This is a genomic window from Flavobacterium ginsengiterrae (assembly GCF_039539785.1).
In the GTDB taxonomy this organism is placed as follows: domain Bacteria; phylum Bacteroidota; class Bacteroidia; order Flavobacteriales; family Flavobacteriaceae; genus Flavobacterium; species Flavobacterium ginsengiterrae.
The window spans coordinates 518,319-633,661 of record NZ_BAABDU010000004.1 but is presented as its reverse complement, the minus strand read 5'-3'; the positions used below and the strand labels follow the sequence as shown (position 1 = coordinate 633,661).

General features: G+C 33.4%; 99 protein-coding genes and 2 pseudogenes (2 of these 101 cut by a window edge). 63 read left to right on the top strand and 38 right to left on the bottom strand.

Annotated features, from left to right (window positions below):
• From guaA to ABD859_RS13200, 11 genes are all read left to right on the top strand, one after another.
• Window positions 1–91 carry the 3' portion of a glutamine-hydrolyzing GMP synthase gene (gene guaA / locus ABD859_RS13250; RefSeq protein ID WP_345145022.1) on the top strand. It extends 1,439 nt beyond the left edge of the window, so the window shows 91 of its 1,530 coding nt (coding positions 1,440–1,530); its start codon lies off the left edge, out of view; it ends in the stop codon at window positions 89–91.
• Between the two features lie 193 nt (window positions 92–284).
• Complete coding sequence (locus tag ABD859_RS13245; protein WP_345145020.1) at window positions 285–2,189, top strand: lytic transglycosylase; 1,905 nt, start codon at window positions 285–287, stop codon at window positions 2,187–2,189.
• A 95-nt stretch (window positions 2,190–2,284) separates the two neighbouring features.
• Window positions 2,285–4,369 carry a LysM peptidoglycan-binding domain-containing protein gene (locus tag ABD859_RS13240; protein WP_345145019.1) on the top strand — a complete coding sequence of 695 codons (2,085 nt, stop codon included), beginning with the start codon at window positions 2,285–2,287 and terminating at the stop codon, window positions 4,367–4,369.
• Window positions 4,369–4,770, top strand: a complete 402-nt coding sequence (locus ABD859_RS13235; RefSeq protein WP_345145017.1) for an OsmC family protein — start codon at window positions 4,369–4,371, stop codon at window positions 4,768–4,770. Before ABD859_RS13240 ends, ABD859_RS13235 begins: the two co-directional genes overlap by 1 nt.
• Before the next feature lie 348 nt (window positions 4,771–5,118).
• On the top strand, window positions 5,119–7,047 hold the full coding sequence (nagB, locus tag ABD859_RS13230) for a glucosamine-6-phosphate deaminase (RefSeq protein ID WP_345145016.1): 1,929 nt from the start codon (window positions 5,119–5,121) through the stop codon (window positions 7,045–7,047).
• 164 nt (window positions 7,048–7,211) lie between these two features.
• Window positions 7,212–7,445 carry a DUF3820 family protein gene (locus tag ABD859_RS13225; protein WP_345145015.1) on the top strand — a complete coding sequence of 78 codons (234 nt, stop codon included), beginning with the start codon at window positions 7,212–7,214 and terminating at the stop codon, window positions 7,443–7,445.
• A 170-nt stretch (window positions 7,446–7,615) separates the two neighbouring features.
• Window positions 7,616–9,229 (top strand): CTP synthase, encoded by a 1,614-nt coding sequence (gene pyrG, locus ABD859_RS13220; protein ID WP_345145013.1) that lies wholly within the window; start codon window positions 7,616–7,618, stop codon window positions 9,227–9,229.
• Window positions 9,230–9,312: 83 nt separating this feature from the next.
• Entirely contained in the window at window positions 9,313–11,223 is a 1,911-nt protein-coding gene (yidC, locus tag ABD859_RS13215) for a membrane protein insertase YidC (RefSeq protein ID WP_345145011.1), read from the top strand.
• A gap of 144 nt (window positions 11,224–11,367) precedes the next feature.
• Window positions 11,368–12,087, top strand: coding sequence for a toxin-antitoxin system YwqK family antitoxin (locus ABD859_RS13210; protein WP_345145009.1), 720 nt, complete (start codon window positions 11,368–11,370; stop codon window positions 12,085–12,087).
• A 10-nt stretch (window positions 12,088–12,097) separates the two neighbouring features.
• On the top strand, window positions 12,098–12,922 hold the full coding sequence (locus ABD859_RS13205; RefSeq protein WP_345145008.1) for a DKNYY domain-containing protein: 825 nt from the start codon (window positions 12,098–12,100) through the stop codon (window positions 12,920–12,922).
• Window positions 12,923–12,957: 35 nt separating this feature from the next.
• Complete coding sequence (locus ABD859_RS13200; RefSeq protein WP_345145006.1) at window positions 12,958–13,515, top strand: DUF4956 domain-containing protein; 558 nt, start codon at window positions 12,958–12,960, stop codon at window positions 13,513–13,515.
• Here the strand turns inward: ABD859_RS13200 and ABD859_RS13195 are convergent.
• Window positions 13,512–15,389 (bottom strand): PEP/pyruvate-binding domain-containing protein, encoded by a 1,878-nt coding sequence (locus tag ABD859_RS13195; RefSeq protein WP_345145004.1) that lies wholly within the window; start codon window positions 15,387–15,389, stop codon window positions 13,512–13,514. The genes ABD859_RS13200 and ABD859_RS13195 overlap by 4 nt on opposite strands.
• Window positions 15,390–15,530: 141 nt before the next feature.
• On the opposite strand from ABD859_RS13195, the gene mnmA reads away from it, so the two are divergent.
• The 4 genes from mnmA to ABD859_RS13175 are packed head-to-tail and all read left to right on the top strand — an operon-like array spanning window position 15,531 to window position 19,752.
• A complete protein-coding gene (gene mnmA, locus ABD859_RS13190) occupies window positions 15,531–16,718 on the top strand; it encodes a tRNA 2-thiouridine(34) synthase MnmA (protein ID WP_345145003.1) in 1,188 nt (395 codons plus the stop codon).
• A 41-nt stretch (window positions 16,719–16,759) separates the two neighbouring features.
• Window positions 16,760–18,367 carry a S8 family serine peptidase gene (locus tag ABD859_RS13185; RefSeq protein WP_345145002.1) on the top strand — a complete coding sequence of 536 codons (1,608 nt, stop codon included), beginning with the start codon at window positions 16,760–16,762 and terminating at the stop codon, window positions 18,365–18,367.
• An 8-nt stretch (window positions 18,368–18,375) separates the two neighbouring features.
• A complete protein-coding gene (locus tag ABD859_RS13180; RefSeq protein WP_345145000.1) occupies window positions 18,376–19,320 on the top strand; it encodes an NAD(P)H-dependent flavin oxidoreductase in 945 nt (314 codons plus the stop codon).
• Window positions 19,321–19,341: 21 nt separating this feature from the next.
• Window positions 19,342–19,752 carry a hypothetical protein gene (locus tag ABD859_RS13175; RefSeq protein WP_345144999.1) on the top strand — a complete coding sequence of 137 codons (411 nt, stop codon included), beginning with the start codon at window positions 19,342–19,344 and terminating at the stop codon, window positions 19,750–19,752.
• A gap of 167 nt (window positions 19,753–19,919) precedes the next feature.
• Here the strand turns inward: ABD859_RS13175 and ABD859_RS13170 are convergent, their stop codons facing one another.
• On the bottom strand, window positions 19,920–20,354 hold the full coding sequence (locus tag ABD859_RS13170; protein ID WP_345144998.1) for a DUF4268 domain-containing protein: 435 nt from the start codon (window positions 20,352–20,354) through the stop codon (window positions 19,920–19,922).
• A gap of 92 nt (window positions 20,355–20,446) precedes the next feature.
• On the opposite strand from ABD859_RS13170, the gene ABD859_RS13165 reads away from it, so the two are divergent.
• The gene (locus ABD859_RS13165) at window positions 20,447–21,097 is read left to right on the top strand and encodes an NUDIX hydrolase (protein ID WP_345144996.1); all 651 of its coding nucleotides are present in this window, start codon (window positions 20,447–20,449) and stop codon (window positions 21,095–21,097) included.
• A gap of 126 nt (window positions 21,098–21,223) precedes the next feature.
• Complete coding sequence (locus ABD859_RS13160) at window positions 21,224–22,033, top strand: lysophospholipid acyltransferase family protein (protein WP_345144994.1); 810 nt, start codon at window positions 21,224–21,226, stop codon at window positions 22,031–22,033.
• A gap of 122 nt (window positions 22,034–22,155) precedes the next feature.
• Here ABD859_RS13160 and ABD859_RS13155 read toward each other — a convergent pair whose 3' ends face one another.
• The 3 genes from ABD859_RS13155 to ABD859_RS13145 form a co-directional block, all read right to left on the bottom strand.
• Complete coding sequence (locus ABD859_RS13155) at window positions 22,156–22,788, bottom strand: hypothetical protein (RefSeq protein WP_345144992.1); 633 nt, start codon at window positions 22,786–22,788, stop codon at window positions 22,156–22,158.
• Between the two features lie 8 nt (window positions 22,789–22,796).
• Complete coding sequence (locus ABD859_RS13150) at window positions 22,797–23,291, bottom strand: RNA polymerase sigma factor (RefSeq protein ID WP_345144990.1); 495 nt, start codon at window positions 23,289–23,291, stop codon at window positions 22,797–22,799.
• A gap of 120 nt (window positions 23,292–23,411) precedes the next feature.
• The gene (locus ABD859_RS13145; RefSeq protein ID WP_345144989.1) at window positions 23,412–24,473 is read right to left on the bottom strand and encodes a DUF3810 domain-containing protein; all 1,062 of its coding nucleotides are present in this window, start codon (window positions 24,471–24,473) and stop codon (window positions 23,412–23,414) included.
• A gap of 87 nt (window positions 24,474–24,560) precedes the next feature.
• Between ABD859_RS13145 and ABD859_RS13140 the strand changes: the two genes are divergently transcribed.
• The 3 genes from ABD859_RS13140 to ABD859_RS13130 are packed head-to-tail and all read left to right on the top strand — an operon-like array spanning window position 24,561 to window position 26,538.
• Complete coding sequence (locus ABD859_RS13140) at window positions 24,561–24,773, top strand: hypothetical protein (RefSeq protein ID WP_345144987.1); 213 nt, start codon at window positions 24,561–24,563, stop codon at window positions 24,771–24,773.
• A complete protein-coding gene (locus tag ABD859_RS13135) occupies window positions 24,770–25,063 on the top strand; it encodes a type II toxin-antitoxin system RelE/ParE family toxin (protein WP_345144985.1) in 294 nt (97 codons plus the stop codon). Before ABD859_RS13140 ends, ABD859_RS13135 begins: the two co-directional genes overlap by 4 nt.
• Window positions 25,064–25,077: 14 nt before the next feature.
• Window positions 25,078–26,538 (top strand): aminoacyl-histidine dipeptidase, encoded by a 1,461-nt coding sequence (locus ABD859_RS13130; RefSeq protein ID WP_345144983.1) that lies wholly within the window; start codon window positions 25,078–25,080, stop codon window positions 26,536–26,538.
• A 181-nt stretch (window positions 26,539–26,719) separates the two neighbouring features.
• On the opposite strand, the gene fjbamP4 is transcribed toward ABD859_RS13130, so the two are convergent.
• The 4 genes from fjbamP4 to ABD859_RS13110 all read right to left on the bottom strand — a co-directional run bounded on the left by fjbamP4 (window position 26,720) and on the right by ABD859_RS13110 (window position 30,710).
• Window positions 26,720–27,493 carry a protein BamP4 gene (fjbamP4, locus tag ABD859_RS13125; protein WP_345144981.1) on the bottom strand — a complete coding sequence of 258 codons (774 nt, stop codon included), beginning with the start codon at window positions 27,491–27,493 and terminating at the stop codon, window positions 26,720–26,722.
• Between the two features lie 173 nt (window positions 27,494–27,666).
• The gene (locus tag ABD859_RS13120) at window positions 27,667–29,568 is read right to left on the bottom strand and encodes a DEAD/DEAH box helicase (RefSeq protein ID WP_345144979.1); all 1,902 of its coding nucleotides are present in this window, start codon (window positions 29,566–29,568) and stop codon (window positions 27,667–27,669) included.
• A gap of 193 nt (window positions 29,569–29,761) precedes the next feature.
• Window positions 29,762–30,340: a non-canonical purine NTP diphosphatase gene (locus ABD859_RS13115; RefSeq protein WP_345145552.1), complete on the bottom strand. Its 579-nt coding sequence runs from the start codon at window positions 30,338–30,340 to the stop codon at window positions 29,762–29,764.
• A complete protein-coding gene (locus ABD859_RS13110) occupies window positions 30,312–30,710 on the bottom strand; it encodes a ribosomal maturation YjgA family protein (protein ID WP_345144977.1) in 399 nt (132 codons plus the stop codon). Before ABD859_RS13110 ends, ABD859_RS13115 begins: the two co-directional genes overlap by 29 nt.
• Before the next feature lie 122 nt (window positions 30,711–30,832).
• Between ABD859_RS13110 and ABD859_RS13105 the strand changes: the two genes are divergently transcribed.
• The 3 genes from ABD859_RS13105 (at window position 30,833) to ABD859_RS13095 (ending at window position 33,067) form a co-directional block, all read left to right on the top strand.
• Entirely contained in the window at window positions 30,833–32,011 is a 1,179-nt protein-coding gene (locus tag ABD859_RS13105) for a glycoside hydrolase family 88 protein (protein ID WP_345144975.1), read from the top strand.
• An 8-nt stretch (window positions 32,012–32,019) separates the two neighbouring features.
• Window positions 32,020–32,427: a hypothetical protein gene (locus tag ABD859_RS13100; RefSeq protein ID WP_345144973.1), complete on the top strand. Its 408-nt coding sequence runs from the start codon at window positions 32,020–32,022 to the stop codon at window positions 32,425–32,427.
• A 205-nt stretch (window positions 32,428–32,632) separates the two neighbouring features.
• The gene (locus ABD859_RS13095; RefSeq protein WP_345144971.1) at window positions 32,633–33,067 is read left to right on the top strand and encodes a hypothetical protein; all 435 of its coding nucleotides are present in this window, start codon (window positions 32,633–32,635) and stop codon (window positions 33,065–33,067) included.
• 55 nt (window positions 33,068–33,122) lie between these two features.
• On the opposite strand, the gene ABD859_RS13090 is transcribed toward ABD859_RS13095, so the two are convergent.
• Both ABD859_RS13090 and ABD859_RS13085 read right to left on the bottom strand, forming a co-directional pair.
• Complete coding sequence (locus ABD859_RS13090; RefSeq protein ID WP_345144969.1) at window positions 33,123–34,637, bottom strand: FMN-binding glutamate synthase family protein; 1,515 nt, start codon at window positions 34,635–34,637, stop codon at window positions 33,123–33,125.
• Window positions 34,638–34,670: 33 nt separating this feature from the next.
• A complete protein-coding gene (locus ABD859_RS13085; protein WP_345144967.1) occupies window positions 34,671–35,444 on the bottom strand; it encodes an NYN domain-containing protein in 774 nt (257 codons plus the stop codon).
• A gap of 201 nt (window positions 35,445–35,645) precedes the next feature.
• On the opposite strand from ABD859_RS13085, the gene ABD859_RS13080 reads away from it, so the two are divergent.
• From ABD859_RS13080 to ABD859_RS13060, 5 genes are all read left to right on the top strand, one after another.
• Window positions 35,646–36,095, top strand: coding sequence for an RrF2 family transcriptional regulator (locus ABD859_RS13080; protein WP_345144965.1), 450 nt, complete (start codon window positions 35,646–35,648; stop codon window positions 36,093–36,095).
• A gap of 20 nt (window positions 36,096–36,115) precedes the next feature.
• Entirely contained in the window at window positions 36,116–36,643 is a 528-nt protein-coding gene (locus ABD859_RS13075) for a plastocyanin/azurin family copper-binding protein (protein WP_345144963.1), read from the top strand.
• Between the two features lie 94 nt (window positions 36,644–36,737).
• Window positions 36,738–38,972: a nitric-oxide reductase large subunit gene (locus tag ABD859_RS13070; RefSeq protein WP_345144961.1), complete on the top strand. Its 2,235-nt coding sequence runs from the start codon at window positions 36,738–36,740 to the stop codon at window positions 38,970–38,972.
• Window positions 38,973–38,995: 23 nt separating this feature from the next.
• Entirely contained in the window at window positions 38,996–39,727 is a 732-nt protein-coding gene (ric, locus tag ABD859_RS13065; RefSeq protein WP_345144959.1) for an iron-sulfur cluster repair di-iron protein, read from the top strand.
• Window positions 39,728–39,857: 130 nt separating this feature from the next.
• Window positions 39,858–41,084: a hypothetical protein gene (locus ABD859_RS13060; RefSeq protein WP_345144957.1), complete on the top strand. Its 1,227-nt coding sequence runs from the start codon at window positions 39,858–39,860 to the stop codon at window positions 41,082–41,084.
• Window positions 41,085–41,359: 275 nt separating this feature from the next.
• Here ABD859_RS13060 and ABD859_RS13055 read toward each other — a convergent pair whose 3' ends face one another.
• Genes ABD859_RS13055 through nirK form a run of 3 tightly spaced genes read right to left on the bottom strand, consistent with a single transcriptional unit; the run spans window position 41,360 to window position 44,206 of the window.
• A complete protein-coding gene (locus ABD859_RS13055; RefSeq protein WP_425554250.1) occupies window positions 41,360–41,959 on the bottom strand; it encodes an SCO family protein in 600 nt (199 codons plus the stop codon).
• Window positions 41,960–41,977: 18 nt separating this feature from the next.
• Window positions 41,978–42,751, bottom strand: coding sequence for a formylglycine-generating enzyme family protein (locus ABD859_RS13050; protein ID WP_425554249.1), 774 nt, complete (start codon window positions 42,749–42,751; stop codon window positions 41,978–41,980).
• A 15-nt stretch (window positions 42,752–42,766) separates the two neighbouring features.
• Window positions 42,767–44,206, bottom strand: a complete 1,440-nt coding sequence (nirK, locus tag ABD859_RS13045; RefSeq protein ID WP_345144955.1) for a copper-containing nitrite reductase — start codon at window positions 44,204–44,206, stop codon at window positions 42,767–42,769.
• Window positions 44,207–44,467: 261 nt separating this feature from the next.
• Here nirK and capB point away from each other — a divergent pair, with 261 nt between their 5' ends.
• Window positions 44,468–45,727 (top strand): cysteate-C-fatty acyltransferase, encoded by a 1,260-nt coding sequence (gene capB, locus ABD859_RS13040; RefSeq protein WP_345144953.1) that lies wholly within the window; start codon window positions 44,468–44,470, stop codon window positions 45,725–45,727.
• Between the two features lie 119 nt (window positions 45,728–45,846).
• Window positions 45,847–46,329 (top strand): hypothetical protein, encoded by a 483-nt coding sequence (locus ABD859_RS13035; protein ID WP_345144951.1) that lies wholly within the window; start codon window positions 45,847–45,849, stop codon window positions 46,327–46,329.
• A 316-nt stretch (window positions 46,330–46,645) separates the two neighbouring features.
• Here ABD859_RS13035 and ABD859_RS13030 read toward each other — a convergent pair whose 3' ends face one another.
• Window positions 46,646–47,764 carry a GTP cyclohydrolase gene (locus ABD859_RS13030; protein WP_345144949.1) on the bottom strand — a complete coding sequence of 373 codons (1,119 nt, stop codon included), beginning with the start codon at window positions 47,762–47,764 and terminating at the stop codon, window positions 46,646–46,648.
• A 39-nt stretch (window positions 47,765–47,803) separates the two neighbouring features.
• Window positions 47,804–48,772 carry a transporter gene (locus ABD859_RS13025; RefSeq protein WP_345144947.1) on the bottom strand — a complete coding sequence of 323 codons (969 nt, stop codon included), beginning with the start codon at window positions 48,770–48,772 and terminating at the stop codon, window positions 47,804–47,806.
• 123 nt (window positions 48,773–48,895) lie between these two features.
• Here ABD859_RS13025 and ABD859_RS13020 point away from each other — a divergent pair, with 123 nt between their 5' ends.
• The 5 genes from ABD859_RS13020 (at window position 48,896) to ABD859_RS13000 (ending at window position 55,217) form a co-directional block, all read left to right on the top strand.
• Entirely contained in the window at window positions 48,896–49,183 is a 288-nt protein-coding gene (locus ABD859_RS13020) for a DUF4834 family protein (RefSeq protein ID WP_044048302.1), read from the top strand.
• A gap of 50 nt (window positions 49,184–49,233) precedes the next feature.
• A complete protein-coding gene (locus ABD859_RS13015) occupies window positions 49,234–51,672 on the top strand; it encodes a YfhO family protein (RefSeq protein WP_345144944.1) in 2,439 nt (812 codons plus the stop codon).
• A gap of 86 nt (window positions 51,673–51,758) precedes the next feature.
• On the top strand, window positions 51,759–53,042 hold the full coding sequence (locus ABD859_RS13010) for a glycosyltransferase family 4 protein (protein WP_345144943.1): 1,284 nt from the start codon (window positions 51,759–51,761) through the stop codon (window positions 53,040–53,042).
• 48 nt (window positions 53,043–53,090) lie between these two features.
• Complete coding sequence (locus tag ABD859_RS13005) at window positions 53,091–54,563, top strand: lipopolysaccharide biosynthesis protein (protein ID WP_345144941.1); 1,473 nt, start codon at window positions 53,091–53,093, stop codon at window positions 54,561–54,563.
• Between the two features lie 354 nt (window positions 54,564–54,917).
• Window positions 54,918–55,217, top strand: coding sequence for a hypothetical protein (locus ABD859_RS13000; RefSeq protein ID WP_345144939.1), 300 nt, complete (start codon window positions 54,918–54,920; stop codon window positions 55,215–55,217).
• 91 nt (window positions 55,218–55,308) lie between these two features.
• Here ABD859_RS13000 and uvrA read toward each other — a convergent pair whose 3' ends face one another.
• On the bottom strand, window positions 55,309–58,104 hold the full coding sequence (gene uvrA / locus ABD859_RS12995; protein WP_345144938.1) for an excinuclease ABC subunit UvrA: 2,796 nt from the start codon (window positions 58,102–58,104) through the stop codon (window positions 55,309–55,311).
• 195 nt (window positions 58,105–58,299) lie between these two features.
• Here uvrA and ABD859_RS12990 point away from each other — a divergent pair, with 195 nt between their 5' ends.
• From ABD859_RS12990 to ABD859_RS12950, 9 genes are all read left to right on the top strand, one after another.
• On the top strand, window positions 58,300–61,101 hold the full coding sequence (locus tag ABD859_RS12990) for a triple tyrosine motif-containing protein (RefSeq protein ID WP_345144936.1): 2,802 nt from the start codon (window positions 58,300–58,302) through the stop codon (window positions 61,099–61,101).
• A gap of 241 nt (window positions 61,102–61,342) precedes the next feature.
• Window positions 61,343–64,405 (top strand): SusC/RagA family TonB-linked outer membrane protein, encoded by a 3,063-nt coding sequence (locus tag ABD859_RS12985; protein WP_345144934.1) that lies wholly within the window; start codon window positions 61,343–61,345, stop codon window positions 64,403–64,405.
• Between the two features lie 11 nt (window positions 64,406–64,416).
• A complete protein-coding gene (locus ABD859_RS12980) occupies window positions 64,417–65,916 on the top strand; it encodes a RagB/SusD family nutrient uptake outer membrane protein (RefSeq protein WP_345144932.1) in 1,500 nt (499 codons plus the stop codon).
• 12 nt (window positions 65,917–65,928) lie between these two features.
• On the top strand, window positions 65,929–67,527 hold the full coding sequence (locus ABD859_RS12975; protein ID WP_345144930.1) for a hypothetical protein: 1,599 nt from the start codon (window positions 65,929–65,931) through the stop codon (window positions 67,525–67,527).
• An 11-nt stretch (window positions 67,528–67,538) separates the two neighbouring features.
• The gene (locus tag ABD859_RS12970) at window positions 67,539–69,209 is read left to right on the top strand and encodes a family 16 glycosylhydrolase (RefSeq protein ID WP_345144928.1); all 1,671 of its coding nucleotides are present in this window, start codon (window positions 67,539–67,541) and stop codon (window positions 69,207–69,209) included.
• Between the two features lie 68 nt (window positions 69,210–69,277).
• A complete protein-coding gene (locus tag ABD859_RS12965) occupies window positions 69,278–70,036 on the top strand; it encodes a glycoside hydrolase family 16 protein (RefSeq protein ID WP_345144926.1) in 759 nt (252 codons plus the stop codon).
• 324 nt (window positions 70,037–70,360) lie between these two features.
• Entirely contained in the window at window positions 70,361–70,945 is a 585-nt protein-coding gene (locus tag ABD859_RS12960; RefSeq protein WP_345144924.1) for an RNA polymerase sigma factor, read from the top strand.
• Between the two features lie 50 nt (window positions 70,946–70,995).
• Window positions 70,996–71,139 (top strand): hypothetical protein, encoded by a 144-nt coding sequence (locus ABD859_RS12955; protein WP_345144922.1) that lies wholly within the window; start codon window positions 70,996–70,998, stop codon window positions 71,137–71,139.
• A 467-nt stretch (window positions 71,140–71,606) separates the two neighbouring features.
• Window positions 71,607–72,671: a tetratricopeptide repeat protein gene (locus ABD859_RS12950; protein WP_345144920.1), complete on the top strand. Its 1,065-nt coding sequence runs from the start codon at window positions 71,607–71,609 to the stop codon at window positions 72,669–72,671.
• Window positions 72,672–72,688: 17 nt separating this feature from the next.
• Here the strand turns inward: ABD859_RS12950 and ABD859_RS12945 are convergent, their stop codons facing one another.
• The gene (locus tag ABD859_RS12945) at window positions 72,689–73,345 is read right to left on the bottom strand and encodes an endonuclease III domain-containing protein (RefSeq protein ID WP_345144919.1); all 657 of its coding nucleotides are present in this window, start codon (window positions 73,343–73,345) and stop codon (window positions 72,689–72,691) included.
• A 101-nt stretch (window positions 73,346–73,446) separates the two neighbouring features.
• Here ABD859_RS12945 and bcp point away from each other — a divergent pair, with 101 nt between their 5' ends.
• Complete coding sequence (gene bcp, locus ABD859_RS12940; RefSeq protein ID WP_345144917.1) at window positions 73,447–73,899, top strand: thioredoxin-dependent thiol peroxidase; 453 nt, start codon at window positions 73,447–73,449, stop codon at window positions 73,897–73,899.
• 233 nt (window positions 73,900–74,132) lie between these two features.
• On the opposite strand, the gene ABD859_RS12935 is transcribed toward bcp, so the two are convergent.
• A complete protein-coding gene (locus tag ABD859_RS12935; protein WP_345144915.1) occupies window positions 74,133–75,593 on the bottom strand; it encodes a TonB-dependent receptor in 1,461 nt (486 codons plus the stop codon).
• Between the two features lie 90 nt (window positions 75,594–75,683).
• Here ABD859_RS12935 and ABD859_RS12930 point away from each other — a divergent pair, with 90 nt between their 5' ends.
• The 4 genes from ABD859_RS12930 to ABD859_RS12915 are packed head-to-tail and all read left to right on the top strand — an operon-like array spanning window position 75,684 to window position 77,978.
• Window positions 75,684–76,448 carry an MBL fold metallo-hydrolase gene (locus ABD859_RS12930; protein ID WP_345144913.1) on the top strand — a complete coding sequence of 255 codons (765 nt, stop codon included), beginning with the start codon at window positions 75,684–75,686 and terminating at the stop codon, window positions 76,446–76,448.
• Window positions 76,449–76,460: 12 nt separating this feature from the next.
• Complete coding sequence (locus ABD859_RS12925) at window positions 76,461–76,964, top strand: hypothetical protein (RefSeq protein ID WP_345144912.1); 504 nt, start codon at window positions 76,461–76,463, stop codon at window positions 76,962–76,964.
• Window positions 76,965–77,008: 44 nt separating this feature from the next.
• On the top strand, window positions 77,009–77,431 hold the full coding sequence (locus ABD859_RS12920; RefSeq protein WP_345144910.1) for a hypothetical protein: 423 nt from the start codon (window positions 77,009–77,011) through the stop codon (window positions 77,429–77,431).
• A gap of 10 nt (window positions 77,432–77,441) precedes the next feature.
• Window positions 77,442–77,978, top strand: a complete 537-nt coding sequence (locus ABD859_RS12915) for a hypothetical protein (RefSeq protein WP_345144909.1) — start codon at window positions 77,442–77,444, stop codon at window positions 77,976–77,978.
• A 62-nt stretch (window positions 77,979–78,040) separates the two neighbouring features.
• Here the strand turns inward: ABD859_RS12915 and ABD859_RS12910 are convergent, their stop codons facing one another.
• The 4 genes from ABD859_RS12910 to ABD859_RS12895 all read right to left on the bottom strand — a co-directional run bounded on the left by ABD859_RS12910 (window position 78,041) and on the right by ABD859_RS12895 (window position 82,504).
• Window positions 78,041–78,685, bottom strand: coding sequence for an alpha/beta hydrolase (locus ABD859_RS12910; protein ID WP_345144907.1), 645 nt, complete (start codon window positions 78,683–78,685; stop codon window positions 78,041–78,043).
• 150 nt (window positions 78,686–78,835) lie between these two features.
• A complete protein-coding gene (locus tag ABD859_RS12905) occupies window positions 78,836–79,162 on the bottom strand; it encodes a hypothetical protein (protein ID WP_345144905.1) in 327 nt (108 codons plus the stop codon).
• Window positions 79,163–79,166: 4 nt separating this feature from the next.
• A complete protein-coding gene (locus ABD859_RS12900) occupies window positions 79,167–80,417 on the bottom strand; it encodes a dihydroorotase (RefSeq protein ID WP_345144903.1) in 1,251 nt (416 codons plus the stop codon).
• A 158-nt stretch (window positions 80,418–80,575) separates the two neighbouring features.
• Window positions 80,576–82,504 (bottom strand): BatA domain-containing protein, encoded by a 1,929-nt coding sequence (locus ABD859_RS12895; protein ID WP_345144901.1) that lies wholly within the window; start codon window positions 82,502–82,504, stop codon window positions 80,576–80,578.
• A gap of 250 nt (window positions 82,505–82,754) precedes the next feature.
• On the opposite strand from ABD859_RS12895, the gene ABD859_RS12890 reads away from it, so the two are divergent.
• Window positions 82,755–83,867, top strand: a complete 1,113-nt coding sequence (locus ABD859_RS12890; protein ID WP_345144900.1) for a lactonase family protein — start codon at window positions 82,755–82,757, stop codon at window positions 83,865–83,867.
• Window positions 83,868–84,021: 154 nt separating this feature from the next.
• Here ABD859_RS12890 and ABD859_RS12885 read toward each other — a convergent pair whose 3' ends face one another.
• From ABD859_RS12885 to ABD859_RS12870, 4 genes and pseudogenes are all read right to left on the bottom strand, one after another.
• Window positions 84,022–85,368, bottom strand: a complete 1,347-nt coding sequence (locus ABD859_RS12885; protein WP_345144898.1) for a DEAD/DEAH box helicase — start codon at window positions 85,366–85,368, stop codon at window positions 84,022–84,024.
• 399 nt (window positions 85,369–85,767) lie between these two features.
• Window positions 85,768–86,532, bottom strand: a complete 765-nt coding sequence (locus tag ABD859_RS12880; RefSeq protein WP_345144896.1) for a TIGR02757 family protein — start codon at window positions 86,530–86,532, stop codon at window positions 85,768–85,770.
• A 110-nt stretch (window positions 86,533–86,642) separates the two neighbouring features.
• Window positions 86,643–87,092: pseudogene (locus tag ABD859_RS12875) on the bottom strand (ABC transporter ATP-binding protein); the annotation flags it as partial.
• A gap of 216 nt (window positions 87,093–87,308) precedes the next feature.
• A pseudogene (locus ABD859_RS12870) lies at window positions 87,309–87,521 on the bottom strand (ATP-binding cassette domain-containing protein); the annotation flags it as partial.
• 208 nt (window positions 87,522–87,729) lie between these two features.
• Here ABD859_RS12870 and ABD859_RS12865 point away from each other — a divergent pair.
• Window positions 87,730–88,038, top strand: a complete 309-nt coding sequence (locus ABD859_RS12865; RefSeq protein WP_345144894.1) for a hypothetical protein — start codon at window positions 87,730–87,732, stop codon at window positions 88,036–88,038.
• A 30-nt stretch (window positions 88,039–88,068) separates the two neighbouring features.
• Here ABD859_RS12865 and ABD859_RS12860 read toward each other — a convergent pair whose 3' ends face one another.
• From ABD859_RS12860 to ABD859_RS12825, 8 genes are all read right to left on the bottom strand, one after another.
• Complete coding sequence (locus tag ABD859_RS12860) at window positions 88,069–90,840, bottom strand: T9SS type A sorting domain-containing protein (protein ID WP_345144892.1); 2,772 nt, start codon at window positions 90,838–90,840, stop codon at window positions 88,069–88,071.
• A gap of 373 nt (window positions 90,841–91,213) precedes the next feature.
• On the bottom strand, window positions 91,214–91,534 hold the full coding sequence (locus ABD859_RS12855) for a DUF6787 family protein (protein WP_345144889.1): 321 nt from the start codon (window positions 91,532–91,534) through the stop codon (window positions 91,214–91,216).
• Window positions 91,535–91,565: 31 nt separating this feature from the next.
• Window positions 91,566–92,000: a DUF6146 family protein gene (locus ABD859_RS12850; RefSeq protein WP_345144887.1), complete on the bottom strand. Its 435-nt coding sequence runs from the start codon at window positions 91,998–92,000 to the stop codon at window positions 91,566–91,568.
• 194 nt (window positions 92,001–92,194) lie between these two features.
• Window positions 92,195–92,758, bottom strand: a complete 564-nt coding sequence (locus tag ABD859_RS12845) for a hypothetical protein (protein WP_345144885.1) — start codon at window positions 92,756–92,758, stop codon at window positions 92,195–92,197.
• A gap of 170 nt (window positions 92,759–92,928) precedes the next feature.
• Window positions 92,929–93,288 (bottom strand): hypothetical protein, encoded by a 360-nt coding sequence (locus ABD859_RS12840; protein WP_345144883.1) that lies wholly within the window; start codon window positions 93,286–93,288, stop codon window positions 92,929–92,931.
• 95 nt (window positions 93,289–93,383) lie between these two features.
• Complete coding sequence (locus ABD859_RS12835; RefSeq protein ID WP_155100731.1) at window positions 93,384–94,334, bottom strand: D-2-hydroxyacid dehydrogenase; 951 nt, start codon at window positions 94,332–94,334, stop codon at window positions 93,384–93,386.
• A gap of 91 nt (window positions 94,335–94,425) precedes the next feature.
• Entirely contained in the window at window positions 94,426–95,496 is a 1,071-nt protein-coding gene (gene serC, locus ABD859_RS12830) for a 3-phosphoserine/phosphohydroxythreonine transaminase (protein ID WP_345144878.1), read from the bottom strand.
• A 93-nt stretch (window positions 95,497–95,589) separates the two neighbouring features.
• The gene (locus ABD859_RS12825) at window positions 95,590–96,654 is read right to left on the bottom strand and encodes an acyl-CoA reductase (RefSeq protein ID WP_345144876.1); all 1,065 of its coding nucleotides are present in this window, start codon (window positions 96,652–96,654) and stop codon (window positions 95,590–95,592) included.
• A gap of 136 nt (window positions 96,655–96,790) precedes the next feature.
• Between ABD859_RS12825 and ABD859_RS12820 the strand changes: the two genes are divergently transcribed.
• A complete protein-coding gene (locus tag ABD859_RS12820; protein ID WP_345144874.1) occupies window positions 96,791–97,141 on the top strand; it encodes a 4Fe-4S dicluster domain-containing protein in 351 nt (116 codons plus the stop codon).
• A 163-nt stretch (window positions 97,142–97,304) separates the two neighbouring features.
• Window positions 97,305–98,474: a hypothetical protein gene (locus ABD859_RS12815; protein WP_345144872.1), complete on the top strand. Its 1,170-nt coding sequence runs from the start codon at window positions 97,305–97,307 to the stop codon at window positions 98,472–98,474.
• 85 nt (window positions 98,475–98,559) lie between these two features.
• Here the strand turns inward: ABD859_RS12815 and ABD859_RS12810 are convergent, their stop codons facing one another.
• Window positions 98,560–101,226 carry a TonB-dependent receptor gene (locus ABD859_RS12810; protein ID WP_345144870.1) on the bottom strand — a complete coding sequence of 889 codons (2,667 nt, stop codon included), beginning with the start codon at window positions 101,224–101,226 and terminating at the stop codon, window positions 98,560–98,562.
• A gap of 297 nt (window positions 101,227–101,523) precedes the next feature.
• On the opposite strand from ABD859_RS12810, the gene ychF reads away from it, so the two are divergent.
• The 10 genes from ychF to ABD859_RS12760 all read left to right on the top strand — a co-directional run bounded on the left by ychF (window position 101,524) and on the right by ABD859_RS12760 (window position 113,371).
• On the top strand, window positions 101,524–102,618 hold the full coding sequence (ychF, locus tag ABD859_RS12805) for a redox-regulated ATPase YchF (protein ID WP_345144869.1): 1,095 nt from the start codon (window positions 101,524–101,526) through the stop codon (window positions 102,616–102,618).
• Window positions 102,619–103,046: 428 nt separating this feature from the next.
• Window positions 103,047–103,724, top strand: coding sequence for a TIGR02117 family protein (locus ABD859_RS12800; RefSeq protein WP_345144867.1), 678 nt, complete (start codon window positions 103,047–103,049; stop codon window positions 103,722–103,724).
• 93 nt (window positions 103,725–103,817) lie between these two features.
• Entirely contained in the window at window positions 103,818–104,777 is a 960-nt protein-coding gene (locus ABD859_RS12795) for a YihY/virulence factor BrkB family protein (RefSeq protein ID WP_345144866.1), read from the top strand.
• Complete coding sequence (locus ABD859_RS12790; RefSeq protein WP_345144864.1) at window positions 104,774–105,298, top strand: NADPH-dependent FMN reductase; 525 nt, start codon at window positions 104,774–104,776, stop codon at window positions 105,296–105,298. Before ABD859_RS12795 ends, ABD859_RS12790 begins: the two co-directional genes overlap by 4 nt.
• Entirely contained in the window at window positions 105,299–106,279 is a 981-nt protein-coding gene (locus ABD859_RS12785; RefSeq protein WP_345144862.1) for a transglutaminase domain-containing protein, read from the top strand.
• 43 nt (window positions 106,280–106,322) lie between these two features.
• Window positions 106,323–107,498 carry a nicotinate phosphoribosyltransferase gene (pncB, locus tag ABD859_RS12780; RefSeq protein WP_345144860.1) on the top strand — a complete coding sequence of 392 codons (1,176 nt, stop codon included), beginning with the start codon at window positions 106,323–106,325 and terminating at the stop codon, window positions 107,496–107,498.
• Window positions 107,499–107,661: 163 nt separating this feature from the next.
• Window positions 107,662–109,530 carry a DNA topoisomerase IV subunit B gene (locus tag ABD859_RS12775; RefSeq protein ID WP_345144858.1) on the top strand — a complete coding sequence of 623 codons (1,869 nt, stop codon included), beginning with the start codon at window positions 107,662–107,664 and terminating at the stop codon, window positions 109,528–109,530.
• Between the two features lie 4 nt (window positions 109,531–109,534).
• Window positions 109,535–110,116: a hypothetical protein gene (locus ABD859_RS12770; RefSeq protein ID WP_345144856.1), complete on the top strand. Its 582-nt coding sequence runs from the start codon at window positions 109,535–109,537 to the stop codon at window positions 110,114–110,116.
• Window positions 110,117–110,160: 44 nt separating this feature from the next.
• The gene (locus tag ABD859_RS12765) at window positions 110,161–112,881 is read left to right on the top strand and encodes a DNA gyrase/topoisomerase IV subunit A (protein ID WP_345144854.1); all 2,721 of its coding nucleotides are present in this window, start codon (window positions 110,161–110,163) and stop codon (window positions 112,879–112,881) included.
• A 160-nt stretch (window positions 112,882–113,041) separates the two neighbouring features.
• Window positions 113,042–113,371 (top strand): hypothetical protein, encoded by a 330-nt coding sequence (locus tag ABD859_RS12760; RefSeq protein WP_345144852.1) that lies wholly within the window; start codon window positions 113,042–113,044, stop codon window positions 113,369–113,371.
• 66 nt (window positions 113,372–113,437) lie between these two features.
• Here the strand turns inward: ABD859_RS12760 and ABD859_RS12755 are convergent, their stop codons facing one another.
• Window positions 113,438–115,228: a cytochrome-c peroxidase gene (locus ABD859_RS12755; protein WP_345144850.1), complete on the bottom strand. Its 1,791-nt coding sequence runs from the start codon at window positions 115,226–115,228 to the stop codon at window positions 113,438–113,440.
• A gap of 64 nt (window positions 115,229–115,292) precedes the next feature.
• Window positions 115,293–115,343, bottom strand: partial view of a PhoX family protein gene (locus ABD859_RS12750; RefSeq protein WP_345144848.1) — the 3' portion only. It continues 1,428 nt past the right edge of the window; the window shows 51 of its 1,479 coding nt (coding positions 1,429–1,479); the start codon falls outside the window, past its right edge; the stop codon is at window positions 115,293–115,295.

Below are 115,343 nucleotides of genomic sequence, written 5' to 3'. Positions count from 1 at the left end.
ATCTAACGATATTATCAATAAGGTAAAAGGTGTGAATCGTGTAGTTTACGATATTAGTTCAAAACCACCTGCAACAATTGAGTGGGAATAAAAATATTATTGCTTATAAATTGTAAAAAATGCTCACTTTTGTGGGCATTTTTTTTGGTTGAAAATGAGGTAAAACTATATTTTTTAACTGAACTATTTAGTGTTCTAAGTTGTAACAAACTTTGAAGTAATAATAGTATCATTTTTAAAATTAAGTTACATTTGTAAAGCCCAATTTTTATAACCTACTATTTATGAGAGAACTTTTAACGATTTCTCTTGTGTTTGTTTTGTCTTTTAACAAAATATCTGCACAAGATTCAATAATTGAACATAAAATTCAAAAAGGAGAAACCGCTTATTTCATTGCCCAAAAATATAAGGTTTCTGTAGATGAGATTTACAAACTCAATCCCGAATCGCAAAATGGAATCAAAGACAATCAAATTATTAAGATTCCGCTTCACCAGTCAGAAAATACAAATCTGAAGCAGCAAACCCATATTGTTGCACCAAAAGAAACATTATTTGGTTTGTCTAAACAATATCATGTTTCGGTAGAAGCGCTTCACAATGCCAATCAGGAAATGCTGGCCGGCGGACTTCAAATTGGGCAGGAGTTAGTAATTCCTCAAAATTCAGACAATGAAACTAAATCAGAAATTGGGGTTTCATCAAAAGTAACACATTTGGTTGCTGCAAAAGAATCGTTGTTCAGCATTGCAAGACAATACAATGTTTCGGTTCAGGATTTAGAAAATCAAAATAAAGATATTTTGGTGAACGGTTTGCAGATTGGTCAGACGATTTCGATTCCGAACAAAAGAAAAACTTTAGATGGAAGAGTTCGTGTAATTAATCAGGAAACCGTTTTTCATATTGTAGAACCCAAAGAAACTAAGTTTTCAATTTCAAAAAAATACGGAATATCAATCGATCAGTTAGAATCTCAAAATCCTGAAATTGTAAACGGATTAATTGTTGGAAATAAATTAGCCATTAATACAAAAGAAATAAAACCGGCAAATGAAAGCGAAGAACTAATGCTGGCTCTTGCCGAAAAACAAGTTGTTGTTGAAAAAACAAAAGCGAAAACAGTTGAAATCGAAGATTTAAAGGACAGACTTGTTGTTCAAAAAGAAATGAATCAGAAAATTATAAAGATTAATGATCTGAAAGTCAATCTTAATGATATGAATGGTTCTAAAGAAAACTCGGTTGAAAAACTGCGTTTGGTTTTGGAAGCTAATAAAAATGTTCAGGATGTTTTAATGGCAAAGTTAGATTCATTGGTTAATACAATGAACAGCGATTTGAAAGAATTAAAAAGAATGGATATTTTAAATGTCGATGAATCTAAACGTCTAGAAAAACTTTCATATGAAAGTATAGGAAAAACAAACGATTTATCGTCTCAGCTTAAAAAAGAACTGGCAGAAAACAGAAAAGCCTATGCCGGATTAATGAATAAGGTTGAGAAAATTGCAGTTGAAGAAAATCAGGAATACAAGAAGAAAATCCGCGAAAGCGAAAAAAACAATAATACAAGTTCGTTACAGCAGCGACTTTCAATAGAAGAAATAAAACGTTATAAAATAGACCAGGAAAAAGCAGATGCGCAAAATCAGCGTTTAATTGCAAAAATCGATTCATTAGATACTCAAAAACAAATTGAGGTAAAACGCCACATTAGCAAAGCCTCTTATTATAGTATAGAAGCTCGAAAATTTGACGACAAACTCGCTTTGGTTAAACTAAAAAAATACCAGAATGAAGCGGTTAAAAAATCAAACAGTACAGAAACTTCAAAAGCGCTTTCTGTTGAAGAAATGCGACGTGAACTGAAAGACAATCCTTTAAAGAATGAAAAAAACATTAAGATTGAAGTTTATGATAATCTTAAAGAAGTTTCGAACGGCTATTACTTAGTTTTAGGTATATTTACAGACGCAGTTCCAAGAGATAAGCTAATTATGCAACTTATTGATTCTGGTAATTTTAATGCCAGTTTCTTCTTTAATGTAAACAGTCTTTCTTATTATGTGTATGCAGATAAGTTTCAAAATATGGAAGAAGTTCTATATCAGTGCAAGAAAAAAGAAGAAGATGAGTTATATAAGAACATCATTATTACAAAGTTAGAAATTGATCTTCGATAGTAATAAAAAGATTAACAAAAATGGCGTGAATCTTGTATGAAGGAAATTAGTATCTTGTTTTTGAATTAAAAATTAAAATTGTTTTAAGCTTTATTATGAAATATTTTTCGACATTATTATTCTTTGTATTTTTTGTAACCAGCTCTGCATTTTCGCAGGGTAAAGTAATTAAATATACCGTTTCGAGCGGCGAAACGATTAATCAGATTGCCCAAAAATTCAAAGTTACCCCTTACGATATTTATGAATTAAATCCCGATGCAAGAAGCGGGGTAAAGCCAAATACTGTTTTATTGATTCCGGCTGCGAATAAAAATTCGGATAAAAAAGAAACAGCTGAGGCAAAACCGACAGGTAATTCAAAAGAGATTATTCACGAAGTACAGCCAAAAGAAACTTTTTACAGTATTGAAAAAAAATATGGCATTTCTGATGAAGCCTTAAAAGCGGCAAACCCAACTCTTGAAAAAACCGGAGTGCAGATTGGTCAGAAACTTGTAATTCCGGCAAAAGGTTCTGCTCCTAAAAATACAGTTGCAGCTGAGAAAAAACCGAAAGAAAAAGGACCGGAAAAATATGTTTTTCATGAAGTTCAGCCAAAAGAAACAAAGTATTCTATTGCAAAACAATACAATACAACGGTTGAAGATTTAGAAAAAAGAAACCCTGAAATTGTTTCAAGCTTACCAGTTGGGTACAAAGTAACAATTAAAGGAACAGCTCCAAAAACAGAAACAGCTTCGGCTGCAAAAACCGAAGAACCTAAAAAAACAGCTGAATCTAAAAAAGCAGTTTCTTATATGGAATATCAGGTAAAACCAAAAGAAACTTTTTATAGTTTAGGAAGGGTTTTTCACTTAACTCAGGATGAATTAGTTGCTTTAAATCCGTCACTTTCAGAAGGAGTAAAAGAAGGAATGGTTCTTAAAGTTCCTGCCGGATATGTGGCTCCGGCACCAATTGTACCTCAGTCTCAGCCTGTAGAAAAAACAACGCAGGTTATTGCCGAAAAACCAGCTGAAAACACAGGAAGCGGGATAAAAATTGTAGATAGAGTAAAATCTGAAACCGTTTCTGCAGATCCTGAAATTGTTGAATTAACGAAGAAAAGAGGCCAAAACGACCGTAAAAAAGTTGTTTTACTGCTTCCGTTTAATTTAGCAAAACTGCAAAGTGATACAACTGGAATGGCTTCACGTTTAAAAACGGATAAGTTCTTAAACATGACACTTGATTTTTATTCTGGAGCTATGATGGCAATCGATTCGGCAAAAACATTAAAACTGCCAATTGATGTTTCGATTTACGATTCGCAGGAAACAAAAACAACCTCAAATGTGGCGTCTTTAATTTCGCAAAACAAATTGCAGGAAGCAGATGCTGTGGTAGGGCCGTTTTATCAAAATAATGCTGAATCTACGGCAAATTCACTTCGTTTGTACAATGTTCCGGTTATTTCGCCATTATCAAAAGATGCAGCGAATCCTATTGATAATTTATATCAGTCTATACCTTCAAATGATGTAGTGAGAAATGCCATTTTTGATTACATGAGAGCTAAAAACGGAAATATTGTTGCTGTTGTAGATAAGAAAAAAGAATCGGTTATTAACTATATTAAACAAAATCAAAAAGGAGTTGTTTTTGCCGGTTTAACTGAAACCGGAGGTTTAGACGCCGCTAATTTAAAAAGCTTGTTACTGCCAACGCGCATGAATTATGTGGTTATGGAAACCGGAAATACGGCAATGGTAAAAGCAACAATAAAAGCCTTGATTGATTCTCAAAAAAGCTGTCAGGTACAATTAGTAATTTTAGAACCTAACAGTACTCTTGATACTGACGAAATTAATTTTGATAACTTAGTACAGTTAAAATTAATGTATCCTTCTGTAACGCGCGACAGCGACGAGCAGGGAGCGTCAATCTTTAAAAAAGAGTACAAGTTAAAAAACAAAGCATATCCTAATACTTATGCAACAAGAGGTTTTGATGTAACTTTTGATACTATGATGCGTTTGGTACAAGGCAAAACATTTCAGGAAACAGCTGATTTGATGACAACGCAGCAGGTTGACAACAAATTTCAATACTATAAAAAAGAAGATGGCGGACACGCTAACAAAGGTGTCTACATTTTATATTACGATTCAGACTTAACTTTAAAAGCAGCAAATTAATGACATCAAAAGTAACATACTTAGGCGATTTAAGAACAAAATCAATTCATATACAATCAGGAAGCGAAATCATTTCAGATGCACCTCTTGATAACAACGGAAAAGGTGAAGCTTTTTCTCCAACAGATACTGTTGCAAATGCTTTAGCAAGCTGTATGATGACTATTATGGGAATTAAAGCCCGTGATATGGAAATTGATTTTACAGGTTCTACTGCAGAAGTAACTAAAATTATGAATGCAGAGCCACGAAGAATTGGCGCTATTGAAATTGTTTTTAATATGAAAAGCAATGCCGACGAAAAAAGCCGAACTATTTTAGAACGCGCCGCAATGACTTGTCCGGTATTTTTGAGCCTGAGTTCAGAAATCGAGAAAAATATTACGTTTAACTGGAGTTAAATAGTAAAAAAAGCCATTCATGATTGAATGGCTTTTTTTATCACATATTTAGTTTGATATTGGTAAATATTAACAAAATATTCATATCAAATAATGGAGAAAAAGTAACAAATTCGATTATCTTTGTATTTGCAAAAAATACGCATTTTTACGCAAAAATAATGCAAATAGTTCAAATTGAAATGAGATTCAATTTTGATATTTCGGATGTTTTTTATACGAGGATAAAAAACGTAAATCCACATTCTGCTTCAAATCAATTATTTAAAAATTTATTTCAGTTATAAAGGTCTTATCTTTATACGACGGAATATGCATACACTCTAAAAATAGAAAAAAAACTATATCATGTTAAAAAGTAAAATCGATAAAGCAACAGGTTTCGAAAAGCGCTTCGAAAACATCAACACAGTTGTTTTTGAAAATTCTTCAGAAGCATCAAAAGCAGTTGCTCAGGAAATTGCAGCTTTAATTCAGTCAAAACAAAAAGAAAACAAACCATGCGTTTTAGGTTTAGCAACAGGTTCTTCTCCAAAAGGATTATATGCTGAATTAGTGCGCCTGCACAAAGAAGAAGGTTTAAGTTTTAAAAACGTAATCAGTTTTAATCTGGATGAATATTATCCAATGGAACCTAATTCGATCAACAGCTACGTACGCTTTATGAAAGAATTATTGTTTGATCATGTTGATATTTTACCTGAAAATGCTCATGTGCCGGACGGACTTTTAACAAAAGAACAAATCGCAGACTATTGTCATGAGTATGAAGCTAAAATTGAAGCTTTAGGAGGCATTGATCTTCAGATTCTTGGAATTGGAGGTAATGGTCACATAGGTTTTAACGAGTCGGGTTCTCTTCAAAACTCTAAAACTCGTTTAGTTGCTTTAGATCATATTACCAGAGTTGCAGCAAGTAAAGATTTTTATGGTTTAAATAATACGCCAAGAACAGCTATTACACTTGGGGTTAAGAAAATTATGGAAGCTAAAAGAGTAATCTTATTAGCGTGGGGAGAAGGAAAAGCAAATATTGTAAAAAAATCTGTTGAAGATGAAGTTACAAACAGAGTTCCAGCTTCGTTTTTGCAGGAACACAACGATGCTGTTTTTATTTTAGATAAAGAAGCATCTTCTAAATTAACGAGAATCAATAAGCCTTGGTTAGTTGAAAAAATTGTTTGGACAGATAAATTAATCCGTAAAGCGGTTTTAGGATTGGCATTAGATCTTAAAAAGCCAATTTTAATGCTTACCGATGCTGATTATATCGAAAACGGAATGAGCGATCTATTAGCAGAATTTGGATTGGCATACGATATTAATATTAAGATTTTTAATAAATTACAAAATACAATTACGGGCTGGCCTGGCGGAAAACCAAATGCGGAAGATACAAATCGTCCGGAAAGAGCAGAACCTGCTAAAAAACGTGTATTGATTTTTAGTCCGCATCCGGATGATGATATTATTAGTATGGGAGGAACTTTCATGCGTTTGCAGGAGCAAGGACATGAAGTGCATGTGGCTTATCAAACCTCTGGAAATATTGCTGTTGCTGATGATGAAGCATTGCGTTTTGCAAGATTCGTAATTGATTACAACGAAAAATTCGGAATCAAAAGCCCGGAAGCAGATGATATTTATAAAAAAGCAGAGGCTTTCTTAGAAAATAAAAAGAACAGTGAAATTGATATTCCAGAAGTTCGTTACATAAAAGGTCTAATTAGAAAAGGAGAAGCAAGATCGACTAGTTATTTTGTGGGTCTTCCAGACGAACAGATTCACTTTATGGAACTGCCTTTTTATGAAACAGGAACAATTGAGAAAAAACCAATTGGTCCTGAAGATATTCAGCTGACAGTTGATTTAATTGAAAAAATTAAACCACACCAAATTTATGCCGCTGGAGATTTAGCAGATCCGCACGGTACACATAAAGTTTGTCTTGATGCAATTTTTGAAGCTGTAAAAGTTTTAAAACCAAAAGAATTCATGAACGACTGCTGGTTATGGCTATACAGAGGAGCTTGGCAGGAATGGGGAATTGACGAAGTTGAAATGGCTGTGCCAATGAGCCCTGATCAGGTTTTAGCAAAACGCCACGGAATCTTTAAACATCAATCTCAAAAAGACGGTGTTGTTTTTCAGGGCACAGATGCGAGAGAGTTCTGGCAGAGAGCTGAAGACAGAAACCGTGAAACGGCAGAATTGTATCATCAGTTAGGTTTAGCAACTTATGCTGCAATGGAGGCTTTCGTGAGATGGCATTACTAAAAACTGCTATGAGAAGCTAAGATTTTAAGATTTATTTTCGCCGCGAAATCATTAAATACTTTTAATCTGTGGCAAAAAAAGAAAAATAATAATAGCTTTGCATATAATTGAAGCAAGAAGAAAGATATATTCTTTTTTCTTGCTTCTTTTTTTCTTCTAAAACTATGGAATCAGATAAAAAACAACTCATAAAATTAGCCCACGCAAAGATGCCTTTCGGTAAATACGAAGGACGATATTTAATCGATCTTCCTGAATATTATGTGGTTTGGTATCATAACAAAGGATTTCCAAAAGGCGAATTAGGACAGCAATTGCAATTGATTTATGAATTGAAGCTTAATGGACTTGAAGAGTTGATTCGAAATATTAAGAAGCAATATCCGAAACCTATTTGACATTCCTCAAAAATCTTCCCAATAAAAACTTAAAATTATCGATTACAAATTCAAGTAAACGATCTGTTTAAAAAATTGCAAAATTATCTCATTCTCGAATTGATAAATTGTCTAATTAAATTTGTACTTTTGCCAAGTTTTTTACACAACTACTTACAAACAACAACAGAATGAATCAAACAAAATATATTTTTGTTACAGGAGGTGTGACCTCTTCATTAGGAAAAGGGATTATCGCGGCATCTTTGGCAAAATTGTTACAAGGAAGAGGATACCGCACAACTATTCAAAAATTTGATCCGTATATTAACGTTGATCCGGGGACACTAAACCCGTATGAGCACGGAGAATGTTACGTGACAGATGATGGAGCGGAAACTGATTTAGACTTAGGACACTACGAGCGTTTCTTAAACGTTCCTACGTCTCAGGCTAATAACGTTACAACAGGAAGAGTTTATCTTTCGGTTATTGAAAAAGAAAGAAGAGGAGAGTTTTTAGGAAAAACAGTTCAGGTTGTTCCTCACATTACCAACGAAATCAAAGACAGAATGCAATTGCTTGGTAAATCAGGCGATTATGACATTGTAATTACTGAAATTGGTGGAACTGTTGGTGATATTGAATCTCTACCTTATATAGAATCTGTTCGTCAGTTAGTTTGGGAATTAGGTGAAAATAACGGAATCGTGATTCATTTAACTTTAGTTCCTTACTTGGCTGCTGCAGGAGAATTAAAAACAAAACCAACACAGCACTCTGTTAAGACTTTAATGGAGAGCGGTATAAAAGCAGATATTTTAGTTTGTAGAACTGAGCACGAATTATCTCAGGAATTACGCCAGAAATTAGCTTTGTTTTGTAATGTTAAAAAAGAAGCAGTAATTCAGTCAATTGATGCTTCTACCATATACGAAGTTCCAAATTTAATGCTTGAAGAAGGATTAGATGTTGTGGCTTTAAAGAAATTAGATTTACCTAAGAAAGCATCTCCGGATCTTAAAAACTGGAATACTTTCTTAAAAAGATTAAAAAGCCCAAAACAAACCGTAAACATTGGTTTGGTTGGAAAATATGTAGAAATGCAGGATTGTTACAAATCTATCTTGGAGGCGTTCATTCATGCAGGTGCTGCAAACGAAACTAAAGTAAACGTAATTTCAATTCACTCAGAGCATATTAATGCAGATAATGTTGAAGAGAAATTAGGAACTCTTGACGGAGTTTTAGTAGCTCCTGGTTTTGGAGAAAGAGGTATTGAAGGAAAAATCGAAGCAGTTCGTTACGTTCGTGAAAACAACATTCCGTTCTTCGGAATTTGTTTAGGAATGCAGATGTCTGTAATTGAATATTCTAGAAATATTTTAGGTTATGCTGATGCAAATTCAACAGAGATGAACGATAAAACGCCTCATCCGGTTGTGAATTTAATGGAAGAGCAGAAAAATATCACAGACAAAGGAGGAACAATGCGTCTAGGAGCTTGGAAATGTGATATTAAGCCAGACACTTTAGCATACAAAATTTACGGAGAAAAAACTATTTCGGAGCGTCACCGCCACCGTTATGAGTATAACAATAAATATGCTGACGAATTGCAGAAAGCTGGTTTAAAAGCTTCTGGAGTTAACCCGGATACAGGATTGGTAGAAATTGTAGAATTAGAGAATCACCCATTCTTTATTGGTGTACAATACCATCCAGAATACAAAAGTACGGTTGCCAATCCGCACCCTATATTTGTAAACTTTGTTGCCGCTGCTGTAAACGCGCATAAAAAATAGTAATTACTATTCTGAAAAGATTGTAACTTTTGAGTCAAACTCATTACTAATAGCCTTTGAAGAATAACTTTTTTAAATAAATAATGGAAGAAAAAAAATTAGACCTTAATTCGATCATTGGTTTTGTACTGATATTCGGAATCTTGATTTGGATCATGTATCAAAATCAGCCTTCTGAAAAAGAAATTGCTGCTGAAAAAGCCAAAAAAGAATTAGTTGCTAAACAAGAAGCGCAGGCAAAAGCTGATAAAGCTAAGACTGCAGCATTACCAGCTGTTGCTGTAACTCCTGGTGATACTTTACAATTGGCTCAATTACAAAAAACATTAGGTGGATTTGCTTATTCTGCAACGCTTCCTTCTGCAAAAGAGTCTTTTACAACAATCGAAAACGAAAAATTAAGATTGAAAATCGCTAATAAAGGTGGTTACATTGTTGAAGCAACTTTAAAAGGATTCGAAAAATTTAGAAAAGGTTCAGGCCAGTTAGTTGAATTAATCAAAAACAATAATTCAAACTTAAACTTACAGCTGCTTACTACAGATAACAGAACTTTAAATTCTAAAGATTTGTTTTTTGAACCAACATTAGAAAAAGTTGGAGCAGATCAAGTTTTGTCAATGCGTTTAAAAGCAGGTGCTAATGAATTTTTAGAATACAAATATATTCTTAAACCAAATGACTATTTAGTTGGTTTTGATATTCGTTCTCAAGGATTAAACCGTGTTTTAAATGCTGCAAAACCATTAGATTTACAATGGGATTTAAAAACATACAGAAACGAAAAAAGTGTTTCTTATGAAAATCGTTATGCCGAAATTTATTATGAGCATGAAGATGGAAAAATTAACTACGCAGGTTTAGGAAAACACGAAGAAGAAACAGTGGAAAAAGTAAGTTTTATTGCTTACAAACAGCATTTCTTTACTTCTATTTTAGTTACCGATAAACCATTTACAACAACTAAATTAGAATCTGTTAATTTAGTTAACGATGAAAAAATCGATACCGTTTTTACTAAACAATTTAAAGCGAATGTTCCTTTAGCGTTTTCTAATGGTGAAATTGATTATAAAATGCAATGGTATTTTGGACCGGCAGATTATAAATTATTGAAAACGTATGATAAAAACTTCCAGAAAATTATTCCACTTGGATGGGGAATTTTTGGATGGATTAACAAGTTGATATTTGTTCCGTTGTTTGGATTCTTAAGTTCAACATTAGGATTATCATTAGGAATTGCGATCATCATTTTTACGATTATCATTAAATTGGCCATGTCGCCAATTACCTATAAGTCATTCTTGTCTCAGGCTAAAATGAAAGTTTTACGTCCAGATATTGCAGAGTTGGGAGAAAAATTCAAAAAAGACCCAATGAAAAAACAACAGGAAACAATGAAACTGTACAACAAAGCAGGAGTAAACCCAATGGCAGGATGTATTCCGGCATTGATTCAGCTTCCTTTTATGTACGCATCGTTCCAGTTTTTCCCTGCAGCATTTGAATTAAGACAAAAAGGTTTCCTTTGGGCAGACGATTTATCATCTTTTGATTCAGTTGTAAAATTACCATTCAATATTCCGTTATACGGAGATCATATTAGTTTGTTCCCAATTTTGGCAGCAATTGCGATTTTCTTCTACATGAAAATGACTTCTGGAGATCAGCAAATGGCAGCGCCTCAGCAGGAAGGAATGCCGGATATGGCTAAGATGATGAAAATCATGATTTACGTTTCTCCGTTAATGATGTTAATTTTCTTCAACAGCTACGGTGCAGGTTTAAGTTTGTATAACTTTATTTCAAACTTAATCACAATCGGAATTATGTTTGTAATTAAGAATTACATCGTAGACAGTGAAAAAATTCACGCTCAAATTCAGGAAAACAAACAAAGAGAGCCTAAAAAACCTAGCAAATTCCAACAGCGACTTCAAGAAGTAATGGAACAGCAGGAAGCAGCGAAAGCTCAGAATAAAAAGAAATAATTAAGATAAAAATCCCGATCTAATCGGGATTTTTATTTTTAGACAAATGTTCGTTTTAAAAAGTAAATGAAAATTTTAATTTTGAAACAGACAAATATACTTTGTGAAACGATTTTTCGTTTAACTTAAAAAATTGAATAAAACATGATTTCTAAAAAAATAGCAATTGGACTGACATTGTTAAATGTTTTCTTTTTAAGCGCCCAAACGGAGTTTAATAAATTAGATGCTAACGGAAAAAAAGACGGTGTCTGGAAAGGAGTTTATGAATCAAAACGTCCTCGTTATGAAGGAACCTTCAGTCACGGAAAAGAAACCGGAATTTTTAATTTTTTTGATGATACCCAAAAAGGCGATATAATTGCTACACGCGATTTTACCTCTAATGACGGAAGTTCATACACAATTTTTTACGACCAGAAAAAGAATAAAGTAAGTGAAGGAAAAGAAATAGGAAAAGATAGAGAAGGGGAGTGGAAATATTACCACAAAGCTTCTAAGGTTTTAATGAGTTCTGAAAACTATAAAAAAGGAAAACTAAACGGATTAAAAACGGTTTATTATCCAAATGCTAAGATTGCCGAAGAAATGACATACGTAAACGGTTCCAGAGAAGGGAATTATAAAAAATACGGTCAAAACGGAACACTTTTGGAAGATGCAACTTACAAAAATAATGAGTTTAACGGCGATGCTGTTTTTTATGATGCCGATGGTGCAATTGCTTCTAAAGGAAAGTTTGTAAACGGAAAAAAAGCAGGAATCTGGCAGTTTTATACCAAAGGAAAATTAACTAAAGAAGTTAATATGAGTGATCCAAAGGCTAGTTATAAAGCAGATTCAAAACCCAAAATGAGTAATTAAAATAATTTAAATGAAAGGTATAAAACCTGCAGAAGCTTTCAATGACCATGAAGAAATGGGACTTTATTGGTCTGATGGTAAACTTGTTTATTTTAGATATTATATAATTAAGAATGCTGATTTAGATTCTTTTGTACAATTTCCCGGGTCTTGGGCAAAAGATAAAAAGCATTGTTATTCTATGCATACAAGACTCAGAAATGCAGATATATTAACTTTTGAAATTCTCAATTATACTTATGCTAAAGATAAAAATAATGTCTGGACTTTAGCAGGACGTATTCCTGAAGCCGACGCAGAAACTTTTGAAGTCTGTGACGATGGGAAAGAAAGTACGGGAATTACATTTGTAATGTCAGAACAAAATATAGAAGGGACAAGAGAGTCTTTTTTGCCTTTCGGATATGGTAAAGATCGAAATAATGTTTATTATTATGATTTTGCGCCTAAGATCAAAATTGTTAAACATGCAATTCCATCATCTTTTAAATCTTTAAATGATGGATATTTTGGGTATGATGAAAAGTCTGTATTTTGCGGGAAAAGTATTCTTCCAAAAGCCAATCCAAATACATGGAAGAAACTGGAAGAAAATTATTTTTACTCTAAAGATCAAAATAGGATTTATTATTTTAACAGTTTATTAAAAGGAGCAGATGCAGCATCTTTTGAAGTTGTTGTTGTTCCGTCTATTTTTAAAACACCAAACCAGTATGCAAAAGATAAAAACTATTTTTATCTTGGTGGCACCATTTGTTCTAAGGAAGAGTTTGAAAAAACGATTGCCGATGATATAGCTTATAATCAGGAATTTGAAGATAAAATGAAAGGATAAAATGTTTACATTTGAATAAATAATTATTCTAGCAGATGGATTTAAACGAACTAACCGGAAGATTTTTGCTGTTGTTTTTTTCGATTTTGGTTTTGTATTTTTTCTCTAACAGAAAAGACAATGAAACTATAAATCCATTAATGGTAATTGTTGGACTTTGTACGTTTTCGCTGTGTTATTTGTTTACCAAAATTGAAATAGGAGTAGGAATTGGTTTTGGCTTATTTGCCATTTTTTCCATTTTAAGATTCCGCACACAATCTTTTACTGTAAATGCAATCATCTTTCTTTTTGCTACAATAACACTTTCGATTTTAGATATCATGTATCCTTTTGAAAAAATAGAAATCCTGTTGTTTTTTCAAATTATAATTATCGGATTTTATATTGCGGCGTCTGTAATTGTTAACAAAAAAGCATCAAAATATTTAAATGCTGTCGATGTAAAAATTCCTTTAATAAATGATTTTTCTCTCGAAAACGGAAACATAAGAAAAGCAGTTCAGGAAAAAATCAATATAAAAGACTTTGATTTTAAAATTGTTTTGGTAAATACCGTTACAAACGAGATTGATCTTTTGGTTTTTTATTAATCGTTAAAAGGTCGAACCTGTTTAATATACAAATCCCTGTTTTCTCCCACAATCTTAAACTCAATATCTACAGGATGAAATTGGTTTTTTCGCCAATAGCGGTACATTCTTTCCTCAATTTTTTTGCTTACAAGAAAAAGCCGGCTCATTTCTTTTCGGCTTAATAAAGGCTCATTATCATTAAGGTTTGAATTGGAAGTATAATCCACATCAAAATCATCATCATTGGTACCGGAATTGAAATGATACGCTACAAACTGCTCGCAGATTTCGCCTTTTTCGGGTTTTACAACCGAGTTTTCTCCTTTTTGAACATTAACCGTAATTCCGGGAAAGTTTTCTCTAAAAATGTTTTTTGTAATTACAACACCATTCGATAATTCGTCAGGAAAAGATCTGTGCACCAAAACTCCCATGGCAATATTCTGCTGGTCAATGCCAAAAAGTTCTCTTTCGTTGTACGAAGCTTCATTCCATACACTCGCCCAGACTTGTTTAATCGCTTTTTCAAAAGTTTTAATACTGTCACCCAAAATTCCGGTTTTAGAATCATACAATCCTGCACCGTTAAAATCGTCAAGATCTTCAGCATTTGTAGACGACCTGAATCTGAAATTTTTAAACTGAGCATTTTTAAAAGCTGTATTAAGTTTTGAAATTAGTTCAGGATTAATAGGTTCTTTTTTAATTGCATCCCGAATTTTTTTCAATTGCTTATTAATCCAAACTACTGAATCTTTTTTAGAAAAAGCCAAAAGTTCTTGTATTAAAGGGGAAATTGATTCTTTTTGAATATGCTGGCTGTAAAAGTAAAAAGGAATGGCATGTGCATCTTCGGGCGTTTTAAAAGGAATTTCTTTTGAAATCGCAATTAAATACGCCATATTCTGAGCTTTAGAACCAATATAATTCACGCCTTTTTTTGGGATTTTTGATAAATCTACCAATTCGGTAACGCTGTTATCAATAGTCAGTTTCTTCTTTTTTGAGTTCGTTTTAATGACAATTTTTTTATCACTTTCTTTAATGAAAAAAGTATCAACCTTTATTTTTAATTCCACTTTTTTAGAAAGCAGCCTTTTAATATTATCATCTTTTAAAGCCAGTGTATAGGCCATAATTGGGATTTTTCTGTTTTTTCCCAATAGTACCAAATGACTTAATGGTGTCTGTAGTTCATTTACAATAATTCCTCTTACATTTGGGAGAACATCTGGCGTACCGTCTAAAACTATTATTTCATCTGGATTAGGTTTTGTTTTGTCTAAATCTTTGATTTTGTATTGTTTTAAAATACCAATATTAGTTCCGGAAACTACTTCCTGATACTTTATTTCATTAAAAATATAATCTGATTTTACACACGGAATTTTAAATTGTTCCAATCGAAACCATTCCATCTGCTCTGGATTATTCAAATAAAACTTAAGATTTTCATCAATAAAAGTCGACTTTTTAACCAAATAAAAAAAACGTTCAATTAACGCAATCGGCATATGATCTGAAGCTGCCAGTTCAAAAATCCATTTATCGGTTCCTTTAATATGGTTTAGATTTCCAAGCAGAAAATCACGATTCTTTTCGGTATTGCTATAATTTTCGTTGTTAAAAATCTCTAAGTCATGGTGGTAATTCAAATAATTAACTGCAAAATCAAAGTGTAACGGAATGGCTGTACTGTTGAAATAATACATTTTTTGTTTTCGTAAATCGTAAATTACTTTTACAGATTCGATATTAGAGAATTTATCAGACAAAGGTTTGCCTCGAAAAGCTTTATACGCTTCATAATCAGCTAATGATGATGAATATCTTTGTGCGTTTATATTCATCAAAAGGAGAAAGAAAAATAAGCTGTAAAAGAGTTTTTTCATGGCAGTTGAAATTGAATATTAAAAGTAAGTATTTAAACAATAAGTTTTATCTACTGCCGGATTATATAAACCAATTAAAACCACTGCAATTTTCTAAAATATGGCGTATCTTTGCACCCTTGTAAAAATAAAAAATTCAAAATGAAACGAGTAGTAGTTGGTCTTTCTGGTGGAGTAGATTCTAGTGTTGCGGCTTATTTATTGCAGCAGCAAGGATACGAAGTTATCGGGCTTTTTATGAAAAATTGGCACGATGATTCAGTTACTATTTCTAACGAATGTCCTTGGTTAGAAGATAGTAATGATGCTTTATTAGTAGCAGAAAAGCTTGGAATACCGTTTCAAACAGTTGATTTAAGCGAAGAATACAAAGAAAAAATCGTTGATTATATGTTCAACGAATACGAAAAAGGACGAACTCCAAATCCTGATGTGCTTTGTAACCGCGAAATCAAATTTGATGTTTTTATGAAAATCGCTTTAAGTCTTGGAGCTGATTATGTGGCAACCGGACATTACTGCCAAAAAAGCGAAATCGAAGTTGATGGAAAAACGGTTTATCAATTAATTGCCGGAAATGACGTTAATAAAGATCAATCGTATTTCTTATGCCAATTGTCTCAGGAACAATTGTCTAAAGCATTATTTCCTATTGGAGCTTTAACAAAACCTGAAGTTCGCGAAATTGCTGCAGAAATGGAATTAGTAACTGCCGAAAAGAAAGATTCGCAAGGATTATGTTTTATTGGAAAAGTGCGTCTTCCTGAATTTTTACAGCAAAAATTACAGCCAAAAGAAGGTACGATTATTCAAATTGATAAAAACGATCCTATTTATACTATTGATAAACCAGACGGAATAGCTTTAGAAGATGAATTAAAAATCGAAGCACAAAAGCTTAACTATCGTCCGGAAATGGGAAAAGTAATGGGGAAACACCAAGGTGCTCATTATTTTACAGTTGGTCAGAGAAAAGGTTTAAACGTGGGCGGCACTACAGATCCTTTATTTGTAATTGCTACCGATGTTGAAACCAATACAATTTATACAGGTTTAACAAGCAATCACCCGGGATTATTTAAAAAAGCACTTTTTGTAGGCGAATCTGAAGTACACTGGATTCGTACCGATATGGCTTTGAAACCGGGAGAGACAATGGAAGTTATGGCCAGAATTCGCTATCGCCAGCCGTTGCAAAAAGCAACTTTACATCAATTTGAAAACGGAATGTATGTTCATTTTGATGAACCTCAGTCTGCTATTACAGAAGGACAATTTGTGGCTTGGTATTTAGAAAATGAATTAGTTGGTTCGGGAGTAATTTCTTAGCTTTATACTTTCTTAGGAAGAGATTCCTTTAAAAGTATAATATGAGATACAACTTTACATTTCTTTTATTACTTCTTTCTTTCTCCGTTTTTTCGCAAGAAGAAGCCTGGGTTTACTTTAATGCTAAACCCAACGCACAATCTTTTTTTAATAATCCACTAACAGAGCTTTCTCAAAGAGCTTTAGATCGACGAACAAACCAAAATATTGCTCTTGGTTTAAATGATGCTCCAATAGAAGCTTCATTTATAGATCAGGTTAAATCAACTACAGGAATAACAGTAATGGCGCAGTCTAAATGGCTCAATGCGCTTCATATTCGCGGTACGCAAGCCAATATAAATGCTTTAAAAACATTGTCATTTGTATCTAAAGTTGATTTTGCCGATAAGACTTTAAACAGCACAGCAAAGAAAGTTTCGGAAGCGAAAACCAGTCAGGTAAAAGATAAATTAAAAACAACGATTGATTACGCTTACGGAAATTCTGCAAGTCAAATCCAGATGCTGAACGGACAAGTTTTACACCAGCAGAATTTTACGGGAGAAGGAAAAATTATAGCCGTTTTAGATGCCGGATTTCCTGGTGTAAATACAGCTTCAACTTTTGAAAATCTTAGAAATAATAACCGAATTTTAGGCGGTTACGACTTTACTACAAGAAATGCGAATTTTTACGCTGGAGACGATCATGGTACGCTTGTGCTTTCGACTATGGGCGGTTATAAAGAAAATGCTTTGGTAGGAACAGCTCCAAATGCATCATATTATCTTTTTATTACAGAAATTGATGCCGTCGAAAATCCTGTAGAAGAATCGCTTTGGGTTGAAGCAGCAGAAAGAGCAGATGCTTTGGGTGTTGATATCATTACGACTTCATTGGGATATTTTGGTGACAGAACAGAACCAAGATACAATCATACTTACAGCGATATGAACGGAACAACAAATTTTGTTTCGCGTGGTGCAGAAATTGCTTTTAGTAAAGGAATATTAGTTTTGGCTTCTGCTGGAAATGAAGGCACAAAAACAGAAAAACATATTGGTTCTCCGGCCGATGCTGTTTCAGTATTAGCAATTGGATCTGTTACGGCTTCTAAAGTAAAATCAGGTTTCAGCTCAATTGGTCCGAGTTATGATAACAGAATAAAACCGGATGTTATGGCGCAGGGATCATCTGCAGTAGTTTCTAATACTAACGGGAATATTGGTGTTTCTGATGGAACTTCCTTTTCATGTCCAATTATGGCTGGAATGGCAGCTTGTCTATGGCAGGCGTTTCCGTCTAAAACCAATAAAGAAATCAGACAAATGATTTTGCAGTCTGCTGACCGATATTCAAATCCTGATAATAATTACGGTTACGGAATACCTAATTTTGGTTCGACATTAAGTGTCGATAGTTTTATTGTCGAAACTACTTTTTCTATCTATCCAAATCCTGTAAAAACATCGCTTAATTTTTCTTTTGTAAATGAATCTAATACGGGATTAGTTACCATTTATTCGGTTTTAGGGCAAAAATTAATAGAAGAAACCATTACCAGCTTAAATCCTGTTCTTTCGGTGCAATCTTTACAAAACGGACTTTATTTCTATAGTTTTGATGCCGGAAATCTGCATAAAACAGGAAAAATAATCAAACAATAATTTTCTTAATGAATAGAATTACACAACTTTTCAATATAAAATATCCAATAATTCAGGGAGGAATGATTTGGAACAGCGGTTATAAACTGGCATCAGCAGTAAGTAACGCAGGAGGTTTAGGTTTAATTGGCGCCGGATCAATGTATCCGGATGTTTTAAGAGAGCATATTCAGAAATGCAAAAAAGCGACTGATAAACCATTTGGAGTTAATATTCCAATGTTATATCCTAATATTGAAGAAATCATGAATATCGTGGTCGAAGAAGGTGTAAAAATTGTTTTTACTTCGGCAGGAAATCCTAAAACATGGACTTCATTTTTAAAAGAAAAAGGAATTACAGTTGTACACGTAGTTAGCAGCAGTATTTTTGCTTTAAAAGCGCAGGAAGCCGGTGTTGACGCTATTGTAGCTGAAGGTTTTGAAGCCGGAGGACACAACGGACGCGACGAAACAACAACTTTAACCCTGATTCCGATGGTAAAGGAAAAAGTCAAGATTCCGCTTATTGCTGCGGGAGGAATTGCTACAGGAAGAGGAATGCTGGCAGCAATGGTTCTGGGCGCCGATGGCGTTCAGGTAGGAAGCCGTTTTGCAGCATCTATAGAATCATCTGCGCACAATAATTTTAAAGAAACTATAGTTAATATAAAAGAAGGAGATACTCAATTGACATTGAAAGAATTAGCTCCGGTTCGATTAGTGAAAAATAAATTTTATAATGACGTTCAGGCTTTATATGAAAAATGTCCGTCTAAAGAAGATTTAGTAACGCTTTTAGGACGTGCCAGAGCAAAAAAAGGAATGTTTGAAGGAGATCTTGAAGAAGGTGAACTCGAAATAGGACAAATTGCAGGACTAATTCATGAAATTTTACCAGTAGAACAAATTGTTCAAGAAATGATGACAGATTTTAAAGCTGCGTGCCAAGAAAAGTCTACATTTGAGTTTTAAAATTACCCGCAAGACATATTTATGAATTCTATTCGCACTTATATAATTATATTGTTTTTAGCTTTTGGACTGCAAAAAGTTCAAAGTCAATCTTATCATTTTAAAACTTCGGGATTCAGCGTTTTAGAAAAAAATGAAAGAGGTAAATGGGGACAATGGTCTAACCTTGATTTAGTAAACCTTTCGGTTGTTCTTGATACAGATAAACACCGTATCGTTGTATACTCTCAGGAAATTCAGCTTTTTAATATTCTGGATTACATTGAAAGAGAAGAAAATGATACTGATATTGTGTATTCTTTTATGTGTAAAGATAATGATGGAAGAGAATGTAAGCTATCAATTATTACCCGTAAAAAGCAAGATTATCGCAAACAGCTTTACATTAATTACGACGATCATATAATCGTTTATAATATATTTAATGTGTAAAAAGTGCTAAGGTTCTAAGAGGCTGAGTTTCTAAGTCTTTCCAGCATTTTTTAAAAGTAAACCCGACAGGTTTTTAAATCTGTCGGGTTTGTTATTTTAAGAAAACTAAGAATCTCAGTATCTAAAAAAACTTGAACCTCAGTACCTAAGAACCTTAATATCTATTTTTACTCTATATCCTTAATGAACTCGTCGTATTCTAAATAGAACATTTCCAGAGCGTGCATTTTTTCGTTGAAAAAATCAAATATAGCATCCCAGTTATTTCGGTTACTGAAGCCAATGCCTTGTTTTTCAACCCATATTCGGCTTATTGTTTTACCGCTTTCTAATGTGTAGTTTTTCTCGAAAACTAAATCCTGGATAAATTCTTCTTCCAGAATATTTTTTAAAGCTTCGATTTTTTCAAAATAAGCATTTCGTTTTTCATCGCTTCGGTGTTCAATATCAATTAAAACCTGCGCTTTTTTATTATCGACATAAAATTTAAAAGAGAAATCTTTGATTTTGGTATCATAAAGAACCCATTTTCTTGGATATTTCTCGGCAAAAGCTACCCAAAATTCTCTTTTCATTCTTTGTGATTCTTCTCTGCTGTACATTTTTTTAAGGCTTTAATGATTAGAAAACTTGTGGTACTGCGTTTTCTGGAGTATATTTATGTTTTATTAGATTACAAAAATACGCTTTGATTATGAATTTTCAAGATTTTTTGAAATATGTTCCCAATATAATTCCATTTGAATTACCTGCTGTTTCTTCACATTTAAAAATGGCGCCCAAAGAACGTATACAAGGATTAAAAAATCTTGATGTAGATGCATTAACTCCCAGAATGGCGGGAGTAATGATGTTATTTTATCCCAAAAATAATAAAACACATTTAGTATTAATTGTTCGAAATACTTATGAAGGTGTGCATTCGGCACAAATCGCTTTTCCGGGAGGAAAATATGAGAATGAAGATTTTAATTACGAAAACACGGCACTGAGAGAAACGTATGAAGAAATTGGGGTAGAAAAAGAAAAAATAGAAATTGTAAAACATTTTTCGCCTATGTATATTCCGCCTAGTAATTTTTTGGTGCATCCTTTTTTAGGAATTGCAAAAGAAGAACTGGCATTTTATCCGGATATACGGGAAGTAGCCGGAATTATAGAATTACCTTTAGATGTTTTTTTAGAAGATGATATTATTATGGATGCAAGATTATCAACTTCTTACGGAGCGAATATTTTAGTTCCGGCATTTAATATTCAAAATCATGTGGTTTGGGGAGCAACGGCTATGATTTTAAGTGAACTGCGAGACGTGTTAAAAGCCGTTTTTGAAGCAAAAAACTAAAAATGTTTATTTAATAATTTGATAATCATTTTGATAGGCTCTAATTGCGTAAAATGTTTTATAGTATTGCTGAAAGAATAATTTTTGTATGTTTGCGACCTAACAAAAAATAAGGAGAAATTAGTTATGGGATTGTTTAAACGAAATCCTTTTGGGCATATATTATTCATCAAGAAATGGTTAATCCGTATTTTGGGAGCCATGACACACCGAAGATATAGAGGTTTTAACGAATTACAGATTGAAGGATCTGAAATTATTAAAACGCTCCCGGATACTAATGTTTTGTTTATATCCAATCACCAGACTTATTTTGCCGATGTTGTGGCGATGTTTCATGTGTTTAACGCAAGTTTAAGCGGACGTCAAGATACTATTAAGAACATTGGTTATTTATGGCAGCCTAAAATGAATATTTATTATGTCGCTGCAAAAGAAACAATGCAGGCCGGATTACTGCCAAGAATTTTAGCTTATGTTGGCGCTATTACAGTTGAAAGAACCTGGCGTTCAAAAGGAGTTGATGTTACCGAAAAACGTGATGTAAATCCAAATGATACCGAAAATATCCGTATTGCTCTTGAAGATGGCTGGGTAATTACTTTTCCGCAAGGAACTACAAAATCGTTTAAACCTGTTCGAAAGGGAACTGCACACATCATAAAACAACACAAACCTATTGTAATTCCTATTGTTATAGACGGTTTCAGACGTTCTTTTGATAAAAAAGGACTTCGTATGAAAAAGAAAAATATCCTGCAGTCTTTCATCATCAAAGAGCCTCTTCAAATTGATTATGAAAACGATACAATCGAACAAATTGTAGAAAAAGTAGAATATGCCATCGAACAGCATCCTTCATTTTTAAAAGTTATTCCGGCAGAAGAAATCAAAGCACAAGAAGAACTTAATAAAATGAGACGCTGGGATTATTAACTATTTTAGATTTCAGATTTTAGAGTTTAGATTTTAGATATTAGAGTTTAGATTTGTTTCAGGTTTCAAGTTGTAAAAAGTGAACTTCGTGCCTTAGAATCTCAATACCTTAGCACCTTATATTAAAAATCTATTTTCTTTAATTCCTTGTAATTAATGTACAGTCGTTTTAACAGAGTTCCGTAAAGCAGTCTGTAGAAACACCAGAACAATCCAAAGAAGCCTAAAATTACCAAGATTAAAATTCCTATTGTAGTAAGCATTGCTTTTCCGTTTACGGCTAATTTTTCTCTTAAAAAAGCCATATCAGGATTGTAAACAAAAGCAATAAAGAAGCTTAAAATAGAAGTTACGACAATCATTCCTAAATTGTACCAAACATAATACTGAACCGTTTTTCTGGTTCTTAAAATGGCACTCATTAACGATTTTGTTGCTACAGTGGTCGAAATTGTAGTGTAATTTTTGTAAAAAATAAACACAAAGATTAATCCAACCAAATAATTTAAATAAGTAAGATATTCAAGAATTGCCACAATTTCCGGATGGTTTATTTTACGTAAAACATCATCAGTATTAATAAACAAGTTTGAGAAAGTCCAAAATGAAATCTCAAGAATGCTGATAATCAAAATCCATTTTACGATAGACGATGATTTTTTGTGAATCATTCTGTAGATTTCTTTTTCAGAAATTTGCTCAAAAGAATCCGAGTTCTTTTTCCAGTCTTTTTTTAATAAATCCAGTTCTTTCATAATAATTTTTAAGGATTTAGTATTTTTTTAAGTTTCCCTTTAATTCTGTTCATTTTCACGCGTGCATTCACTTCGCTGATTCCTAAGGTTTCGGCTATTTCTTGATAATCTTTGTCTTCTAAATACATAAAAACTAATGCTTTTTCGATGTCGTTAAGCTGATAAACGGCTTTGTACATCAATTTTATTTGTTCTTCCTCTTCATAGTTGTAATCAACATCTTTTACAAAATGCTGATGACTTTCATAATCTACGGTAGCTATTGTTCTTTTGGTTTTTCGGTATAATGTGATTGCTGTGTTTAAAGCAACACGATAAGTCCAGGTCGAAAATTTACTGTCGCCTCTAAATTTTGGATAAGCTTTCCAGAGCTGAATGGTGATTTCTTGAAACAAATCTTTATGAGCATCTTCGCCATCAGTATATAATCTACAAATCTTGTGGATTATATTCTGATTTGCCTGCAATTGCGCAACAAAAGATTGTTCTAGATTTTCGCTCATATAGACATTAGTAGTTATGAAATCATTTTTGTTACAGTTGTGGATTATTTTTTTGCACAGAAGATTTCAATGATTTCAGTTTTGATTTTATAATCCCATTAAAAATCTGTGGCAAATAAATTAGAAATCCTTGCCTCTGTAATAATTAATCATTAGATCAATAAACTTGCTGTAGCTTTCCATTCCATCCTGCTGATTATTTGATTTCAGGAAATTATCATAAATAAAATGAAAACCTTCTTCGATTACAGTGTCGTATTTTTTCCAAAAATCCTGACTTTCCTGATAGTTTTTTAAGATTCCCGGATTTACGGTTTTCTTTAATTCATTAAAGATTTTTTCATTTTTAAATTTCCAGATTCCAAGGCAGTAACGAAGTGTAAAACTGTATCCCGAATATTGAAAGTATAAATTGTCGTTTTTAACAGAAGCCAATACGCCGATAAAATTGCATTCATTTTCACTTGCAAATCCTATTTGATGTGCCATTTCATGCGCTGTAGTAACGGGAAAACCATACATTGGCAGTAAGTAATTTACCTGAGCCTCATTAGTAAAAGGATTTAAATAACCGCCAAATCCCATGTATGTCAACGGTACGCTGAATAATGATTTTTTAACGCTCAAAGTTTGATATTTAAAGTAAGGATGTTCTTTTGCTAAATTATCGTATCCGTTTAAATTCATCTGAAAAACTTCTTTTTGCGAATAGGGTAAAGTAATTTTAGCTTTTTCATCTTTGGTTATCTGAAATTGAATCTCATTTGTTTTTATAATTAACTTTTTTGTAAAAGCAAGTAAATCAGCATCGCTGTATTCTCTTTTTATATCCATTTTTTGAAAAAGAGGCTCACGGTAATAATTAAAAGCCCACAAAAAATGAAAGAAAAAATAATAAACAGAAATTTTACCCAGCATTTTTAAAATGTGATCTTTCCATTCGGCTTTCCATGTTTTTCGTATTTGCCAAAACCATTTTATTACAGATATAATCAAAATAGCATAAAAACAGTCGCCCACAGAAAAAGGAACTCTTCCTATAAATGATCTTAAAAAATGAGAAATTCTAATGTAAAGGTTGTTACTGTAAAAGCCTTCGACAAAATCCGGAAAAAACGGAAGTATTTTATAAAAAATGATTTGTGCTAAAAGGAATAAAGGCAGTATGTATTTTTTCTTCACGGGATGATTATGTTTTTATAAAAATAATAATTAAATACTACTTTGCTTTATTTTTTATAAATTTGTTGTACTATAAATGAGGAAAAAATGACACAAATCACGTTAAATATTCCAGATGAAGAACTAACATTCTTTATGAAATTGATTGAGAAATTTAATTACGAAACTGTAATTAATGATTTTTCTGTGTCTGAGGAGATGAAAAATTTATTAGATCATCGAAGAGTTACTTCAAAATCCGAGGATTTTATTCCGTGGACAGAGGCAAAAAAACAATTGATTTTTAAATCAAAAAAATGATTTTTGAAGTTGTAATTGAGCCAAGAGCGATCTTGGATATTCAAGAAGCGATAAATTACTATGAAACTAAACAAGAAGATTTAGGGGAATATTTCTACGAGGTAATTAATGAACATATAGAATTACTAACTCAAAATCCTTATTTTCAAATTAGATATAAGGATTATCATGGTCTTCCTGTTAAAAAAATCCCATTTATAATATTCTATTTTATTGATGAAAAGTTAAAAATAGTAAACATACTTTCAGTTTTTAATACATCAATGAGTCCATCAAAATATCCAAAATAAATCAAACAAATATAATGAGTCAAGAAATAAGAAATCTGGAACCAAAGGCACTTTGGAATAAATTTGCAGATTTAAATGCCGTTCCGCGTCCGTCTAAAAAAGAAGAACGTGTGATTGAGTTTATGAAAAACTTTGGAAACAGCTTAGGTTTAGAAACTTTTGAAGACGAAATTAGAAACGTAATCATTAGAAAACCGGCAACTCCGGGAATGGAAAACCGTAAACCAATTGTAATGCAGGGACACCTTGATATGGTGCACCAAAAAAATGCCGATACTGTTTTTGATTTCGATACGCAGGGAATCGATATGTATGTCAATGGTGACTGGGTTCGTGCGCGCGGTACGACACTTGGAGCTGATAATGGGTTGGGAGTAGCCACTATTATGGCAATTCTGGAAAGTAAAGATATTCCGCATCCGGCAATTGAAGCTTTGTTTACAATTGATGAAGAAACCGGAATGACGGGAGCCTTAAACCTAAAAGGCGGAATTCTTCAAGGTCAAATTTTATTAAATCTTGATACAGAAGAAGATGATGAAATTGATATTGGATGTGCTGGTGGAATTGATGTTACGGCTACAAGGGCTTATAATGAAGAAGAAGTTCCTGAAGGTTCTGTTGGTTACACAATTACGGTAAAAGGCTTAAACGGAGGGCATTCTGGAATGGATATTCATAAAGGTTTAGGGAATGCCAATAAAATCATGAATCGTTTGCTTTTTGATGGTTTTGAAAACTTTGGTTTACAGGTAGCTGAAATTAATGGAGGAAGTTTGCGAAATGCGATTCCGAGAGAAAGTGTTGCAAAAGTAATTATTTCTGAAATGTTTGATGAAGCGTATCTTTTTGATATGCAGGAAATCATTAACGATATAAAAGCTGAATATAAAACGACTGAACCAAATCTTACAATAGAAATTGTTAAAGGTGATCTTCCTGAAAAAATAATGGATTTAGGGGTTCAGGAAGGAATTATCAGAGCAATTTATGCAGCTCATAACGGTGTTTACAGAATGAGTGCTGATATGGCGGACTTGGTTGAAACTTCAAATAATATTGCGAGAGTAATTATAAAAGACGGTGAAATCTCAGTTGGATGTTTAACACGTTCTTCTGTAGAATCTTCAAAATTTGATTTGGCAAATGCATTACGTTCTACTTTTGAATTAGTAGGATGCGAGGTAGAACTTTCAGGTTCATATCCGGGATGGACGCCAAACGTAAATTCTGAAATATTAGAAGTTTTAAAAGATATTTACGAAAAACAAAACGGTGAACAGCCAAAGGTTGTAGCTTGCCATGCTGGTTTAGAATGCGGAATTTTGGGAACAAATTATCCGGAAATGGATATGATCTCTTTTGGACCGACTATTCATGGAGCGCATTCGCCGGATGAAAGAGCTAGTATTTCATCTGCACAAAAATATTGGAAATTCGTTTTAGAAATTCTTTCGAATATACCAGTTAAATAGAAAGTGTTCAGTGTTCAGGTTTTTAGTGTTTAGTGTATGCTGTATGCTTAAAAAATGAAATTCTACAGCATAAAAAAAGTGACTATTGGTCACTTTTTTTATTTCTTTATATTATATTTATTTATGATCTCTGATTGCCTTGGTTTCTGAATACTAAAAACCTGAACACTGATCACTAAATTTAATTTCTCTTCAAGACTTTGTACTGTTCGTAACAACCGCTTATAGCGTCCAGAATCTGTAAATCGTTGGCACTTTGAATAAAAGCATCAGAATAATTACATCTGTGCATAATTTCTGGAATTTCGTCTTTGCTTATTCCTAAAAGTACTGCTATGGTTTCGCGATCGTATTTTGTTTCTAAAAGATTTCTAATGGTGTCATCTTTCTTCATATCCTTTAGCTTTTTAAGTTCCCTTGAGTTTTTTCCAAAGAAATTGTAGAGCATATCTGCCGGATTAAAAATAGAACCTAGCACTTTTCCAAAAGCATTTGGAGAATATTCTCCTGCTTCATAACCTTGTGTAAGTCCTGAGATACTATAACGGTAGTTTTCTTTTGTTGGAATTAACTTAGAATCAATTTCAAGATATCCGGTTAAGCTGAAAGGAGCAATGATAACTTCTTCAAGAGCTATCGCTTTTTCTGTAAGCTGAATTCGAGTTACTTTGTTTTTTATCCAGTCATTTGTTACTCTGATTCTTAGAGACTGAAACCCTAAAAGAGAAAAATGGATAGTATCATTAGGCTGTACATCAATTTCAAAATATCCTTTTGCATCAGATTTTGCACCGCGTACTTTGTTTGTGTTAATGATATTTACGTTTGGAAGAGGTTGTTTACTATCATCATTTATAATGTAACCAGAAACTCTTTGCGGGGTTGTCGAGTCAACGTCTTGCGCAAAACTAACGGCCGAGAATAGTAAAAAAAAGAAAACTGCGAAATATTTCATATCCTGATTTAAAGCACTAAAAGTAGTAAATCGAGATTAAATATTTCGTTGTCTTGGAATATAATTATAAGAAAATTAACAAAGCCGCTGCTAAGATTGTTAGATATAAGAAAAAATCCCAAATTCCAATTATATCTGGAATTTGGGATTTATATTTTAAGATATTAAATAAATTAATCTCTTCTTGGTCTTCTTGGTCTTGATGAATCACCAAAGCTTTCTGAACGTCTTGGAGCTCTGTCAGAACCTCCTTCGTTTCTTCTGAAACCTCCTTCTCTTGGAGCAGAGTTTCTGTCGCTTCTAAATCCTCCGCCAGAACCTTCGCGTCTAGGAGCAGAATTTCTGTCGCCTCTAAAACCTCCTCCAGAACCTTCACGTCTTGGAGCAAAGTTTCCGTCTCTTCTTGAGCCAGAATCCCTTCTTCCGCCACGGTTGTTGTGGTCACGTCTTCCGCCTCCGTCATTTTTAGAAATTTCAACATTAATACGACGTCCTTCTAATTGAACGTTGTTTAAAATATCCATTACTTTATCAGTGTGCTCAGGATCTGTATTAAAGAAAGAGAAACCTTCTTTTACATCAACTTTGAAAACGTCATCACGTCCTAAGTCTAATGTTTCTTTTAGGTAATCTTTTAAAGACATCCAGTCGAAATTATCTCTGGAACCAATGTTTACGAAATAACGAACTGCTCCGTTATTGTTGAACTCTCTTGGTTCAGAATCACCTCTTTCACGTCTTTCACCAGCAGATTGAGCAGAGATATCTCTATTCTTTTTGTAGTAAGTAATGAAACGGTTAAATTCTACAGAAACCATTTTCTTAATCAATTCTTCTTTAGATAAATCTTCAAGAACATTGTTAATAGCTGGCAAATAGTTGTCAATTTCGTGATCAACCTCAGTATCTTTAATTTTGTTTGCTAAGTGCAATAACTGAATTTCGCAGATTTCAATTCCAGATGGAATAGTCTTTTCAACAAACTTTTGTTTGATGATTCTTTCGATAGAAGAAATTTTACGTAACTCACTTTTTGTAACGATTACAATAGAAGTACCTAATTTTCCAGCTCTACCAGTACGGCCAGAACGGTGGTTGTAAGTTTCGATCTCGTCTGGTAGTTGGTAGTTAACAACGTGTGTTACGTTATCAACGTCAATACCACGCGCAGCAACGTCAGTAGCAACAAGCATCTGAATTTGTCTTCCGCGGAAAGATTTCATTACACCATCACGCTGTGCCTGAGATAAATCCCCGTGTAAAGCTGCAGCACTGTATCCATCTTCAATTAATTTCTCGGCAATAGCCTGAGTGTCTCTTTTAGTACGACAGAAAACCACAGAGAAAATATCCGGGTTAGCATCTGCTAAACGTTTTAGAGCTTCGTAACGGTCACGAGCATTTACTAAATAAAATTCGTGAGAAACGGTAGAAGAACCTGAGTTTTTAGCTCCAACAGTAATTTCTAATGGTTCGCTCATGAATTGTTTTGCAATTCTTGCTACCTCCTGCGGCATAGTTGCAGAGAATAACCATGTGCTTTTTTCGTCTGGAGTATCTGATAAAATAGATACGATATCATCATAAAATCCCATGTTTAACATTTCGTCAGCCTCATCAAGAACACAGTAATCTATGTTTTTAATGTTAACCAAACCTCTGTTAATCATGTCCTGCATTCTCCCTGGAGTCGCTACAATAATCTGCGCTCCTCTTTTTATTTCTCTTGCCTGCTCTGTAATACTAGCTCCTCCGTAAACTGCTACCACATTAATACCTTTTTCGTATTTTGAGTAGTTTTTAAGTTCGTTAGTAATCTGTAAACAAAGCTCGCGTGTTGGCGATAAAACTAATGCTTGTGTATTTCTGTTGTCGGCATCAATTTTTTGAATTAGCGGAAAACCGAAAGCTGCCGTTTTCCCTGTCCCTGTTTGAGCCAACGCAACCATATCCGTGTCTTTTTCCAATAATAGGGGAATCGCCTTTTCCTGTACCTCTGACGGATTTTCAAATCCTAGATCTAAAATCGCCTTCAGTAACGATTCATTCAATCCTAATTGTTCAAATTTGTTCATATATGTTTTTAAAATAGGGTGCAAAATTACTGCTAATTATTTAGATATACTAATGCTATTTTAAGATTTATGTATTTGTTATGAATTGATTATCAAAAAGTTATGTTTATCGTAAAATCAAGTTTCTTATAAGTTGATAAAAAAACGTCTGAAAATATCAATTTTGTTTCTTAAAATGTTGTATTTTAAACAATTATTTTCTTGAATTCAGGTAATCAATAAGTTGCTCAGTTGCTTTAGCGCGATGACTGATTTTATTTTTAGTTTCGGCGGATAATTCAGCAAAAGTTTCACTATAATTCTCCGGTTTAAAAATTGGATCATATCCAAAACCATGATTTCCAGTTTTATTTAAAGTAATATTTCCTTTTGCTAAACCTGTAAAAAGATGCTGTTCTCCATTTAAGTTTAATGCAATAACGGTCTTGAACTGTGCACTGCGGTTTTCTTGGTTTTTTAAAGCATCTAAAAGCTTGTTCATGTTATCGTCGGCATTTTTTTGTTCGCCAGCGTATCGCGCAGAATAAACGCCTGGCTCTCCGTTTAAAGCGTGAACTTCTAAGCCGGTATCATCTGCAAAACAATCATAGCCAAATTTTTCGGTTACATAATTAGCTTTTAAAATCGCGTTGCCTTCAATAGTATCAGCAGTTTCCGGAATATCTTCATGACAGCCAATATCTTCTAAACTTAATAATTGAATAGATCCATTTAGAATGCTTTGAATTTCTTTGATTTTATTTTTATTGTTTGACGCGAAGACAAGTTTCATCATTGTAGTATTTTAAAGTAATTTTTTCAATTAAAGAGATAAATGTTATTCCAAATGTATACGCCAGAATATCCGACCATAAAAATTCCTGACCCAGAACATATCGGCCAAAAAGTGTTTTTCTGAGTTCTATTATCCATTCTCCCTGATAAAGCTGTAAAAACTCTATACTATAACAAGTTAATACTGAAAAAAGTATTGTAAAAGAAGTTTTTTTGCTCATAAACAATACTCTTGTCAATAAATAAATCATTACGGCATACAAAAAATCGCCAATCCATAAGGGAATTAAAGCTGTTTTTCTTGAAAGAATTCCAAGGGAAATAACGAACAGAAAAAATGAGAAATAATAAATTCTGGCTTTTTGCAAAAGGTGTTTTTTTAGTAGAATATTAATCCGTTTTTGGTAATACAAAAATACAAACCTTTAAATAAGTTTAGTTTATTTTCTAAATTTATCGTTCAATAAACTATCTATCTAAAAATAACCACATGAATGTAAAATTTTTTACTCTGATTACAGCTTTATTTATTGTTGTAAATCAGGGTTATTCTCAAAAACAAAACGCGTTTAATATTAAAAAACAGCTGGATTACTGTGCAGAACAGGCAACAAAAACCTTAAAAGTGATTCCTAATGACGGCACTTCACCAAGAACAGTTCCAAATGGAAGCAAAGACTGGAAATTTGTAGGTTATAAAGACTGGACAAGCGGATTCTGGCCGGGAGAATTATGGTTTTTATATGAAGCGACAAAAGATAAAAAATGGGAAAAAGAAGCAGATAAATTTACTCGTTTCCTCACACCTTTATCTGTCAGCAAGGCGGCAGATCACGATTTAGGTTTTCAGGTTTTTAATAGTTTTGGAAACGGATACCGATTGACTAAAAATCCGGAATACAAAGAAATTATTCTAAAAACGGCCGATACTCTGGCAACACTTTTTAATCCAAAAGTTGGAACAATTCAATCATGGCCTCATAATAAAATGGGCGGACATAATACGATTATTGATAATATGATGAATCTGGAGCTTTTGTTTTGGGCTTCAAAAAATGGCGGAAACAAAAACTTGTATGATATCGCGGTAAAACATGCCGAAACAACAATGGCGAATCATTTTAGACCTGATAACACTTCTTATCACGTTATTATTTATGATTTTGAAACCGGAAAAAAAATAAAAGGCAGAACGGCTCAGGGATACAGCGACGATAGTATGTGGGCGCGAGGGCAGGCGTGGGCTATTTACGGTTTTACTATGACTTACAGAGAAACAAAAGATCCTAAATTTTTAGATTTTGCACATAAACTTACACGTGTTTATCTGGATAAATTAACAACAGAAGATTTGATTCCGTATTGGGATTTTAATGCGCCGGATATTCCAAATGCGCCAAGAGATGCTTCTGCGGCAGCTATAGTTTCTTCTGCATTATTAGAGTTAAGTTCTTACACAAAAGACAAAACTTTAAAGAACGAATATTTGACTAAGTCTAAAAAAATGATTGTTTCATTATCAGATCATTATCAAAGCCGAGATGTTAATTCAGCTTTTTTACTTCATTCAACAGGACATAAACCTGCAGGCAGCGAAATAGATTGTTCTATAAATTACGCAGATTATTATTATCTTGAAGCACTTTTAAGACTTCAAAAAATAAAATAATTAAAATTATGGTAAAGAAAATAAGCCAGATTTCGTTTGCAATTATTATGGTTTTAATGCTTTCGGGCTGTAAAAACACCAAACAAAAACTTCAGGAATTTGTTGTAAAATACAATGCAACAGCTTCTAGTTTTAAGGCAGAAAATGTAACGCTTACTACGGCAAGAGGTTATATTAATGATAATAAAATTGAACTGCGTTTTGAAACCAGTTTAGAACAAAATGACGCTAATAAAACGGCTGCAAATACATCATTTCCTAAATTATTAAAAGATATGTTTGATAAAAACCAAATACCGGAAGAACTTGTAAATGAAGGTGTACAGTTTGATACGTATTTTTTAGCAGATGATAATACCGTTTTTGTAAAAGAAATAATTACAAAAGAATCTTTACCTCAATTACTCAAAGAATAATATAGAATAAACATATTTTAAAAAGCCTTTTTAATTATTTAAAGAGGCTTTTTGAGTTTATTTAAGGTTATTTTTTCAAAATTTGGATTTGTATAATTGATTTGTAGTCAAATAATTACATTTTTTAAAATTCTGATTTCGTGTTGTTTTTGTATTTAAAATTCATTATGTTTGAGTTAAAAATTAACTAATAAACCAAAAAATTATGAAAAAAATTACCCAAATCGCATTTGTTTTTGCTGTAGTGTTATTCTTGGTAAGCTGTAAAAATACCAAACAAAAAATTCAGGAACATGTAAGTACTTATAATAATTCATCAACTATAAAAGGCCATGGAATTACAAGTACAGCTGCAAAAGCATTTTTAAATGATAATAAAATCGAAATTAGAATCGAAACCAATCTGGAAGAAAATGATTCTAACAAAACCGCCTACAAAGAATCATTTCCTGAACTGTTAAAAGAAATGATTAAAAACAATCAAATCTCTACAGAGTTAATCGATGAGGGAGTAAAATTTGATGTGTATTTCTTAGCCTACAATAATGCCATATTAGCCCAGCAATTGGTTGATAAAGATGAATTAGCTGTTCTCGAAAATGGTGCTTCAACAGATAATAAAGAAACTGCGAAACTCTAAGCATTTTTAAATATAAAAGAAAAGCCTCTTTGTAAATTCAAAGAGGCTTTTCTTTTTAGTTTCTTTTTGTAACGTTCGTAAGGTTATCAGGAAAATACAATTCTGATAGATTTGTAAATTCGTCGCCTCGCATAAAAATATTAATGTCGACATCTGCAAAAGAAGTTTTTCCAGCTGCAGCCAAAAGTTCGTTTGCCGCATGAAGCGTATTTTTATGAAAATGATACACACGTTCTGATTTATCAGTTACAACCAAACCTTTCATCAGCATTTTATTTTGAGTAGCAACTCCCGTTGGACATTCGTTATTATGACAGCGTAATGCCTGAATGCATCCTAAAGAGAACATAAAGCCTCGTGCACTGTTACACATATCTGCACCTAAAGCCACGGCATGCAGAATTGAATATCCTGAAATGATTTTTCCGCTTCCAATAATGCGTATTTTATCTCGAATGTTCAGCCCCGCTAAAGTTTTGTTTACAAATATTAAAGCCGGCTCAAAAGGCATTCCCACGCCATCAGCAAATTCTAAAGGCGCAGCGCCTGTTCCGCCTTCTGCACCATCAACCGTAATAAAATCAGGATATGTGTCTTCGGCAATCATTTCCTGGCATATCGCTTCAAATTCAGCTGTATTACCAATACATAATTTAAATCCGATTGGTTTTCCGTTTGATAATTCTCTTAGCTGTTTAATAAAATGAATTAATCCTTTTGAATCTGAAAAAGCAGTATGTCCCGGAGGAGAAAGAATCATAGTATGAGGTACAACACCTCTAATTTTGGCAATCTGTTCTGTATTTTTAGCTGCCGGAAGCACACCTCCGTGACCTGGTTTTGCACCTTGCGAAAGCTTAATCTCGATCATTTTTACATTTGGAAGATTGGCTTTTTCTGAAAATTTTTCAGGGCTGAAATTTCCTTCTGCATCCCTGCATCCAAAATAACCAGTTCCTATCTGCCAGGTAATATCGCCTCCGCCTTCAAGATGATAATCTGTTAAACCGCCTTCACCTGTATTTTGATAAAAATTTCCTTTTTTTGCACCAATGTTTATGGCACGAACCGCATGTTCACTTAAAGAACCAAAACTCATAGCTGAAACATTAAATAAAGAAGCAGAATAAGGCTGTCTGCAGTCTTTCCCGCCCACTATCACTCTAGGTAATTCTTCGTTTACTTTTGCTGGAAAAATAGAATGTTTTATACCCTCGTAACTTTCCGTATTTAGATTTTGCTGCGTTCCAAAAGGGGTGCTCGAATCAATATTTTTTGCCCTTTGATATACCAGCGAGCGTTGATTTCTGGAAAAAGGTTTTCCGTCTGTAGATCTTTCAATAAAGTACTGCTGAATTTCGGGAGCAATCATTTCAAATAAGTATCTGAAATATCCCAGAACAGGAAAGTTTCTTAGAATAGCATGTTTTTTTTGAGAAGCATTGTAAGCCCCAATAATTAATAGAATTGGAATAACAAAAACAAGTAAATAACCGCGTCCGGTATAATAGTAAATTGCAGCAACAATTAGAAACAATAAGAATCCGTAAATAAAGAATTTCTTTCTCATGTTTTTAAATAATAATAAAGGGTAATAAATTAATTAGTTGAATCGTAATCGGACATAAACATGTTTAATGCCTTTTTTATCTGATTCTCTTTCGTCGATTTCCAGAATATCTGTCAGTGATTTCAGCATGGGGGTAAGTTTCGAATAGCCGTAATTTCTTGGGTCAAATTCCGGTTTTTTCTTTACAATAAGGTTTCCTACATCGCCCAGAAATGCCCATCCGTCATCATCTTCTATATCTTCAATTGTAGATTCAATAAGTTCAATAGTTTGTTTGTCGACTTTGTGAAGTGCTTTTTCAGCAGGCTTTTCAATTGGTTTTTTAGTATCGACAGCTTTTGGTTTTTTCTTTTGAGTGGCACCATCCAAAACTTCGATGTAAATAAATCGGTCGCAGGCTACAATAAAAGAGCTTGGGGTTTTCTTTTCGCCAATTCCAATTACTTTCATTCCGGATTCGCGCAGTCTAACGGCTAATCGTGTAAAATCGCTGTCGCTGGAAACAATACAAAAACCATCTAATTTGCCAGAATACAACAAATCCATGGCATCAATTATCAAAGCAGAATCGGATGAGTTTTTTCCAACGGTATAACTATATTGCTGAATAGGAGTAATAGCATGTTCTAACAAAACACCTTTCCATCCGTTTGCATTGGGTTTTGTCCAGTCAGCATAAATACGCTTTGTGGTTGGAGTTCCCAATTTGGCTATTTCTTCCATCATGCCTTTTACATTACTGTAGGGCACGTTATCTGCATCAATAAGAACAGCCAGTTTTAAATCTTTTGAATTGCTTAAAGGCATTATTATGATATTAAAAATTAAATACTCTCAAAGTTAAAATTAAAATTGGTTTTTATAAGAATTGAAAGGCGAATAAGTGTTTATATTGACACTAATTAGTTTGATTATAAATAAGGTTTTTCTTCAATAAAATTAATTAAAGATAATTTTGTCTTTTATTGTAAACTTTTATACATTTGTACAGAATTAATTAACGAATGTATGTTTTCAAAAGCGTGTGAGTATGGTATCAGGGCCTCTATTTTTATTGCAGCCAAATCTTCAAAAGGAATCAGGGTTGGAATAAAAGATGTTGCCAAAGAAATTGATTCTCCGGAACCTTTTACCGCCAAAATTATGCAGATTCTGACTAAAAGCGGCATTATTCATTCAGCAAAAGGAGTAGGAGGAGGATTTGAAGTTTCACCTGAAGCATCAAAATCAATAAAATTAATTCAAATTGTAGATGCAATAGACGGAAACAAAATATACAGCGGCTGTGGTATAGGACTTAAAGAATGTTCTGAACAGCATCCGTGTCCGGTTCACAACGAGTTTAAAAAAATTCGGGGTTTACTTTTAGAAATGCTTACCAAAACAACTTTAGAACAATTAGCATCTGATGTAAAATCTGGTGATTTTTTTCTAAAAACATTAAATATGAAAGATTAACAAATAAATAAATATTAAAAATGAATACAAAAACCAAAATTTCACTATTGATCCTAATGGGATTTTTAACGATAACATCATGCGGGAAAAAAGAAACAGCTCCTGCTGATCAAACAGAAACTACTGAACCATCTGGAGAAGGAGAACAAGCTCCGGCAACAGCAGCAGCTGAAGAAAATGTTTTAGTACTTGAAGGAAATGACCAAATGCAGTTTAATGTAAATGAATTAAAAGCTGTTGCCGGAAAACCAATTAAATTGACATTAAAACACGTTGGTAAAATTCCTAAAGAAGCAATGGGACATAACTTAGTAATCTTGCAGCCGGGAACTGATTTATCTGCTTTTGCTTTAAAAGCTAATGATGCAAAAGCAACAGATTATATTCCGGAATCTGAAAATGCTGTAATTATTGCTCATACTAAATTATTAGGCGGAGGTGAAGAAGATACAATCGAATTTACAATTGATAAAAAAGGAAATTACCCATTTATCTGCTCTTTCCCTGGTCATGTTGCCATGATGAAAGGTGTATTAATTGTTGAGTAAATAACCAAAACTCTAAATCTCTACCAAAGATTTGGAGTTTTTTTTAAAACTAATAAAAGACAAAAATGTCTTTTATTGAAATTCCCCCAAGGAAATGAAAAGAGAAAAAAAATTATGGATTGTTTTTGCATTGGTTATGAGCATATCATTTGCAGTGCTGGGCTATTACGGTTACGAAATCTATCAGCAGGCACCGCCCGTTCCTAATGAGATTATAACCGATTCAGGAAAAGTGGTTTTTTCTGAGACTGAAATTAAAGACGGGCAGAATATCTGGCAGAGTATAGGAGGCCAGGAAGTTGGATCTATCTGGGGACACGGTGCCTACGTTGCCCCAGACTGGACCGCAGATTGGCTGCACAGAGAAGCCCTTTTTATACTCGATCTTTATGCTAAAAAAGATTTTAATAAAAAGTTTGAAGATTTAGATCTTGAAAATCAATCAGCTTTAAAAGTTCGTTTACAAAAAGATCTGCGAACTAATAGATACGATCCAGAAACAGGGACTCTAACCATTTCTGAAAACCGTTTAGCAGCGATTGAAAATTTAAGTGAATATTATAAAGGACTTTTTACAAACGATCCGAAGTTTGATAAACTGCGAGAAGAATATGCAATTCCTAAAAATTCGATTAAAGATGAAGCGAAAATGCACAAAATGAATGCATTTTTCTTTTGGGCAACCTGGGCAACAGTTACAAACAGACCAGATTCGGATATTTCATATACACATAACTGGCCTTCAGATGAATTGGTTGGAAATAAAGCAACCAAAGAGCTTTTAGCCTGGTCTGGAGTCAGTATTATTCTGCTGATTTTAAGTATTGGAATTTTAGTTTTCTATCATGCAAAATCAGGTGAGGAAGAAGAATTTCCGCTTCCTAAAGAAGATCCGATTATTAATCAGGGCAAAACTCCTTCGATGAAACTGGTTGTAAAATATTTTTGGATCGTGAGTTTGTTAATGATTCTACAAATGGTATTTGGAATTATTACTGCGCACTATGGCGTTGAAGGAAACGGACTTTACGGAATTCCCATTGATCAAATTCTGCCTTATGCAGTAACCCGTACATGGCATACACAACTGGCTATTTTCTGGATTGCAACGGCATGGCTGGCAACAGGATTGTATATTGCTCCGGCAGTTTCTGGAAAAGATCCTAAATTTCAGTGTTTTGGAATTAACTTCTTATTCATTGCTCTGCTAATAATTGTTTTAGGTTCTATGGCCGGACAATGGTTTGGTGTAATGCAGAAATTAGATTTAGTACAAAACTTCTGGTTTGGTCATCAGGGTTATGAGTATGTAGATTTAGGGCGATTCTGGCAGATTTTCCTTTTAGTTGGATTGTTTTTATGGCTTGCTTTAATGATTCGCCCTTTAATCCCGATTTTAAAGAAAAAAACACAAGAGAAAAACCTGATTATCCTATTTCTGATTTCTTGTACGGCAATTGCTATGTTTTACGGAGCTGGATTAGCATGGGGAAGACAAACCAATTTAGCGATTGCAGAGTACTGGAGATGGTGGGTAGTGCATCTTTGGGTAGAAGGTTTCTTTGAGGTTTTTGCAACTGTTGTTATGGCTTTCTTATTTGTTCGATTAGGATTGCTGAAAACAAAAACAGCGACACTAAATGTATTATTTGCCACTATTATATTTATGTCGGGCGGAATTTTAGGAACATTCCATCATTTGTATTTCTCTGGAACGCCAACAGCAATTATGGCGTTGGGAGCGACTTTTAGCGCGCTTGAAGTTGTGCCTTTAACTTTAATTGGGTTTGAAGCGTACCAAAACTATAAAATCTCAAAATCAACACAATGGATTGCTGATTACAAATGGCCGATTTATTTTATGATTTCGGTAGCATTTTGGAATTTCTTAGGAGCTGGAATCTTTGGGTTTATTATTAATCCGCCAATTGCACTTTATTATGTACAAGGTTTAAATACAACACCGCTCCACGGACATACCGCTTTATTTGGTGTATACGGAATGTTGGGAATTGGACTGGTATTATTTGTTTTAAGAAGTTTATACAGAAATGTAAACTGGAATACCAAACTGCTTAAAATTACTTTTTGGTCGCTTAATATTGGTTTATTCCTAATGGCTGTATTGAGTTTACTGCCTATTGGAGTCTGGCAGGCAATTGAAAGTATTGACCATGGAATGTGGTACGCACGTTCATCTGAACTAATGCAGCAACCGGCCATGATTACGCTAAAATGGCTTCGTGCGATTGGGGATTCGATTTTCGGGATTGGATTTATTACAATGGCGTGGTTTGTATTTGATCTGACATTAAAAAACAAAAAATAAAAAAAAGTTTAAAATTAATTATCATGGAAAATTTAAAAAACAAAACAATAGGATCATTCGTGGCTCAGGATTATAGAACTGCGGCGGTATTTTCTAAATATAGAATAGATTTTTGCTGTAAAGGAAACAGAACTGTAACCGAAGTATGTGAAAAACAGGAAATAGATGCCGATGTCTTATTGCAGAATATTCAGGATGTTATTCATTCAGAAAATAATGGTTCAATCGATTTTAATTCATGGCCTTTGGATTTACTTGCAGACTATATCGAGAAAACGCATCACCGATATGTAGAAGAAAAAACACAGACACTTCTGGCTTTTTTAGATAAGTTATGTAAAGTTCACGGTGCAAATCATCCGGAATTATTCAGAATAAATGAATTGTTTACAGGATGTGCGGGCGAATTATCGCAGCACATGAAAAAAGAGGAATTAATCTTATTTCCTTTTGTAAAAAGAATGACAAAAACAAAAGAATCTGATGGGATTTTATCGCAGCCTTCATTTGGAAGCGTTTCAAATCCTATCGCGATGATGATGCATGAACATGATAATGAAGGTGATCGTTTTAGAGAAATTGCTGCTTTAACTGATAATTATACACCACCGGCAGATGCATGTACGACATACAGAGTAACTTTTGCCATGCTTAAGGAGTTTGAAGAAGATTTGCACAAACACATTCATTTAGAAAATAACATTCTTTTTCCAAAAGCAGTTCTTTTAGAAAAAGAATTTGTTGAAGTAGAATAAAAATAAATTTTAATAGTGAAAAGAACACCGATATATCAATTAAACAGAGTATTATCGGTGTTTTTTGTTTTTATAGACTGCTTGTTATTTGTTACTTTTAATGAATGAGTTTAACTCAAAAAAAGACTTTATGAATTCTCAAAAAAGCTGGATCATCTGCTGTTTTTTTAATTTTCTGATTGCCTGTACTTTCGGATTGGTAATGCGGCTGTTATATCTTTTTCCTGTAGATTTTATAAATTACAGTTTTCTGCTTCATGCACATTCACACGTAGCAATGCTGGGCTGGGTTTATTTAATTGTATATGTTTTGATTGTTCGTTTTTTTATTCCAAAAGAAAAAAGTCAAAAACCTATATACAATCGTTTATTCTGGCTCACAGAATTTTCGGTAATAGGAATGATGATTGCTTTTCCTATTCAGGGTTATGCTCTTTTTTCTATTATATTTTCGACAATGCATATTCTGCTGAGTTATGTTTTTTGCAGATTGGTCTGGAAAGATAGTCTAAATGATAAATCGCCTTCACAAAAAATTTTATTGGTTTCTGTTTTATTTATGATTTTGTCCACTTTTGGAGTTTGGTGTTTAGGCCCCGCTGTTAGTACTCTGGGGAAACAAAGTGCTTTTTATCAGATAGCAATTCAGTTTTTTTTGCATTTTCAATTTAACGGATGGTTTTTATGGGCAATTCTGGCGTTGTTTTTAAAACAATTTCAGCAGAAAATAGAAGAAAAACAGTTTAAGAAATTTTACTTTCTTTTAATTACATCAACCTTGCTCACAGTGACATTTCCTATACGCTGGTTTATAGAAAATGACATTTTAAATGTAATAAATGCTTTTGGAGTTATATTGCAGCTGATGGCTTTTATTTCGTTTTATAGAATGCTAAAACCTCAAATTAATAGCTTTACATCAAGTTTAGACAAAATAACAAAACTCGTTTATTGCTTAGCTGTATTTTCGCTGGGTTTAAAAATAGGAATCCAGTTATTGACAATTTTTCCTAATATAGCTGAGGTTTCGCATCAAATTAGAAATTTTGTCATTGGGTTTATTCACTTAACAACTTTAGGAATTATAACGGGGTTTTTGTTTGGAATTTTACTTCAGAATAAAATACTTTCGGCAGATTCTTCAATTTTAAAAATAGGAGTGAAGTGTTTTATAGGAGGATATATTTTGACAGAGATTTTATTGTTTGTGCAAGGCTGGTTTTTATTTTTAGAAAAGGGAATAATTCCATTTTACTACCAGAACATTTTGATCTTTAGTATTTTTTTGGTTTTGGGGCTGGTTCTAATTATGTTATCAATAATAAATTTTAAATCTCATAATTTAAGCAATAGATAACAAATTAAATTAAAGAATCCCAGAGCGGGCTGTAATATTACATAATCAAATTAGAAATAATTTACTGACGCTTAAAATATCCTCTATGTTGCAGCTTTTTATAAATGATTAAATTTTCTATAAATATTTAGCTCCGCTGGAGCCATATTTTAACCGATTTAATCTTCTGTAAATATTTCGCTTCTCCGAAGCTGTTCTTATAAACAAAAAACAAGAGTCGATCCATTCCTAAAAAATCTCCTCTTGTTTTTCTCCTAAATCAAAATGTTTAATCTTTATATTTTTTGAGCTTCCATATTTATGGTTTCAATTGTTTTTTCGTTGTTTACGCCAAGTCCTTCTTGTTGAAATACGAGTTCTCCGGCAGGATTAAAAACGCTTATAATATTAGAATGCGAAAAATCGACAGGCGATATTTGTTTGTAATTAACAGCCAGAACGGCAGCAAATTCGCGAGTATTTTCTTCTGTAGAACGGAGGAAAATCCAAGGTTCCTGATTCATTTGATTTTCAATAGCAAATTTTTTCAGTCTTTGCGGAGTATCAGTTTTTGGATCAATGCTTACCAGAATTAATTTGACATTCTTTTTTGTTTTTTTATCCAGTTTTGATTCAATATCTCTCATATCTGCTACTAATCTTGGGCACGCTGCTTTACAACTTGTGTAAATCATAACCATAACCAGAACATTTCCGTTAAGGCTTTTTAGTTCAATATCTTTTCCGTCTTGAGTTGTCCATTTCGATGGCAGGTTGTAAATAGATAAATCACTAATTTCTTTATTGGGTTTTGCCGTATCATTTTTTTTGTCAGATTCTTTACAGCCTTGCAAAGCAAACATGAGAATGAAAAAGGCAGATAGTATTTTTTTCATTTTAAGGTTATTTTAAAATTAGGGTTTTGGTTGAGTATCACTGGCACATCTAAAACCAAGATTGCGGGTTGAGTACTGCGCTTTAAGACTTCCTCTAAAAGCATATCTCATAAAAGCGGCATAATCCATTAAATCTGTTGCATTTACAGAAGCGCTTCCGCAGAATAAATTCTTATCGCTGCTTTTATCTTTTCTGGATTCTCCGGATAAAAAAATGCTGTTAAAATCAGATGTCCATTCCCACACTAAACCATGCATATCATAAACTCCCCAATAATTTTTAAAAGTTTTCCCTATTTCATTTTCATAGGTTTTTGACTTTTCGTACCAGGATAAAATGTATTCATTAAATTCTTTTTTGGTTCTGGCATCAATTCTTTTTTCATCGGCCATAGCTGCATATTCCCATTCATCCATTGTTGGTAATCGTTTTCCCTGACATTCGCAGTATTTTTTTGCAGCAAACCATGAAACACTTGTTACGGGCGATTTAGGTTTAGAACTTCCAAAACTATAATCTGCAGTCCAGTATGATAAGTAGCTTTTGTCTGCAAAAATTCCTTTTATTTTTGATTTGCTGTATGTTGGATTTTTTTTGACAAAATTTAAAAAATCAGCATTTGTAACAGGATAAACATCCATATAAAAATGTTTTACAATTACAGGTTTTTTGGAACTGGCCCCATAAAGAGGGACAAAAGATCCCTCTTTTATGTGAACCATTCCATTTTCCTGAGCTTTTGAAAACCCTGAAAGCATCAGAAAAATAGTAATGAAAAGGTGTATTTTCATATTGAATATTTGCCGTTATCTTAATGCTTTAACCATTTCCGGCGTGATTTCTGTTTTGTTGTTACCCCAGCTGCTATAAATGTAGGTAAGGACATTCGCGATTTCATCATCAGATAAATTTTGAGCCGGCATTATGTTGTTGTATTTTTTGCCGTTAACAGTTACTTCTCCAGTTAAGCCATGCAGTATTGTTTTAATGGCACGTTTAGAATCAGCATTTAAATAATCTGATTTTGCAAGAGGAGGGAAGGTATTTGGAATTCCCTGCCCTTCAGATTGGTGACATGCAAAACAAGTTGTTCCAAAAATTTGTTTACCAATTTTTACTTTTTCTTCAACTGTACGTTTTGGAATCGCAGTTTTAGCTGCTGCATCTCCCGGTATTTTTTGAATTGTTCCTCCTTCAGGTAAATAAATACCTTCCTGAATTGTACCAGAATAAATATTTTTATTTTCGTTTCCTTCTACTTTCAGCATTCCTAATGCTCCTTTGTTAAAGGCTCTAAAAATAGAGTGGTCAACTAAGATAAAAGTTCCCGGAGTCTCAACTTTAAAATCTACAATAGAAGCGCCGCCTGCAGGAATTAAAGTAGTCTGTACGTTTTTATTAATAGTAGTTCCGCCTTCAACATGAACATTATCAAATATTTCTCCAATAACGTGGAAAGAAGAAACAAGATTTGGTCCTCCGTTTCCAACAAACAAACGAACAGTTTCGCCTACTTTTGCTGTAAGTTCATTTCCGTTTGTAAGAGAGCCTACTTTTCCATTAAATACTACATAATCAGGAGTTTCTTTTACGGCTTTGTTCATGTCAAATGGCTGAAGACCTTTTGCTCCATACTCTCCCTGTGTATAAAAATCACCCTGCATTACATAATATTCTTTATCAACCGGTGGAAGTCCGCCCTCAGGTTCAACCAGAATTAAACCATACATACCATTTGCGATATGCATTCCAACAGGTGCTGTGGCACAATGATAAACATACAATCCCGGATTAATCACTTTAAAACTAAAAACTTTCTCATGTCCCGGAGCTACTAATGATGAGGTTGCTCCTCCGCCCGGACCTGTTACGGCATGTAAATCAATATTATGAGGTAATTTATTATCAGGATGGTTTTTTAAGTGAAACTCTACTTCATCACCCACACGAGTTCTAATAAAACTACCCGGCACAGATCCTCCAAATGTCCAGTAAGTGTATTTTACCCCATCAGTCATTGTACCTTCCTGTTCTTTGATTTCCATGTTTAACTTAAGTTTCATGGCAGGTCTGTTTCCAATTGGTTTTGGAACATGCGGCGGAGATGTTAGTTCTGCTTCCATTTCTCCCTGAGTTGTAATATCAGCATAATTTTTTGCTTCTTCTTTTTTACAGCCTGTTAATGTGAATACAGCCAAAAGGAAGTATAACAATACTTTAATCCTTATTTTTTTTTCGTTTTTCATAAATTTTGGTTTTTTATTTTTAAGTTTAATTTTCTTCAAAAATAAAAGACTGTTTTGTCTTTTATTATGATAAAAGTCATACTTTGTGCTTAAAAAAATGGCAAGTTTGATATTAAAAAAATCAAAAAAGCAAAGCAGAGGATCTTGTTAAAAAACAGATGTTGATTATTTTTTAATAAAAATAAATCACTCTCTGAATTTTAGAATAATAATGATTATTTTTGCTCGCTGATTAAGTTAAAAAAATTACTACACTATATTATGGTAAAAGATTTATTCGAAAGAATTCAGGACAATAAGGGACCTTTAGGAAAATGGGCTTCTCAGGCAGAAGGCTATTATGTTTTCCCAAAGTTAGAAGGAGAGTTGGGTCCTAGAATGCAATTTCATGGAAAAAATATCCTAAACTGGAGTTTAAATGATTATTTAGGGTTAGCTAATCATCCGGAAGTTCGTAAAGCAGATACAGATGCGGCAATTCAGTTTGGTGCAGCTTATCCTATGGGAGCTCGTATGATGTCTGGACACACTACTTATCATGAGCAATTAGAAAATGAACTGGCTTCTTTTGTAATGAAAGAATCAGCTTATCTGCTAAATTTTGGTTACCAGGGAATGGTTTCTATAATTGATGCTTTAGTTACTAAAAATGATATCATTGTTTATGATGTAGATTCTCATGCTTGTATTATTGATGGTGTTCGTTTGCATATGGGTAAACGTTTTACTTACAAACACAATGATCTTGAAAGTATGGAAAAAAACCTGCAGCGTGCTACTAAAATGGCCGAAGAAACAGGCGGAGGTATTTTATTTATTACCGAAGGTGTTTTTGGAATGCGCGGACAGCAGGGTAAACTAAAAGAAATTGTTGCATTAAAACAAAAATACAATTTCCGTTTATTAGTTGATGATGCACACGGTTTTGGTACTTTAGGAAAAACAGGAGCAGGAGCAGGAGAAGAGCAAGGAGTTCAGGCTGATATTGATGTTTATTTTTCAACTTTTGCAAAATCTATGGCGAATATTGGTGCTTTCGTAGCAGCTGATAAAACCGTTATCGATTATTTAAAATACAATTTACGTTCGCAGATGTTTGCAAAAGCATTACCAATGATTCAGACAATTGGTTCATTGAAACGTTTAGAATTATTACGTAAATCTTCTGCGATTAAAGATAAACTTTGGGAAAATGTAAATGCATTACAAAGTGGACTTAAAGAAAAAGGATTTAATATTGGAGATACAAATACTTGTATTACACCAGTTTACTTAGAAGGAAGTATTCCTGAAGCAATGGTAATGGTAAACGATTTAAGAGAAAACTACGGTATTTTCCTTTCTATTGTTGTTTATCCGGTTATTCCAAAAGGAATTATCTTATTAAGAATGATCCCTACAGCTTCTCATACATTAGAAGATATCAACGAAACGTTAACTGCATTTGAAGCAATCCGCGAGAAATTAGTTAACGGAACTTATAAAGAAATTGCAGAGCGTACAACTGTAGACGTTTCGTAATTACTTATAAAATAGATTTCCTTTAGTGGAAATTATGTAAAAAAATCCATTTGTTATACGAATGGATTTTTTTTATTTAAAGTAACTTTATTTCATAATCAACAAAATAAAACAGCATTATGAAAAAAGTATTAACAATAACAACCTTGGTTTTAACAGTTCTTATTTCCTGTAAAAAAGCAACTGAAACAGAGCCGGTACAAATTACTCCAAGTCCGCCAAAAGAAGCTGAAATTGTAGAACCAGCAGGAGATCAATGTTACGCTTGGAGATCAAATGGAAGCATTATCGAGATGAGTTTTAATGTAAATTCTCATCAGGAAGTAAATGGAAAATTAAGCTATAATCTAGTTGGAAAAGATAAAAACGAAGGAACACTGATTGGAAATATGAAAGGTGATACCTTAATTGCTGATTATACTTTTAATTCAGAAGGAGTTTCATCAGTAAGAGAAGTAGCCTTTTTGAAAAGAGAGAATACTTTTATTGAAGGTTACGGAGATATAGCTTCAGGAAATGATAAAGTAACTTTTAAAGACAAAACAAAATTAAAATTTGATCCAAAAAATACGCTTACTAAAGTAGATTGCAAAGTGGAATAAATAAAGTGTTTATAATTGAAAAATCCATTCGTTTTGGGGGCGAATGGATTTTTTTTTAAGTTTATTTTTTAAGAGAATCTATATATTCACTTGAATTTCCGTTCCAATAACATTTAGTACAATGACCATTTTTAAATTCATGAATACAGTTTTTGTATCCATATATATGGTGTGCACATTCTGGACATAAATTCTTCATTATAGATGAATGTTGGAAAAACTCGCTTAGGCATTCATCACAAACTGCTTTTGAAGATTTTCTTAAATTCATTTTATATTGGCTGGATTACTTATTGCTGTGACTGAAAAACTTAAATTAAAGATTTTTCAAATATGTTTTTCTTTGACAATGAATCGTTGGGTCAAAGTTTTTCCAAAGTAAATGAATAGCATTGTTCTCTAGTAATTCTGGAGTTCTAATACAGTTTTTGATTCCTTTTGCCGAAAAAGTTTTGAAATATTCGTCAAAGATAATGGCGGTAACTCCTTTATTTTGATATTCAGGATGAACACCAATCAAATAGAAAACAACATCTTTACTGTGTTTTTTTGCTTTTAATAATTGTAGAAAACCAAATGGAAATAGTTTTCCTTTAATTTTCTGCAATGCTTCTGTAAAACTTGGCATTACAATACTAAAAGCTACTAAATTATCATCTTTATCAACAACGAACTTTATGTATTCCGGATTGATAAAACTAATGTATTTCTTTTTAAAATATTCTTTTTGAACATCAGAAATAGCTACAAATGAAGCTAGTTTTTCATACGATTCATTAAACAAATCAAACATTTTGTCTACATGAGGCATAATGTCTTTTGTTTTTGTAAAATTAAGTGCTTTTAATCCGTAGCGTTTTTTGATTAATTCCTGAGCTTTCTGGAAAAACTCTGGTTTAACATTAGAAAAAGGAAATATACTCTCGATATATTGTTTTTCTACCTGAAATCCTAACTGCTCTAAATGAGTTACATAATAAGGATGATTGTACCATGTAATCATAGTTCCCACCTGATCGTAACCTTCAGTCAAAACACCCACTTTATCCAGATTTGAAAATCCCATTGGGCCTTCAGCGTGCTCCAGATTGTGTTTTCTTCCTAATTCAAATACCTTATCCAGAAGTGCTTTTGTTACTTCAATGTCATCAATAACATCAAACCATCCAAAACGAACTTTTCTTTTATGCTGATTGTTTACTTCTGCCCAATTTATAATTGCAGTTATTCTTCCCACAATTTGATTGTCTCTGTAAGCCAGATAGAAATAAGCTTCGGCATTGTCGAAAGCAGGATTTTTAGTTTTATCAAACGATTCTAGTTCATCAGCAATAATAGGCGGTACCCAATATGGGTTGTCCTTATATAGTGAAAACGGAAATTTGATATATTCTGTTAATTCCTTTTTGGTTTTGGCTTCTTTTATTGTAATCATTAAGTCAGTATTTACTCTTAGTTGGGTATCGATTATTTGTTATTCGTATTTTGCTTTACGTTTTCTTTCTTTTTCCTGATAATCAATAGGTTTTTTATTATCTGGGTTCTTTTTTGCTCTTTCTTTATTTTTCAGTTCAATGACTTTTTCTTTGTACCATCCGTCATAACGCCAAGAGAAACCTACACCGCCGTATAACACAGAAGGTGTATTTTTAAAATTGGTACTTATAGAAGCATCAACCTGCATATTTGGAGATAAAAGAAAAGCGGCACCGCCACGAACGATTGCATCGCTGTAAAAATCACTTTTAAATCCTTGATTTTCAACAAAACCAGACCATCTGTCGTTAAAACCGTGGGTCAAAGTTAAGATATATCCATAAGTTGGATAATCTGTAGAAATATAATCGGCAAAAATATTGGTTACAAAAACCCATGAACCGCCGCCTAAAATATTTTGTGTAATAAGTGAGACTTTAGGAGAAATGCCGCCGTCTGGAGAAAAATAATATGGATTATCGGCTCCAATAAAATTAGCTCCGGCGTAAACAGAAACAGCCGGAATCAACTCTCGCCATTGAAAATTACGATTGGCTTTGTAGCTGTAAATGTTTACTTCTCTTTTGTAGTTTTTGTAAGGATCATAAATAAGATATTTTGCTCCTAAAGTAGTTTGTCTAAAATTGTTTTTTTTGTAGCTCGTGTAAGGTGTATCAAAGTTTTCCATTTGATACTGAACATCAAGAACAAATTCAAGCTGTTCAAGAAAGGCACCGTATCTAACACTTAAATCTGTGCCAAAACCAGATGCGTCGTAATCTAGTAAATCGTGTTTTTCTTTAATGCCATAAACGCCAATTTCGCCTTGAATAACTGATTTTCCAACTCCGTAAGCAGACATGCTTTCACCCGGGCGGTTAGAATTGATGACATCAGTGTATTGAGCAAAGAAAATCTGCGGTGTAAAAATAAGTGCGGTAAAAAGTAATTTTTTAATTTTCAACATAATTATTTGGGGATTAGAAAATAATAACGCAATTCAAATGTACTATATTTTATTATTTATTTAAGATTGATATTTTAATTTTAAAGAACGGATTTACTAATTTTGGAAAAAAATTATATGATCATGCAAGAAGCATCTTTTACAAATTTGTTTAAAACGATAATGTGGATTATTGCGTTTTATTATATTTTTAAATTTTTAGCCCGAATCTTTTTGCCTGTATTGGTAAAAAAAGCGGTTGAAAAGGCAGGAGAAAACTTTCAGAGACAACAGCAATACAGTCAGGACAATTCTTGGCAGCAAACCCGTAATAACAATAATGACGAAATAATCATCAATACAGCTAATGCAAAAAAGCCCCGCGAAACCAAAAAAGTGGGTGATTATGTTGATTACGAAGAAATAGATTAAGTTTGTATCCTGACAAATAGGGATTCATCATTTAACCAAACCAGCCAAAATTGAAAATAGTAAATAAATTCTATCCGCACGCCCTTGTAGTACTGGGCTTTATTCTCGTTTCATTAATTTATTTTTATCCGGTTCTGCAGGGAAAACAAATTTTCCAGTCAGATATTGCTCAATACACCGGAATGGCCAAAGAGCAAAATGACTTTAGAGCCGCAGAACATGCAGAGCCATATTGGACAAATTCGGCTTTTGGCGGAATGCCTACTTATCAGTTAGGAGCTAATTATCCAAACGATTTTGTGGGTAAAATAGATGATATGCTGCGTTTTTTACCACGTCCGGCTGATTATTTATTTCTATATTTCTTAGGTTTTTATGGTTTGTTATTGGTTTTAAAAACAGATCCGTTAAAAGCTTTTATTGGTGCAATTGCATTTGGATTTTCTACCTATTTAATTATTATACTTGGCGTTGGACATAATGCAAAAGCGCATGCCATTGCGTATATGCCATTAGTTATCGCCGGTTTTATACTCGTTTTTCAGAAAAAATACATTTGGGGAGGACTGCTCACGATGTTTGCAGTTGCGTTAGAAGTTAATGCCAACCACTTCCAAATGACTTATTATTTGTTGATTTTCCTATTGATTCTTTCAGGTTATTTTGCCTTTAATTTTATAAAAGATAAAGAGTATAAACCGCTTTTAACAGCAATTGGAACTTTGGCAGTAGCCGGAATTTTTGCTATTGGTGCAAATGCGGCCAATTTAATGGCGACTAGTGAATATGCTAAATTTAGTACACGAAGCAACAGCGAATTGACTTTTAATCCTGATGGAACAAAAAAGACAAACGAAAATGCTTTAAGCCGTGAATATATTACAGAATACAGTTACGGAATTGCAGAAAGTTTTAATTTGATTGCTCCAAGACTTTTTGGAGGTTCAAATCATGAAAATATTGGTACAGACAGTAGTATGTACTCGTTTATGTTAGAGCAGGGAGTACCGGCAAGTCAGGCAGCAGATTTTGTGTCAGGAATGCCTACATACTGGGGAGATCAGCCTATTGTTGCTGCACCTGCTTATATTGGAATTGTTGTGTTCTTTTTGGCAGTTCTGGCATTGTTTATTGATGATAGAAAAATAAAATATGTATTTCTTGCGGGAGCATTATTTTCATTAGTGCTTTCTTGGGGAAAAAACTTCTCTTTATTGACCGATTTCTTTATTGATTACGTGCCAATGTACGATAAGTTTAGAGCAGTATCGTCTATTCAGGTCATTTTAGAATTATGTTTCCCAGTATTAGCAGTAATGGGAATTCAGTCGTTTTTTAAAGCAAAAGAAGAACCTAAATTACAACAGAAAGCACTTATACAAACAGGTGTTTTTGGTTTTGGAATTATTGTTATTTTGATTATTGCTAAAAGTTTCTTCCATTTTTCTGGAAGCAGCGATAATTATTTCCTTCAAAGTTATGGACAAGCATTTGTAGATGTATTAAAAGAAGACAGAAAGTCATTGTATTTTGCAGATTTACTTCGTTCAGGATTTTTTATTGTTGTTACTTTTGGAATTTTATGGCTGTTTATTAAAAACAAACTGTCTCAGACTACAACATTAATACTTGTTGCGGTTTTCATGATTTTTGATTTGTTTTTTGTTGACAAAAAATACGTTTCTGCAAAAGATTTCGTAAGTCCGGTTCAGATTGCTGCACCATTTCAGGAAACTCCTGCTGATGCAAAAATCTTAGAAGATACAACGCATTACAGAGTTTTTGAAGTAAACGGCAATATGTCAAGCGCAAGAGCATCTTATTTCCACCATTCAATTGGAGGTTACCATGCAGCAAAACCAAGAAGAATGCAGCAGCTGTTTGATTATCAAATTGCTAAAAATAATTTGGAAATACTTAATATGTTAAACGTTAAGTATGTAATTCAGACTGATAAAGAAGGAAAAGAAATTCCAACTATCAATCCGGATGCCAATGGAAATGCATGGTTTGTGAGTTCTGTAAAACTGGTTAATAAAGCAGATGAAGTGATGAAAGCTTTAGACCATATTGATACTAAAAATGTTGCTGTTTTTAACGTTCATGAGCATGAAGGTAAATTCAGAAATGCACGCATGAAAAAACAATGGGACACAACAGGAACAATAAAATTAGTTCAGTATAAACCAAATTATATTAAATATCAATCTGATAACGGAAAAGATGGTTTAGCTGTTTTCTCTGAAATCTATTATAAAAATGGATGGAATGCTTACGTTGACGGACAATTAACAGATCATTTCCCTGTTGATTATGTTTTAAGAGCAATGGAAATTCCGGGCGGAAAACATACAATTGAATTTAAATTTGAACCAAAAGTTATTAAAACCGGAGGAACAATTAATTTGATTAGTTCAATTGGAATGTTTGTACTTTTAATTGGCGGTGTTTATTTTGAGAGAAGAAAGTCTAGTGAACAGTCTCAGTAATCAGTCTCAGTTTACAAATCTGCTGCAGATTCTATAAAGCTGATAATAACTTTTAAATTTGCATTTTTAAATAATAACAATTTTCATTGGAACAAAAAAAGCTCTTAATTATTACGTATTACTTTCCACCAGCTGGAGGACCGGGTGTGCAGCGCTGGCTGAAATTTGTAAAATATCTGCCGGATTTTGGCGTTCAGCCTATTGTTTATGTTCCTGAAAATCCAACTTATCCTATTGTTGATGAAGGTTTAGTAAGCGAAGTTTCGGATAAAGTTATTGTTCTTAAAAATAAAATTTGGGAGCCTTACCAATTGGCTTCTGTATTTTCAAAAAATAAAACTAAGAAAATCAGTTCGGGAATTTTTCCGCACAAAAAAAAGCAGACTTTTTTAGACAAAACTTTTCTTTGGGTTCGTGGTAATTTGTTTATTCCGGATGCCCGTGTTTTTTGGGTAAAACCTTCAGTATCTTATCTTGAAAAATACATCAAAGAAAATAATATTGATACGATTGTAACTTCTGGACCGCCGCATAGTTTACATTTGATTGGTTTAGAATTAAAAGAAAAACTAAATGTAAAATGGTTTGCAGATTTTCGCGATCCGTGGACCACAATTGGTTATCATAAAGCGTTGCGTTTATCCAGCTACGCCGATAAAAAACATAAGAAATTAGAGCATAAAGTATTAAATTCTGCCGATACTATTATTGTAACAAGTAAAACTACAAAAGCAGAATTTCAGGCTATTACCAATAAACCTATTTCGGTAATTACAAACGGATATGATGTCGAAAAAGTTGAAAAACAAACTTTAGATACAAAGTTTACTTTGGCACATATTGGCTCTTTTTTATCAGACAGAAATCCAAAGTTTTTATGGGAATGTCTAATTGAACTTCTCAATGAAATTCCGGATTTTAAAAATCATCTGGAAATTAAACTTATTGGCGCTGTAAGTCAGGAAGTTTTAGATTCTATTAAGGAATTTAAGCTGGATGATTATTTAAATCTTTTAGGTTATGTTTCGCACAACGAAGCAATTGCACATCAAAGAAAATCTCAGGTTTTACTTTTAATAGAAATTAATTCAGAAGATACTAAAAGTATTATTCCGGGTAAGTTGTTTGAATATATGGTATCAAACCGTCCTATTATTGCTATTGGACCAGATGGTTCTGATTTTGCCGACATCATAAAGGAAACTAATACAGGAGTATTTTTTGATTATTCAGAAAAAGCGAAATTAAAAAGTGTAATTTTGGACTTTTATAATCAATTTTTGGAAGGAAAATTACAAGCTAACGGTGTTGGTTTACAACAATATTCGCGAAAAAATCTTACTAAGCAATTAGCGCAGTTAATTAGCTGAAAGTATAAATAATCAAAATCTCTGAACTCTACAATCTAAAATAAGGAAATGGGTATTGTCTTAAACCAGTCTTTTAAAAACACCATAATAACATATATAGGCTTTGGAATTGGAGCCATTAATACACTTTATTTATATCCTGTTTTTTTAGGTGCAACTTATTATGCATTAACAAATTATATTACTTCTGCAGCAAATGTAATCATGCCTTTGTTTGCTATTGGAATGCAGAATACGTTAGTTAAATTCTATTCTCAATATAAAACAGAAGAAGAAAGAGAACAGTTTTTGTCTTTTACGGCTTTGTTTCCCATTTTAATGTGTATTCCGTTAGGAATAATTGGTATTTTCTTTTATGATGATATTACAGACTTCGTTTCTAAAGAAAACCCTGTTGTAAGAGAGTTTATGCTTTTAATTCCGTTTATAGGAATTTGTATGGCATATTTTGAGATTTTTTATGCCTGGGCGAGAGTGCACATGTATTCTGTATTTGGAAATTTTATTAAAGAAGTTGGATTAAGGCTGCTTTCGACCGTTGCTTTGATTGGTTTGTATTTTAACTGGATTTCTTTGGTTCAGTTTGTTTATGTAACCGCTGCTATTTACTTTTTGGCTTTTTTAGTAACCATGTTTTATGCCTTTTATATAAAAAGACCAAATTTTCAGATTACAATTCCTGAAAATGTAAAAAGTGTTATGGAATATACTTTTTATATTATCCTTTCAGGAAGTGTTGCCAATTTGCTTTTAGACGGCGATAAGCTGATGCTTAACCAATATATGAAGATCGAGAATATTGCGTATTATTCTGTTGCGACATATATTGCTTTAGTAATTTCTGTTCCTAGCCGTGCGATGCATCAAATTGTGTATCCTATTACGGCTAAATTAATGCATGAAAATAAACACGACGAGCTTAACCAGCTTTATAAAAAGACATCAATAAACCTTCAAATGGTTGGTGGATTTGTAATGCTGTGCATTTTTGTAAACATTAATCAATTATATGAATTAGTTCCAAAGGAATATAGCGGCGGAATCTCGGTTGTGTTTATGATTGGTTTGTCAAAATACTTCGATTTAATCTTAGGAAACAACAACGCTATTATCTTTAATACGAAATATTATAGAATGGTATTGTATTTAGGATTAATGCTGGTTGTTTTAACGGTAATTTTGAATATGATTTTTATTCCGATTTTTGGAATCTTTGGATCTGCTTTTGCAACTTTATTATCTATTACCTTATACAGTTTAGCGAAACTTCTTTTTGTGGTCAAAAAGCTGGATTTGTATCCTTTTACAAAAGAAACAATTTCTTCCATGCTGTTAACATTTGCATTGTTTTTAGTGTTTTACTTTTGGGAGTTTCCATTTTTTCAGCTTATCAGCATTGCTTTAAAATCTATTTTGGTAACCATTTTATATGTTTATTTAAACTACAGATTTAATATTTCTCCGGATATTAATAAAGTTATAGATACCATTTTGCGAAAAATAGGAATTAAGCTTGGTTAGTCTCTTCTCTTTGCATTACAGCACTTAGAGGAAAAAATGCAATATTATACTTCCTGATTATTTAAAAAGCGATTATAAACACTCTTTTTTTAATATTAAGAATAAAAGTGGGTTATTTTTGTAAGATGCTGAAAATGTGAAGATAATCTTAATTTTTTGTGGTTATTTCTTTGAAATTCAATTTATTAAAATTAATTTTATGTTGAATTTTTACTAACTCTTACAATTTTATTGTAGAAAATGTTTTATAAAATACAATAAAAAGCTAGATGTAAGTGTTTTATTAAATTGAAGTACCCATTCGAGATTGTTTAATTTTAAGTATCACATGCAGACAAACCAAAACAAATGATTATGAAAAGCAATAAGCTAAGTCAGGAACAAAGTGTACAGGTGTTTTCTAATATGATATCGAATAAAGTTCATAATGGATTTACGCTAGAAGAGAGAAATGATGAGTTACTTTTTGCTGTTCTTTCCAAAGGAGGAAAAGTAGTTAACCACAGTTTGAATTTCATGATTTTTTGTTTAACCCTCGGATTATGGTCATTCGCTTGGCTGTATCTTACATTCGAGGCCTCCAAACAAAAAAAGGTATTGGTAGCCATTGACGAAGATGGTTTTCCTTTTGAAGAAAGATGTTTAGTAGCCTAAACACTAAATTTTTAAAACAATTCAGCCATAAATTACATTTCTACTACTTGTAATTTATGGCTGATTTTTTTATAGCTGTTTTATATAAATCTTACAATTTGTCTTTTAAATAAATTCCCGTAACGGATTCTTTTACTTTTACAATATCCTCTGGCGTTCCTGACGCTAATAAATAACCACCGTTTTCACCGCCTTCAGGGCCTAAATCCAGAATCCAGTCTGCACATTTTATTAAATCAAGATTATGTTCGATTACAATTATCGAATGTCCTTTTTCTATTAAAGCGTCAAAGGAGGCTAATAATTTCTTGATGTCATGAAAATGCAGTCCTGTTGTTGGTTCATCAAAAACAAAGAGCGCTTTATCTTTTGTAGCACCTTTTACAAGAAACGAAGCCAGTTTAATACGTTGTGCTTCACCTCCAGAAAGAGTAGAAGAAGACTGTCCTAACTGTACATATCCTAAACCAACATCTTGTAAAGGCTGTAATTTTTGCGTAATTTTTGTCTGCTTATTTTTTTCAAAAAAAGCAATCGCATCATCAATAGTCATAGTAAGAACATCGTTAATGTTTTGATTATCGAATGTAACTTCCAAGATTTCCTTTTTAAAACGTTTTCCGCCGCAAGTTTCGCAAGGCAGAGAAACATCGGCCATAAAGACCATTTCAACGTTAATAGAGCCTTCTCCTTTACAAGTTTCGCATCGGCCTCCATCGACATTAAAAGAAAAATGTTTGGCCTGATAACCTCTTATTTTTGATAGTTTTTCTTTGGCATACAAATCACGAATATCATCATAAGCTTTAATATAAGTAACCGGATTTGATCTTGAACTTCTTCCAATTGGATTTTGATCTACATATTCAATATGTTTAATCTGAGAGAAAGAACCAGATAATTCGCTGAACTGTCCCGCTTTTTCGGCTGCATTTTCCAGCTTTTTCTGCATTGCCGGAAATAAAATCTTTTTAATCAAAGTACTTTTTCCGCTTCCCGAAACTCCGGTTACAACCGTTAAAACATCAAGAGGAAAAGTAACGTTGATATTTTTCAGGTTATTTTCGCGCGCACCGATAATATCAATATGATTTTTGAATTTTCGTCTTTTCTTTGGAACAGAAATTTCTAAATCTCCATTTAAATATTTAGATGTAAGCGAATCTGATTTTAAAATTTCAGGATAAGTGCCTTGTGCAACAAGTTTTCCGCCAAAAGTTCCTGCTTCAGGACCAATATCAATAATCATATCGGCAGCTTTCATGATATCTTCATCATGTTCTACCACAATTACGGTGTTTCCTAAATCACGAAGAGAAAGCAGTACTTTTATTAAACGTTCAGAATCTTTTGGGTGAAGACCAATACTTGGCTCATCGAGAATGTACATAGAACCAACCAAGCTGCTTCCTAAAGAAGTGGCAAGATTAATACGCTGTGATTCTCCTCCAGAAAGTGTAGAAGAATTTCTATTTAAAGTTAAATAATCTAAACCAACTTCAGTTAAAAATGATAAACGATTATTGATTTCCAACATTAAACGTTTTGCAATCTGCTGTTCGTATGGATTTAATTCAAGATTTTTGAAAAAAGTAACCAAATGTTTAATAGGAAGATCGACTAAATCAGAAACGGTTTTTCCGCCAATTTTTACATACGAAGCTTCTTCACGTAAACGTTTTCCACGGCAGGCATGACATTTTGTTTTTCCGCGGTAACGCGAAAGCATGACACGGTTTTGTATTTTATAATTTTTTTCTTCAAGTTCTCTAAAGAAATCATTTAAACCCTGAAAATACTTATTTCCAGTCCAGATTAAATCTTTTTGATCTTCTGAAAGCTCAAAATAAGGTTTATGGATTGGGAAATCGAATTTATAAGCATGTTTTACCAGCTCGTCTTTGTACCAGCTCATGCTGTCGCCGCGCCACGGATAAATAGCACTTTCAAAAACAGATAATGACGTATTTGGCACAACAAGATCTGCATCAATGCCAATAATATTTCCGTAACCTTCGCAAACCGGACAAGCTCCGTAAGGATTGTTAAAACTGAACAAATGAACGTTTGGTTCCAGAAATGTAATGCCGTCTAATTCAAAATTATTAGAATACGAGAATCGTTTATCTGTTCCTACTTCCTGAAGGTAGCAGATTCCCTTTCCTTCAAAAAAAGCAGTTTGTACAGCATCTGAAAGGCGATTGTAGAATTCTTCTTCTTCCTTAACCACAATACGGTCAATGATAAGAAGAATATCTTTATTATCTAATTGATGAATATTTTCTGCCGAAAATTCATCTAAACGCACCATTTCATTATCGACTAAAATACGGGCAAAACCCTGTTGTAAAAGTATTTTAAGTTTATCTTCAATTTGTCGGCCTTCTTCTAAATGAATAGGCGCAAGAAGAAGCCATCTGCTGTCAATTTCAAGTGTTTTAACATCAGAAACAACATCTGTTACGGTATTTTTTTTGACTTCCTGACCAGAAACTGGCGAATACGTTCGCCCAATTCTGGCAAACAAAAGTTTTATATAGTCGTAGATTTCTGTAGAAGTTCCAACCGTCGAGCGCGCGTTTGTTGTATTAACTTTCTGCTCAATGGCAATTGCCGGTGCAATTCCTTTTATGTATTCGACTTTTGGTTTGTCTAAACGGCCCAGAAACTGACGCGCGTATGATGATAAACTTTCAACATAACGACGTTGTCCTTCGGCATATAAAGTATCAAAAGCCAGACTCGATTTTCCTGATCCGGAAAGCCCGGTAATAACAACCAGTTTGTTTCGCGGAATGGCAACATCTACATTTTTTAAATTATGTACTTGTGCACCTTTTATTATAATATTTTGCTTTGGGTCGAGTGTAGAAAGATCAATTTGCATAAAAAAAGTCAATTTTTACAAAAGTAATCAATTTTAAGCAGAGTTTTGTTAAGGATATTGTTCCAAATCTTAACAGAATTACCATGTTAGGTTTTAATTTTTGTCAGATATTTTTTTGAATAAAAATGCTTGTTTCAGCATAAAATATCCTACTTTAGAACTGTTTTAGTACTATTTTAATATCCTGACCAAATTTTGAAAACTAAACTATCTACCTTATTCTTTTTAATTAATTTCTTGTTGTTTGCGCAAGAATTCCCGCCAATTATTAAATATTCGCCATCTGTGTATGGAGCCGGAAATCAAAGCTGGATGATTTCTCAGGATCGTAATAATTATTTGTATTTCGCCAATAACGACGGATTACTGGAATATAACGGAACCAGCTGGCAGTTGTATCCCGGGCCAAATGAAACTATTGTTCGTTCTGTTAAAGTAATTGGCAACAGGGTATATACGGGAAGTTATATGAATTTTGGTTTCTGGACTAGACAAGAAAACGGAAAACTGAAATATACTTCGCTGAGTGACAGTATTAAAAATAAAATTTTAGATGACGAACAGTTTTGGAATATTCTGAAATATGATCAATGGATTTTGTTTCAGTCTTTAAACCGAATATATATTTATGACACCAAAACGAGACAATTTAAAATCATTGCGCCTAAAAACGGCGTTGTAAAATCGTTTGCCGCTACAAATGCGATTTATTTTCAAACCCTTAAAGAAGGTCTTTTTGAAATTGAAAGCGGAAAAGCAAAACTAGTTTCCGACGATCCAATTTTAAAGAAGTTTACGATTGCCAATATTTTTACGACCGATGAAGGTTTATTGTTGCAGACACAATTAGACGGTATTTATAAACTCACTGGAAATACTTTAACACGTGTGGTTACAGATGTTGATGCGGAATTAAAATCGAGTTTTGTGTACAGCAGTCAGCGTCTTCAGGACGGAAGTTTTGCTTTGGGAACAGTTTCAAACGGAATTTTTATTTTATCTGATAAAGGAAAACTCAAATATCATCTTACGCAGAGCAAAGGTTTGAGTAATAATACCGCTTTGTCGCTTTTTGAAGATAAAGACCAGAATTTATGGACGGGACTTGATAACGGAATTAACTGTATTAATATGCAGTCGCCTGTACATAGTTTTACAGACGATACGGGAGTTTTGGGAACCGTATATGCATCGGCGATTTATAACGGGATGCTTTACATTGGAACGAATCAGGGATTATTTTGTAAACCAAATCAAAGTAATTCTGATTTTAAGTTCATAAATGGCACAAAAGGGCAGGTATGGTCTTTATTTGTATATGATAATACGCTTTTCTGCGGACATGATTCGGGAACTTTTATTGTGGCAAATGAAACGGCCAGAAGTATATTTTCTGCCTCTGGAACGTGGAAATTTGAAACCGTTCCGGGAAATAAAAATTTGCTTCTTCAGGGAAATTATTACGGAATTTCGGTTTTAGATAAAGTAAATAACCAATGGGTTTTTAGAAATAAAATTCAGGGTTTTGATTATTCGTCGCGCTATTTTGAAACAGGAAAAGATTCTGATGTTTATGTAAGCCATGAATATAAAGGCATTTTTAGATTAAAGCTTGATAAATCACTTTTAAAAACGCAGGGATTTTTTGCTTACAAAAGTCCAGATAAAGGAAAATATGCGAGTTTAACCAAATTCAACAATTCGATTTATTATGCTTACAAAGGCGGCATTTTTAAATTAAATCCTAACACGAAACAATTTGTAAAAGATACGCTGCTGAGTTCGATTTTTGAAAAAGACGAATATACTTCGGGTAAACTAATTGTCGATACTTCTAACAAAATCTGGCTTTTCTCTAAAAACTATATTCATTATTTCTCTGCCAGTAAACTGAGTAATCAATTAAAAGAAAATATAATTCCAATTCCATCGTCATTAACTAATTCGATGCTGGGGTATGAAAATATTACGCAGATTTCTAAATCGACTTATTTAATAGGAACAACAGACGGATATTATACTTTAAATATTGACGATTTGAGTTTTAAAAACTACAACGTTTTTATTACAGATATTACCACCAACAAACAAAATGAAACTTTTAAAAATGCCGGAATTTTAAATGAAGGCAGTTTTAAATCAGATGAAAATAATATTACGCTCAACTATACTGTTCCGGAATACAATAAATACATCAATTCAGAATATCAGTATTTATTAGAAGGTTTTCAAAACGAATGGAGCGAATGGAGTACAAAAGCTACCGTAAACTTTAAAAATCTGCCTCCGGGAAAATATATTTTTAGAGTAAGGGCAAAATATGCCAATACTATTTTGCAAAATGCGGCGTCGTACACATTTGTGGTTTTAAAACCATGGTATTTAACCAATCTGGCTTATTTTATCTACTTCCTATTAATACTTACAATGGCTTATTTTGTTAATAAAGCCTATCGAAATTATTATCAAAAGCAAAAAGAAAAACTAATTGAAGAGAACAACCTTTTATTAGAAATCAAAGAGCTCGAAAACGAACAGCAGTTAATGAAACTTCGTAACGAACAGCTTTCGCAGGATGTTGACAATAAAAATAGAGAACTGGCTGTTTCGACGATGAGTTTAAACAGTAAAAACGAATTATTGGCTTTTATTAAAGAAGATTTAAAGAAAACGGCTCAAAATGACAGTTCAAACATTAAATCTGTAATTAGTACCATTAATAAAAATATTACCGAAGAAGATTCCTGGAATGTTTTTAAAGAAGCTTTCGATAATGCCGATAAAGATTTTCTGAAAAGAATAAAACAGATGCATCCGGCTTTAACGCCCAATGATCTGCGTTTGTGTGCTTATCTCCGACTAAATCTTTCCTCAAAAGAAATAGCACCAATGTTTAATATTTCGGTTCGAAGTGTGGAGATAAAAAGATATCGTTTGCGAAAAAAAATGGATTTGCAGCACGAAAACGGTTTAGTCGAATATATTTTGGCTGTATAGTATTTCAAAAATCGACTTTAAAAAACTATACATCACCTCAACATTAAGCTTTTCTTATGAAATCAGGCGCTAAATGTTAAAGAAATTAACATTCGTAAATTATAGTTAAATAACGGTCTTTTTTGTTATATCCTGATTTTAGCCTCTGTTTTTTTATGATGTATGTTTTTTGTTGAGGTTAATTTTGTCGTTTTGATAAGAGGAACAAATAAATTTAACTTTCAATAAAAACTAACTAATTATGAAATCTAAATTATTACTGCCAGTACTATTACTGTTTACATGTTTTGCATTTGCGCAGAACATAGATGTATCAGGAACGGTGCTAGATGCTTCTGGATTATCATTGCCAGGTGTAAATGTAAAGGTTAAAAATTCGTCTAAAAGTACAACCACGGACTTCGACGGATCTTTTAAACTAACTGATGTTCCAAAAGGAACTCCAATTGTTTTTAGTTATATTGGTTACAGAACGCAGGAAGTTGCTGTTTCTGGAACTAAAATGACGGTTAAAATGAGCGATGACGCTAAATCATTAGATGAAGTTGTCGTTATTGGTTACGGTACTCAAAAGAAAAGAGAGGTTACCGGAGCTGTAGCTGTTTTAGACAGCAAAACATTAGATGTCTTGAAACCAGCAAGAATCGAACAGGCTTTACAAGGAACAATTTCGGGTGTAAACGTAACGACGCAGTCAGGAGCGCCGGGTGCGCCGCTTGATATTCGTATTCGTGGTATAGCCACAAATGGTGAAAATAAACCAACTGTTATTATCGACGGTTATGTGGGAGATTTAGGAGTTTTAAATCCTAATGATATTGAAACCATTACAGTTTTAAAAGATGCTCAGGCAGCAATTTACGGAACTATTGGTGCTAACGGTATCATTTTGGTTACTACTAAAATGGGTAAAAAGAATTCTAAAACGAGAGTTTCATTTAATAGTTATGCCGGTTTTCAGCAGACTTCAAGAAAACTGCCAACTCTAAATGCTACAGAATATGCTTTACTTTTAAATGAAAGTTATGCAAACGGCGGCAGACCTTTGCCTTACCCAAATGTAAGCGGACTTGGTAAAGGAACAAACTGGCAGGATGAAGTTTTTGAAAATGCGCCAATTATTAATAATGATTTGACAATTTCTGGCGGATCTGATAAAATTACCTATTCTATCAGTGGTTCTCACTTAGATCAGGAAGGTATTGTGGGAGGCGATAAATCAGGTTATTTAAGAAATACGGCAAGAATTGCACTTGGTGCTGATTTAAGTGAAAAAATTAAATTGAAGACCAATGTTATTTATACGTATTTTACAAGAAATACATTAAATGAAAACGGATTAGGTTCTGTTCTTTTTAATGCCTTAAACGTTCCTGCAACATTACAGCCGTATGATGCAAACGGAGAATATTCTTTGGTGCCAAGTACAACAGGTTTAGGAACAGAAATCATAAACCCGTTAGCACAGATTGCTAATACTTATAATGATTACAATTACAAAAAACTAAACGGAAACTTTGGTTTAGATTATAAAATCTTTAAAGGATTTACATTATCAGGATCGATAGGTTTTAATACTTCGAACAGCGAATCAAAAACGTTTAACAAACAAATCAGCTATGGCGGAAAAGTATTTGATGTACAAAGAAGTTCTGTTAGACAAGGTGCTGTAAATGATAACGATTATTCATTTGACCTTTTTGGAACTTACAATACCAAAATCGCAGAAGCACATAACATTACCGGAACTTTAGGTACAACAATCTATAAACAGTGGGGTAATGGTTTGTATGCAACAGGTTTTGACGTGCCAAATAATTCTTGGGAAAATGCTGATATATCTTTAACAAAAGGTACATCTGAAACACTTACTAACAGTTCTTATGTTTACGATCAAAGAAGGCTTTCTTATTTTGGAAGACTTCAGTATGATTACAAAGGAAAATATCTTCTTTCTGCAATGATACGCCGTGATGCTTCTACAAAATTTGGTCCCGGTAATAAAGTAGGTTACTTTCCTTCATTTACAGCTGGATGGGTAGTTTCTGATGAAAACTTTTTTGGACAGCCTAAATTTATCAATTTCCTGAAATTTAGAGCGAGTTACGGAACATTAGGAAATGACCAGATTCCGAATTACGGATATCTTGGATTATTAACAGGAGAAGCGACTTATGTTTTTAACGGATCATTAGTAAATGGTACAGCGCAAGGACAGGTTCCTAATCCGGATATTAAGTGGGAAGAAGCTCAGAAATTTGATGTTGGTTTGGATATGAAATTCTTAAATGATAAAATATCTTTTGTAGCCGATTATTTTATTGATACCAGAAAAGATTTATTGATTCCTAACATTCCGGTTTCAGGTATTACTGGTACTGGTGCGCCGGGAGCAAGTGCTCCAACTTTAAATGCTGGAACAGTTAAAAATTCAGGTTTTGAATTTGCAATTGATTATAAAGACAGATTATCTGATAATCTTACTTTCAGCGTAGGTTATAATGTTACTTTCCTTAAAAATGAAGTTACAGCAGTTAACAACGGAACGGGATTTATTGAAGGTGGTGCTTTTGGTGTTGGACAGCCAGCTCCGTCAAGAATGGAAATTGGTAAACCAATGGGTTATTTTTACGGATACAAAACAGATGGAATTTTCCAGACTCAGGCAGAAGTTGATGCACATCCTTCTCAGTTAGCTTTAGGAGCAAATGCAGCGCCTGGAGATATTCGTTATGTTGATTTAAACGGCGATGGTGTAATTGATACTAAAGATAAAACCAATATTGGCGATCCAATTCCAGATGCTACAATGGGTTTCAATTTACAGTTAAACTACAAAGCACTTGATTTTGCAGTGTTTACATTTGCATCAATAGGAAATGATATGGTACGTAACTACGAAAGAACACTTTCTGATGCCAATCGTATTAATTATGTTTTAGACAGATGGACTGGACCGGGAACAAGTAATTCTACACCAAGAGTTACAACAGGAGCAACATCTAACAATGTATTTTCAAATTATTTTGTAGAAGATGCTTCTTATTTAAGAATTCAAAATGTACAGCTAGGCTATACACTTAATCCGGAAATATCAAAAAGAGCTGGAGTAACTAAATTAAGACTTTATGCAGGAGTAAACAACCTTTACACCTTTACAAAATACAAAGGTTTTGATCCGGGAGCTTCTTTTGGACCTACAAATAGAGATAATACTTCGCAGTCTCCTATTGGAGCTGGAATCGATTATGGTTTCTACCCAATTCCAAGAACCTATTTAATGGGCTTAAACATTAATTTTTAATTTCAGTTAAAATGAAAAAGTATTTATTTATATCCACTATAACACTGGTTTTATTCTCGACCGTACTAACTTCATGTTCGGATGAGTTTGTCGATCCAAAACCAGAATATTCTATAGATTCTGAGAATTACTTTAATTCAAAAGAAGAATACGACAACGCATTGATTGCCGCTTACGATTTACTGCAGTCTTCTTATGTAAATGTATTATTAGGAGAAATTGCTTCAGATAATACACTTTGCGGCGGAGAAAGCCCAACCGATGTAATTGGTTTTCAACAGATCGATGATATGATTCATACGCCTGTAAACAGCAATTTAAGAGACATCTGGAACTGGATGTTTGCTGGTGTACAAAGAGCAAATTATATTCTTGAATTTCAAAATAAAACAGATTTTCCGGGAAAAACCCAAATTATAGCAGAAGCACGTTTTTTAAGAGCGTATTATCAGTTTGAGTTAGTTAAATGGTTTGGAGGTATCCCAATGAAAGGCGATGCGAGATTTAAAATTGGAGATGAAAAGACAGTTCCTCGTTCATCTGTAGAGGAAGTTTATGCTTCTATCGAAGCCGATTTAATTTTCGCATCTGCTAATCTGTCTCCAAATGCGGCTCAGCAGGGACGTGTAACAAAAGCTGCGGCTCAGGCATTATTAGGAAAAGCGTATTTATACCAAAATAAATTTGCTCAGGCTGCAGCTTCATTAGATGCAGTAATCACTTCTGGCAAATACAAATTGGTAACAGATTATAATACTATTTTTGAAGCTGAAGGTGAAAACGGAACAGAATCTGTTTTTGAAGTTCAGTACACAGATGTAGAAGGAGCAGCATTTACATGTCTGCAGTGCAGTGAAGGAAACGTAGCTGTTGGTTTTAGCGGTATTCGTAACTATTCTGGGCCTTTGTTTTCTTCTGGCTTTAGTTTTAATATTCCAACTGAGGAATCTTATGATGCATTTAAAAGTGGCGATAAACGTAAAGACGTTGCTATTTTAGATATCAATGCTTGGGCTTTGGCAAATGCTTCTTATGACAAAGGTAACGGTATCACATTTGGAAAAGGAAATGAAGATACAGGTTTCTTCAACAGAAAATATCTTCCAAGAAAAAGAAATAATGATGCTGAAGGAGATCTAAACTTAACAAATCCAAACAACTACAGAGCGATTCGTTATGCAGATGTATTGTTAATGGCTGCAGAAGCTTACAACAGAGGCGGAATTGACGACGGAAAAGCAAGAACATACTTAAATGAAGTAAGAAGACGTGCTTATGGAGACAATAACCACGATATTTTGACTTCTGGAGCAGCACTTACAGATAATATTTTAGACGAAAGAAGATTAGAGCTTTTTGGCGAAGGACACCGTTTCTTTGACTTAGTAAGAACTGGAAAAGCAGCCGGAACTATACCGGGCTTTAAAGCTAATAAAAACGAATTATTCCCGCTTCCTATTGAAGAAATTCAGTTTGCAAACGGAAACTGGGCACAAAATCCTGGATACTAAAAAACAGCAATCATGAAAAAAATACATTTTATTATAAATCTTTTTGTTTTGACAGTACTCATAGGCTGTGCAAACGATGACTTAGATGTTGATTTAGACGGAATAGCGGCTCCGGCCAATATTTCGGTTTTAACGACGGTTACACAAGACAATACCGGAAAAGTGACTTTCCTGCCAAAAGGCGAGGGAGCATCGCAGTACAAAATTAGTTTTGGAGACGGAACTCCGGATTCTGATTATGTCAGTGTAGGAGCGACTATTTCTCATGTATATAAAGAAGGTGTTTATAAATCTAAAATTATAGCAGTAGGACTTAGTGGAAAAACGGCCGAATTAGAAAAAGAAGTTGTGGTTTCTTTTAAAGCTCCTGAAAATTTAGTAGTAGTAGTAACAAATGACAAAGTGGTTTCTAATAAAGTAACCGTTACTGCTACCGCAGATTTTGCTTTGTTTTATGATGTATATTTTGGTGAAGAAGGACATCCTGATCCAGTTTCGGCTAATAACGGAGAATCAGTTTCGTATACCTATCAGCAGCCTGGAACTTATACTATAAAAGTAATTTCTAAAAGTGCCGCTGTTAAAACAACCGAACACACAGAAGAAATTACGGCAAAATTAGTATTAAACCCAACAACATCGGCACCAGCACAGCCTGGAAGACAAGCAGGAGATGTTATTTCAATTTTCAGTTCTAAATATGCAGATCTTGCAGGTACTGTTTTTTATCCAAATTGGGGACAAACAACTCAATATGCTGAATTTGATTTAGATGGAGATAAAATGCTAAATTATACGAATCTTAACTATCAGGGAATTGCACTTGCAGATGGTGTAACTATTGATGTTTCTGGAATGGAATACCTTCACATGGATGTATGGACAGCAGATTTGGAGAAATTGGAAGTATCCTTAATCAAGCCGGGACCAGTTGAAAGACCTGTAACAAGTAATCTGACATCGAATCAGTGGACAAGTTTAGATATTCCTATTTCAGCATTTACAAGTCAGGGAATAACGGTTAATGATATATTCCAATTGAAATTGGTTGGAATACCAGCAGGTAAAAATGTGTACATCGATAATATTTATTTTTACAAAACAGCTTCTGAATCAATATCATTGCCTCTTGATTTCGAATCTGCAACTTTAGCTTACACTTGGGGCGGATTTGGTAATGTAGATGCTTCGGTAGTTGCAAATCCTAATAAAACAGGAATAAATGTTTCTAATAAAGTTGTCAAGTTAGATAAAAAAGTAAATGCAGAAACTTGGGGAGGAGCAAGCTTAAATCTTGAAAATCCGTTTGATAGTTCAAAAGGAACCAAAGTAAAAGTAGCGGTTTGGTCGCCTAGAGCCGGAGTGCCTATTTTATACAAAATGGAACTTTCGACTTCTCCAAAAGATAACAATGGAAATCCAACTGTAAATGCAGAAGTAAAAGTAAATACTACTGTTGCAAATGCATGGGAAGTTCTGACATTTGATCTTACGAGCACAGCATCTTTTAACAGCAGCGTTAAATACGACAGAGTAATTTTGTTTCCGGATTTTGACACAAAAGGTGCAGGCGAAACTTATTACTTTGATGATATAAAACAATCCAATTAATACAAGAAATCATGAGCAAGAAATTAATTATAAAGATAGTATCCCTATTTACGATTCTCTTGATGACGGGTTGTCAGAAAGACGATTTTACATTCGGGTCAATAAACACACCTTCTAATTTAAAGGTAACTGCCGAAATTGTTGGTAAATCTGCCGATAATCCAAACGGAGACGGTTCTGGAATTGTGAAGTTTACAGCATCTGCAGATAACGCTATTTCATACAAATACGTATATCCCGACGGAACATTTGATAACGCTCCAAGCGGACAAATTTCTAAAAGATTTACCAAAACAGGAGTTAATACTTATACTGTAACTGTAGTAGCTACAGGTTCTGGTGGAGTGGCAACAAACACAACAATTGATGTTGAGGTAAGAAGTGATTTTAGCGACGATCAGGCCGTTCAGTTACTTACGGGCGGTTCGTCTAAAAAATGGTATTGGGCAGCAGGAGAACCAGGACATCTTGGTGTAGGTCAAAATGATGGTGATGCAGAGAAAAACTTCTACCCTAATTACTACAGCGCAGGTGCATTTGAAAAAGCAGGTTCGCCAAGCAGCAGCTGTTTATACGATAACGTATTAACGTTCTCAGTAGATGGCGATCAGCTTAAATTCCAATTAGATAATGGCGGAGCAACTTTCTTCAACAAAGATTTCCAAAGTGTAGGAGGAGGATCAGGTTTAACTGAAGATACATGTTTAAGTTATAATCCTGGTGGAGCAAAAACAGTTTCTTTAAGCCCTTCTGAATCAGTTGTAATGGCAAATCCTAAACATGCAGAGCAGACTAGAGGTACAACAATGAACTTCTCAGACAATGGATTTATGGGGTATTATATTGGTCAAAGTTCTTATGAAATTTTATCACTTACAGCAAATCGTATGGTAGTGAGAGCAGTAATGGGAGGAAACCCTGCACTAGCGTGGTACCATACTTTTACAACAACACCGCCAAATCAAAATCCAAATCCAACAACTGATTATACAAACTTAGTGTGGGAAGATAATTTTAATACTGACGGAGCGCCAGATCCGGCAAAATGGGTTTATGACTTAGGAAGAGGCGATAACGGCTGGGGAAATAATGAAAAACAAAACTATACCAGCTCGGCTTCAAACATAAAAGTACAAGGCGGAAGTTTAATTATTACAGCTAAAAAAGAAACTTCGGGAGGAGCAGAATATTCATCAGCAAGACTTAAATCCGACGGTAAATATTCATTTACATATGGTAAAGTCGAAGTTCGTGCAAAACTGCCTTCTGGCGGCGGAACATGGCCTGCCATCTGGATGCTGGGGCAGAATTATGCCACTAAACCATGGCCTGCTTGTGGAGAAATTGATATTATGGAGCACGTAGGAAACAATCAAAACGTAATTCACGGAACATTACATTATCCGGCACGTTTTGGAGGAAATGCAGATACAGCTTCTAAAACAATTCCAAATGTATCAACGGAGTTTCATATTTATAAAACTATCTGGAGTCCGGAATCTATCACAATTTATGTTGATGATACCCTGATTCATACAGTGCCAAACAACGCATCTTTACCTTTTAACAGCGGCTTTTTCTTGATTTTTAATGTCGCAATGGGAGGTAATTTAGGAGGAAATATTGATCCTGCTTTTTCACAATCTTCAATGGAGATTGATTATGTGAAAGTATATCAATAAGTTGAGTTAATTAATTAGTAATTCTAAGAAGGTCAGTTTCGGCTGGCCTTCTTAATTAAAGAACGAATATGAATAAAATAATTTTACTGCTTCTTATTTGTAGTTTTTCGTATGCACAAGAAGTCAAAAGAAAATTAGTGTGGGAAGAAAATTTCAATAAAAAGAAAATAAACGAAAAAGACTGGAATTTTGAACTCGGAGACGGTTGTCCAAACTTGTGCGGTTACGGAAACAATGAAAGACAAATTTATACTAAAACCAATCACGAATTTAAAGACGGAAATTTAGTTATTGAAGCCAGAAAAGAAGGCAGTATTTATACATCAACAAAAATAACCACAAAAGGCAAAAAAGAATTTAAATACGGCCGAATCGAAGCCAGAGCAAAACTTCCTATAGGACATGGTTTATGGCCTGCATTCTGGATGCTTGGTGCTAATATTGATGAAGTAAAATGGCCAAAAACAGGCGAAATAGATATTTTAGAGTACATAGGAAGAGATCCTCATATGGTATATACAACCCTGCACACACAGGACAGCCATGGAAACACGATTAACACCAAACGTACAGAATTTCCAAATATTGAAGAAGGTTATCATGTTTACGCTATTGAATGGGATAAAGACAAAATTGATTTTTTTGTAGATACAAACTTAGTCTATACTTTTAATCCCGAAGTCAAAAATGAAGATACCTGGCCTTTTGATAAACCATTTTACATCATTGTAAATTTGGCAATTGGAGGTAATTTTGGCGGACCAGATGTAGATGATTCTGTTTTACCGCAAAAATATTACGTTGATTATGTAAGAGTATATCAATAAAATTATAACAGAACAAAATATAAAAATAAAACAGATGTAAATATTCTTAAATCCTTAATTGTAAGTTATTTATGTCTGTTTTTTAATCGTAAAATTAACTGTTAAAAAACAGCTTTTTTTAACGATTTTTGGTAAAATCAAACTTTCCGGCAAAAAACTTAACGATTTATTGTTAATTATTATTGCATTTGTTTGCTTTTTAAAATAATTATTTGTTAAATTTGATCACAATATTAACATAACTCCAAAAAAAGATCCGCCTATTACATAAAATTACTTTTTAGAAAAATTACTCCAAATTATTAAAACTAAAAAAGTAGTATTATGGCTGATCTGCATACTCCAGACGCTCTATTAGTAAAAAAATATGTTGACGGAAGCGAAGCTGCTCTGGCAACATTAATTAAAAGACACGAATCTAAGATATATGGTTTTATATATTCTAAGATTGCTGATAGAGATATTTCAAATGATATTTTTCAAGATACATTTATTAAAGTAATTAAAACTTTAAAAAGTAATTCCTATAATGAAGAAGGTAAATTTCTTCCTTGGGTAATGCGTATTTCGCACAACTTAATTGTGGATCACTTTCGCAAAACTAAAAAAATGCCAATGTATAGAGAAACCGAAGAGTTTTCAATCTTCTCAATCATGTCTGACGATTCGTTAAACATTGAAAGTAAGATGATTGTAGACCAAGTTGAGGTAGATCTAAAAAAACTGATTGAAGAACTTCCTGAAGATCAAAAAGAAGTCTTGATTATGAGAATGTATCAGGACATGAGTTTTAAAGAAATTTCAGAATTGACTGATGTAAGTATTAATACTGCATTAGGAAGAATGCGTTATGCATTAATGAATTTGAGAAAAATTATAGATAAACATCAAATTATTTTAACCAACTAATACTAATTTGAATATTAGCCCGTTATACTATAATAAAACACTAACATAGTATGGCGAAAATTTACTCAAAAAAAGCATTAGCTTCTCAAGATTTAAAACCTAAAAAAGAAGTAGTTTCTTTTTTATTAAGTTATTCACAAGCACTTAAGGTTGTGAAAATTGAAGACAAAAGTTTTGAAATCATAGCTAACTAAACAGCCCGCTGCTCTGGTCGGATGTTTATTTCGAAAGAAAAACCAAATGGTCGTTTTGGTTAAAAGCTCACTATTTGTATGCAAATACAAGTAGTGAGTTTTTTTTATGGAATTAAATTACCAAAAAATAAAACCTGTAAGTTTTTTGGTGGTATTTTATTATTATTTGTTAAAGTTTATTGTTTTTGGGTGTATTTGTTAGTTTTTTCAATTATTAATTTTATTTTAGTTAAAAAGTAGTTTTAACTTCATCAAAAATGAGGAATGCTTGCTTTTAAAATAAAATGTGTGTAAAAATAATCAACCAACCAGTAATAAATGTTTAATAAATAACCAATAATTCTATGGCGAAAAACTACTCCTCTCTATTTTAGTTTTGTTCCTTACAGACCTTAATACTTATTAAGATCAAGATTATATCGTAAATCTTGAAACCCCCAGTCTATTAACTACAAAACGTATAAGAAATGAAAAATAACCTTATGATGTTATCAATGTTTCTATTGATGACAATGGGAGCATTTGCTCAAAAAGAACAAATAAAAGAAGCACAATCCTTATATGATAAAGGAAAAAACGAAGAGGCATTAGCTGTTTTGAAAAAAATAGAATATCTTATCGTTAATGCTTCAGATTCTGATAAATCAGATTTCTTCTTTATAAAAGGAAATGTATGTAAAGATTTAGCAGCAAAAAATATAGATGCTGTTACCAATTTCGCTTTGGCATCAAGTGCTTATCAGGATATTCTTTTATATGAAAACGATTCCCGAAACTACAAATATGCTTTTAAAGCCAATCAGGCATTAAAGGCTATGAAATCGACACTTGTTGATGGCGCTTACAGTGATTATAAAGCAGGAAAATTCAAAGAAAGTGCTGCTAAAAGTTATGAAGTATATCAAATAGATAAAAAAGATACTTTAAACCTTTTTAATGCAGCAGGCTCTTCTTTAAACGGAAAAGATTATGTTTCTGCTATAAAATATTATGAAGAGTTAAGAAAGATAAATTATACCGGAAAAGGAATGATTTTTTATGCCACTAACAAAAAGACAAAGGTTGAGGAAGCGTTTATTTCAATGAGTGCCAGAGAATCAAATATTGAGGCGGGATTGTATGAAAAACCAAGAAATTTTTATCCGCCTTCTAAAAAAGAAGAAGTTCTTCTTTCATTAGGATACTGTTATTTAGAAAGAAACGATTATGTAAATGCTGCTAAATATTACGAAAGTGATTTACAGTTAAATCCAAATTGTTTAGACTGCTGTATTAATCTTGCTTATGTCAAAATGCAGTTAAAAAAGGAAGTTGTAGACCAAATGAGTCTGTTGGGTAACACTCCAAAAGAAATGAAAGAATACGATAAATTAAGTATTCAAAAAGACGAGATTGTAAAAAGTGCCATTCCATATCTAAAAAAAGCGCTGGTAATCGAACCTAAAAATGAAGAAGCAACAAAAACACTTTTGGGAGTATATCGAGCACTTGATATGACAAACGAATACAATGCTTTAAAAAATAGTCAATAAATAAAATTTAGAAGCTGCTAAACTTTCTTTTTAGCAGCTTCTTCTATAATAGATTTTTTACCCACAGTTCTGGTAATAATATCTTTTTCAAGACTCCATCCGCGTGCAGGCGAATATTCACGTCCATACCAAATAATCTGCAAATGCAAATCGTTCCATAAATCTCTTGGAAATAAACGTTTAGCATCTTTTTCGGTCTGTGCCACACTTTTTCCATTTGACAAATTCCATCGGTACATTAGTCTGTGAATGTGTGTGTCTACAGGGAAAGCCGGAACTCCAAACGCCTGAGACATAACTACACTCGCTGTTTTATGTCCTACAGCCGGTAAAGCTTCCAGCGCTTCAAAACTCTGGGGTACTTCACCATTATGTTTTTCAATTAAAATTTCAGATAAACCATGAATCCCTTTCGATTTCATTGGTGATAAACCGCAGGGACGAATAATTTCTTTGATTTCTTCAACAGACATTTTTACCATATCATACGGATTATCAGCCTTTGCAAACAAAATAGGTGTAATCTGGTTTACACGTACATCCGTACATTGTGCAGAAAGTAAAACAGCGATTAATAAGGTATAAGGGTCTTTATGATCTAGCGGAACGGGTATAATAGGGTAGAGTTCTTTTAACGTATTTATAACAAATTGTACGCGAGCTTCTTTATTCATTTTCGTAATTTAAATATTGGTAAAAATAAGGAATTATACTTTATAAGTTATCTTTGTAAATGAATCTAAAATCTAAATCAACAATCTAAAAATAAAATGATATGACAACATTAAAAGCCGGAGATAAAGCTCCAGTCTTTTCAGGAACTGATCAAGACGGAAAAGCACATAAACTGGCAGATTATGCCGGAAAAAAATTAGTAGTGTTTTTTTATCCAAAAGCAAGCACACCGGGTTGTACTGCAGAAGCCTGCGATTTAAGAGATAATTTTCACCGTTTTCAGGCAAATAATTACGAACTTCTTGGTGTAAGTGCCGACAGCGAGAAAGCGCAGATAAAATTTAAAGAAAAATATGAGTTGCCTTTTCCTTTAATTGCCGATGAAGACAAATCAGTAATTAATGCTTTTGGAGTTTGGGGACCAAAGAAATTCATGGGAAAAGAATATGACGGAATCCACAGAACGACTTTTGTAATCGATGAAAAAGGAATTATCGAAGAAGTAATCGAAAAGGTAAAAACAAAAGAACACGCATCTCAGATTCTTAAATAAAGTGTTTTTGTTTTAGGTTTTTTAACCGCAAAGCACGCAAAGTTTTTATTTTGTAGAAATCATTTTTGTGCGTAAAAAGTTCGCAAAGCTTTGTATTAATAAAGCTTTGCGAACTTTTTGTTTTATTAAAATCAAAGTCTGTTAAAAAACTTAGCGTGCTTTGCGGTTAAAAAATATGGAGTAAGTACTTAAAACTGGAAACTAAAAAAAGTCCCAACAAAGGGACTTTTTTATTATGCGTTTTCTTCCAGTTCTTTCTGCGGATGATATCCAAAAAGATGATGCTCTTTTATGATTTCTGCAATACCAGACGGAAGCATTGGTTCCCAGCCTTTTTTGCCCTGATTGATCATTTTTAAAACCTCACGTGAGAAAACTGATAAGTTGTCTGGATCGTAGTTTTCAATGTCAACAACCTTTCCGTTAAATTTAAAGAACTTGTATAATTCTTTCATTCGAGGATGTACTTTTAAGTTGTTTGAATTCATTAATACGCCATCTTCGTCCAGCATTGGATACAAGAAAACCTTCATATCTCTGTAGAATAATTTTCCAAAAGCCTCCAGAATTCCTCCGCTTAAATGACGGTAGTATTTCTCATCAAATATATCAACAAGGTTGTTTACACCCATTGCAAGTCCCATGCGGGATTTGGTATAATTTGCAAAGTATTCAACGACTTTGTAGTATTCCTGGAAATTAGAAATCATAACCGTTTGTCCTAACGAACAAAGTAATTCTGCTCTGTCCATAAAGTCACGCTCATCAATTTCTCCATCAGAACGTAAATTCGAAAGCGTGATTTCAAAAACAACAAGAGTATTATTTTTTTCAACCTTATTTTCTTTGAGAAACATTTCTAATGATTTCTCATACATATCCATATTAACTTTGGTAACCGGACGGAAACTACCTCTTAAAGCTAAAAGGTTCTTTTTGTAAAGAATAGCGGCCGGAAGAATGTTTTTTCCTTCAGGATTAAACATTACGGCATCCGTCATTCCGTTTTTAACCAGCTGTAAACTCATTAAGCGGTTGTCAACATCAGCAAAACGAGGACCAGAAAAGTTAATAGTATCAATCTCTAACTGATCTTTGTCTAAGTGGTCGTATAAATAACGCAGTAAGCGTTTTGGATCATTGTATTTGTAAAAAGCGCCATAAATTAAGTTTACACCTAAAATTCCTAAAGTTTCTTGTTGTAAACGGGCATCAGTTTCTCTAAAACGAATATGAAGAATAATTTCGTTATAAGCTTCGTCTGGTTCTATCTGGTATCGAATTCCAACCCAGCCGTGGCCTTTAAATTGTTTAGCAAAATCTATTGTGGCTACAGTGTTGGCGTAACTAAAAAAAAGTTTTGTAGGATGTTTTTCTCTGCTTAAACGCTCTTCGATGATCTGGCCTTCGTGGGTAAGCATTTTTTTTAAACGTTCTTCGGTTACGTATCTTCCATCGCTTTCCGTTCCGTAAATTGCATCACTGAAATCTTTATCATAGGCAGACATCGCTTTTGCAATTGTTCCTGAAGAACCTCCGGATCTGAAAAAATGTCTAACTGTCTCTTGTCCAGCCCCAATTTCAGCAAATGTTCCGTAAATATTCTCGTTTAAATTAATGCGTAATGCTTTGTCTTTTATAGAAGGAATCTGTTCGATGACCCTGTCACCTTTGAGTTTTATTTCTGTACCCATTTTATTTTAAATAGATTTGTTACAAAGTTAGTAAATTAGGCTTCTAATGAAAGAGAAATAATCCTATTTTTGTAAAAAAATTAAGTTCAATTGAAGGTCTATTTTTTAGGTACTGGTACTTCTCAAGGCATTCCAATCATCGGAATCGATCATCCTGTTTGCAAAAGCACTGATGCTAAGGACAAAAGACTCCGTGTATCCATCTGGATTACATGGGAGGAGCATTCGTATGTAATCGATTGTGGTCCTGATTTCAGACAGCAAATGTTGTCTTGCGGATGTCGTAAACTCGATGCCATTTTATTTACACACGAACATTCAGATCATACTGCCGGATTAGATGATATTCGTCCGTTTAATTTCAGACAGGGCGAAATTCCAATTTACGGACATAAACGCGTTCTTGATAATTTAAGGCGCCGTTTTGATTATGTTTTCGAAACCGTCAACAAATATCCGGGTGCTCCAAGTGTTAAAACTATCGAAGTTAAAAACAATGAATCTTTTGCTGTTGGAGATAAACTGGCAGTTCCCATAAATGCGATGCACGGCGATTTGCAGGTGTTTGGATACCGAATTGAAGATTTCGCGTATTTAACCGATGTAAAAACAATTGAGCAGGCTGAAATTGACAAACTAAAAGGTTTAAAAGTTTTGGTTGTAAATGCTCTGCGCGTAGAACCGCATGATACCCATTTTAATTTGCAGGAAGCACTTGATTTTATTAATCTGGTAAAACCAGAAAGAGCTTATTTAACGCATATAAGCCATGTTTTGGGCTTTCATGAAGAAGTACAGAAACAACTTCCCGAAAACGTTTTTCTGGCTTATGATAACTTAGAAATTACAATTTAATTATACCACAAAATGAAAAAATCCTTAATGCTTTATCTTTTTATCCTCGCGATATTAATGAATGTTTTTACATATATGTTTTACAGCCGTGAAGTAAAATTTGGCGAAGAAAGATATGAAAAAACGACTAAAAAGCTGAGAGATAGTATCAATCTGGTATCGGCTAAATTAGCAGAAGCAGATTATTTTTCTTTGGAACACAATGAAAATGCACAAAATTATTTCGACAACAGTGCATCTGGCGGAAAAGTGATTTTATTTGAAAAACTGATTCCGGTTGTTACAGAAAAATTACTTGATTTTAATTCCAATCCAAAAGGGAATCCGTATACAGGACAAGACCAAATTGGACCAAATAAATTTATTATTAACAAAGTAAAAATCTTAAACCATAGATGGATCATTGCAGATTACAGTAATGGAGAATTATGGGGAGAAGTCTTGTTAAAATACTTTGTTGATAATGATGATAACATTACCTTTGAAGTAAATCAAACTTGGTTATATCAAAAATAGGATTTTAAATCCTATTTTTTTTTGACCACAAATTAATAGGATATATGAAAAAGATGTTTTTGTTTTCGATTATTGTGACCGCTGCAATTTCATGCGGGAAAAAAGTTTCTCAGGAAAATGTTACGACAAAAGAAACTAAAAAAGAAGCTGTTGCAGGTGCTGATTCTGATTCTCACGGATGCAAAGCTTCTGCAGGATATACCTGGTCTGCGCTTAAAAAAGAATGCATAAGAATTTTTGAAGGAACGAAATTATCGCATTATGATGACGGTAAAACGTATACAACAGCATCTTACGTGATTTTTGACGGAAATAAAGCCGAGCTTTTCTTAGACACTCAAAAAGAATCTATTATTTTAGAAAGAAAATCGGAAGGCGATTCGTGGGTAAACGGCGATTGGCAGTTAATTCCGTGGAAAGGATATGTTTTGAAAAAAGATGGTAAAATTCTTTATACAGGAAATTAAATTATTCAAAATGGAAGAAATTAACAGACTTATTTCGGCATCAAAAGATAAAAAGTACTACAGCCATTCGATAAAAAATTTAAGTGATAAAAAACTAGCTAAACTAGAAAAGCTGGCATTAAAACTTGAAGAAGCTGGTGCTGAAAATCCATTAAATTGGGCTTTTAGCGAAATAGAAGAAGATATTCCGCAGTTTGGTAGATTTTTAATTTTGAAAAATTTCTACGATATTATTCAGTCAACTGAAAGCAATATTTCATTAGCTAAAGATTTTGACTCCGAAGCAGAAAAAAAATATTCAGAGATTAAGAATATAGTTGGTGAAGAAAAATTGAATGTTTTTTTGAAGACTTTTTCTAAAGGAATTATAAGTAATGTTATTGATTTTCTTGATGATGGAAATTGTAGTTCTGATAATGAAATAGGCTGGGCACTAGTAAAAACAGATAAAGAAGGAAATTTAACAAAAAAAATTATATCCGGACTTCACGAAGATTTTCCTGATTTTGAAGAAGAATTGAAAAGGAAGGAAGATAAAGGTATTTAATCTGGATGTCTTAAAAAAAAATGTCAAAGCTTTAAACTTTGACATTTTTTATAAGATAAATATTAAACAGCCAGCCAATTCTTAAAATCAAAGAAATTCTGCGGCGCTACGCCGTGTCCAACCGGATATTCTTTATAAACAACCGGAATATTTAATTTTTCTAAAACTGCCGGAGTTTTTCTTGCCCACTCAATCGGAATAACCTGGTCTACAGTTCCGTGAGAAGCAAATATTTTTAGATTTTTAAAGTCGTTATTTTCATAGCCTTCTTTAATGATTTCTTCGTTGAAATAACCACTCATGGCAACAACACGCTGAATTTTTTCAGGATAAGAGAGTGCCGCTGCATAACTTAAAATTGATCCCTGGCTGAAACCAATTAAAGTTACATTTTGAGCGTCAATAGGGTAATTTGCAGTTAATTCATCAATAAATTTAGCAATTAAATCGCGAGAAGTTTTTGCCTGCTCATTATCAGAAAATTTATTCTGATCGGCATCAAAATTAATGGCGTACCAAGCGTAAGCACCATATTGCAAATCGTAAGGCGCTCTGGCAGAAATTACATAATAATTATCGGGAAGTTCTGTTGCAAACGAGAATAAATCAGCATCGTTGCTTCCGTATCCGTGTAATAAAAGCAACAACGGATTTTTATCTAAAATTACTTTTGGTTCTTGTATTTTATATTCTAAAGATAGATTCATTTTTTTAGTGTTCAGTGTTCAGGTTTTTAGTGATCAGTCTTGTTTTGCGGTCACAATTTCAGCTCGAACTTTGTCAAAATTTTAAACTTTGACAAATTTATCGACGTTTAATTGGAATTTGGATTTTTTTAAATTGGAAATTCAACCTCGTTATCCAATCGATTTAAACCATTTTTGAAACAATTCTCCAACCAAAGGAATTGGTCTCATTTGTCCTTGAATGGCAGTAAAAATACCATAAGTCCATAAAATAGAAACACAAATCCACATTGGGAAAGTGATAAAGAAGCTGTCAAAATTGCTTGTCAGTGCTCCAAAAGAGATAAAAGTAAGCGAAAGTCCCAAAGCTTGACGAATATGAAAAGAAGCAAAAGAGTTTTTATTTTCAGAATTCATAGACATTGCAATAAGTACCCCAACAATTAAAATATAACTGGTTATCGCAATTGATTTTCCTTCTTCGACTGTATTATTCATTGTATTATTTTGTAACAAGTTGATTTTGATTGTAAATTCCGTAAACAGAACCTTTGATTTCAGTTCCTAAAAAAGCAGAATTTTTAGATTTTGAAAGAATGTTTTCTTTCGTAAAAGTTGATTTTCCTTCCGGAGAGAAAAGAGTTAAATTTGCTTTTGCACCTTCTTCAATAGTATGACTTTCTAATCCGAAAACACTTCTTGCATCAATAAGTTTTGCCACTATAGTTTCAACAGGTAAAACAGTCATTAAAGCTCCAAAAGCACTTTCTAAACCAATTGTGCCGTTTTTAGCGGTATCAAATTCCATTTTTTTGAATTCGATATCGATAGGGTTGTGGTCAGAAGTAATAATATCAATTGTATGATCGGCAATTCCGTTCAATAAAGCCTGTCTGTCAACTTCTGTACGCAATGGCGGTGTCACTTTAAAACGAGTGTCAAAACCGTCCAGTTTTTCATCCGTTAAAACCAAATGATGCACAGATGCACTGCAGGTTACCTGCAAACCTTTTGCTTTTGCCTCTCTGATTAATTCAACAGATTTTGCTGTAGAAATAGTAGGAATATGAAGCTTTCCGCCTGTATATTCCAGTAAAAACAAGTTTCTGGAAATTTGTAGTTCTTCGGCTAAATTCGGGATTCCTTTTAAGCCTAATCTTGTAGAAACAATTCCTTCATTGGCAACACCATTTCCTTTAATATTTGGATCTTGTGAATAGGCGATAACCAATCCGTCGAAATCCTGTACATATTGCAAAGCAATTTTCAGGATATTGGCATTGTCAATACTTTTGTTGTAATCTCCAAAAGCAATGGCTCCGGCTTTTTTCATGTCAAAAAGTTCAGCCATATCTTTTCCTTCACTTACTTTTGTTAAAGCGCCAATTGGGAAAATTTCTGTGGCAGAACCATTTGCTTTATTTTTCACAAAATTTACCTGAGACTGATTGTCAATAATTGGGAAGGAATTTGGCTGTAAACCAATTGCCGTAAAACCGCTTTTGGCTGCAACGTTTAATCCGTTTGCGATAGTTTCTCTGTCTTCGTAACCTGGTTCACCCAGCGAAACACTGCTGTCGAACCAGCCCTGAGATACGTGAAGATCATCAAAACGTACTACTTCTGCATTGTCGTTTGGAAGAGAAACGCCTATTTTTTCTATTAAACCATCGGCAATTAAAAGATCAACGGTCTGATTATGAAACGGACTTTTTGAGTCGATAATTTTTGCGTTTTTGATGATTATTTTCATATTTTGGATATTTATTTTATTCAAACATTAAATGTTTTCATTTTCTACCATTAAGAAATTAAGTTCATAAAGAAAGGAACTTAATTCTCTAAGCATTAAAAAAGAAAGTTCATAAAGGAAGAAACTTAATAATCTTAATGCCTTAATGGTAAAAAAAATCATTTCACAAATTTTATAATTGCCATTTCTAATGCTAAAAACAACAGTGCAAAGATAACAAACCATTTCCAAATCTGGCTGTCGGTACGTTCAGTTTGTAAGGTGTTAAATATGGTCGAAATCGTATCTGCAGTTTTAAAATCAGAAATAACATTTGTATTTACCCGGCTTAAATCGCTTTCGGTTCTTTTGTAATTAAAACTTAGATTTTCGACCCATTCTTTTTTGTCAAAAATGCTGTAATTTCCAGCTGTTTCAGGGAAATCATTAAAAGTAAGTTTGACTTTATTGTTCAAAATCTGCTGAATTGGAATAAAAGAATCTTCTGTTCCTTTAACTTCCAGAATAGCATCTTTTGTCAATAAAACATCAACAAAATAAGGCTGATTATTTCCTATTGTTAAAGCATTAACGCCTGTTTTTTGATTGTTCTGTGCAATTTTATAAAACAACGGAACAATTAAAGGCGATTGTTGAAAATTTGAGTTTACGCTATTTATAGGTGCCGAAAATACTGTAATTCCGGCTGTTGGATTTTGAACAGCTGTTACAAAAGCACCTTGGTCTTCATAAGATAAAACGGCTGGATATGGGCTTGAAATATCAAAAGAAGAATTTGTTTTTGGATATTGAAAATTCGTGATTTTATTTTCGAAAACTCCCGAAAATAAAGGATGATCGAAATTGATTTTCGTAATCAGTCTGCTTTCTCTTTTGAGATTGTTAAACTGAACTTTTCCAAAATTTCCTAAAAATGAATTTAAGTTAGAAACCGAACTTTTTTCAGAAGGAATTATAACCAAATTACCGCCTTTTGAAACAAAAGCTTTTAAAGTTGTCTGCAATGCCTGCGGAATTTCTGTTAATTCGTTTAGAATAATTGTATTTTGTTTTTCTAAACCATTGTAGTCTAAAGAACTGATTGCGTAATTATTGTAATTAAATTCAGCCGGAGTATAAATTCGGGATAAGAAATTGCTTTTTTCTGGTTCTCCAATGCTGATTACATTGGTTTTTTTGTTTTTTGAAATGCTGAAAAACAATTTGTTATCATAAGTTAAACCATTATCTTCAATTGAAACATAACCGTGAAAAGCTTCTTTTGGAATCGTAAAATTGATTTTCTTTTTCTTTGTGTCAAAATTTATAATCGTTTTAGCAATCAGTTTATTTTGATTGTACAAAGCCGTTGAAACAGGTTTGAAATTTTCTCCATAAGCCGATAAATTTACCCCAATTTCATAGAAATTTTCTAAAGTCTGATTGATGTAAACACTATCTATTGAAACATTGTTTTTCTGTTCGGCTTCAGAAAGTATAAAGTATGGTTTTTCTTCAGAGTCAGTGTTTTTAATATCATTTTCGGTTAAACCAACTGCGTCAGAAATAATAAGTATATCTTTTTTATGTGCCGATTTATGAGCTTTGATTTTAGCCATAATCGACGAAAGTTCAAAAGGTGCTGCACTGTATTTTAAATTCTGTAAAGCGCTTTTTGACGATTTTATATCAGTATTCCAGTAATTTTCGGTATTGGTAAGCAAAGAAAACTGAGCTGTTTCCGGCGTATTTTCCAGTAATTCCTGAACGGCGCGTTTTAGTAATTCTCCTTTTTTTCCTTTTGCCTGCATACTAAACGAATTGTCTAAAATTATATACATTTCGTTTGAGGCATTTTTGCTGTCTTTGGCTTCAAAAAAAGGCTGTGCAAAAGCAATAATCGCGCAGGTTAAAAGCAATAATCGGGTGGCAAGCAATAAACGTTTTTTGATTTTAGAACTTTTACGGGTCTGAACCGCCAGTTCTTTTAAAAAACGAACATTTGTAAAATAAGAAGTTTTAAAACGTCGTAATTGAAATAAATGAACCAAAATTGGAACAATCAATAAAAACAGAAAATATAGAATTTCGGGGTGTTTAAAGTGCATTCTGGCTTTGATTAACTTCGTTTCGTTTTGCGAAGATGTTGGTCAAAAATACAAATTAAAAATTTATTAAACCATATAAGTCCATATAAGAGATTATAAGTTGTACTTAAAAAGCTAAAATGAACTTTGTACCGTTTATATTCATGAAAACTAAAATTAAAAATGTAACTTTTGTAACTGCTTTTGTAACAAAGAAGCTGTTTAAAAAAGATATTAATGTGTATTTTAGCTAATTCAAAAAAAACAAACTATGAAAAAAATATCATTAATATTATTTTCAGCTTTATTAGCCACAACTGGAAAAGCTCAAAATAAATTTAACCTATTGGTTGGAACTTATACCAATACCTGCCAGAGCAACGGAATTTATGTTTATGAATTTGATGCTTCAACAGGTGATTTTAAATTGAAAAAATCTTCTGAAAGTGTTGTAAGCCCTAGTTATTTATCAGTATCGGCAGATAATAAATTTATTTATGCCGTAAATGAAAACGGAAGTCACAGCACAGTGAGCGCTTTTCGTTATGATGCGGCTTCGGGAAAAGTTGATCTAATAAATAAAAATGATGCTTTAGGAGCAGATCCATGTCACCTGATTAATGATGACAAGAATGTAATTGCCGCGAATTACTCTGGCGGAAGCATTGTGGTTTACAAGAAAAATGCCGACGGTGGTATTACAGAAGTTCAGCAGTTAATTCAGCATGAAGGAAAGGGACCAAATGCGGCGCGTCAGGAAAAAGCGCATGTGCATATGGTAACTTTTTCGCCAGATAAAAAGTTTGTTTTGGTAAATGATTTAGGTTTAGATAAAGTGTTTATTTATAAATATAATCCAGCTTCTAAAAATGAAATTCTGACTTTAAAAGGAAGTGTTGATGTAAAATCAGGAAGCGGACCAAGACACTTGACTTTTAGTAAAGATGGCAAATTTGTTTATCTGGTTCAGGAATTAGACGGAACGCTGACTTCGTTTAGTTATGATAAAACGGGAACTTTAAAACAAATTGCTGAAACAAGTATTCTTCCAAAAGGTTTTAAAGGCGGAACAGGTGCAGCGGCTATAAAAATTTCGCCAGACGGAAACTTTTTATATGTTTCTGATCGTGTAGATGCTAATTCGATTACGGTTTATAAAATCCAGAAAAACGGCAGTATCGAATGGGTTGAACAGCAAAGTACTTTAGGAAAAGGACCAAGAGATTTTGCAATTGACCCAACTGGAAATTATCTTTTAGTTGGCCATCAATACACAAACGACATTGTTGTATTTAAAAGAGACATCGCAACCGGAAAATTAACCGATTCAGGAAAGAGAATTCAATTGTGTTCTCCTGTAGGATTGGTTTTTACGAAAATATAGGTTTTTTTTAAAAGGTTCTGAGGTACTAAGCTGCTAAGATTCTAAGCAAAAAAAGGCTCAAATATTTAAACAATTTAAATATTTGAGCCTTTAATTTTATAAATAAGAAAAACTCAGAACCTTAGCAGCTTAGTACCTCAGAACCTTAAAAAAGCTACTTTTTTTTCTTCTTCTCATTTCTTGTCTTCAACATATTTCTGTTAACAGAACCGTGGGTTTTCTTTTTTGTTTTTGAAGGACCTCCCAAATTAACTTTTTTATTCTTTTTTGATTTTTCGTGAAAAGCTCCTTCACCTTCCAGTTTAGGTTTTTTCATTAAAAACTTTCTTGGAAGTCTGTCTTTTTCAGGTTCGATTAATTTTTCTGAGATTTCAACTTCTTCTGGAAAATCAGCAATTTTTAATTCCTGATCCATTAAAAGTTCAGTTTCTATTTTGAATTCTTCTTCTCTTGGAGTAACAAAACTTATTGCCGTTCCTGTTGCATCTGCACGACCTGTACGACCAATTCTGTGCATGTATAATTCTGGTTCTTCCGGAAGTTCAAAGTTAATGACGTGTGTAATATTCGAAATATCCAAACCTCTCGCCATAACGTCGGTTGTAATTAAACCGCGAAGATTTCCTTCCTGAAATTCAGCCATAGTGCTCAAACGGTAATTTTGAGATTTATTAGAGTGAATTACACCAAATTGACCTTCAAAAAGTTCATCGATACGATTAAAGAGCATATCTGAAATCTTTTTGTTATTTACGAAAACCAAAATACGACTCATGCTTTCGTCATTTTCCAGTAAATGTTTTAAAAGATTTACTTTGGTATTGAAATTCGGAACGTTATAAGTAATCTGAGTAATTTTTTCAAGAGGTGTTCCAGATGGAGCCAATGTTACTTCTTCTGGAAAATCAAAATAATCGTTTAAGATATCATCTACTTCATCTGTCATAGTAGCAGAGAAAAGAATATTTTGACGTTTGGTTTTCATCATCGCGAAAAGAGCAGTCAGCTGTGGTCTGAAACCTAAATTTAGCATTTCGTCAAACTCGTCAATTACTAATTTTTGAGTCTCGTCAAAACGAACAACAGCGTCAAGCGCTAAATCCATTGTACGACCAGGAGTTCCAACTAAAATGTCAACGCCTTCGTAAACCGCTTTCTTTTGTGTGTTAATGTTTACGCCTCCGTAAATACCCAAAGTTTTAACCGACATGTATGTAGTCAGTTTTTCTACTTCTTCTACAACCTGAACTACTAATTCGCGGGTTGGAACCAGAATAACGATCTTTGGTGTGTTGGTATGAGTAAACTTATAAAGTTTTAAAAGAGGCAGCAAATAAGCAAATGTTTTACCGGTTCCGGTTTGTGCAATTCCCATCATATCACGTCCAGACATGATTACAGAAAAAGATTTTTCCTGAATAGGAGTAGGCGTAACAAATCCTAATTCGTCAACTGCTTTTTGTAATGATTTTGGAAGATTAAATTTTTCGAAAGTGCTCATTTGCTTTAAATTTTGTGCAAATGTACGTTAAATTCATGGTTTTATTACGAAACTCTTAAAAGGAAGTGATAATTTGTTTTTGTAATTATTTGATTTTCATTGTTTATAGGTTTTAGAAATATTCTGAAATACTTGTTTTTTAGTAATCAAATCATTCCGATTAGGAAGAAATCACGTTCCTAATAATCTGCAAAAAATGAATTGTATATTTTATATTTTCAGCTCCGGAGGAGCATAATATTTGTAGCCAAAATTTATGCTAAAATGAATAAAAGCTCCAGCGGAGCGGCACATTTTAAAATCATGTCGCTCCGCTGGAGCTTAATTAGCCGATGGTTATAGTAGCTTTAAATATATCGTCCCTCTGGGACTTGTCCGATTTGTTTTTGTATTAAAAATTTAAAACCCTTCAAAAACACCTAATCCAAACAAAGCAAAATCATACTTTACAGGATCCTGAGCATCCATTTTTCTTAATTTGGTGTCTAATTCAAGTAAAGCTTTGGCATCGTTTTGTTTTCTTTCTAAAATTCCCAGTTTTCGGGCAACATTTCCGGAATGTACATCAAGCGGACATGATAAAACAGAAGGCGAAATGCTTTTCCAGATTCCTAAATCGACACCTTTTGCATCCTGACGAACCATCCAACGAAGGTACATATTGATTCTTTTCGCTGCCGAATTATTCAGCGGATCTGAAATATGTTTTTGGGTTCTGGCTAAATGATTGATTTCGAAAAATATTTTTTTGAATTCGCTGATACTTTTTTGTAAACTGTCTTTTTCCTGATTTTTGGCAAATACTGCTTCTAAACCGTTGTGATTTTTATAAATATGCTGTAGTCCTTTTATGAAACCGCCAAAATCTTTTCCGTTAAAAGTGCGGTGAACAAACTTTTCAAGATCGACTAGATTATCTTCAGAATGTGACATGACGAAATCGTAGGGCGTGTTTCCCATTAATTCCATCATTTTATGCGAATTTTTGATAATCATTTTACGGTTTCCCCACGCGATGGATGCGCTTAAAAAACCAGCAATTTCGATATCTTCTTTTTGGGTAAATAAATGCGGAATCTGAACAGGATCGCTTTCTATAAAATCCTGATTATTATATTGAATAACTTTTTCGTCAAGAAATTCTTTGAGTTCTTTTTGATTCATGTATTAATGAATTTTCTTTTTATTCGATTTTCCTAGCCCTGATGGAAGCGGCATCCTTTTGTTTTTTTCTTTAAAAAACAAAAGATACAGCGGACAGCAGGAATGAGCTCCTAATTACTAATCTGGCCGTCGACCATAATTAATTTTCTGTCGGCCATATTGGCTAAATCTTCATTGTGGGTTACGATTACAAATGTCTGCCCAAATTCGTCACGAAGTTTAAAAAACAGCTGGTGAAGGTTTTCTGCAGAATGTGTATCGAGATTTCCAGAAGGTTCATCGGCAAAAATAACATCGGGTTTATTAATTAAAGCTCTTGCTACGGCAACACGCTGTTGTTCTCCACCCGAAAGTTCGCTTGGTTTGTGATGAATTCTGTGTGATAAACCTAAATATTCTAAGATTTTTTTTGCTTCTTTTTCGGTTTCACCTTTTGGTTTGTTGGCCATAAATGCAGGAATACAAACGTTTTCTAAAGCTGTAAATTCTGGTAAAAGCTGATGAAACTGAAATATAAAGCCAAGATTTAAGTTTCTAAAATCAGATAATATTTTGTCCTGTCTGCTTTTCTTTTTAAAATAGCTTCTGTAATAAAAAAGCATGGCAAAAATGGGTAAAAACAGTGCGCTTACAACTACTAATCGTATTGTATCGTCGAAAATTTTAGTTCTAAAAAAGATTACATAAACAGCCAGAAGCAACATGTAAATTATACCAGCCCAGGTTACGATTTTAAATGTGCGTTCTTGTTTGGTGTTATCGTTTTCAATATCCTGAAGTTTTAAGATATTTTCACCATTTATGGTTAAAGAAGAATCCGGATTTCTTTCGGGTTTATCGAGAGTTCCTAAAATTTGCAGTAAAGTGGTTTTTCCGGCACCTGAAGCTCCAACGATCGAAACAATTTCGCCTTTTTTAATATGAAGATCAACTCCTTTTAAAACTTCGAGTTTATCGTAGAATTTATGAATATTTTTTGCGTGTATCATGTAGTGAAACTGTTTTTACAAAGAAACAAAGAATCTAATTTATAATCAAATTCAAAAGTTTAAATTCTAAATTGTGTTTTGGCGGAACTTTAAAAATAAAAATCGGTATGTAAATTGATATGGGAATTTAGAAATTAAATTTCATAAAGAAGTAATATTGATTTCACGAATAATTTTTAAATTCGATTAACTTAAAAATAAACGCATTATGCAGGATTTGAAAGTAGTAGACGATAACAGAATGTCAAAATTAATTATTGGTTTAATTTTGGATGGAATTGGTATGATTTCTTTCTCGATTCCGCTTCTTGGCGAATTTTCAGATGTTATCTGGGCGCCTATTGCGGCTTTTATAATGACCAGAATGTATAAAGGAAGAGTAGGAAAGGTAGCGAGTGTTTTAACTTTTATTGAAGAGATAATTCCGTTTACAGATGTAATTCCTTCTTTTACACTTACGTGGATTTATACTTATTTCTTTACCCGCCAGCCAAATGATTTTGAGGAAACGACATAAAAAAAGCAGCTTAAATAAGCTGCTTTTTTGTTATTGTACTAAAACTTTTTTTACATGTAAAACCTTTTTGTTTTCCTGATTTGAAACTTTTAAAATATAAACTCCATTTGAATTTAGGTTTACGTTTTCTGTTGTTTTTCCTTTAATGGTTTTCTTTAAAAGTTCTTTTCCAGATATGTCATAAACTTTAAGCTCAGCTTTTTCAATATCATTTTCAAGAAGCACAGAGATATTGCCTTTGCTTGGTATTGGCCATACTTTTAATCCGTTATCGAGTTCTTTTTGTGTTTCTTCAGTTCCAAGATGTGTGTTAAGACCGCTTACAATATTTACTTTTCTTGTCATTGTGCCGCCTTCAGAATCCGTTACTGTAAAATTAAATGAAGCCAGACCATTTGCAGTAGGTGTAAAGGCAACTGTATCTGTATTTAAAACGGCATTTCCGTTAACAACATTTGAAATGGCATACGAAACTCCGCTTGTAAATCCTCTTGATAATTTTTGAATATTGATGTCTATTTTACTTCCGTTTGGTGATTCGTAATGCGGAAGTGCCATCCATTGTAAATAATTATCGAGATTGGTATAACCGTCCTGATCGATATCGGCATTTGAATCTGAGAAATCACCAATTGCCGAATTTGCATTTGTTCCTATTAGATTTTCCCACCAGTTTGGCAGTCCGTCCTGATCTGTGTCCCAATCTGTATCTCTGTTTATTGCAGGATAATCTTCGTAACCGCCAACATCGGCTTCATTATCAGGAAATCCGGGTTTATTGGTTACGCTTCCTCTAATTGAATAAGTCCCGTTTAAAGTCTCAGAAATAATCCTTTGATCGTGCTCGTCGAATTCCGGCTGTACGCATCCTACATCTGAAAGAACAATTTTGTATGCATTTTTAGCTGATTGTGTTGTTACATAAGAAGGAAAAAACGGCGCATTTACGAAGTTATCATACGACACTGTGTTGCCCGAAGCTTTTCTTCCTGCTGTTTGGTTGCTTTCGTCAAAATAGCCCGGCATTACATTTCCGTTGAAATAACATTGCTGCATTCCGGTTCCTACGCCTTCATTTTGCTGATTAAACGCTACAAATATTTTTGATCCTGCGCCTGGTTTGTAATAGTTGTTTACGAAGTTAACTTCTTTCGTTCCTCCATCTGTAGTTCTTCCGCCCCAGTTGTAAACGACATTGTTAGTAATATCCATTTTACCTGCGTAAGCACCGTTTCCATCCAGTCCGCCGCCAAGACTCCAGTTTCTGCCATAACAATGCGCTAATAAATTATGATGAAAACTTCCGATATCACCGCCAATAGTGGCCGCATAACCATGTTCTGTTCCGGCAGGATAATTTTGATGTCCGGCTGCGTTTAAAGCTTCAGATATTAAAGTTCTTTGAAGTGTAATGTTTTTTCCGGAACGCGAGCTGAAAGATTCATCAATGGTCCAGCTGATAGAGCAATGGTCGATAATACTATGATCTGCTCCGGTTAATCCCATTCCGTCATAAGTAGGGCCACCTCCAAGACGGACACGGATATTTTGTACAACGGCATCATTTCCTGTTATGCCAAAAGGAGCAGAACGAATACATATTCCTTTCCCAGGCGCGGTCTGTCCGGCAACAGTTACGTAAGGCTGGCTTAAAACCAAACGAGATTGTAATTGAATTATACCCGAAGTATTAAAAACAATTGTTCTTGGACCAATATCATTGGTTACGGCTTCACGAAAACTTCCCGGTCCGCTGTCATTTAAATTTGTTACAGCAACCACTTTTCCGCCGCGTCCGCCGCGTGCAAAACGTCCGTAACCTTCTGCATCAGGAAAAGCAAGTTGTGCAGGACGAAAGCGCCATAGATTTCCTTTCTCGATTCCGTTTGCTAAAACTTCATCAATACGCCAATAATAAGTTTTTCCGGTATATAAGCCGTTTATTTGATAAGAATTATTAGCTAAAGCCTGATTTCCTTTAAATTCTGGAGAAGCTGTCGTTGCGTTTTCAACTGCTGTTGGATCTGTTCCGAAATAAATGTTGTGCGAAACAGCGCCTGAACCAGCACTCCATTGCAGTAATTTTCCGCCAGATGTTAATTCTACATGTTCGTCATTTTGTTTGGGATTTGGGTTTATTGCCTGATGAGAAATATTTGGAGTGTTTAATTCAAAACCATTAAGAATAAAGTTTTTGATATTTTCTGTTCCAGAGGTTTCTGCAGCCATTAATATTACAACATCTGTTCCTGTTATGGCTTGGAATTTTAAATAACTAGATGCTGCATCGGCGGTTTTTGTCGCTCTTACAGTTGGAATTAAATTATCGACTACTAAATTTCCATCAACAGAAATGTCAATTGGACTAAATGTGTTTGTGGCTGGACTGTCGACATTATTAAAAAAAGCTAATAATGTATGTTCCCCTGTAGTTAAACCGCTTATTTTAATTTCGATTTGAGCACCCAGATTTGCAGTCGTGCCTTTTACTGTAAGTCCGTCGCAAACTAATCTGGCGTAATAAGGCGCCTGAATTCCTGCTTTGTACCAATTTGTTCCTAAATTATCTCCATTGTTTCCTGCACGACTGACAGTAAAAGTAATTCCATTTTCGGTATAAGTACTGGTGTTTCCGGAAGCGATTACCCAAGCGGTGTAATCGGGATCGTTAACTTCGGCTTTTGGTCGGCCGGATTGGTCAAAATCAATTTTTACTACGGGATTTTGTGCAAAAATAACAGATGAGATTGTAATGCATAACAATGCCATTACATGACGTAATTTCAAGTAGTTTTTCAACATTTTAATGCTTTTAGGTTAGTAGTTAAGTAAGTCTAAGGTTACTCTTATCGTAAAGTTTGTTTTCCTAAAAAGTTTTTGAAAATGGCAATATTGGTCAGATATTGGTCATGTTTTTAGGAATAACTTTTTGATTATGAGTAATGTAAATATTGCGAATACTTAAAATAAAACCATCCTGTACTATCCTGTGAAAATGTATTTTTTACACTTAACTGATTTTGTTTTTTTAAGAAGTATAATTTTTGTCTTAATTTTTTAAAAATTCTTTAGCGTGTGTAAAATAGAGAGATTGCAGAGAAAGAATAAGGAATCCTGCCTGATATGATTTAGGAAAAGTAAAGAATGAAGTAAGAAAAGTTTTAAAAAAAAACTGTTATTCAGCTTTTGAATTGTCTTTTTTAAATAAAAAGCCCAGTCCCATATTTTTGAGCATTTTTTTTTCGAAGTTCCAGAAAAATTTAAACTGTCCAAATACGGTTCCTATTAGAACTAATAAAACTTGATAAATTGGGAAGATAATAATAAGGCGAATGAGTGTAAACCAGCCTCCAAAGTCTTCTTTAGTGATTCCCAGCCAAACGCAGAATGGTTTAGACAGCCAGGCAGAAGCCGATCCTGTAATGGCAAAAACGATAAGTATTATAATGGCTTGTAAGTTTGAGGTAATTCCCCAGCGTTTTTTTAGTCTTTCCATGCTATTTGTAATGATTACAAATATAGTAACATTATCTTGAAGGAACGTTACCCCAAAGCGTTTGTTTGTAAGTATTTTGAAAATAAATCATGTAATTGTAAATTAAATAATTTACTTCATATCCGTAGTGAATGTCTGGTCTGTAGTTTATTGACATTTCGTACAAATTTGGATTGTAACGCTGTGGCTGTAAAACGCGACTGTTCCATTCTGTTACATACAAATAGTTCTTATTTTCAAGATATTGTAATGAATAATAATTTCTGGGATATGCTCTTGATGCCAGCCACGTGCTGAAACCGTTGTCTATAATTATTACTTCATATTCAAGAGAATCATTTGCAATTCTAACAGTATCGCTTATTTTTTTATTAGATGCTGTATCAGTACTTGCAATGTTCTTAGAAGTGGTAGAACAAGCAATTACAATAAATAAGAGGATTAATATGGAAATGCATTTTTTCATGTTTTAAATTTACGAATATTTGATGAAAAGAGGGAGGAGTTTAACAAGAATGTAACTAAGCTTCTAAGTTTCAAAGGTGCTGAGCTTCTAAGTTTTTATTTTATAAAGTAGAAAAAGCTGTTTAGTAAACAGCTTCCCTTTGATAATTTTTACTTCGTACCTTAGAAACTTAGAAGCTCAGCACCTTAGAATCTTTATTTACTCCCAAACAGCTTCCCTATAAAACCAGCGATACCGCCTTTGCTTTTGGTGACAACCAGTACATCGGCAACATCTAGTTTTCCGTCGTTATTTTGGTCTAAACCAAATTGTACTCCGTATTTTGAAATAGTATCCATAATTCCTGATGCTTGTGTGCTGTTTCCGGAAATTGAATTTATAATATCTGAAATTTGAAAACTGCTGTCGTTTGGATCTTTTGCTTTATTAACTAAAGAACCTAAAATCTGCGGAATTAAATTTGATGCAACTCCGTTTGAATCTGTATTGTTTAAGCCAAATTTTTCACCAAGATTTCCGCTTAACTGCTGTTGAATTTGCTGTACAACCGGATTTGAACTGTCAATAGGTGAATTTCCATTAAATAATCCTGCAATTTGATCCGCTCCACCTTCAGAAACAATCTTTTTTAATCCTTCAAAAATAGAATTGCTGGTTTCGCTTATTACGGCTTCATTATGTTCATTTGGGACAGCGTTATTGTTTACAACAGCATCGCCTCCGTATTGCTGTACTAATTGGGTTAATTGTTCAAACATGGTTAAGTGAATTTAGAGTTTATAACCCAAATTTAAACAAAAAAGAAACGGATTTATTAAACTGTATTAATAAATTTTATTGTAAGTAATTTATTTTTAGGTGTTTGTGTTTATTTTGATGTGTGGTAAAACAAAGTTGTCTTATTTTGTTTTTGAAATCAGGACTCTATTTAAGGCGTTTTTTTAGGGATTTTTGCTCCGCACCAGGAATTGATATTTTCAGGATTAAATTCTGGACAGAGAAGAACATTTTTTTTGGAAAAATACAGCACATCATTATTCAATGTACTTAAGTTGTAATAATAGTTGTTAGAATCCTCTCCGTATCGCCATACGTCACTTGAGCCGTCATTACGAACAGTTTCTTTAAAAGTGAAAATTGAGGATTGTTTAGGAATGAAGTATTCTCTTTCAGTAATTAGTGAGAATATATTTGAGAAAATATGGGTACGGGATAGTGTAATAATTACTGTAAATACGATCAAATAAATAATCCATTTATGTAGAGAACTTTTTTTGTCAGCTTTCATTCTATAATTTTAATCTGAATCAAAGCTAAATAAAAAAAGAAAGAGATTTACTGTAAACAGCAAATCTCTTTTTAAGTAATTTATTATTTAAATTATTAGCTTAATAAAGTAATAATTTGTGAAGCTAATTCTGTACCAATTCTGTCTTGTGCTTCTCCTGTTGCTGCTCCAATGTGCGGCGTTAAAGAGATTTTAGAGTGCATTAAGATTGCCATTTCTGGTTTTGGCTCGCTTTCAAAAACGTCTAAACCTGCAAACGCAACTTTTCCTGAATCTAAAGCTTTTACTAAAGCAACTTCATCAATAACACCACCGCGAGCACAGTTTACGATTCCAACACCGTCTTTCATTATTGCAAGTTCTTTTTCTCCAATGATGTAACCATCCTGAGCAGGAACGTGTAATGTAATGAAATCTGCTTCTTTAAATAAAGATTCTAAAGATTGAGAAACGATTGTTGTAGTGATTGACTGTCCATCGAAAAATTCAACTTTTACATCAACCTGAGGGATAAAGCTGTCTGCAGCGATAACTTTCATTCCAAGACCAAGAGCCATTTTTGCAGTAGCTTGTCCGATACGACCAATACCAACAATACCTAAAGTTTTTCCTCTTAATTCAGTTCCGTTAGCATACGCTTTTTTCAAACCGTCAAAGTTTGAATCTCCTTCAAGAGGCATATTTCTGTTAGAATCATGTAAAAAACGAACACCAGAAAATAAGTGTCCAAACACTAATTCAGCAACAGATTCTGAAGATGAAGCAGGAGTATTAATTACGTGAATTCCTTTACTTTTTGCATAATCTACATCGATGTTGTCCATACCAACTCCACCACGTCCGATGATTTTGATACCAGGGCATGCATCGATAATATCTTTACGAACTTTAGTTGCACTGCGCACTAAAATTACATCAACATTATTTTCGTTAATAAAGTTAGCTACTTGTTCCTGAGCTACTTTTGTAGTTATAACTTCAAATCCGCCTTTTTCTAAGGCTAGAATTCCACTTTTAGAAATTCCGTCATTTGCTAATACTTTCATTGTTGTGTGTATGTTTTGTTTGGTTAATCGTTTAATTGTTTAATCGATAAACCAGCTATTTGATTTTTCTTTTTTGTATTGTAACTAAAAACTAAACTTTAGTTTCTAAAGCTTTCATTACATCAACTAATACCTGAACGCTTTCGATAGGCATTGCGTTGTAAATAGAAGCTCTGTAACCGCCTACAGAACGGTGTCCAGGTAATCCTGAAATTCCTGCAGCTTTCCATAAAGCATCAAAAGTTTCAGTATGCTCAGGATTGTTTAGTAAGAAAGTTACGTTCATTTTAGAACGGTCTTCTACTTTTGCTGCACCTTTAAATAATGGGTTTCTGTCGATTTCAGCGTAAAGTAATTCAGCTTTTGCATTGTTTAATTTTTCAACAGCAGCAATGCCGCCTTTTTCTTTAATCCATTGTAAAGTTAAAAGAGAAACATAAACAGCAAATACAGAAGGAGTGTTGTACATACTTTCTGCTTTAATGTGTTTGCTGTAATCTAACATACTAGGAATTGTTCTTCCGTTTTTGCCTAAAATTTCTTCTTTAACAACTACTAAAGTTGTTCCAGCCGGCCCCATGTTTTTCTGAGCACCTGCATAGATTAAGTCGAATTTAGAAAAATCTAATTCGCGTGAAAAAATATCAGAACTCATATCGCATACAACCGGAATATTTGTTGATGGAAAATCCTGCATTTGCGTTCCAAAGATGGTATTGTTACTTGTGCAGTGGAAATAATCAGCATCAGCCGGAATTTCGTAACCTTTTGGAACATTATTATAATTGTCTTCTTTTGAAGAAGCTACGACAACAGTTTCACCGAAAAGTTTTGCTTCTTTGATCGCTGCAGTTGCCCACGTTCCTGAATCTAAATAAGCCGCTTTTCCGTTTTCTTTCATTAAATTATATGGCGCCATTAAGAATGCTGTACTGGCACCGCCTTGTAAAAATAAAGCCTGATAACCTTTTCCCTGAAGTCCTAATAATTCTAAAGCAAGGGAACGAGCCTCCTCCATAACTGCAACGAAATCTTTGCTTCGGTGCGAGATTTCAAGAATAGATAACCCTGAATCATTAAAATTTAAAATTGCTTTTGATGCCTTCTCAAAAACTTCCTGAGGTAAAATACTTGGTCCTGCGCTGTAGTTGTGTTTTTTCATGGTTTTTGTTAATAGTCGAAAATTTTAAAGACGCAAATTTCGGTAATAAGAGCCGAAAAAGCGTTAAAATATTCGAAATAATTAAACAATTTATTACTTTGTTGTTAACAAAAACGTTATAGTATCAACGTTATCTGCATAATCCCACAATTGCGGATTTTGAGTCTGTCCAAATGCAACACTATTTTCGATTAAATTGCTGCTTACAATGCACTGAATTTGATCTTCGTCTGCTTTAAGACGTGACTTTAAATCTTCGATATTTTCATAATATTCATAAAAAACACTCGAAATAGGAGAGGCGTAGCTTGAATCTTCTTTTAAAGTAAGAAAACCATTATCTGTCAATTTAAAATTACTCATTAAAAAAACAGCTTTGTTATAATCGTAATTATTAGCGTATTTTTCATAATGAATAACATCCTGATATTTAAAAACGGCCTGAAAGAAATCATCAAAAGCGTAATCTTTTGGTACAAAAAGTTTAGATACATTTCGGCATCCTAAACCAAAATACCTAAAAATATCTTCTCCTAAAGCTTCTAATTCTTCTTTTGATTCTTTTCCGTTTAAAACTGCGGCAGAATTTCTGTTTTTTCTAATGATAGAAGGTTTGTCTTTAAAATAATATTCAAAATAACGGGCTGTATTATTGCTTCCGGTGGCGATTACGGCATCAAAATTTTCCAGTTTTCCTTCCACGAAAGTGATTTTATCTTTTAAACTTTCATCAACAGCAATTAGATATTTTGCTAAAAAAGGCAGTAAGTGCTGATCGTTTGACGATGTTTTTACTAATGCTTTGTTTCCGGTAATTAAAACTGATAAAAAATCGTGAAAACCAACAAGCGGAATATTCCCGGCAAGGATTAAAGCTACCGTTTTTTCTTTTTGATTGGTATTAAAATCATACTTAGAAACCCATTTACTGATGTTTTCTTCTGTTAAAGCATCTGCCCATGATTTTATCGAAAAATACACCTGTTCCGGCGTGTACCAGCCGTTGTGGGATTGTGAGAGATGTATAAGTCTCTCAAAATCATCAAAAAAGATATCGTTATATAAAACGTCAGATTTTCTTGCAGAAGAGCCTTCGGAAAACTGACTTAAAAATTTTCCTAATTCAACAAAAACACTTTTTTTTGTTTCTAATGTCATAATGTTTGTTTATGAATTGTTTTGATTGTAATTTTGCACAAAAATAAGCTATATTACGTTATAAGGCAAAGTAGATTTAAATCTTTCAGCTTTAATCTATAAAACCTATATAACTTTTAACAAAACGAAGAAAAAGATGGCAATTATTATAACTGACGAATGTATCAATTGTGGGGCTTGCGAACCAGAGTGCCCAAATACAGCAATATATGAAGGAGCGGATGATTGGAGATATAAAGACGGAACTAGTCTTTCCGGAACTGTAATTTTACCTGACGGAACTGAAGTTGATGCTGATGATGCTCAAACTCCAATCTCTGATGAAGTTTATTATATCGTTCCTGGGAAATGTACTGAGTGTAAAGGTTTTCATGATGAGCCTCAATGTGCTGCAGTGTGTCCTGTTGATTGTTGTGTACCTGATGATAATCATGTAGAAGATGATGAAACTTTGTTAAACAGACAAGCGTTCCTGCACGGGGAATAATCATTTTTTATATTAAAAATATAAATCCTGAGCTTAAAGCTCGGGATTTTTTTTTACCCTGAAATCAGGTATTTTTAAAAGGTAGTTTGTTGACAACTAATGTTTTATTTTTTGACTGTTGCTTAATTGTTAAAAAAATAATACTTTAGTTAAAAAAATAACAATGCCTATGAAGAAATTGCTGCTTTTATTTGTCATTTTGTTTAACTATGTAAGTGTTTTGGCTCAAAATGAAGAATACTCTATAATTGTTAAGGATATAGAAACGCTTCTGCCAATTGAAAATGCTACAGTTGTAATAATGAAAACCAAACAGATTTTATTAAGCAATGAAGAAGGTAAGGTAACTTTTATGCTTACCGGAGGTTCTAATGTTCAGGTTTCTGAAACTAATTATGAGGATACAACGGTGCGTTGGACATCTTTAAATGGAGATCAAAAATTTGTTATTTATTTAAAGAGTAAAAACAATAAACTAGATGAAATAGTTTTGTCTAAAGAAGATCCGGAAAAGATACTGCAGAAATTAGTTACTAATTCAACTAAAAAAATCAGTATTTCACATAGACAAAAAGTATATGTAAGGGAGTTTTTTATGCTGGACAACCAGTATTCGTATTATAATGACGGACTGGTTAATTTTCAGTTTGATAAAAATAGTAATGCATCCACTTTACTTGTTGAACAAAACAGATCCTACGGATTATTGGAAACGGATATAAGCGCTGATTTGAGAGGATATGATTTGAATAATATTATGAAAAATTATTCTGATTTTAAATATTTTGATCCGTTATTAGATTCAAAAACAAAAAAGGGATATGATTTTGTTATTAGAGGACATGCAAAAAACAAAGATTATTATGTAATGCTTGTTACGCCTCTGGATAAAGCAAAAGAGGCTGTTGATAATTTTGAAATTGTTTATGATCCTGAAAAAAAGCTTATTATGGGATTTACAATTGATATTACGCCTCAAAATCTTGATAAAATAGAAGAGAAAACAACAGTAAATTCAAAAAATATTACTAAGTCTTTTGTAAAAGTAGATTACAGATTTGACGGACAGGATTATTATCTGCTCAATTCAAATGAAGAAATTGCTTATGATCTTATTTTAAAAGAGCAGGTTAAGAAAGTTCAGGTGCGTAACAGTTTTGTAACGACTAGTTTTAATAAACAGAATTTTACATACAGTGAAAGTGATGTTTTTAAAGAAAAATCACTTTTTAATAAAAAGAATAAAATCCTGACCAATTATTGGGATATCTCAGGATTTACAGCTACTGATGAAGAAAAAGCAATTGTGAGTTCATTAGAATTTAAGTTGTAAAATGTAGATTTTAGATTTTTAAAACAAAAAAACTGAACTCAAAGAGTTCAGTTTTTTTGTTTTTGAATAGATTGAGAGAAGGCAATCAGAAATTAAATCCAAGTCTTGCATAGTAATAAGCACCGCTGAAACCCATTTGTACGGCATCCCAATATCCTCCGGCTTCAGTGTTTCCTTGTTCATCTTGTTTTGTTGGATAAACATTAAATAAGTTGTTGCTTCCAATACTTAGTTTCAGGCTTTTGCTTAATTGATATCCTAAAGTTAAATCAGTTACTAATCTTGGGTTGTAAACGTCATCTTCATCAGCATAATCAACTAAAACTACTTTGCTGAAACGTGTAAAGGCCAGTCCTGCATCGAATTTATTTTTAGCATAAGTTAAATTTAAAGCAAATTTGTTGTCTGGTGCAGAGGCTAGTAAAAAGGCTTTTTCTCTTTTCCCAAAAAACGTAGCTTCATCAAGCGGACCGTTTTTTACTTTGTCAATTTTCATATCGTTGATGTTTCCAACAAGCGTTGCGCCAAATTGTCCAGCATCAAATGTTTTTTTCCATGACAAAACTAAATCTAAACCATGTGTGCTGGTATCAACACCATTTGCAAAGAATTGAGCTTCAGAAACGCCAAGATTTAAAGATTCAGCATCAAAATATCCGGTAAGAACAATACGGTCTTTTACCTTAATATAATAACCATCGACTGTTGCTGTAAAATCGCCAAATGAAGCTGTGAAACCTAATGAGGCATTGACAGCTTTTTCTTCATTTAATTTGCTAATTCCAAAGGCTCTTGTTACTTCACTGTCATTTGGAGCCAGTAAAACCTCGGTTGCACCGCTTGCATTAAAGTTAGTGAAACGCAGATTATAGTAAATTTGAGCTAAAGAAGGCGCGCGGAAACCAGTACTTACAGATCCTCTTAAATTAATATGGTCGTTTATTTTTAGCCTTGAAGCTAGTTTTCCGTTTACGGTGCTTCCAAAATCGCTGTAGTTTTCAAAACGAACTGCGGCACTAACCATTAATGCATTCGTAATGTCTAATTCTCCATCGGCATATAAAGAGAAGTTAGAACGGCTTTTGTTAACTTCGTTTGCCGGGCTGTAACCTGGAAAACCTTGAGATCCGCCCGGTCTTGGTATTGTTGGTGAAGAATCTGGATCTGTAGGATCGTAATCAGGATTAGGTACAGTTGGCGGACTTTGTGTTGTTGGATCTGTTATAGGTTGTCCGTTAGTGTCATAAGTAGCATAAGAACCTTCTTCACCGGCAAAAATTTGAAATTGTTCAACTCTAAATTCAGATCCAAAGGCGATATTAAATCCATTAAGGACACTGTCGTAGTTTTTAGAAATATCAAAATTGGTTGTGTTTTGAAGTAAACTGTGCCCTCCTGCATCAAATTCATGAGGTGATTTTTCTTCTAACGATGCATTGATTGTTCCTTTGATATCGTATTGGAATTTATTTTTCCCAAAAGTATTACTCAAATCAAATTTCCATCCTCCGCCAGATTCCGTTCTAATTCCGGCAGCAACAGAATTGTCATTAATTTTTGAAGTAATTCTTGGTGTGTAACCTCCCGGATAAACTGATTCTACAACTCTTTCACCATCATTTCTGGTAAAAGCATAAGCATCGGTATCTCTAAAATTGCTTCCTCCAAAAGCATAAAATTCGGTTTTATCTGCAATAGGAACAGCAAGATTAACAAATAGATTTACTCCCTGCATTTCGGCATCACCAAAACCTTTTCTAAAATCATAAGCAGGTCTCAGCGTTTTGTTTTTGTTTAAAAATTCACCTGTAAAGTTTACGTAACCGCCTTTAGTTCCTAATGCTATACCGTAATTTGCCGCAACTCTTACAGAACCACCGTCAAAATCCTGATCTTTTACGTATGAATTTCCGTTGCCATGCTGATCTAATCGGTATCCTTTTGTGTTTGGAGTTCCCGGCAGAAAATCACCTTTTGCATTTGTGTTGAAAACTCCGTAAGTAACAGAACCAGTCAGTTCATTTACATTGTCATTTGTAACAATATTAATAACCCCTGCAATGGCATCAGAGCCATATTGAGCGGCGGCACCGTCGCGCAGAATTTCTATTCTTTTAATAGAAGCGGCCGGAATGGCGTTTAAATCTGTACCTGTATTTCCACGTCCGCGAGTTCCAAATAAGTTAATTAAAGACGATTGATGTCTTCTTTTTCCGTTAATTAAAACCAAAGTCTGATCTGGTCCCATTCCTCTTAAAGAAGCAGGATCAACGTGGTCTGCACCATCAGACCCCGATTGTTTATTCGCATTAAATGAAGGCGCTACATACTGCAATAATTGGTTAATTTCTATTTTACCGCTTTGCGTAGTAACTTCTTTTACATTAATGACATCTATAGGTACGGCAGAATTTACAACGGTTCTTTTGGTATTTCTAGAACCAACCACGACAACGTCGCTTAAAACTTGTCCGCCGCTTTCGTCCAGAGTAATGCTCATTTTATCGCCTGATGCTGTTTTTTCGATTGTGGCAAAACCAACATAGCTGAAGATTAATACAGCTCCATCTTTAACTTTTATTTTAAAACCGCCCTCAAAATCGGTAGATACACCATTTGAAGTTCCTTTTTCGACAATATTAACTCCGGGAAGCGGTGTGCCTGTCTTGTCTTTAACAATACCTGATACTTCTTTTTGGGCAAAAAGAAATGCTGAATTCAGCAGGAATAAAAATAATGCAATCTTTTTCATGGTTATTGGTTTTTTGGATTGTTTTTTGTTTTGAATTTTTATAAAATTACTATTATTTAACAAAAACTTAATAAAAAGTTCAAAAATTTTTAAGAATAACCTTAAAATTATATTAATGCACATTTTTACTTCGATGACGAGGTATTAAATCTTATATTTGCAAAATTTTAAAGCCAAAAAATATGATTTTGGCAGAAATCAAAAAATCGTGTAAATCATAAACCATTAATAGAGAAGTATTAATGGAAATGACACTGATTATTTTCAGCGTCAATAAAATATAAACAGAAACAACAGATGAAAGCAGGAATTGTAGGATTACCAAATGTTGGAAAATCAACATTATTTAATTGTTTATCTAATGCAAAAGCGCAGAGTGCGAACTTTCCGTTTTGTACTATCGAACCTAATATTGGTGTTGTAAACGTTCCGGATCCAAGAATCAACAAATTAGAAGAATTGGTAAAACCAGAGCGTGTACAAATGGCAACCGTAGATATCGTAGATATTGCAGGTTTGGTAAAAGGGGCAAGTAAAGGTGAAGGTCTTGGAAACCAGTTTTTAGGAAACATTAGAGAGTGTAATGCTATTATTCACGTTTTACGTTGTTTTGATAATGATAATATTGTACACGTTGACGGAAACGTAAATCCAATTCGTGATAAAGAAACAATCGATATTGAATTGCAGTTAAAAGATCTTGAAACAATCGAAAAAAGATTGGAGAAAGTAAAACGTGCTGCAAAAACAGGAAATAAAGAAGCTCAGACAGAAGAAGCTTTATTAAACAGAATTAGAGAAGCATTATTGCAGGCAAAATCTGCTAGAACAATTATTCCTCAAAGTAATGACGAAGAGGTTTTAATGGAAAGTTTTCAGTTAATTACGGCTAAACCGGTTTTATACGTTTGTAACGTAGACGAAAGTTCAGCAGTAAACGGAAACAAATATGTAGATCAGGTTCGTGAACTGGTAAAAGACGAAGAAGCAGAAGTTATTGTACTTTCTGTAGGAGCAGAAGCTGATATTACAGAATTAGAAAGCTATGAAGAGCGTCAGGTTTTCCTTGAAGATATGGGGTTACAAGAACCGGGAGCATCAGTTCTTATTCGTGCAGCTTACAAATTATTAAAACAACAGACTTATTTTACTGCGGGTGTAAAAGAAGTTCGTGCCTGGACAATTAATATTGGAGCAACTGCACCGCAAGCGGCAGGAGTTATCCACACTGATTTTGAAAAAGGATTTATTCGTGCAGAAGTAATTTCATACGATGATTACGTTCAATACGGTTCTGAAGCAAAAGCAAAAGAAGCTGGAAAATTTAAAGTAGAAGGAAAAGAGTACGTTGTGAAAGATGGGGATGTAATGCACTTCCGTTTTAACGTATAATTTTTTTCTTGAGAATAGAATAAAGAATATAGAAAATAGAGAAAACCGCTGGAGAAATTCGGCGGTTTTTTTGTTTTTTGCCGCTAAATTTTTTTTGCCACAAAGGCACAAAGGCGCAAAGAATTTTTACAAAGATTTTATTGTAGAGGCGCACAGCAGTGCGTCTCACGCAAAGATTGTCATATGGATTACTGTTGTCAGGCTGAGCGGAGTCGAAGCCCACAAAGATTGTCGATTTGCTTTGTCGAGTTTCTAGCGTGTCCTTCGACTTCGTTCAGGAAGACAAAAAAACAAAAAACGTTTAAATCTGCGCTTTCGCGAAAGTAAATCTTTAAAATCTTCATATAATTTTTAGCAATAAAAAATTTTGGCTCAAAAATTGGTTATTGAAAAATTAACCAATTACTAATCTAAAACCAATCATTAAAATGCTAAAAAAAACTTTAAAATTTCTGGGCTGGACACTTTTCGGAATCTTCAGTTTTATTGCTCTTTATATTACATCTGTTCTGATTATTTCAAAAATTACGGTCAATTCAGATATTGCAAAAGTCAACGAACAAGATGGTATTCCAATTTATATTCTTTCAAATGGAGTTCACACGGATATTGTTGTTCCTGTAAAAAATGAAATCAAAGACTGGCGAAATGAAATTCAATTTAGCCAGACACAATCAAAAGATTCTTTAATGAATTATATTGCTTTTGGCTGGGGAGATAAAGGTTTTTATCTTGAAACGCCGGAATGGTCAGATCTAAAGGCCAGCACTGCTTTTAAAGCGGCATTCGGAATCAGCTCTTCGGCAGTTCATGCGACATTTTTTAAAACATTAAGAGAAGGAGAAGATTGTAAACGCATTTTAATTTCAAAAGAAAATTATCAAAAACTGGTAAATTATATTTCAGAAAGTTTCAGCGATTCATTACATCCACAATGGATTGAAGGTCACAGTTACGGAAAAAAAGATGCTTTTTATGAAGCAAAAGGAAGTTACAGCCTTTTTTATACCTGCAATACCTGGGCAAATAATGCTTTAAAAGCAGCGAATCAAAAAGCAAGTTTATGGACTGTTTATGATAAAGGCATTTTTTGCCATTACAAGTAATAACATGGAAAAAATATAAAATTCCATTAAAAACCAAGAAGTAAGAAAATTTGATTATTGCTTAAATTTGAGAGAATATCAAAAAATCAGCAAATGAAAAATCGAAATATATTTTCAAAAACTTGGTTTCTGTTAAAGAATACTTTTTTAGAGTTTAATGATGATAATGCTATCAAGCTTAGTGCAGCATTATCGTATTACACCATATTTGCACTGCCTCCTTTGTTAATTATTATAATTACAATCTGTGGTTTTTTCTTTGGAGAAGAAGCGGTTACAGGACAACTCTACGGACAAATAAATGGATTGGTGGGTAACGGTGCCGCCACGCAGATTCAGGAGGCGATAAAAAATGTACAATTGTCTGGAAATAATGTTTTTGCAACCGTATTTGGTGTTGTAATGCTATTAATTGGGGCATCAGGAGTTTTTGCTGAAATTCAGAGTTCCATAAATTATATTTGGGGACTTCGCGCGAAACCAGATAAAGGAGTTAGGAAATTTATACAAAACAGATTAATGTCATTTTCGATGATTGCTTCTGTAGGTTTTTTAATGATTGTCAGTTTATTTATCAATACAGTATTGGATTTGATGAGTGCGCGTTTAAAAATATATTTTCCTGAAAGTACGGTTTATTTATTTTATGTAGTTAATATAGTTATTGTACTGGCGAGTATAACACTTTTGTTTACCATAATCTTTAGAACCTTACCTGATGGAAAAATCAGATGGAAAGATGCTATTATCGGATCCAGTGTTACTGCTGTACTTTTTATGATTGGTAAATTTGCTATTGGATTTTATTTGGGCAGTTCTACAGTGGCTTCAGTTTACGGTGCTGCCGGATCAGTAATCATTATTTTAGTTTGGGTTTATTATTCGGCAATTATTCTTTACTTTGGAGCAGAATTTACGAAAGTCTATGCAAAATCGTATGGAGGTAAAATTTATCCAAATGAATACTCCGTAGAGATTGCAAAAGAAGTTTACGAAATCGAAGATGTAACCCAAGAATCAACACAACAAAGATTAACAAACGAAAAGCCATGAAAATAATAGCCTTTGGAGGAAGTAACAGTACACAGTCAATTAATAAACGTTTAGCAGCTTATGCATCAAGTTTATTTGAAAATGCAGATGTTGAGGTTCTAGATTTAAATGATTTTGCTATGCCGGTTTTTAGTGTTGATCTTGAAAAAGAAGTCGGCCAGCATGAAGTCGCACAGGCATTTCTAAGCAAATTAAAAGAAGCTGATATTTTAGTGGTTTCAATGGCAGAAAATAACGGAAATTATTCTGTTGCTTTCAAAAATGTTTTTGACTGGAGTTCACGCATCGAAAAAGATGTTTTTCAGCACAAACCAATGTTGTTATTAGCAACTTCGCCGGGAGGCAGAGGAGGTTTATCAGTTCTAGGAATTGCACAAAATCTTTTTCCGCGTTATGGTGCTGATATTAAAGGAACTTTCTCATTACCAGCTTTTGGCTCGAATTTTGATTTACAGCAAAATAAAATTTCTAACGATGAGTTAGACAATGAACTGAAAAATATTATTAAATCAAATTTTTAAATGCCACAAAAAAAGATTGTCCTAATTTACCTTTTGCTAAATAGTATTTTCATCAATTTTACTTTTGCTCAAAAGATAAATGAAGTTGATAAAATTATTGCGAAATACCCTAAAAGCTTTAATACTACCGAAAAATTAGCAGAAAAAATCGGAAAAGATTTTGATTCCGATGCAGAACGTGCACGAGCAATCTACAGCTGGATTGCTTTCAATATAAAATACGATTACAATGCATTTTTGAATCCACCAAGAGTGCAGGGTTTCAGCTATTCTTCTGAAGCTGAAAAACAAAGAAAAATAAAACAGGTAAATGATAATCTGATTCAGAAAGCTTTTAATTCTAAAAAAGCAGTCTGCGAAGGTTTTACGGCTTTATATCAGAATCTTGCCGAACAGTTAGGATTGAAATGCGAAATAGTGCGCGGTGATTCTAAAACCAATTTAAGAGACATTGGCCGAAAAACAACTTTATCTAATCACGCCTGGAATATGGTTTTTGTTGATAAAAAATGGCGTCTGGTAGATGTTACCTGGGGTCAGGGTTATTATGACAGCAGTAAAGGCCGAATGGTAAATGATTTTAATCCGATTTATTTTGATACAGATCCTGATTATTTCTTTGCCAAACATTATCCGGATTCCGGATCTTATTTAGGAAGCAGAATAAGTAAAGAAGACTTTTTAAACGGACCTTTAATTTACAATACAACCATCGAAAATGATTATAAAATTAAATCACCTGATTCTGGGATAATTGAAGTTAAGAATGGCGATAAAGTGACTTTTGAAATTAAAAATATTTCCAAATCCAATCAGGTTTTCTATTTAAATAAAAAGAATCAGCCTGTAAAAGTTCAGAATCCGAAAGAGAAACGCGGCGGTTTAGAATTTCAAATTTTGATGGATAATAATATAGGAGATTATATTACCATTTTTGTTGATACGAATAGCGTTGTGGCTTTTAAAATAGTTTCTAAATAAAGTAAATTTGACGTATCTTAGCAGTTATTCGAATTTAACAGCTATGGAAACTACTTTTTTGAAATCAATTTTAGATAATGATTTCTACAAATTCACAATGCAGCATGCTGTAATTAAGCTTTTTCCAAAAGCAAAAGTTCGTTATGGATTTATAAACCGCGGAAAACATATTTTTCCGGATGGTTTTGCAGATCTGCTTCGACGCTCTGTCGATGCTATGTCTGATCTTCGTTTAACAAAAGACGAAAAAAATTATCTGTCACATTATTGTCCCTATTTAGATCCAACTTATCTCGATTTTCTGCAGGGATATAGTTTTGACCCATCTGAAGTACAGATTAGTCAGGAAGGTTCAGAAATTACTGTTACAGTTGAAGGATTTTGGTATAGAACCATTTTATGGGAAGTCCCTTTAATGGCTTTGATTTCTGAGTTGTTTTATAAAGCCAGTCATTTAATACGTTTAAATGATGAAGCTATAAAAAATCTGACCAAAGAAAAAATCGACAAATACAATAAACTTGGCGTTTCCATTTTAGAATTTGGAACCAGAAGACGTCATTCTTATGAAGTACATGACTTAGTTAATGAAACTTTGAGAACACATGGCGGACACAGTTTTATAGGAACAAGTAATGTGCATTTTGCAATGGTCAACAACCGAAGACCTTTAGGTACGCATGCACACGAATGGTTTATGTTTCATGCAGCACAGTATGGTTTTAAAATGGCCAATTCTATCAGCCTTGAAAATTGGACAAAAGTTTACGGAGGTGATCTCGGAATTGCTTTAACAGATACTTATACGACTGATATATTTTTCAATCAGTTTGATAAAAAATATTCAAAACTTTTTGACGGCGTTCGTCACGACAGCGGTGATCCAATTGAATTTGCTCAAAAGGTAATTTCGCATTACACAAAAATGGGAATTGATCCAAAATCAAAAGCCATTGTTTTTTCAGATTCGCTTAATTATGAAAAAGTAAAAACGATTGTAGATTTCTGCCAGGACAAAATAAAAATGTCATTTGGAATTGGTACAAATTTCACAAACGATGTTGGGCTTCCGGCAATGAATATGGTTATAAAATTAACCGATACAAAGCCAGATAATATACATTGGCAGGGTGTGGTGAAACTTTCTGATGAAAAAAACAAAAATACGGGAACACCCGAAATGATTGGCCTGGCAAAAGAAGTGCTTGGAATCAAATAGTGTTTTTTTGCTAAAAAAGCAGTTTTGCCATGATTTTAGCGCCCGTTTTATTTTAAAATCAATTTAAATAGATTTTAAACTGTTATTATTCATAACAAAAAAGAAATACGCTTTTATTTTTTACCGATAAATGGTACATTAGCCAAAAATCCTAAATTCATTTATGCTAGAGCAAAATCAATACAACGAAGATAATATTCGTTCACTCGATTGGAAGGAACATATTCGTATGCGTCCGGGTATGTACATCGGGAAATTAGGGGACGGATCATCACCGGATGATGGTATTTACATTCTTTTAAAAGAGGTTATGGACAACTGTATCGATGAATTCGTTATGGGTGCCGGAAAAACTATTGAAATAACCATTAAAGATAAAACAGTTTCTGTTCGTGATTACGGACGTGGAATTCCGTTAGGAAAAGTAGTCGATGTAGTTTCGAAAATGAACACTGGAGGAAAGTATGATTCTAAAGCTTTCCAGAAATCTGTAGGTTTGAACGGTGTCGGAACAAAAGCGGTAAATGCACTTTCGAATTTTTTCCGCGTAGAATCAGTTCGTGATGACAAACAAAAAGCAGCAGAATTCTCAGCCGGAAATCTTGTTCAGGAAGAAGATGTTATTGATACAACAAAACGTAAAGGAACAAAAGTAACTTTTACGCCAGACGAATCGATCTTTAAAAACTATAAATTTCGTTTAGAATATGTAGTTAGAATGGTCAAAAACTATTGTTATCTAAACAATGGTTTAACGATTATTTTTAACGGTGAAAAATACTATTCAGAAAACGGTCTTCGTGATTTATTAGAAGAAACAATTAATGAAGAAGATTTAGAATATCCGATCATTCACTTGAAAGACCACGATATCGAAGTCGCTTTAACACACAGTAAAACACAATATAGCGAAGAATATCACTCTTTCGTAAATGGTCAGAATACAACGCAGGGAGGAACGCACTTAGCGGCGTATCGTGAAGCCGTTGTAAAAACAATTCGTGAGTTTTATAATAAAAACTTCGAAGCATCAGACGTTCGTAAATCTATCGTAAGTGCGATTAGTATTAAAGTAATGGAGCCGGTTTTTGAGTCTCAGACTAAAACCAAATTAGGTTCTACCGATATGGGTTCAGATGACGGAACACCACCTGTTTCTGTACGTACTTTTGTAAATGATTTTATTAAAACAAAATTAGATAATTATTTACATAAAAACCCGCCTACTGCTGAGGCTTTATTGCGTAAAATTCTTCAGGCTGAACGCGAAAGAAAAGAATTATCAGGAATTAGAAAACTGGCAACAGATCGTGCTAAAAAAGCTAATCTCCACAATAAAAAATTAAGAGATTGTCGTGCGCATCTTCCAGATACCAAAAACCCTAGAAACTTAGAAAGTACGCTTTTTATTACCGAGGGAGATTCGGCTTCTGGATCGATCACCAAGTCACGTGACGTTAATACACAAGCTGTATTTAGTTTGCGTGGTAAGCCTTTGAATTCATACGGAATGACGAAAAAAATTGTGTATGAAAACGAAGAATTTAATTTGCTTCAAGCGGCACTTGATATCGAAGACGGATTAGAAAAATTGCGTTACAACAACATCGTAATTGCAACCGATGCCGATGTTGACGGAATGCACATTCGTTTATTATTGATTACGTTCTTTTTGCAGTTTTTCCCAGAATTAATCAAAGAAGGACATTTGTATATTCTGCAGACACCACTTTTCAGGGTTCGTAACAAAAAAGAAACGATTTACTGTTATTCTGAAGAAGAAAGAAAAGATGCAATTGAGAAACTAAAACCAAAGCCAGAGATCACGCGATTTAAAGGTTTAGGAGAGATTTCGCCAGACGAGTTCAAAAACTTTATTGGAGACACAATTCGTCTTGACCCAATTATGATGGATAAAAATACTTCGATTGAACAATTGTTATCTTTCTACATGGGGAAAAATACACCAGACAGACAAGAGTTTATTATCAAGAATTTGAAGGTGGAGATTGACGAATTAGAAGAAGCATAATTATATGAAGAAAATTCTCTTTTTGGTTATTATCGTATTTTTTATTTCTTGTAAAAATAAACAGGAAGAAAAGATTTTTAGCAAAGTAATTAATAAAAGAGATTTTCCAATAAAGAACCTTTCAAAAATTGAATTAATATCATATTATAATAGAATTTTATGGGATTCTAAATTTAAAGGAGAGTTTCCAACTCATAAAGTATTAGTAGAAAATTATAAATTGACTTTCGACAGTACAATGATACAGGAAAGAGTTATTTTAAATAAAATTCAAGAAAAAGAACTTTTGAATTTAATGGTAAGTGATAGCTGCTCTCTTGATCAAATTGAATCAGCGTGCTATAATCCTAGAAACATGATTTTGTTTAGAGATAATAAAAATAGAATTATCGCTTATAATGAGTTTTGTTTAGAATGTTCAAGTTCCCGAAATTCAGAAAATTTAAAAGATTTTCAAAAGTATTGCTATTATGATATGAGTAACTTATTTAAAAAGTTTGGAATAAAACTTTTTGTTGAAAGTGAAGACAAAAAATCAATAGCGGCAGAAGAAGCTTTTATAGAAAAAATTAGAACTTCTAGATAATTAAATTTAAATAGAAAATACTGAAATAAATTCAGCACATAAAAATGAAAGACGAAGAAGACGATAACATAATTCCAAACGACGACGAAAATAATCAGGATGAAAACCAGACTGATGACAATCAAAATGGAGATGACGATGAGGTTATTGATGTAGATGCCAAACATTTTGAAGGACAGCATTTTTACGAAAATCAGGAAGAAGAAGGCGAAGACGTTATTACCAAAGTAACCGGAATGTACAAGGACTGGTTTTTGGATTATGCTTCGTACGTAATTCTGGAACGTGCTGTACCTGCAATCGAGGACGGTTTTAAACCTGTTCAGCGTCGTATTATGCACTCGCTTAAAGAGTTGGACGATGGTCGTTATAATAAAGTTGCCAACGTTGTTGGACACACAATGCAGTATCACCCACACGGAGATGCGAGTATTGGCGACGCCATGGTACAAATTGGGCAGAAAGATTTATTGATTGACTGTCAGGGAAACTGGGGAAATATTCTAACAGGCGACGGCGCTGCAGCTTCGCGTTATATCGAGGCTCGTTTATCTAAGTTTGCGTTGGAGGTTTTGTATTCTCCAAAAATTACAGATTGGGGTGTTTCGTATGACGGACGTCGCGCAGAACCAAACAATCTTCCTGTAAAATTTCCATTGCTTTTAGCGCAAGGAGCAGAAGGTATTGCAGTTGGTCTTTCGACGAAAGTCTTACCTCATAATTTCAATGAATTAATTGACGCCTCGATTAAAATCTTAAAAGGAAAACCGTTTACGCTTTATCCTGATTTTATGACAGCTGGTATTGCCGATGTTTCGAATTATAATGACGGAATGCGCGGCGGACGTGTACGTGTGCGTGCTAAGATTTCGCAGTTAGACAAAAATACATTGGTGATTACACAGATTCCGTTTTCTACCAATACTTCGAGTTTAATTGACAGTATTTTGAAAGCCAATGAAAAAGGTAAAATCAAAATCAAAAAAATCGAAGATAATACAGCCGCTGATGTTGAGATTTTAATTCATCTTTTTCCGGGCGTTTCTCCAGACAAAACAATTGATGCGTTATTTGCTTTTACTGCTTGCGAAACTTCTGTAGCGCCTTTGGGGTGTGTGATTGAAGATAACAAACCATTGTTTATCGGGGTTTCTCAAATGTTGAAAATTTCGACAGAAAGAACGGTTGATTTATTACGTCAGGAATTAGAAATTCAGTTAGAAGAATTAAAAAATAAATGGCATTTCTCTACTTTGGAGAAAATCTTCATTCGTGAAGAAATGTACATTGATTTCAAATTATACGGAGATAGAGAATCATTATATAAATATTTATATGACAGATTTGAGCCTTTCAAAAAATCATTTGTTAGAGAAATTACTGATGATGATTTGCAAAGACTGACTCAGATTCCGATGATTCGTATTACTCGTTTCGATTCTGATAAAGCTGATGAATTGATTTCGAGGTTGGAAGAAGAGATGAAAGAGGTAGAATACAATTTAGAACATCTTACAGATTTTGCAATTGCCTATTTTACTAAATTAAAAGAGAAATACGGAAAAGGACGCCAGCGTTTGACAGAACTTCGTGTTTTTGATAATGTTGAAGCAACAAAAGTTGTTTTACGAAACACAAAATTATTTGTAAATCGTGAAGAAGGTTTTGTAGGAACCAGCTTAAAGAAAGACGAATACGTAGCAGACTGTTCTGATATTGATGACGTAATTGTATTTCTGCGTGATGGTACGATGATGATTACAAAAGTTGATGCCAAAACGTTTGTAGGTAAAGATATCATACACGTTGCAGTATTTGATAAGAGTGATAAACGTACGATTTACAACATGATTTATCGTGATGGTAAATCAGGGCCGTCATACATCAAACGTTTTAATGTTTCGGGTGTAACCAGAGATAAAGCGTATGATTTAACGAACGGAACAAAAGGCTCTCAGGTAGTTTATTTTTCACATAATCCAAACGGAGAAGCAGAGGTTGTTACGATTTTACTTCGTCAGATAGGAACAATTAAAAAGCTGAAATTCGACATTGATTTTGCTAATTTAGCGATTAAAGGCCGTGCTTCTAAAGGAAATTTAGTTACTAAATATCCAATCAAGAAAATTGAGTTAAAAGAAAAAGGAATTTCAACTCTACTGCCAAGAAAAGTTTGGTTTGATGATACTGTTAAACGTTTAAATGTTGATGCAAGAGGAGAACTTTTAGGAGAATTTAAACCTACTGACAAAATTTTGGTGATCAGTCAGTCAGGAAAACTAAAAGTTATTATTCCTGAATTATCAACTCATTTTGAGGAAGATATGATTGTGCTGGAAAAATGGAAGCCTAAAAAGCCAATTTCAGCCATTTATTATGATGGAGAAAAAGAACGTTATTTCTTAAAACGTTTCCTTGTAGAAAATGAAGGAAAAGAAGAAAGTTTTATTACAGATCATCCAAATTCTCAGTTAGAGATAGTTTCTACAGATTATCGTCCGGTTGCGCAATTGGTTTTTGCTAAAGTAAAAGGCGTTCAAAAAGATGATCTTCATGTCGATGTTGAAGACTTTATAGCTGTAAAAGGTTTTAAAGCTTTAGGAAATCAATTAACAACTGATAAGTTGAGACAAGTTAATTTATTAGAACCGCTTCCTTATGAAGAACCAGTTGAAGAAGTTCCTGAAAAACCGGAAATTTCAGAAGATGATCCGGTTGAAACTGAATTAGATGATGATGGCCAGATTGGTCTTGTTTTAGAATAAATAAAAAACGCTGAGATATTTTCTCAGCGTTTTTTGTTTTAATAAAAACCTTATTGTTGTAGTTTTTAAACTTATTCTAGACTTTTTGCAGAAATCGTAAGCTTATATTTGTTTTTGATCTTTATTAAAATGAATAAAATCAAGAAATAAAAGTTTTAAAGTGAAAAGCAAATATATTTTTATTGCACTAGTATTAAGCAGCTGCACCAATAGCAAGTTTTATGGTTACGTATATGATTATGATACAGATAAACCGATACAAAATGTATCTGTAGACATAAACGGTGTTATAACCGAAACAGATAGTGTAGGGCATTTCTCGGCAAACTTGAAATTAAATGAAGATTGTGTAATCATGTTGCAGAAAGAAAAATACGCGTTAAAAAAGGTATATCGAAAACCGGATTCTTTAGGAATGTTCAGCAAAAGGAATTTAGATAAACATAAAATTTATTTGTTTAAAAAAGAAAGTGACTTCTCCAATAAATAATAAAAGTTGTAAAAAAAATGCCAGAATATAGTTCTGGCATTTTCATTAATCTGAAATTTATTTTGCTTATTGATATTTTTTATCAGTCAGCGTTTTCATGAAAGTCACTAGAGCTTTTTCTTCATTTTTTGTAAGCTTTAATTCATCGAACGGCAGTGTTTGGTTTTCAACTTCAAGCCCCAGACCTTTTCCGCCTCCTTTATTATAAAAATCTACAACTTCTACCAGAGTTTTAAAAACTCCGTTGTGCATGTATGGAGCCGTTACAGCTGCGTTTCGGATAGTCGGCGTTTTAAAAGCACCCACTAATTGCGGCATTTCATTGTATAAATAACGACCTTTGTCCGGGCTCAAATTTTTGCCGGAAGCTTCGTTTGGCGTTCCAATTACTTCATGTTCCGTTTTAGAATAACTTGGCGGAACCGTTCCGTTAAATAAAGGTGTAAAATGACAGGTTGCACATTTGGCTTTTCCCATAAAAAGATTCATTCCTTCGATTTCTTCTTTATTCAATGCATTTTTATTTCCTCTCATGTATTCATCAAATCTTGAATCGAATGCGTTTAAAGAACGGACATAACTCGCAAGAGCATTTTGAATCTGCCAGGGTTCTGGTTTTTCCGTTTTTGGATATGCTTTTTTGAACAGATTGATGTATTCTCGATTCAGTAAAATTTTAGCATGAATTTCATCCATTGAGCCGTGCATTTCGTCTTTATTCTGAATCACATCTACGCTTTGTTTTTCTAAATCCAGCTGGCGCATATCCCAAAATTGAGCATTTTGAAGCGAAGCATACGTTAGGGTAGGAGTGTTTCGGGCTAAATTTGAACCTGTTAATGAAACGTTTGTTTTTAAACCGTCAGTAAAAGCTTTTTCAGGATTATGACAAGTAGCACAGCTTCTGTTATTTTCTTTGGAAAGATTGGTATCATAGAAAAGTTTTTCACCCAGTTTTGCTTTATCAGCAGTAAAATTATAATCTTTTGAAAGTACAAAAGCATTGACATCAAAAGCATCTTTGTCAAATAAAGTTTCAATTTCAGGTTTTAACGGACTGGTTTTCTTTACGTTTTGAATTTTTTCTTCTTTCTGAAAAGCTTTGATCTTTTTCGAGATCGGATTCAAATATTCAGTTATAAAAACAGCTCGGTTAAAAGCATTAAAGTTGTTATTCTCGTCGCAGTATTTTTGCGATGACTGAATTAATTTATTTAATTCTGCCAATGTTTTACTATTGGAATTAATTGATTTCAGCGGTTTTAAAATAGAAATCAGACTTTCTCCCGTTTCTGAAATTGAAGATTGTAATATCGGGCTGTCAAAACCTGTAATTCCCAATGCTATAACACGATATATAGTTTGATTAACAGCATCTAAAATATGGTTGTCGCTTATTGTAATAACTTCAAAAATGTTCTGAACCTGTTTTATATTCGACTGAAAAATTTTAGCTTCTCTGATTACATTTTCTTTATCTTCTGATTTGTATTCCGGATAAATCATTTCTTCTATTACCTGAAAACCATGCGGTTCAAAGGATTTGTTTTCTTCCAGTTCCATTTCATCCAGCGCAGGACCGTTCATAAAACGGGCAGTTTCAGGAATAAAATATTCAATTGCCCATTCTACTTTTTTATAAGCTAAACGAGATTTTTGAAACTGTTCTAGAATTTCTTTTTGTGATTTATTAGTACTTACCAATTTTTGAAACTGTACAATTTCACTATTTAGTTTATTCAAATCAATAAATAAATCCTGCTTAATAGTTGTGGTTTGCGAAACCTCATTTTTTTTACACGAAAAGAAAAAACAAACAACCAAAAAAAGAGAAATATAGTATTTAAACTTCATCATATTTTTTAAATGAAAACAACCCTTATTAAAAAAATAAGGGTCGTAAGTTATTAAGGTTGAAATATTATCTTTCTACGTTTCTAATAATAACAGTTTGTCCGCCTTCTTTATTAGT

What these genes read in the sequence shown, in the direction of transcription:
- ABD859_RS13025 (WP_345144947.1), bottom strand. Translation starts at nt 48,772, where the DNA reads ATGTTGAAAATTAAAAAATTACTTTTTACCGCACTTATTTTTACACCG.
- ABD859_RS13195 (WP_345145004.1), bottom strand. Translation starts at nt 15,389, where the DNA reads ATGAAAAAACTCTTTTACAGCTTATTTTTCTTTCTCCTTTTGATGAAT.
- ABD859_RS12965 (WP_345144926.1), top strand. Translation starts at nt 69,278, where the DNA reads ATGAATAAAATAATTTTACTGCTTCTTATTTGTAGTTTTTCGTATGCA.
- ABD859_RS13200 (WP_345145006.1), top strand. Translation starts at nt 12,958, where the DNA reads ATGGATTTAAACGAACTAACCGGAAGATTTTTGCTGTTGTTTTTTTCG.
- ABD859_RS13245 (WP_345145020.1), top strand. Translation starts at nt 285, where the DNA reads ATGAGAGAACTTTTAACGATTTCTCTTGTGTTTGTTTTGTCTTTTAAC.
- ABD859_RS13100 (WP_345144973.1), top strand. Translation starts at nt 32,020, where the DNA reads ATGGTAAAGAAAATAAGCCAGATTTCGTTTGCAATTATTATGGTTTTA.
- ABD859_RS12915 (WP_345144909.1), top strand. Translation starts at nt 77,442, where the DNA reads ATGGAAGAAATTAACAGACTTATTTCGGCATCAAAAGATAAAAAGTAC.
- ABD859_RS12975 (WP_345144930.1), top strand. Translation starts at nt 65,929, where the DNA reads ATGAAAAAAATACATTTTATTATAAATCTTTTTGTTTTGACAGTACTC.
- pncB (WP_345144860.1), top strand. Translation starts at nt 106,323, where the DNA reads ATGGAAACTACTTTTTTGAAATCAATTTTAGATAATGATTTCTACAAA.
- ABD859_RS13000 (WP_345144939.1), top strand. Translation starts at nt 54,918, where the DNA reads ATGAAAAGCAATAAGCTAAGTCAGGAACAAAGTGTACAGGTGTTTTCT.
- ABD859_RS12860 (WP_345144892.1), bottom strand. Translation starts at nt 90,840, where the DNA reads ATGTTGAAAAACTACTTGAAATTACGTCATGTAATGGCATTGTTATGC.
- ABD859_RS12885 (WP_345144898.1), bottom strand. Translation starts at nt 85,368, where the DNA reads ATGAGCACTTTCGAAAAATTTAATCTTCCAAAATCATTACAAAAAGCA.
- ABD859_RS12790 (WP_345144864.1), top strand. Translation starts at nt 104,774, where the DNA reads ATGAAAATAATAGCCTTTGGAGGAAGTAACAGTACACAGTCAATTAAT.
- ABD859_RS12810 (WP_345144870.1), bottom strand. Translation starts at nt 101,226, where the DNA reads ATGAAAAAGATTGCATTATTTTTATTCCTGCTGAATTCAGCATTTCTT.
- ABD859_RS12850 (WP_345144887.1), bottom strand. Translation starts at nt 92,000, where the DNA reads ATGAAAAAATGCATTTCCATATTAATCCTCTTATTTATTGTAATTGCT.
- ABD859_RS12890 (WP_345144900.1), top strand. Translation starts at nt 82,755, where the DNA reads ATGAAAAAAATATCATTAATATTATTTTCAGCTTTATTAGCCACAACT.
- ABD859_RS13155 (WP_345144992.1), bottom strand. Translation starts at nt 22,788, where the DNA reads ATGAAAGAACTGGATTTATTAAAAAAAGACTGGAAAAAGAACTCGGAT.
- ric (WP_345144959.1), top strand. Translation starts at nt 38,996, where the DNA reads ATGGAAAATTTAAAAAACAAAACAATAGGATCATTCGTGGCTCAGGAT.
- ABD859_RS13210 (WP_345145009.1), top strand. Translation starts at nt 11,368, where the DNA reads ATGATTTCTAAAAAAATAGCAATTGGACTGACATTGTTAAATGTTTTC.
- ABD859_RS13090 (WP_345144969.1), bottom strand. Translation starts at nt 34,637, where the DNA reads ATGAGAAAGAAATTCTTTATTTACGGATTCTTATTGTTTCTAATTGTT.
- ABD859_RS13205 (WP_345145008.1), top strand. Translation starts at nt 12,098, where the DNA reads ATGAAAGGTATAAAACCTGCAGAAGCTTTCAATGACCATGAAGAAATG.
- ABD859_RS12920 (WP_345144910.1), top strand. Translation starts at nt 77,009, where the DNA reads ATGAAAAAGATGTTTTTGTTTTCGATTATTGTGACCGCTGCAATTTCA.
- ABD859_RS13235 (WP_345145017.1), top strand. Translation starts at nt 4,369, where the DNA reads ATGACATCAAAAGTAACATACTTAGGCGATTTAAGAACAAAATCAATT.
- ABD859_RS13105 (WP_345144975.1), top strand. Translation starts at nt 30,833, where the DNA reads ATGAATGTAAAATTTTTTACTCTGATTACAGCTTTATTTATTGTTGTA.
- ABD859_RS12945 (WP_345144919.1), bottom strand. Translation starts at nt 73,345, where the DNA reads ATGAATAAAGAAGCTCGCGTACAATTTGTTATAAATACGTTAAAAGAA.
- mnmA (WP_345145003.1), top strand. Translation starts at nt 15,531, where the DNA reads ATGAAACGAGTAGTAGTTGGTCTTTCTGGTGGAGTAGATTCTAGTGTT.
- ABD859_RS12755 (WP_345144850.1), bottom strand. Translation starts at nt 115,228, where the DNA reads ATGATGAAGTTTAAATACTATATTTCTCTTTTTTTGGTTGTTTGTTTT.
- ABD859_RS13075 (WP_345144963.1), top strand. Translation starts at nt 36,116, where the DNA reads ATGAATACAAAAACCAAAATTTCACTATTGATCCTAATGGGATTTTTA.
- ABD859_RS13140 (WP_345144987.1), top strand. Translation starts at nt 24,561, where the DNA reads ATGACACAAATCACGTTAAATATTCCAGATGAAGAACTAACATTCTTT.
- ABD859_RS13170 (WP_345144998.1), bottom strand. Translation starts at nt 20,354, where the DNA reads ATGTACAGCAGAGAAGAATCACAAAGAATGAAAAGAGAATTTTGGGTA.
- ABD859_RS13080 (WP_345144965.1), top strand. Translation starts at nt 35,646, where the DNA reads ATGTTTTCAAAAGCGTGTGAGTATGGTATCAGGGCCTCTATTTTTATT.
- ABD859_RS12840 (WP_345144883.1), bottom strand. Translation starts at nt 93,288, where the DNA reads ATGAAAGCTGACAAAAAAAGTTCTCTACATAAATGGATTATTTATTTG.
- ABD859_RS13240 (WP_345145019.1), top strand. Translation starts at nt 2,285, where the DNA reads ATGAAATATTTTTCGACATTATTATTCTTTGTATTTTTTGTAACCAGC.
- ABD859_RS12935 (WP_345144915.1), bottom strand. Translation starts at nt 75,593, where the DNA reads ATGGGTACAGAAATAAAACTCAAAGGTGACAGGGTCATCGAACAGATT.
- ABD859_RS13070 (WP_345144961.1), top strand. Translation starts at nt 36,738, where the DNA reads ATGAAAAGAGAAAAAAAATTATGGATTGTTTTTGCATTGGTTATGAGC.
- ABD859_RS13035 (WP_345144951.1), top strand. Translation starts at nt 45,847, where the DNA reads ATGAAAAAAGTATTAACAATAACAACCTTGGTTTTAACAGTTCTTATT.
- ABD859_RS13175 (WP_345144999.1), top strand. Translation starts at nt 19,342, where the DNA reads ATGAATTCTATTCGCACTTATATAATTATATTGTTTTTAGCTTTTGGA.
- ABD859_RS12910 (WP_345144907.1), bottom strand. Translation starts at nt 78,685, where the DNA reads ATGAATCTATCTTTAGAATATAAAATACAAGAACCAAAAGTAATTTTA.
- capB (WP_345144953.1), top strand. Translation starts at nt 44,468, where the DNA reads ATGGTAAAAGATTTATTCGAAAGAATTCAGGACAATAAGGGACCTTTA.
- ABD859_RS13055 (WP_425554250.1), bottom strand. Translation starts at nt 41,959, where the DNA reads ATGAAAAAAATACTATCTGCCTTTTTCATTCTCATGTTTGCTTTGCAA.
- ABD859_RS13225 (WP_345145015.1), top strand. Translation starts at nt 7,212, where the DNA reads ATGGAATCAGATAAAAAACAACTCATAAAATTAGCCCACGCAAAGATG.
- ABD859_RS13130 (WP_345144983.1), top strand. Translation starts at nt 25,078, where the DNA reads ATGAGTCAAGAAATAAGAAATCTGGAACCAAAGGCACTTTGGAATAAA.
- ABD859_RS12785 (WP_345144862.1), top strand. Translation starts at nt 105,299, where the DNA reads ATGCCACAAAAAAAGATTGTCCTAATTTACCTTTTGCTAAATAGTATT.
- ABD859_RS12895 (WP_345144901.1), bottom strand. Translation starts at nt 82,504, where the DNA reads ATGCACTTTAAACACCCCGAAATTCTATATTTTCTGTTTTTATTGATT.
- ABD859_RS12815 (WP_345144872.1), top strand. Translation starts at nt 97,305, where the DNA reads ATGCCTATGAAGAAATTGCTGCTTTTATTTGTCATTTTGTTTAACTAT.
- ABD859_RS13150 (WP_345144990.1), bottom strand. Translation starts at nt 23,291, where the DNA reads ATGAGCGAAAATCTAGAACAATCTTTTGTTGCGCAATTGCAGGCAAAT.
- ABD859_RS12855 (WP_345144889.1), bottom strand. Translation starts at nt 91,534, where the DNA reads ATGGAAAGACTAAAAAAACGCTGGGGAATTACCTCAAACTTACAAGCC.
- ychF (WP_345144869.1), top strand. Translation starts at nt 101,524, where the DNA reads ATGAAAGCAGGAATTGTAGGATTACCAAATGTTGGAAAATCAACATTA.
- ABD859_RS12905 (WP_345144905.1), bottom strand. Translation starts at nt 79,162, where the DNA reads ATGAATAATACAGTCGAAGAAGGAAAATCAATTGCGATAACCAGTTAT.
- ABD859_RS12775 (WP_345144858.1), top strand. Translation starts at nt 107,662, where the DNA reads ATGCTAGAGCAAAATCAATACAACGAAGATAATATTCGTTCACTCGAT.
- ABD859_RS13005 (WP_345144941.1), top strand. Translation starts at nt 53,091, where the DNA reads ATGGGTATTGTCTTAAACCAGTCTTTTAAAAACACCATAATAACATAT.
- ABD859_RS12795 (WP_345144866.1), top strand. Translation starts at nt 103,818, where the DNA reads ATGAAAAATCGAAATATATTTTCAAAAACTTGGTTTCTGTTAAAGAAT.
- ABD859_RS13030 (WP_345144949.1), bottom strand. Translation starts at nt 47,764, where the DNA reads ATGATTACAATAAAAGAAGCCAAAACCAAAAAGGAATTAACAGAATAT.
- ABD859_RS12820 (WP_345144874.1), top strand. Translation starts at nt 96,791, where the DNA reads ATGGCAATTATTATAACTGACGAATGTATCAATTGTGGGGCTTGCGAA.
- ABD859_RS12985 (WP_345144934.1), top strand. Translation starts at nt 61,343, where the DNA reads ATGAAATCTAAATTATTACTGCCAGTACTATTACTGTTTACATGTTTT.
- bcp (WP_345144917.1), top strand. Translation starts at nt 73,447, where the DNA reads ATGACAACATTAAAAGCCGGAGATAAAGCTCCAGTCTTTTCAGGAACT.
- ABD859_RS12955 (WP_345144922.1), top strand. Translation starts at nt 70,996, where the DNA reads ATGGCGAAAATTTACTCAAAAAAAGCATTAGCTTCTCAAGATTTAAAA.
- ABD859_RS12765 (WP_345144854.1), top strand. Translation starts at nt 110,161, where the DNA reads ATGAAAGACGAAGAAGACGATAACATAATTCCAAACGACGACGAAAAT.
- ABD859_RS13095 (WP_345144971.1), top strand. Translation starts at nt 32,633, where the DNA reads ATGAAAAAAATTACCCAAATCGCATTTGTTTTTGCTGTAGTGTTATTC.
- ABD859_RS13085 (WP_345144967.1), bottom strand. Translation starts at nt 35,444, where the DNA reads ATGCCTTTAAGCAATTCAAAAGATTTAAAACTGGCTGTTCTTATTGAT.
- ABD859_RS12770 (WP_345144856.1), top strand. Translation starts at nt 109,535, where the DNA reads ATGAAGAAAATTCTCTTTTTGGTTATTATCGTATTTTTTATTTCTTGT.
- nirK (WP_345144955.1), bottom strand. Translation starts at nt 44,206, where the DNA reads ATGAAAAACGAAAAAAAAATAAGGATTAAAGTATTGTTATACTTCCTT.
- ABD859_RS13135 (WP_345144985.1), top strand. Translation starts at nt 24,770, where the DNA reads ATGATTTTTGAAGTTGTAATTGAGCCAAGAGCGATCTTGGATATTCAA.
- nagB (WP_345145016.1), top strand. Translation starts at nt 5,119, where the DNA reads ATGTTAAAAAGTAAAATCGATAAAGCAACAGGTTTCGAAAAGCGCTTC.
- yidC (WP_345145011.1), top strand. Translation starts at nt 9,313, where the DNA reads ATGGAAGAAAAAAAATTAGACCTTAATTCGATCATTGGTTTTGTACTG.
- serC (WP_345144878.1), bottom strand. Translation starts at nt 95,496, where the DNA reads ATGAAAAAACACAACTACAGCGCAGGACCAAGTATTTTACCTCAGGAA.
- ABD859_RS12825 (WP_345144876.1), bottom strand. Translation starts at nt 96,654, where the DNA reads ATGACATTAGAAACAAAAAAAAGTGTTTTTGTTGAATTAGGAAAATTT.
- ABD859_RS13165 (WP_345144996.1), top strand. Translation starts at nt 20,447, where the DNA reads ATGAATTTTCAAGATTTTTTGAAATATGTTCCCAATATAATTCCATTT.
- ABD859_RS12925 (WP_345144912.1), top strand. Translation starts at nt 76,461, where the DNA reads ATGAAAAAATCCTTAATGCTTTATCTTTTTATCCTCGCGATATTAATG.
- ABD859_RS13115 (WP_345145552.1), bottom strand. Translation starts at nt 30,340, where the DNA reads ATGAAACTTGTCTTCGCGTCAAACAATAAAAATAAAATCAAAGAAATT.
- ABD859_RS13050 (WP_425554249.1), bottom strand. Translation starts at nt 42,751, where the DNA reads ATGAAAATACACCTTTTCATTACTATTTTTCTGATGCTTTCAGGGTTT.
- ABD859_RS12865 (WP_345144894.1), top strand. Translation starts at nt 87,730, where the DNA reads ATGCAGGATTTGAAAGTAGTAGACGATAACAGAATGTCAAAATTAATT.
- ABD859_RS12845 (WP_345144885.1), bottom strand. Translation starts at nt 92,758, where the DNA reads ATGTTTGAACAATTAACCCAATTAGTACAGCAATACGGAGGCGATGCT.
- ABD859_RS13160 (WP_345144994.1), top strand. Translation starts at nt 21,224, where the DNA reads ATGGGATTGTTTAAACGAAATCCTTTTGGGCATATATTATTCATCAAG.
- ABD859_RS12980 (WP_345144932.1), top strand. Translation starts at nt 64,417, where the DNA reads ATGAAAAAGTATTTATTTATATCCACTATAACACTGGTTTTATTCTCG.
- ABD859_RS13060 (WP_345144957.1), top strand. Translation starts at nt 39,858, where the DNA reads ATGAATTCTCAAAAAAGCTGGATCATCTGCTGTTTTTTTAATTTTCTG.
- ABD859_RS12880 (WP_345144896.1), bottom strand. Translation starts at nt 86,532, where the DNA reads ATGAATCAAAAAGAACTCAAAGAATTTCTTGACGAAAAAGTTATTCAA.
- ABD859_RS12950 (WP_345144920.1), top strand. Translation starts at nt 71,607, where the DNA reads ATGAAAAATAACCTTATGATGTTATCAATGTTTCTATTGATGACAATG.
- ABD859_RS12835 (WP_155100731.1), bottom strand. Translation starts at nt 94,334, where the DNA reads ATGAAAGTATTAGCAAATGACGGAATTTCTAAAAGTGGAATTCTAGCC.
- ABD859_RS13020 (WP_044048302.1), top strand. Translation starts at nt 48,896, where the DNA reads ATGCAAGAAGCATCTTTTACAAATTTGTTTAAAACGATAATGTGGATT.
- uvrA (WP_345144938.1), bottom strand. Translation starts at nt 58,104, where the DNA reads ATGCAAATTGATCTTTCTACACTCGACCCAAAGCAAAATATTATAATA.
- ABD859_RS12970 (WP_345144928.1), top strand. Translation starts at nt 67,539, where the DNA reads ATGAGCAAGAAATTAATTATAAAGATAGTATCCCTATTTACGATTCTC.
- pyrG (WP_345145013.1), top strand. Translation starts at nt 7,616, where the DNA reads ATGAATCAAACAAAATATATTTTTGTTACAGGAGGTGTGACCTCTTCA.
- ABD859_RS12960 (WP_345144924.1), top strand. Translation starts at nt 70,361, where the DNA reads ATGGCTGATCTGCATACTCCAGACGCTCTATTAGTAAAAAAATATGTT.
- ABD859_RS13180 (WP_345145000.1), top strand. Translation starts at nt 18,376, where the DNA reads ATGAATAGAATTACACAACTTTTCAATATAAAATATCCAATAATTCAG.
- fjbamP4 (WP_345144981.1), bottom strand. Translation starts at nt 27,493, where the DNA reads ATGAAATATTTCGCAGTTTTCTTTTTTTTACTATTCTCGGCCGTTAGT.
- ABD859_RS12900 (WP_345144903.1), bottom strand. Translation starts at nt 80,417, where the DNA reads ATGAAAATAATCATCAAAAACGCAAAAATTATCGACTCAAAAAGTCCG.
- ABD859_RS13185 (WP_345145002.1), top strand. Translation starts at nt 16,760, where the DNA reads ATGAGATACAACTTTACATTTCTTTTATTACTTCTTTCTTTCTCCGTT.
- ABD859_RS13120 (WP_345144979.1), bottom strand. Translation starts at nt 29,568, where the DNA reads ATGAACAAATTTGAACAATTAGGATTGAATGAATCGTTACTGAAGGCG.
- ABD859_RS12800 (WP_345144867.1), top strand. Translation starts at nt 103,047, where the DNA reads ATGCTAAAAAAAACTTTAAAATTTCTGGGCTGGACACTTTTCGGAATC.